Below are 115,343 nucleotides of genomic sequence, written 5' to 3'. Positions count from 1 at the left end.
CAATAGAAATTTTCGTTCTATTTTCTAGAATTAAATTTGTTTTAGACGTTGTAATTAGTAATTGACCTTCATTGTCTTCTTCTGCTATGACATCTATTCCCACAAAAGCAATTTGATGAGGATCTAATGGATCATTCGTAAAATCTATTCTGTTAGATTTCCAGCCACTCTCATTAATAGTTATTAAATCAGATTTAAACCTCCAATTATTAATAGACCCTTTTGATTTATCTGACAAAGTAATTTTATTTTTTGGCAATTTAATATTGCCAAAAACAAATTCTATTCCATCATTATAAGTATTTTTGAGTATATTATTAGAACTATTTTCATTTGAATTAGCATCGAATTTTAAATCATTCAAAACGTTTTGAATATCCAATATCCCGTATACATTTTTAATACTTCCTTCTTGCTTTAATAAATTATATTGAAATTCCTTACCTCTGAAATATTGCCTTCTTTTTCTAAATCTAATATTCCCCTTTGCAGTTACAATACCAGTAGTTTTATTATAACTTAGCGAATCAGATCTTAAGACCCAACCATTTATTATTGCCTTAACGTTTCCCTGAGCTAAATAAATATCCTGATCGTAATCATATTGCTTATCTGAGAAAATCTTGAGAGTTAAGAAAATATTGTCTTTTTGCTCTCCTTTTAACTTTTCTACAGGTGGGTGTTTATCAGTATCAACAGTTAAATTTTCAAGAAGATTCTCTTTCCCAAAAGCAACGTCAAAAAAATAGGCGAATGAAGCAAACCCAAGGAAACCAAGGTTTACAAAAAAGAAATATTTTCTCTTCGCCGCCAAATCATTTAAGCCGACGAAAAGATAATACTGAAAAAAGAAATTACAGGAGCTTGTTTAGTCCAGTAATTAGCGTGTCATTTTTAATCCTGAGGACTTTCCAAATCCTTTCTATTTGGAGTCCTTGTTGGATCACTTGCCAAGAAGCCAAATAAAAAGATCCCGACAAAGAAAAAGACGACCGTATAAACGGAAATCTTGAGGGCAAGCATGAATCCTAACCTAGTAATTAGAGGTTAAACCTATCCTATGAAGTCAATAACTCCAATGAAAAAAGCAAAGGTGTTACAGACTTTTGGAAACTTGAAAGTTTTTTTAATTTCGATAAAGCTTAAAAAGTCAATCAAAGCAAGGAATATAGATAGAGAGATTAATTTTTTTCCTCATTCAAATTTCTCAAATCCTTAACTTTCCTTGTTTTTGTATTTATCTAGTTCTTTTTCTTTTTCAGCTTTTTTCAGCTTTTTTCAGCTTTTTTCAGCTTTTTTCAGCTTTTTTCAGCTTTTTTCAGCTTTTTTCAGCTTTTTTCAGCTTTTTTCTAAGCATAATTCTTAAATATCATATTTTTTTAGGTCATTCCATCACAAGTTTCTACAGTCTCTTCTTCTTTTGGACAAGTTCTCATACAATATCGGGACTCATACAAATCTGAGCTAAGAGAACCGACATGGGACAAAAAACAGCACTTGGATCTTTGCTTAAATCCATTGGCAATTCTGGACAAGGAAAAGTTGTACCAGGATGGGGAGCAGTACCAGTAATGGCTTTTATAGGAATTTTGCTACTAATTTTTCTAGTTATAATGCTCCAAATTTATAACCAATCACTTCTCCTACAAGGTTTTTCTGTCGACTGGAACGGCTGAATTGATTAAATTCTGAGTAGTTGAATTTTGCTCATGAATATTTTTGGGGTTGGTTTACCTGAAATAGCTGTTATTGCTGGATTAGCGCTTGTTATTTTTGGTCCAAAACGTCTTCCTGAACTTGGAAGAACTATTGGTAAAACCCTCAAAGGTCTTCAGAGCGCCTCTACGGAATTTGAACGTGAAATCAAAAACGCTATGACAGAAGAAGAGTCTTCAAATGAAGACATTTTGGAGAAAGAAAATTAATTTCTCCAAAATTAAATAAATATATTTAACTTTTAGAATCAACTGAGATTCTATCTACTTGATATGTTGGGCAATAACATAAAATTATTAGTTGGTTTAGGAAATCCAGGAGTTGAGTACAAGAAAACTCGACACAATGTTGGTTTCATGGTTTTAGAAGAGATTTCAAAGAAAAATAATTGCAGCTTTCGTGAAAGCAAAAAATTATTTGGTAGGACTTGTGCTTATGGCTCAGGTATAGAACAAACAAGACTCTTAATGCCTAATACATATATGAATGAAAGTGGAAAATCAGTTAGATCAGCAAAGGATTGGTTTAATTTTGAAAATCATCAATTAATAGTCCTAGTAGATGATATGGATCTACCTCTAGGAAAAATAAGAGTCCGCTCTAAGGGTAGTTCAGGCGGTCATAATGGATTAAAAAGTATTATCAAACATCTAGGTACTGCTGAGTTTAAGCGATTAAAGATTGGGATAGGACCCCCAAGTGAGATTCAACAAGACAGAAAATCTAAAACTATATCTCATGTCTTAGGTAGATTTTCAAATGAAGAATTTATAGTATTAAATTTGATCATTCAGGAAATTATTAGTTGTATTGATTCAATCACATCAAATAATTGGGAAAATATAACTACTCGACTAAATTCTTACAAGCCTGAGAAATCATAACTGTTTGAGAATGAATAACAAACCATCAACTACTGCATATCTTCAAATTCATAAGCAATGCTTTAATGAACAGAAGGTTGAGGGGATTGTTCGTGCAGGGGATTTCGAATGGAGTTTTATTTGGGCGTTTCACAGAGGACAACTTTTTGTAGAACCACCACTTGGAAGAGCCTTAATCAAAGATGCCTTAGAGAGGTATTTAGTAAAAGCTGATTACAAACTTGAGTCTGGCGGGGATTACATTTTTACAGTTAGGGCCAAATTTTAATATCTAGTTTCTCAGGCCAGATCAATGAAGATTTTAAAAAATCTTCCAATAAAATCAAAGCTACAATGGCATCAAGATTGTCAGGAGGGAAAAGGATTTCTTTCGGAAGCCAACGAATAAAATAATTTGGAGGCCAAATTTCCCAATATCTAAACCTTGCTCGTAAAGTTGATCCTTTTTCATTCACATAATTTAGATCAAAAAATTTTTTTCGTTTTAATTCATTCTTTATATACTTACAATTTGTTCCATCACCAATGATTATCTTACTAATTTCATAATCTTCACTCCAAAACGAAACTAAATCAGGAAATTTATTTAACGAAGTTATCCCTGCTTCAATTACTTTTCTGGACTTAATATCAGCCAACAATAAGCCACATTTTTTATTACCTGGATCTATTGATATGTAAAAACTCATTTAACTCTTGCTTCTAATAATTTCTTCTAAAGACTTTAGCTCTAATGATACAGAGACTTTATCTGCACTTTGATGCGTATCAACAGCTCTAGCTATTATTTGAAATTCTCCCTTTCTTTTACTAACTAGATACTTTCCTAAATTATTAATTTGATTAGCATTAATTTGCAACTCAGAACTTAAAGAACCTCGTCGCCTAACCTCTGCCAAAGTTGAAGCCATTAAAAGATTAATCTTTTTACTAATCGATTCAGAGTCAGAATCAGATAAAGATATATTTTCTAAAGCAATAACCTCTCCTTTGCTTGTAATAATTTTATTTAATGTGACCTCAGGAAATGCATAAACATAATTTTCACCTCTAAGTATATTTCCTGCTGATTTAATTCTAACAACCCAACTTCTGTTATCAGATATTTTACTCTCAAGCTTCTCAATATCATCTTTACGAACTAATAAGATCCTTCTATAATTAGATTGATTTGTTTTTACTAAATTAAAAGCATAAAGATTAGCTTGCTGCAACAAACTTTCGATAATTTTTTTTATATCACTATTTTTATTTAATTTAATGGTCTTAGTTACTAAAGTCTGGCCACTAGTTATTACTACATTTCCACTTCTAAAAGCATATAAATTTTTTTCTAATTTTTTTAATTCTTTTTCACTATCTATAATCTTTTCTCGAATATCCTCTAGTTGAAATAATCCGACCCTTAAATCCCTATCAAATATAATCATTGTTGCAAATGAAATAGCACTAATAATACTTCCAGTAAAAACAGTTATTAAAACAGCAGTACTTTTTGGTCTTAATTTAAAGATACTTAAACGAGCCTTACCAACTCTAGAACCTAAGCGATCACCTAGAGTAGATAGTATTCCACCTAGGATTAATATCAAAAGAATTTTCAGCCAGACTGTCACAGAAAGAAGAAGTGGAATTAAGCAAACCTCTTAAACCTTAGTATGTAATGGGCTTCAATTAAATCTTTTTGCTAAGGCTATTGGATCGAATATAGTTATCTTTTTCCTATCTATTGCCAACAATGATGAACTTTTTAACTCACCAAGCAGTCGTGTAATTGTCACTCTGGTTGAACCAATAGCTTCAGCAATAGCTTGATGTGAAAGTCTTAGGTCAATTGTTACACCTTTTTCCCCAGGTACACCAAAGTCCCTGCACAAAACCAGCAAAAAACTGGCAAGCCGAGAAGACATATCTCTATGAGTTAAAGTTTCAATCATTGTCTCAGTTTGAAGTACTCGACTTGATAGACCTTGTAGAAGAAGCAAACCAACCGAAGCATCTTGCTCAATTGCATTCCTTACCGAAGTCGCGGGGGCCGCTACGAGTTCCACACGAGTAAATGCAACTGCATGATAAAAACGATCTGATCTATTCCCTGTCAATAAAGATAAAACTCCGAAAAGACTATTTTCCCTCAATAAAGCAACTGTAATTTCTTCACCTGTTTCATATACCCTGCTCAAGCGAACAGCACCACGCCTAATCAAGTAAACCCTTTCTGCTGGATCGCCAGGGAAAAAAATTGTTTTTGACCTATCTACGACTTCGGTAGAGACACCATCTAAAGACTTAATTACTTCCAACAAAGTGTTGGTTGGAGGCAAAGAATTTGATGATGAATTAACAGCCATATGGCTATTTTTTTGTTGGTTGAAACGGGTAAAGCCACGAAACGAAGTGACCATATTTAATTGATCGTTCTGAGAACATTAATAAGTTGTGAAAAAACGATATGTAGCCATGGCGACTTTTTTCACCCTTAATCCCCATCTCAATTTCTTTCCTCGTTCTGAATTCTACTATTTAAAATCCGCATGCTTAAAATAGACTTGAAAACATTCAAGAAATAGATCTATAAATTTAAACTCCTTCAAAGCTCCGAAGAATCTTAAAAGTTAAAAAAATTTACCTCATACACCACAGATAGTGTTCTTTGGTTGATTACAGATTTTAAAGGCGCTAGATTAAAATTTAGACGTTAAGATCGAATTTGAGATGAATGCAGGATCAAGCATCAATGCTCAACGAGAGGACTTGTCACTAGCCAAAGGGCCTTCTCTTAGGGCTCTTCCAGATAGAAAACCTTTACAACTAGTTAAAACACAAGGCCAATTACAAATACACACCTCTCCTTTTAGAGGTAGTTTTTCTATTGTTTTAAGCGAAGCGCTACGATCTGCAGGCTTGGGAAGCAAAGTGTTAATATCTCAATTCTTGAAAGGCGGAGTCAATCAAGGTCCCCATGGAGCAGTAAATCTTTGTGGTCGACTGGAGTGGTTAAGACCAGCTATTGATACTTGCTTACCTGGAGAGTTGCCAGAGGAAAATTTATCTTTTAAGAAAAAACATGAAGAGAAAGCAATTAAAGAAATATGGGAATTTTGTAAAAAACGTTTAATTGAAAAAAAGTTAGACAAAATCGTACTTGATGAAATTGGTATGGCAATTAGCCTTGGTTTTATAGAAGAAACTGATTTGATTTCTATGATCAATAACCGCCCATCATCTACAGATATTATTCTTACGGGACAATCAATTCCTCCTAAAGTGATTGAGATGGCTGATCAAATCACCGAATTACGCTGCAATTAAATGTTAAAGAACGATCGTTGGATTTCACAGCAAGCTTCTTTAGGAATGCTTGAACCATTTCAAGAAAAACTAATAAGGCATCTTGAACCTGAATCAAAAAAATCACCTGTTTTAAGCTTTGGTTGCTCATCTTATGGATACGATCTGCGTCTATCCTCAAAAGAATTTTTGATTTTCAAGCATGTTCCAGGAACAGTAATGAATCCAAAAAAATTTAATCCTGCGAATCTAGAACCTACCGATTTAAAAGAAGATCAGGATGGTAAATATTTTATTTTACCTGCTCACTCTTACGGTCTTGGAGTGGCATTAGAGAAAATGAAAGTCCCGCCAAATATTACTGTTATTTGTCTTGGTAAAAGTACTTATGCTCGCTTGGGAATAATTGTCAATACAACGCCTGCAGAAGCAAGCTGGGAAGGTCATCTAACACTTGAATTTAGTAACAGTTCTGGGGCGGACTGCAGGATTTATGCTGATGAAGGAATTTGTCAATTACTTTTCTTTGAAGGTGACCCTTGTGAGACTACTTATAGCGATAGGCAAGGCAAATATCAACATCAAAAAGAAAAAGTTACCTTAGCAAAAGTTTGAATATGAGTCTTGTTCAATTAATAACTTCTACACCAGATGCTGAGAAAAACATGGCATACATAGCCAGAGTTAGTAATCCAAAAAATCAAGATAATGAAGATTTTAGTAAATTATTAGCATATTGCATCAAAAATGAACATTGGAGTGTCTTTGAGCAAGCTTATATGACTTTACAAATAGAAACCACAAGAGGAATTGCAGCACAAATATTGAGACATCGATCATTTACTTTTCAAGAATTCTCGCAACGTTATGCAGATAGTAGAGCACTTGGAGAAATACCCCTACCTGAATTGAGAAGGCAAGATAATAAAAATAGACAAAATTCAATTTCAGATTTATCAGAAAAAATTATAAATCAATTTAATGAAAAGATTAAACGTCAATTCAATCTAAATAAACAACTTTATGAAGAAATGCTAGAAGCAGGAATAGCAAAAGAATGTGCAAGATTTGTACTTCCACTTGCTACACCAACTAGGATTTACATGACAGGTTCATGTCGGTCTTGGATTCATTACATAAATCTACGAACTGGCCATGGGACCCAAAAAGAACATATGGATATTGCAAAAGAGTGCAAAAATATTTTTTCGCAAGAATACCCAGTGGTTTCATCAGCTTTAAATTGGCTCAATTAACTATGGTTTCTTGGAGCTTCAGTTTTAATAATGTTATTAAAACTCTCTTCCTTAGAGAAAAATTCTGATGACAAATTGCTTGAGTTTGATTCTGTAGTAAAAGATGGTAATTTTGAATTATTAATTAAAGAGATAAATATTTCATTAAGTTCATTATATTTTCTAACCCCTAATGAAAACCCCTTCATAACACCTTTATCATCAAAAAAAATCAGCTTAGGAATACCATATACATCATATTTTTCAATCAAATCAATCCATCTAGAATTATCAACATTCAGTAAAACAACGTCGACTTTATTGTCATTTTGTTTTTTTGCATCAATCATATCTGGAGCCATCTCCTTACAAGCTTCACACCAATCTGCATAAAATTCAAAAACTGTAGGTTTTCCATTTAACAAGGCATTTTCAGGTAAAAGGGAGTTTTTAGCTAATCGATCAAGCATTGCATTTTCTTTAAAACCATTGCGAATAAAGAGTAAAGCAATCACTAGAAAAAAACTTAGAAAAGCTAAAAAATATTTTTGAAAATCACTAAGGTCTTTGCCTGCACTAGTATTATCTTTCATAATAGATACGCATTCCTATAGTTAATTATATATAAAATACTTCAATTCAAAAAGCATACGATTATATTAATTATAAATCAACTTAATTTATGAATAGAGTACTATTTCTAATATACATCGCTCTATATATTGGTAAATTCTGCTTAAGAACAAATAATTCCCTGTCTGTTGTTACCTCATAGGGATTTTTTTCAAGCCATTTTAATCCTTTTAAAATTTTTCTATCAAAATAAATACTCTCATCAATAATATTAGTCATATATTCAATTAGTTTGTATATATCGCTTTGTATGAATAGTTCACCATCCTTACTTATAGATCGTGCAATCGAATTAAGAAGACTTTTTGTTAAAACTCTCCTTTTAAGATGTTTTCGTTTAAACCAAGGATCTGGAAATTGAATCGAAACTCTTTTTAATTGATTAAGATCTAAATCTGACAACCATTCATCTAAGCTAATATTCACATTGCAATATAGGAATTTTAAATTTAACAATCCCAATTGTTTTCTTTTTCTTTCAGATGAACTAACAAGAGGTTCTCTTATCTCGAGTCCTAAAAAATTCCAATTGGGAAATTTTGATGCCAATTCTATTAAGAATTCTCCTTTAGCAGAACCAATATCTAGATGAATTGGGTCATGAGAATTTTTGAAAAGAATAGAATTACTTGGCAGTGATAAAGGTAACTGAAAAAAATGGCTTAGAGGATTTACATGCTGTCTCACAAATGAAGCCTGATATTAATAAGTTAAAGTTATATCCTAGCAAGTTAACTTCAAATTCCTGATCAAAGTCTCAAGAAGATAAACTTTATTATTTATTTGCTACTAATTGTCAATAAAAATATAGAATAAATTCTATTTCTGAGTCAGGCTTTTTCTGTGAATATAGAGAAAAGTCTTTAATAATTGGGAATAAAGATGAAAACAATCGATAAAGGCTGATAATACATATGAATGAGATTATTGTCTTGACTGAACCTCAATTCCAAATTCTAGTTTGGCTCTCATATCGTATTGCAGCCACTTTTGCATTTGGTCTGCCTTTGTTTCTCTTTATTTGGGCAAAAATTTCAAATTCAAGCTCTATTGATCGATTGTTATCAATTTATTGGAAAGTTTCTAGTCTTTACGCAATAAATATTCTGTTTCTAAGTAGTGAGAGCCAATTAGGCCTATTCATATCTCTAATCTCACCAATACTAATGATTTCTTCTATTTGGTTTTGGGTTGATCTCAATGAAGAAATTGATGAAATGTATATATACAATCCAATTTCATTAACAACAAGAATTTGGCGTTGGAGCTTATCCTTCTGGGGAATTTTAAATACTGGACTGCATATCATTAGTTGGAGATGTTTAAACTCGATAACAGGAAACTATTGCGATACTTGGAGAGAAATCCCATACAATACATTTATTACAACAAAAATCATTATAAAATTTATTTTAGATGGTAATTGGACTACAACTTTAGCTACATTTTTCGCATATCTAGCTCTGATAATATATTTAATAGGTTTACTCCAATGGCTTGTGATCCAATTCCCCAAAAATGGACGTTTTGCGGGTAAGTTTTAGACAATAATTAATTTATATTTAAATAGCCAACACTACTTCTTCACATCTAGTGCAAATCTTTGGATGGTTTTGATTTTGGCTCATTTCAACTTCGTAGTGCCAACATCTTTCACATTTAAATCCATTGGCTTTAGCAATATCCACTGATGCAATATCATTATCTTCACTGACTAAAACCTCAGCCCAAGGCTCTCCTCCAATTTGCAAAGATGAAACAAGGAACCAATCTCTCAAGACATCTACCTCGTTAGATTCACTATAAGATAACCATTCGATAGCACCTTTAACTTTTTCATCAAAGATATCAACTCTTACTGAAGCTTCTAAAGAGGAACCTAATTCTTGATTATTTCGACAGCTTTCCAACATACGATTAATAACTGTTCTAAGTTTGCGTAATTCAGAAACATGAATATTTAGACTATTATTTCGCCAAGAGTCAGGGACTTTAGGCCATCCTCTTTGAAAAACGGATTTTTCCTCTAAACTGTACGGAATGTTTTGCCAAATATCCTCTGCCATATGACATAAAACAGGTGCAATTAAGCCAGATATTTTCTCAATAACCAAGGATAAAACTGTCTGACAACTTCTTCTTCTAAAGTCAGTTTTAGAGCTCACATACAACCTATCTTTTGCTATATCTAAGTAAAAATTTGATAAATCAACTACACAAAAATTCTGAATTGTTTGGAAAAACTTAGAGAATTCAAAATTGGAGTACGCGTCGGTTATCTCATCAATCACTTCAGCTGTTCTATTCAACATCCATTGATCTAATAATGGTAGGTTTGAAATATCAATGGAATCTTTTCTGTAATCAAAATCATAGAGATTTCCTAATAGATACCGAGACGTATTTCGAACCTTGCGATAAACGTCAGAAATTTGCTTAAGTATATTTGAACCAATAGGAACATCTGCTGAGTAATCAACAGAACTAACCCAAAGCCGCAAAACATCTGCTCCATAAGCAGGATCTAATTTTTTATTTGTACCACCATTAATTATAACTAAAGGATCAATAATATTTCCTAAGGATTTGCTCATTTTCCTGCCATTCTCATCTAAAGCAAAACCATGTGTAAGGACTTTTTTAAAAGGTGCATATTCATTGACTGCTACCGAAGTCAATAAAGATGACTGAAACCAACCCCGATGTTGATCAGATCCCTCCAAATACAAATCTGCTGGATAATTTAGTTTTTCTTTCTTGGAAATAACAGAAGACCAACTAGAGCCTGAGTCGAACCAAACATCCATAGTATCAGTGCCTTTTTGCCATCGATCTGCCTCGTTTAAATAAGACGGAGGTAATAGCTGAGAAACTTCGTATTCCCACCAAACATCTGCTCCATGAGTAGAGAATAAATTAGTTATGTGAGCAATAGTTTCTTGATTAAGTAGAATTTCTTTCCCATTCTTTTCATAAAAAACTGGTATTGGTACTCCCCATGTCCTTTGTCGTGAAATACACCAATCTCCTCTTTCTCTAACCATAGAATGAATTCTATTTTTCCCAGATTCAGGGAGCCAAATAACATCCTCTATTGACGAAAGTGCTTTATCCCTAAACCCTTCAACAGAAGCGAACCATTGCTCTGTAGCCCTAAAAATAGTTGGTTTCTTAGTTCTCCAATCATAAGGATACTTGTGCTCATATGGAATTTCTTTAATCAAAGATCCAGTATTAATGAGATCATTTATTATTGTATTATTAGCATCTTTTAATACATTTAGGCCTTCAAATTTTCCAGCTTCCTTAGTTAGAAAACCTTTCGCATCTACTGGACAAGAAATTGGTAGATTATATTTTTTACCAGTATTAAAATCATCAACACCATGGCCTGGAGCAGTATGTACTAATCCAGTTCCAGAGTCAGTAGTTATATAATCTCCTCCTATTACTACAGGACTTCTTTTATCAAATAAAGGGTGATTATATAGAATCCCATCTAATTTCGATCCATTGATTAATACTCTTTTTTCATAATTAATTCCTACACTTTCAGAAACATCTGCCAAAAGATCATTAGCAATAATTATCAAAGATCTATCAGAGCCTTGTGCAATTACATAATCTAATTTTTGGTTAACAGATATTGCCTCATTTGCAGGAATTGTCCAAGGCGTAGTTGTCCATATAACAAGTTTAACTTCTTTTAATTGTCCTTCAGAATTAAAAAGATCTGGTGCTTGATTATAAATTTCTTGAGTTAATATTTTTGGTATTTGATCAACTTTAAATCCTACATAAATACTTTTACTAACATGACCAGTGGGGTATTCTAATTCCGCCTCGGCAAGAGCAGTTTGAGAACTTGGACTCCAATGAACAGGTTTTAAGCCTCTATATATGTATCCTTTAAAAACCATTTCGCCAAATAACTTAATCTGAGACGCTTCAAACTTTTTATCCAAAGTTAAATATGGTTGATCCCAATCTCCCCAGACTCCCCACCTTTTGAAACCATCCATTTGCTGAGAAACTTGCTTTTTTGCATAAGCAGCTGCTTTTTTCCTCAATTTAATAGGGGTAAGTTCCGCCCGTTGAGTTTTATCCAAACCTTGAAGAACTTTCAATTCAATAGGCAACCCATGGCAATCCCATCCCGGGACATAACAAACTTTTTTACCTCTCATAGTTTGAAATTTATTAATTATGTCCTTCAATACTTTGTTAAGAGCATGGCCCATATGCAGCGTCCCATTTGCATATGGGGGGCCATCATGCAAAGTAAAAGTCTCTCCAGTATTTTTTAAGCCTAATTCGAAATCTATTTTTTCTTTAGCCCAAAAAGCTTGTAACTCAGGTTCTTTTTGGGTTGCATTAGCCCTCATCCCAAAATTTGTATGCAGAAGGTTGAGAGTGTCTTTGTAGGTAGGGCGATCCTTTTGAGAATCTTTATTTACATTATTCACTTTGAGAAATATCCAGTAGTCAACTTGGTTACTTTAGGCCTTTTAACCTTATCAAGAAGTCTCTTCATTTTCAGGTAATTCTTGATTTATGATCTTATTGGAACCATTTGGAACAGATTGTTCAACTACTTTCTTCTTGACTTCTTCTTTCAACTCTGGATGAACCCATTTTTTTTCTTTTAAAGGTTTTTCAGATTTGTTCGTAAAGCTTGTAATAACCTTTAAGAAGCCATTACTTAGTAAAGCAAAACTTTGACCGAGCTGTTTAAAAGATTCAAACCATCTTTGAAAAGATCCAATCCGCTTTATTTCTTCAGGGCTTAATTTATACCACCTATTTTCAATGATTTCTAATATCATTTTTCCATATAAAATCGCCATAGAAATAACGAGTAAATTTATCGAACCTCTTAAAAGATCATTCTCTACTAGGAGAAATAATCCTAAAAATAAAAAAAGTCCTCCCATTAACCAATCTCTCGGCCTACTTAGTTCGACAAGCATTAAAGGTAAAAATAATGTCAAAGATCCAACAAAAAGAAATAAATATCCAAAAATAGAAACAACCATATTTTTTTCAATATGAATTTCGTTTTTGGTGGGAGAAGCTTCTTAAGCAACTAAAATCATGCTTCATAAAAAGAGAATTACCAATCTCTCATATATCAATATAAAAATTACATTAATCTTTTTACGTTCACGAATCAAAAATAGTCTTTAAATAGCCATCAATGAGCTGCTAGAATTATTTGATTATCGGTGAGAACCTAGGCCCACCTGGCGGAATTGGTAGACGCGCTGGTTTTAGGTACCAGTGACTTTAGTCGTGGGAGTTCAAGTCTCCCGGTGGGCATTTTTTAATTAAGCTGTACAAGCTCATTTATCTACATCACATCAAGCAATGACCCAGTGCTTATCGAGGTCTGACAAAGATAAGGCAACAAAAAAACTGAAGTCATTACGAGACTGGCAAAATGAAATCCAGGACTATCTTGATCCACCTAAGCCCATAAACGTAACTTTAGGGCTGTTCTTTGGTGGGTATTGTCTTGCAATAATTAGTATTTGGCAGTGGTATCAAGGGAATTGGCCTTTACCAATATTAGTCGCATTAGCTTTTTTGGCTCTCCACATGGAAGGAACCGTGATTCATGATGCCTGCCACAATGCTGCCCATCCAAATAAATGGATCAATCAATTCATGGGGCATGGTTCGGCCATATTACTTGGTTTTAGCTTCCCAGTTTTCACAAGAGTTCATCTCGAACATCACAAATACGTTAACGACCCCAAAAACGATCCAGATCATATAGTTAGTACTTTTGGCCCTATTTGGTTAATAGCTCCAAGATTTTTTTATCATGAATATTTTTTCTTTGAACGAAAACTGTGGAGAAAATTTGAACTAATGCAATGGGGAATTGAGAGGGGAATATTTATTTGCATTGTAATTGCGGGAATTAAATACAACTTTATGAATGTTATTTATAATCTATGGTTTGGCCCAGCCTTAATGGTAGGAGTAACTTTAGGAATCTTTTTTGATTATCTTCCACACAGACCTTTTCAATCCAGAAATAGATGGCAAAATGCAAGAGTTTATCCAAGTAAATTAATGAATTTGTTAATAATGGGGCAAAATTATCATTTAGTTCATCATTTATGGCCATCAATTCCCTGGTTTGAATATAAACCTGCTTATGAAGCGACAAAACCTCTATTAGATCAAAAAGGTTCACCTCAAAGAATGGGTACTTTTGAAACTAAAAAAGATAGTCTAAATTTTCTATATGATATTTTACTTGGAATTAGAAGTCATAAAGAAAGAAGAAGTAAAATGAGATCCTTAGCAAGAATATTACCTAAAAATAATTGGAGAAAAAAATATATAAAATTAATTCATAAAACTCGTATAAAAACAGAAACCAAAAGGTAGTTTATAAATCTAAAGTATTTTAGGAACTCTAAAAAAATCACCTTCTCTTTGAGGAGCTTGATTAAGAATATCTTCTCTTGAGCTATTAACTTTAACAAAGTCATCCCTCATTGCATTAACCACTTCGACAGCTCTTGAAGTAGGGGGAATATTATCAGTATCTATTTCTTGTAGGTGATCAACATATGAAAGTATTTCTTCGAGTTGCTTTGTATAAGTTTCTATTTGATCTTCTGGCAGTTCTAAACGAGCTAACTGCGCAACCTTACGAACATCAGACGAAGAAATTTTAGTCATATTTTTTAGAAAATTTTGAAGATCTTTATTTAATTACAAGGAAACCTTATTAGCAAAGATCTTAGTGATTTCGGTTAGAAAATTCAGTTCATCTACCATTGTGCCATCTAAATGCATATTGTGGAATCCTAAGTTCTAGTCGATTGATAAGAAATTGGAGAAATCTATTATTAAATGAGTAATATGAATCAAAAGAAATAGTAAGCAAATCTCAATTCTTACAAAAGAATTCTTCTCAAGGCCATCTCATTTGGTCGCTCCGAACTTAATCGGCTGTTTTTTAATTAAGCGCTTATCAAAGAAAAAGTATCTTGCTGGTGTAATTGTTGAAACTGAGGCTTATTCTCAAGAAGAAAGCTCATGCCATGGTTTCTCAGGCAGAACTAAAAGGAACGAAACACTTTTTGGAGAACCTGGTAACTTTTACATATACCTTTCATACGGAATTAACAATTGCGTTAATATCGTTACCGGGGAGAAAAATTGGGCAAATGGAGTACTTCTTCGATCAATAGCAATAAAAGGGGAAAACGAGAGAATTGCCTCTGGACCAGGATTATTAGCAAAAAGGTTTGGATTAAATCGGAATTTTGACAATTTACCCCTATCACCTGCAAATGATTTTTGGTTAATGCAGGGAGAAAATTTTACAAGGACGGAAAATATTGTTCAGACCACAAGAATTGGCATATCTCAAGCTAAAGATATACCTTGGCGTTGGTACCTTAAATGTAGTAGGAGTGTTAGCAAAAGGGTTAAAGGGGATCGAATTCCTTCGAAAAACAAGTGTTGGTCACCACCCACATTTGAGGGATTATGAATAATTGGACACAAAATCACATACTTGATCTGTCTACTTTTTCTTTAGAGGATTACAGCACAGTTTTAGAACTAACAACAAGATTCAAAGATGTCCATAAATCAAGTTCTAGAAAACTTCCTGCACTTCAAGGAAGATTGATTACTAACTTATTTTTTGAGCCAAGTACAAGAACACGATCTAGCTTTGAACTTGCTGCAAAGAGACTATCTGCTGATGTTCAAAATTTTTCTGTATCAACAAGTTCTTTAAGCAAAGGAGAGAGCCCATTAGACACAATCCTCACATACGTCTCCATGGGTGCTGATATTTTAGTAATTAGGCACGAGTCTACAAATGTGCCCGCGGAGTTAGCTAATTATCTAGATACAAATAACATAAATACATCTATTCTTAATGCAGGAGATGGATTTCATAGTCATCCAAGCCAAGGACTTTTGGATCTGTTTACACTAGCTAATTTCTTTAATCCAAGCGAACCATCCACTAAGAGTCTTTTACACAAAAAGATTACAATAGTTGGAGATATTCTTCATTCTAGAGTTGCCCGATCAAACCTTTGGGCCCTTACTGCATGTGGAGCTGAAGTAACGCTTTGTGGTCCTCCAAGTCTACTTCCAGAAGAATTCATTGATTTTGTTCTCAATCCTCCGCCAGGACAAAAATTTGACCCCATCAAGAAGAGAGGTTCTATTTTTATAGAAAGATCACTAAAAGATGCCTTGAAAAATAGTGATGCTGTTATGACACTTCGATTACAGAAAGAGAGAATGAAGCAAAATATGCTGACAGATCTAGATAGTTACTATGCAAAATATGGAATAACACATGAAAGTTTAAAATGGTGTGAAAAGAAAGTTCCTGTCCTACATCCCGGACCAGTGAATAGAGGAATAGAAATAAGCAGTAACCTAGTGGAAGATAATTCAATCAATCTTATAAGCAAGCAGGTAGAGAATGGTATTCCAACAAGAATGGCCTTGTTGTATTTACTAGGGTTAAGTAAAAATAATTAATTGCACTTATAACAATTTTAATCCCTCTGAAAAAAGGCCATAAGCTATTCCGAGTCTAAACATGTCTATGACCCAAACAAGAATTTTTGGCTTTTTTGACTTTAAAAAAATAAATCTAGCTTTAATTAATATCTCCAAAAATACTAATACTATAAATGCGCCAACCGGGTCCATTAAAGCAAGTACTCCATTTATCATACCTAGGGAACTACCAAGAAAAAAACCTATCAAAAAAATAATTACCAACAATGAATATCTTCTCCATGGGTTTGCAGCCCAATTTGCTAGCCTATCAAAAATCTTTGCAGATGATTTATATAAAACTGTTTTCTGCGTTCTTGGAGGCATATGGAAAAAAACAAAAAATTACTTTAGATTTTTCTCATTAGTAAATTCTCTAACATATACATAATAAAACAAAGATCACATAAAGCAAAAAAATTACTTCTATCAAAATATAAATAATCAAATTTCTTTGATAAAATATAAATTATTTAAATTTAAAAAATATCTTTTAAAGGTCTATTTAAGATAAAATCTACATATCATGAATAATTCAACTTTATCTGGGAAAAAAATATTAGTTGCTGTCACAGGAAGTATTGCAGCAGTAAAATCTCCTGCTTTGGTTAGTCGTCTAGTAAAAGCTGGGGTAGAGGTCAAATGCGTCATAACGCAAAGCGCAGCTAAGTTAGTTAGCCCTCTATCTTTATCTACTTTAAGCAGAAATAAATGTTATCAAGATAAAGATCAGTGGGATGATTCTCAGACTAAGCCCTTGCATATTGAATTAGCAGAATGGGCAGAGCTCATTATTGTTGCACCTATGAGTGCCACATCTTTATCCAAATTTACTACTGGAAATGCTGATGGGCTTTTGGCGAGCATTCTTCTAGCCAGTCAATCACAAATACTTTTTGCTGCAGCAATGAACACCTCAATGTGGGGAAATCAATCAGTAAAAAAGAATTGGAATTTCGTAAAGACAATAGACCAAATTATCAGCCTCGAGCCTAGTGAGGGACTTTTAGCTTGCGACAGAGTTGGTGATGGGAAAATGGTAAATTTAGATATTATTGAATTAGCCTCTGAAAGTGCATTGATTTTCAAGGCAAAAAATAAATTTCTCACCAAAGATCTAATAGGCATAAGATTTCTCATATCAGCTGGTCCTACAGTCGAAGATCTTGATGCTGCAAGACAATTAACAAATCGAAGTAGTGGGAAAATGGGGGTTTTGATAGCTCAAGCTGCAAAATTAAGAGGTGCACAAGTCGACTTAGTACATGGCCCAATAAGGGTTCAAGAAGATCTTTTAGAGGGGCTTAATACTTACCCAGTAAGAAGCTCAGCTGAAATGGGAGCAAAAATTGATAATTTGCAACCATCTGCTCAAGTTATTGTTATGGCTGCAGCAGTATCAGATTTCAAAAAAAATAATCCATGTGAACAAAAAATTTCCAAAGAATTTTTTTTAAAGTCCCTTTTTGATGGTTTAGAAATGACTGCGGACATAATTAAAAAACAAACAAGCAAGAAATTAGAAAATCAAATTTTCCTTGGTTTTGCTGCTGAGACTGGAAATGACAGTGAAATTATTGAAAAGGGGGAGAAAAAAAGAGTTTTGAAAGGTTGTGACCTTCTTATGGCCAATCCCATTGACAGATCTGGGCAAGGATTTGACGAAAACTTCAACAGTGGTTTCTTGTTAGGTCCGAAAAAAATCGTCAAAAAATTATCATTATCGACAAAACTTTCAATATCTCATCAACTTTTAGATGAAATTCGAAATCTCAAATCATAAATTTACAGATTTCTTGAGTATTTATTTTTTTTCAATAATCAGCGTCAAAGCTTTGGAAACAACTGCTGCAAATGGCTTTTCGAGGAAATTTGAGTGTTAAATGCAACAAACAAAAAGCTACGGGTTGTATAGAGCTGTCAAATGCTTGTGATAAGAAGTATTTGACACCTGTAATATCCCAACTGAATTAATTGGGCGGTTTCGACCGCAGTCATCTAGCCCTCTCATGCGATTTCGTCCTCTGCTGGCTTTGATGCTGGCTTTTTGTCTCACCTTTACAACTCTCCCATCTAGCGCATCTGCAGCTTTAAAAGGGCGCGAGCAAGGCAACGCTCGTTTTGGCAATGTTGTTAATACTGGCCAAGCTGATGCTTGCACTGTTTTACCAGCTGGTTCATCGGGTTCTATCAATGCTGACGGCCAATTTAAAAGTTTATGCCTTCAGCCAACGGAAGTTTCAGTAAAACTTCCAGGTAACAAGCGAAATAAATCTGATTTTGCAATAGCAAAAATTATCAGTCCTCGCTTCAATACAAGTCTTGATGAAGTTTATGGAGATCTCTCTGGAGGTAAATTCACTGAAAAAGGTGGTATTGACTTCTCTCTAATTACAGTTCTTGCTCCAAATGGAGAGGAATTTCCTTTTGCTTTCTCTGTTAAAGAGATGGTTGCTGAATCCAAGCAAGGAAAGTCAATTGAACCTGGAGCTGAATTTTCAGGTCCAACAACAACTCCCAGCTATAGATCTGCAGACTTTCTTGATCCAAAGAGCCGTGCTAAATCAACTGGTGTTGAATATGCTCAAGCTCTCATTGCTCGTGGGGGTGATGATGAAGATCTTGCAAGAGAAAATGTTAAAGATGATCTTGGCGGTAAAGGTGAAATAACACTTACTGTCAATGATGTTGATGCAGATACTGGAGAATTTGGCGGCGAATTTGTTGCCATCCAACCTTCAGACAATGACCTTGGATCAAAGGATCCAGTTGATATCAAAATTAAAGGTATCTTTTATGGTCGCAAAGCCTAAAAAATTACTATCTTAATCAAAGGAAAAAAAGGGGGTTAAAACCCTCTTTTTTTTTTGGCAAAATTTAATCCAAACAATTTCTCAAATATGGGCCCTTTGTCTGGGAGAATTTGCCGGGTTACTTCACGGGAAAATGACTAGCAAGCAAAGTTCTAATAGAAATCTCGAAGGTTTGATCAAACCTTATGGTGGAGAACTTTTAAACCTTATGGCATCTGATCAAGAGGCAATAGAGTTAAAAAAAAATTCTTTTAAAACTTTAAATTGTACAGATAGAAATGCTTGTGATATTGAGCTTCTTTTGGTCGGTGCTTTTTCACCTTTGAATGGGTTCATGAGTGAAAAAAATTACAACTCAGTTGTCAAACATAATCGAATCGAATCAGGTCTGCTTTTTGGATTGCCAATTGTGATGGATACTGATAGAGAAGATATAAATCCAGGAGATTCTGTTTTACTAAATTACAACAATCAAAAACTGGCGATTTTAGAAGTAGAAGAAAAATGGACACCTGACAAAGTCATTGAGGCCCAGTTTTGCTATGGAACAACTTCTTTGGAGCATCCTGCGATAAGAATGATCTCTATGGAGAGAAAAAAATATTATTTAGGGGGCTCTATAAAAGGTCTCGAATTACCTAGAAGAGTTTTTACTTGCCAAACCCCTTCTCAAGTAAGAGAGAAACTTCCACCTGGAGAAGATGTTGTCGCATTCCAGTGCAGAAATCCTATTCATAGAGCCCATTACGAGCTTTTCACAAGAGCCTTAGAAGCAAACAATGTGAGCCAAAATGGTGTTGTTCTTGTTCACCCAACTTGTGGACCAACTCAAGAAGATGACATCCCTGGATCAGTAAGATTTCAAACTTATGAAAAACTTGCCTCTGAGGTGAATAATCCAAAAATCAGATGGTCATACCTTCCTTATTCGATGCATATGGCTGGGCCAAGAGAAGCTCTTCAGCACATGATTATTAGGAGAAACTATGGATGCACTCATTTCATTATTGGAAGAGATATGGCCGGTTGTAAGTCCTCTCTGAGCGGAAAAGATTTTTATGGTCCGTATGACGCTCAGGATTTTGCAAACAAGTGCTGTGAAGAATTAGAGATGCAAACAGTTCCATCATTAAATCTAGTTTTTACTGAGGAGGAAGGATATGTAACCGCCAATTATGCAGAAGAAAAAGGATTACACGTAAAAAAATTAAGCGGCACTCAATTCAGAAAAATGCTTAGAAGTGGGGAAGAAATTCCTGAATGGTTTGCATTTAAAAGCGTCGTTGATGTACTAAGAGCCGCATAGTTGGACCTGATCCTATTAAACTCTTATCAGATATAGAAGAACATTGAACAAACGCTGGAGAAACATAGGCCTCTATGTCCTAATTGTTGTTGTAGTGATTTTTGTTGGAAGTGCTTTTTTCGATAAGCCAAGTCCGACTAAAGCATCTAGGACACTTAGATATAGTGACTTCATAGAAGCTGTTCAAGACAGGCAGGTAAGCAGAGTACTGATTTCTCCAGACAAAGGTACAGCTCAAATTGTTGAAAGTGATGGAAACAGAGCTTTGGTTAATTTGGCTCCTGATCAAGAATTGCTGCAACTTCTAACCGATAATGATGTCGATATTGCTGTACAACCAACTACTCAAGCAAACCCACTTCAACAAGCAGCTAGCAGCCTTATTTTCCCAATTCTTTTACTTGGAGGTCTATTTTTTCTATTTAGAAGAGCTGGCTCTGGTGGGGGTGGAAATCCAGCTATGAGTTTTGGAAAAAGTAAAGCAAGATTACAAATGGAGTCAGAGACAAAAATTACTTTTGGAGACGTTGCTGGAATTGAAGGTGCAAAGCTTGAACTTACCGAAGTAGTTGATTTTCTCAAAAATCCTGACCGCTTTACAGCTGTCGGGGCAAAAATTCCTAAAGGTGTTTTATTAGTAGGCCCTCCAGGAACGGGAAAAACTTTGCTTGCGAAAGCAGTAGCTGGTGAAGCTTCTGTACCATTCTTTTCTATCTCAGGTTCTGAGTTCGTAGAAATGTTTGTTGGAGTTGGTGCTAGCAGAGTCAGAGATCTTTTTGAACAAGCTAAAAAGAATGCTCCCTGCATAGTTTTTATTGATGAGATAGATGCTGTAGGTCGTCAGCGTGGAGCAGGCCTGGGAGGAGGTAATGATGAAAGAGAGCAGACACTAAACCAGTTACTTACAGAAATGGACGGATTTGAAGGAAATACAGGAATAATTATTGTTGCTGCGACCAATAGACCTGACGTGCTTGACTCTGCACTAATGCGACCTGGGAGGTTTGACAGGCAAGTAACCGTAGACCGACCTGATTATTCAGGGAGATTACAAATACTTAAAGTCCATGCAAGAAGTAAAACTCTTTCAAAGGGAGTTGATCTCGATCAGATAGCTAGAAGAACTCCTGGTTTTACCGGGGCTGATTTAGCAAATCTGTTAAATGAAGCTGCGATATTAGCTGCCAGAAGAGAGTTAACTGAAGTTAGCAACGACGAAATAGGTGCCGCAATAGAGAGAATCATGGTTGGTCCAGAGAAAAAAGATACAGTAATGAGTGAGAAGCGTAAAAGGCTAGTTGCCTACCATGAAGCTGGTCATGCCGTAGTTGGAGCTGTAATGCCAGATTATGACCCAGTACAAAAGATCTCAATAATTCCAAGAGGACAGGCTGGAGGTTTAACTTTTTTCACTCCCAGTGAAGAAAGAATGGAATCTGGTCTTTATTCAAGGTCTTACCTACAAAATCAAATGGCTGTTGCACTTGGAGGAAGAGTTGCAGAGGAAATTATTTATGGAGAAGATGAAGTAACTACTGGTGCATCAAACGATCTAAAGCAAGTAGCTTCAGTAGCTAGGCAAATGATTACGAAATTTGGCATGAGTGACAAGTTAGGGCCAGTAGCTTTAGGTCGATCTCAAGGGGGCATGTTCCTTGGTAGAGACATTTCTGCGGAAAGAGATTTTTCAGAAGATACAGCTGCCACTATTGATTCAGAAGTGTCAATTCTTGTTGAAATAGCATACAAAAGGGCCAAAAAAGCTTTAAATGAAAACCGTCAGGTTCTCGAAGAGTTAACATCAATGCTTATGGAAACTGAGACCGTCGATTCTCTTGAGTTCCAGGATTTATTAATTCGCCATGAAGTTAGAGTTGCAGAGTATGCTTAGTCAAAAAATATAATTTTTGGAAATCAAGCAAAATAATTTAATAAAAAGGCTGAAATCACAGCCTTTAATAGTTGTTATCAGGCTAGAAAATCAATTTTTTAAGATATCAAAAAAAAGAGAGAATTTATTTTTAAAAATCGAAAAACTATATAAATATGGTATTAAAAATATTGAAATAGGATGGGATTCCAATGCAGAATGGGTTTATTTGATATCAGAGATAAAAAAGAATTTCAAATCAATTAATCTTGGTGCAGCATCAATTGAATCAAAAGAATCTTTAGACTCAATTCTCTCATTAGATCTAAATTATTCGATGAGTCCATCATTTAACAAAGAAATTCACCTCAAAGCTATACAAAATAATCAACTAGTTATTCCAGGAATATCGAATATTGAAAATTTCAAAGAAGCAATTAATCTAGGATATAAAATTGTAAAAATCTTTCCTGCATCAACATTAGGAATTAATTTTATAAACGAATTAAAAAAGATAACTCAAAAGGATATGTTTTTTATTGGTGCGGGTGGAATTAAAAGTAGAGACTTAAAAATATTTATAAAACATGGATACGATGCATTAGTTATCGGAAGAGAATTACGAAATCAAACTCTCGACAAAGATCTAGAGATTTGGCTAAAAGATTATTCAAGATCTACTCTAAAAACCAATAATTAATTATTGATTTTTAAATTCAGCACATTGTCCTCGGTGCCTAAGTAAATGATCGGCTAAAACCAACGCAACCATTGCTTCAACCATTGGAACTGCCCTTGGCAACACACAAGGATCATGTCTTCCTTTTGCCTTGAGAGTTACAGCATTACCATCCTCATCAATAGTCTTTTGGCTTTTCCTAATTGTTGCTGTAGGTTTAAATCCAACCCTCAAAACTATATCCTCACCATTAGAAATTCCTCCTTGAATGCCCCCTGAGTTATTCGTAGCAGTTTTCAATTGATCAGAGTCCGATGGTACAAAAGGATCATTATGTTCACTGCCTTTCAAATAAGTACCTCCAAAACCAGAACCTACCTCGAAACCTTTAGTGGCAGGCAAAGACATCAATGCCTTTGCTAAATCAGCCTCCAACTTGTCAAAGACAGGCATACCAATGCCGACTGGAGGATTACGAACAACACATTCTATTACTCCTCCGCACGAGTCTCCTTCTTTCCCAAAAGCTTCTACTCGTTTAATCATTAAAGCTGCTGCTTTTTGATTTGGGCACCGAACAATATTTTTCTCAATCTCATCAAAAGTAACTTCATTGGGTTGAATATCAGCTTCAATATCATGAATTCTCTTCACCCAGGCAAGTATCTCCGTATTAGAAGACTTAGTGAGAAGTTGCTTTGCAACAGCACCAGCCGCGACTCTACCTATCGTCTCTCTTGCGGATGCTCGTCCTCCGCCACTTGAAGATTGAATTCCATATTTTTTCTGATAAGTAGCATCAGCGTGAGATGGCCTAAAGGCTTTTTTAATTTCAGAATAATCCTTAGGCCGATGATCTTTATTTCTAACAACCATCGCAATTGGTGTTCCCAAAGTTTTGTTCTCTAAAAGACCACTAAGAATTTCAACTTCATCACTCTCGTTTCTGGGAGTAGTGATTTTGCTTTGACCTGGTCTCCTTCTGTTTAGATCATTTTGTATTTCATTGATATCAAGCTCCAACCTTGGTGGACATCCATCAATGATTACACCAACACCACCACCGTGAGATTCACCAAAAGTGCTGATATTAAAAAGTTTTCCGAAACTACTTCCCATAAATAAACCTATCTTCAAAATGTTAATCAATACTCACTAAAAAATAAACCAATAAATGCAATGCATAACTTGAAAAAAGCAAAAAAAAAAGCCCTCGAAAAGAGGGCTTTAAAGAATCAAGTTAAAGACTTAACCGATTGCAGGTGCAACAAGAGCTACAGAAGTAGACTCAGCAGCTGCTAGGTCAAGTGGGAAGTTGTGAGCGTTACGCTCGTGCATTACTTCCATACCAAGGTTTGCACGGTTAAGTACATCACCCCAGGTTGGTACAACCTTGCCTGAAGTATCTACAACAGACTGGTTGAAGTTGAAACCGTTCAAGTTGAACGCCATGGTGCAGATGCCCATAGATGTCAACCAAACACAAATTACTGGCCATGAAGCCAAGAAGAAGTGAAGGCTGCGGCTGTTATTGAAGCTTGCATATTGGAAGATCAAACGACCGAAGTAGCCATGAGCTGCAACGATGTTGTATGTCTCTTCTTCTTGTCCAAACTTGTAACCGTAGTTCTGTGAATCAAGTCCTGTGGTCTCACGTATAAGTGATGAAGTAACCAAAGAACCGTGCATTGCAGAGAACAAAGCACCACCGAACATACCTGCTACACCAGCCATATGGAATGGGTGCATCAAGATGTTGTGCTCAGCCTGGAAAACGAACATGAAGTTGAATGTTCCAGAAATTCCTAGAGGCATACCATCAGAGAATGAACCCTGACCGAATGGATAAACAAGGAATACAGCGAAGGCTGCTGATACAGGCGCTGAGTAAGCAACACAGATCCATGGGCGCATACCTAAACGGTATGAAAGCTCCCACTGACGTCCCATGTATGCAGAGATACCGATAAGGAAGTGGAAGATTACAAGCTGGTAAGGGCCACCGTTGTATAGCCACTCATCAAGAGTTGCTGCTTCCCAGATTGGGTAGAAGTGAAGGCCGATAGCGTTACTTGAAGGAACAACAGCACCAGAAATGATGTTGTTTCCATACATGAATGAACCAGCTACTGGCTCACGGATACCGTCGATATCAACTGGAGGAGCAGCGATAAATGCAACGATGAAACAAGTTGTTGCCGCAAGAAGGCAAGGGATCATCAATACACCGAACCAACCGACATATATACGGTTGTTAGTGGAAGTAACCCACTCGCAGAATTGTGGCCAACCTTTGAGCAACGACGAGCGCTGCTGCTGAATGGTGGTCATGAGGACGAATGTGTATGTCCCTAATGGGACGGGTAAATAAGAGCAGCTAATTAGACTGCCAGCCGTGATAATAAAGGAGAATGATGCTTTCTGTGGCCAATTTGTAGGACAATTTATTAAGAGAATCAGCAAGTTGTACCTGAAGAGAGCTTAAAACGTCTTAAGATTCTTTTAAGATTTAGCCTTAGAGGTCAGCAATTGGTTCTTATAAAGTGGCTCATTAACGGTCATAGGGCTGAAGAGAGGGTTCCTTTGTGTGATGCACGTCATAGGAAATATGAATTAGAAGCTCAAGGGGCAGTTGTTTATTGGAGCGAAAGAACTTACTTTTGATTTACTAGCTCTATTAGTGATTGTTTCCATTCTTTTTTTACATCCCATAATTCTTTTTTGGTAAAGCTCATAGCAATATTTTTTTCCGCATAAGCTGCTTCATTAATGAAAACAGGAATATATGGTTCATCCTCTTCATACCTAATTATTTCACCATTAAACTTAAAAAATAATTCATCGTTTTTCTTTAATTCTTGCCAATCCTTTGACTGCCTAAATGAATGTACATAACCATCGATATTACCTTCTTCATCTCTTGGAAAATCGATACTTTTAATATGCCTGTGAATTATCAATTTATCAGGAAAAAAGAAATTCATATTCTTAATTTGATGAATTTGTTCCATCAAACTTTCAAGAATTAATTTTGTCTGTGAAATAATTCTAGAATTCAATAGACCCTGACCTACCGGTCCAATTTCAATAACAAGTCCACAAGGCCAAGATTCAACTAAAAAACCTGTTTGTTTTTGATCAGATTCATGTAGATAAATTGGCAAACCTAATTTATTTTGAATTAAAGAAGCCAAAGCTAAATCAGAATATCTTCTTCCATAAACAACTAAGCAACTTCCCATGGAGGCTGTGGTTGTATGAAAATCTAATGCTATTTGACAGGGAGTTTCACCTGACTTTCCATAAAGATTTACCAATTCATTCGCTCTGTTTCCCTCGAAATTTGAAGAGTTGATAAATAAAAATGATTCTTCTTTAAAACTACGATTCAAATCTTGATGAATGTATCTTTTCCCTACCTTTTTAGCCTCAGGGTTTCCAATCACCTTACAAGTTTTAATCCCGTAAGTATTTATTAAAAACGGTAATTTTTTCCATTCATCAAAAAGCCAAATACCATTTATTTCATTACCATGCGTACCAGCCACTAGGAGTACTTGTAGCTGCATCATTATTCACTAACCATAGATATAAAAATAACCCTAAATAAAGTCATGGCCATACCACCAATATTTGTCAAAGCTGCGAGAAACATATGGAGTTTTGAATGGAGAATTTTAATGAATGGTCTTGCACCATCGGATTCTAATGGAAATTACAAGAGGCCTATAAATCTTCAACAACAAATTCAAATCCCTACAAAGAAGGATTTAAAAAATAGAGCATCAACTCAAATGCCAGGTTTGATTGTCAGCAAAAGTTGTCCTTGGGCACATAGAACATGGATAATTCATGAGATCAAAGGATTAAAGAAATCAATCAATCTTCATATTGCTGAAGTAGACACAGCTGGAGGAAGGTGGATATTAAACCATCCAATACAAGGGTGTAAAACCCTTCAAGAGCTTTATCGGAAATGCGGAAATTATCAATTAAGACGAGCAACAGTACCAATGCTTTTCGATCCAGGCAATGAACCCGAATCAAAATTAAGACTTATAAATAATGAAAGTGCTGAGCTTGTCGAAATATTAAATAATTGGCCTATATATGATCACGAAATAGACCTTAATCCAAGCAAATACAAAAAACAAATTATTTACTGGCAACATCTAATTCAAGAAAATATTAATAATGGAGTTTATAAATGTGGATTTGCTAGAAATCAAAAAGCTTATGAAAAAGCCTCTGAGAATTTGTTCTCAGCTCTAAGAACCATAGAAGAAAGTCTTCAATCAAGAGGTCCTTGGCTTTGTGGAAAGAATCTTTCGATTGCTGATATAAAACTTTTCCCTACCCTAATTAGATGGGAAGCAATTTATTACCCACTATTTAAATGTAGTAATAAACCAATTAAATCTTTCCCACATATAATTAAATGGAGAAAAAAATTTTTTAATATGTACAATATCAAGAAAACATGTGATGTTGATACTTGGAGAAAAGATTATTTTGGAGCTTTATTTCCTTTAAACCCAAGTAGTATTATTCCTAAAGGAGAAGATATTACAACAACTATCAACAATTAATTATCAACTATGAAAGAAGAATATTCTTACTTTAAATCCTCAAATCCTATTAATGGAGTCTATGGTGATTTCATAGTTACTTCAGATGATAAAAAAGAAGTTCTATTTTACCGATTATCAATTCTTTTCTGTGGATTATTCTTTTTAATAGGAATAGCTCAATGGTTTTTCAATGGATCTCATCATATATGGATTTGGCTATTATTTATGTCAATAAGTATAGGCTTAAGTCTGAGGTGGATACATATATATTTAAGACCCTTACATCAATTACTAACAATTTTCTGGTTACTAGGTTGTATTGGATTGTTGATACTTTTATATCATTTCGGAGTAACAAATCTCATCTATGGCCTCAGAGAAAATCCAAAATCGATATTACTTATAGGTCCACTTTTTGCCTCTTTAACTGGGATAGGTTTCAAAGAGTTTTTTTGTTTTAGAAGAATTGAGGCAATAGGTATAACAATTTTTATTCCAATTGCTTTAGTTGGATATTTAACTGAATTAGCTAATGAAAGTTTTACTTTTGCAACGCTAGTTGTTTCGTCCTTGCTATTGATATTAATGGGAATAAGGAAATTCAATCTGCCAGCAGAAGCTGACATAGGAGATAAAAGCGTTTTTGATTATTTAGAAAGCCAAAGAAAAGAAGCTAAAAGTATCTGAATAGTTGAATAAATCAACAAATTATCAATTCAACAAAACCTACAAAAGATCTTTTTTGTAGGTCTTAAGTCAGGGAATGGTGAGGAAATCCAACCAAATTTACAAACCACGTGCAATATTCCCCCGTCATTATTATCGTGTTAGTCATACGATCCTGCTCTTACAAGACGCCATGAAAACTATTGACGAGCATATTCAAAAGGATGAATCCGAGATTCAAGAAGCAAAAGCTCAAGGGAATGAATCCAAGCTCCATCATTTAGAAGATGAACTTAATTCTCTAAAGGAATACAAGGAACATCATCCTGAAGACAAGCATGATCCAAATGCACTGGAACTATTCTGCGACGCCAATCCTGATGAACCAGAGTGCTTGGTATACGACGATTAAAATTTAAAAATAATTAACAGCACAAAAAAAGGGGAAGTCGTTGACTCCCCTTTTTTTATTATGAAAACTTTTAATAATCCATATTAAAATCCGAAGGGCTTCCAGTTAAAGAACAAACAACTGCCTCCTCATTTTTCATTTGACGTACTTCAGCGATAGGTCTCCCCATTTTTTTTAAAACATTAATCTCTTGATCAGTCTGACAGCGAGCAATAATTTCTCCTTGTCCATCAAAACAACTGTAAAAATCCATAATTTTAATAACTCTCTTTAGTTATGACCAAAAATTAACTGCAAGACAAGTAGGTATGATTCACTCATAACAATTAATTAATATCCAAGTTCGTTCCAAATAGAAGTCAACAAATCATCCAGACCAAATTTAGTTACTGCAGAAATTATATGCACCTTTTTCATAGTTAGTTTCTCAATATTATTTAGAAGTTTTTTAATTTCATTCTCATTTAATAGTTCTTTTTTATTCAGAACAAAAATTCTTGGCCTAGAAATCAAACCATGACCGTACGACGTTAATTCCTCATTAATGGTTTTGAAATCATTTATCGGGTCGGTTGATGCTGAGTCAATTAAATGAAGTAAAACCTTTGTTCGTTCAATATGTCGAAGAAAATCATGCCCTAACCCTATACCTTTTGAGGCTCCAGCAATCAAACCAGGAATATCTGCAAAAACTGTTCCATCTCCTGAGGGTCTTCTTACTACTCCGAGATTAGGAATTAAAGTTGTAAATGGATAATCAGCAATCTTTGGTCTTGCAGATGAGAGTACAGAAATCAAAGTACTTTTACCTGCATTAGGCAAACCAATAATTCCAACTTCTGCTAATAGTTTCAATTCCAATTGCAATGACCATTCTTCACCTGCTTTACCTTCTGTAAATTTTTCTGGGGCTCTATTGCTATTTGATAAATAACGAGCGTTCCCAAAACCTCCTTTTCCACCAAACGCGACAATAAGTTGTTGGCCTTTATGAGTTAAATCACCAAGAATAATATTTGTAGAGAGATGTCTTACCTCCGTTCCGCATGGAACTTTAAGTACAGTGTCATTTCCTGATGCTCCAGTGCATTTGTTAGGGCCACCTCTTTGACCATTCTCGGCAGAAATTAATTTCTGAAATTTGAAATCCAAAAGAGTTTGTAAATTATCATCAGCCTCTAAAACAACATTTCCTCCTTGTCCTCCATCTCCTCCCGCAGGACCACCTGCAGGAACATACTTTTCTCTTCTAAAAGCAGAGATACCATCACCACCCGAACCTGCTTTGACATCAATAATAGCCTGATCAATAAATTGCATTTAGAAATATCTATAGTCAATAAACTAAATAATAATTCTTACATTCATCCTTTCTAAATTAAAGAACTAAAAACACTATTTTCAACTTTCACCTCAATTTCAATCAACCATCCACACAACACTACATCCAGGGCCGCCATCATGAGGTTCAGCATCGACTACTTTTTCAATATATGAAAGTGAATCAAACCACTTCCTCAAACCTTTTTTCAGTTTTCCAGAACCAATTCCATGAATAACCCATAAAGCTCCGGAACAATTTCTCAATTTTTCTTCAATTACCCCCTCCGCTTCATGCACGCGTAAACCTCTTACATCTAAGGTATTTGTTTTAGTACGAACTAAAGATAAATTCTTTCTTACTACCCGCGAAGTTTTTACTTGCACACTTCGATTTATTTCGGCTTTTTGACCATCAAGACTTTCTACTTCAGACAAACTAACTTTGCTTCGAAATACACCACACAATACTGTTAATTGCATTCCATCATCTGAGAAAGAAATTATTGCACCTGCTTTACCTATAGAAGACAATCTAACTTTATCCCCAATTTTGGGAACCCATCCCGGCAAAGGAGGGACCCGCCTATCGCTTCGATATCCTTTCTCCATTTGCCGTAATCGTCTACCAGCAAGTCTTGCTGTTTCACCACTAGCATTTTGATCGCGCAAACGTTTAATCAAATGTCTTACTTCTTTTTGACCTTCTCGAATTGATGACTCCAGTTTAAACCTTCCTTGTTCATTAAACTTCTCCGTTTGTTGACGTTGTTTCTGCCAACTGTCAAGTAATTCTTCATGTAATAATTCAGTTTTTGCTAATAAAGCGGCAGCATCTTCAGCTGCTGATTGCTGCCGCTCACGTTGTTTTTCTAAACCTTTAATAACTTGATTAACATTATCAACGCTTGCAGGATTGATAAACTCTTGAGCACGTTTTATCACTTCCGAATCAAGACCAAGTCTTTTTGAAATCTCAATTGCATTACTCCTACCAGGAATTCCCCATTGCAAATGAAAGGTTGGTTTTATTGTTTCACTATCAAAAGAAACTGAAGCATTTTCAAATCTTGAATCACTATATTTTAGTGCTTTTAATTCTCCAAAATGAGTAGTAGCAATAGTTAATCGTGCTCTATCCGCAATTGTCTTTAACAGAGCCATAGCCAAGGCTGTACCCTCAGAGGGATCAGTTCCTGCTCCAACTTCATCTAAAAGAACGAGAGTCGTACCTCGGAAAGAAGTTATGGCATTAAGTATTCGACTTATACGAAGAATATGTCCACTAAATGTAGATAAATTTTGCTGTAATGACTGCTCATCACCAATATCAGCTAAAACATTTTTACACCAGGGTAATCTTGGCGAACCAGTACATGGTAAAAGTATTCCTGCTTTTGCCATTAAAACTGCTAGACCAATACTTTTTAACGCAACTGTTTTGCCTCCAGTATTAGGGCCTGTAATCGCAACAACCTTTAAATCAGAAGGGACATCAAAACTAGTTGGTACGACTGTATTTTTCCTCTCATGGAAATCATTCCATACTAATAAAGGATGGCGAAAGTCTTTAATCTCAAATAGTGTATTTTCCTTTTCATCAAGAATTGCTGGCACCCCGTTAAGCCATTTAGAGTAACGTGCTCGTGACAATGCAAACTCAATCTGTAAAAGAATCTCTCCTAAATGAGCTATTACATCGGCATTTAACCCAACCTCCTTACTCCAATTAGCTAAAAGTCTCCTCTCTTCATTAAAGATTTCAGAATCTATTTTAGCCAAACGATTCCCTATTGATATGACAACTTGTGGCTCGACATAGATCGTATTTCCTGACGCCGAACTATCATGAACCATTCCCTTAATCTGATCGGAAGTCCCAGACTTAAAAGCTAAAACAGGCCTTCCATACCTCTCCGAGATAATATTATCTTGAAGTAATCCAGCATATTTCCGAATAATATCTTGAAGAATATCTTTTCTTTGAAGACGTACCGAATTCCTATGGCGTCGTAATTCAGAAAGTTTTGGACTAGCACGATCAGCAATTCTTCCACCTTCATCCAGGCCAAATTCGAGGAGTTTTTGCAAATCAGGCAACGTTGCAACGTCTTTGATTAACTCAGAGAGTCGTGGACGTATTAATTGATCAAATATTAGTTTTCGTAATTTTCTAGCAGCTCTTAAAGTATCAGCAACTTTTAATAAATCCTCACCTATTGCAACACCACCTTTCGAGCATATCAAAAGAATATTTTCCAAATCATGAACACCTTCAAAAGATATTCCTCCATCAACAGAAATATCTAATGATCCAATTTCTAACGTTTGGGACAATAGCTCCTTGCTAAGAGATATATCTAGTGGCAAATCAAAGCTTCTACATTTATTACGACCTTGTTGGGTAACCGCGAATGTAGACAAATGGCTACAAACAGTTGGCCATTCAAGTAACTCCAAAGATTCTAGAATTATTTGTGTCTTTTCTGAATCATCCTGATTTATTGAAACTTTCATTCGTCTAAAAAAATTCTATTGATTTGTTGGAATTCCTGTTGATGGGTGATAAAGCATTTCCAACCAATTACCTTCTGTATCTTTCAAGTAAAAAGAGGAAGTTCCATCTCGATGATCATGCAAAGCACCAACCTTTACACCTTGATTTTTTAGAGATGTATGAATGCTTTCTATTTCATCCTTATTAGTGAAATGAAATGCAAAATGTGGACCAGCCGCTTTGTAGCTCGGTCCAAGCAAAGCAAGGCCATCTTTATTCTCTCCTGTCTCTAAGTAACACCAATCAGGATCATCCCAAACAAGCTTCATCCCCAAGCTCAAATAAAACCTTTTAGCCCTATCAACATCTTCCACTCTTATAGCTACATGGCCGAGCCGATTAACTTCTTCAATATTTAATTCAGACTGTTTTTCTAGCATTACTTTTAATTGAAGATTGAAATTTTAAATAATGTTCTTAACTCACTCTATTGTTCTTTTAACCATCCTGCGGCATCACACGCATGATATGTAAGGATCAGGTTTGCCCCAGCTCTTTTGAAACTCAATAAAGTTTCTAAGACAATTTCCTTTTCATCAATCCAACCTCTTTGAGCAGCAGCTTTGACCATTGAATACTCTCCACTAACGTTATATGCAGCGATTGGTAATTCTGATTCTTCCCTTAAACGATAAATAATATCTAAATAAGCCAAACCAGGTTTAACCATTAGGATGTCAGATCCCTCTTGTTCGTCAAGTTGAGCTTCTGTTATAGCTTCTCTCGCATTAGCTGGATCCATCTGATAGGTATTTTTATTTTTCGGGATAGGCTTATTTGATAATGATCTGGGAGCAGAATCTAAAGCTTCTCTAAAAGGACCGTAATAGGCAGATGAATATTTTGCAGTGTAACTAATGATTCCTACATGTTCAAAACCTTCATCATCTAAGGCTTCTCTTATAGCTCCTACTCTTCCATCCATCATGTCACTTGGTCCAATTAAATCTGCTCCCGATTGTGCTTGGACCACTGCTTGCTTACATAAATAATCAACGGTTTCATCATTCAAAATTATTCCTTGATTACTAACTATTCCATCATGACCATCACAAGAATAAGGATCCAAAGCGACATCAGTCATGATACTCATTTCAGGTATCTCTATTTTCAACCTTTCTATAGCCCTTGGTATTAAGCCTTTTTCATTAAAACATTCAGCTCCATCTTCTGTTTTCAGCTCATCTGAAACTTTTGGGAATAGAACGACACATCTAATTCCTAAATTCCAAGCCCGTTTAACTTCATCAACCAATCCATCCATTGACCAGCGAAATGAACCTGGCATCGCTGGTATCTCTTGAATATCTAAACCTTCATGAACAAAAAGAGGATAAATAAAGTCAGAAGCAGAAACATTGTTCTCTCTAACCATCTCTCTCAAAGAGTTTGTTCTACGAAGGCGACGGGGCCGATAAGTAAGATGCATATTGACCAATAGAGATAACTACATTTTACTTCCTTTAAGTCCTCGCCTGATCAAACCAGCTTAATCGGGGTTCATCTATTCGAACAGATCTAAGCTTTTCAATAAGTCTCAACTCATCATCTGTCCAGTTTTCTGGTAATTTTAATTTTAGAGTAAATAACAAATCCCCTTGGGTGTCTAAATTATGAAATCCTTGCCCTTTTAATCTGAATTCTTGCTCAGGCAAACTTCCAGAGGGAATTGATAAATATGTATCTCCTCGAGGAGAGGCAACCAAAACATTTGCTCCCAAAGCTAATTCATCTAGAGAAATAGGTAAGTCCGCATAAATATCTAAACCTTTGACTTTCCAAATTGGATGGGATTTGATAGATATTTCAATCAATAAATCTCCTCTTTTCCCTTTCCCAGACTGTATGTTGCCCTTGTTCTTAATACGTAAGATTGATCCTGTTTTAATCCCTTTTGGGATGTTCACCTCGATTCGTTCATCATTTACCAAAAGATTCTTTTGAGCGCCATTCAAAGCTTCTAAAAAACTAATCTGCAAATTAAATTCAGCATCAAGATTTAATGATTGAGCCTTCTTCTCTGAAGATATATTCGAGTAAATTTCTTGACCGACCTCACTAAATTTTCCAATTAAATCACTCAAAAAATCATCAAAGTTTTTATATTCATCAAAGCGCTTGTCATTTTTGTCTCTAGCAAAATCCCTAGACTTTCCATAACTATTTTTATACCAATAACTTAGATATTCCTCATAAGACTTTTTTTTATCCACATCAGAAAGAATTTCATAAGCTTCATTGATCTCTTTAAATTCTGATTCAGCCTCATCATCATGTGGATGCAAATCAGGATGAAATTGTCTAGCAAGTTTTCTGAAGGCACTTTTGATTTCTTTATCGGTAGCATTTCTACTAATACCAAGGATTTTGAAATAATCCTTAAAACCTTTTAATTCCATGAAAATAAAGCTTTTTCAGGTGCTAAGAGTCAATCTTTGAATGATTTTTACTAAATCTAGTATTTAAAAATTGAGAATGCCGAACGTAATTGAACCTTGAAGAGATAGGCTTATTTAGTGAATTCAAGTAAGGAGAGTCGATTGGCGTTAATTAATGGCTTTCACCTGAAAAATATAAGAGGTGATGTATTAGGTGGCTTGACCGCTGCGGTTGTAGCCCTACCGTTAGCTTTAGCGTTTGGTAATGCGGCACTAGGCCCTGGAGGCGCTATCTACGGCCTTTACGGAGCAGTCGTAGTTGGATTTCTCGCCGCATTGTTTGGAGGAACTCCTGCTCAAGTAAGTGGTCCGACTGGGCCGATGAGCGTAACAGTTGCTGGAGTGGTTGCTAGCTTGGCGGCTGTAGGAGTCCCGAGAGATTTATCTGCTGGAGAAATTCTTCCTTTGGTAATGGCTGCTGTAGTCATTGGGGGATTATTTCAGATTTTATTTGGCCTACTAAGGCTTGGTAAATACATCACACTTGTCCCTTATTCAGTCGTTTCAGGCTTTATGTCTGGAATTGGAGTAATCATAATTACTCTCCAAATAGGACCTTTACTTGGGATATCAACTCGAGGAGGAGTAGTAGAGTCTCTTTCAACTTTAGTTAATAATTTCGAACCTAATGGGGCTGCAATAGCAGTTGCAATAATGACACTTGCGATAGTATTTCTGACCCCACGCAAAATCAGTCAATGGGTCCCCTCTCCTCTCTTAGCATTATTAATAGTTACTCCTTTATCAATAATTCTTTTTGGCGATAGTTCAATAGACCGAATAGGAGCAATACCAGAGGGTGGTCTTTCTTTAAGTCTCCCAGATCCAAGTCTTGGCAATTTCTTCCCAATAATTCTTAAAGCTGGACTAGTCCTTGCTGTTCTTGGTGCTATTGACTCCCTTCTTACATCTCTCGTAGCAGATAATATCTCTCAAACCAGGCACAATTCTGATAGAGAACTCATTGGACAAGGTATTGGAAATGCAGTAGCTGGTCTTTTCACAGGTTTGCCAGGAGCCGGGGCAACCATGAGAACAGTAATAAATGTCAAATCTGGAGGTTCCACGCCAATTTCAGGAATGGTTCATTCAGTTGTATTGCTATTTGTCCTTGTTGGTGCAGGTCCTCTAGCAGCGCAGATTCCTACAGCTCTTCTTGCAGGAATCCTAATTAAAGTTGGTTTAGACATTATTGATTGGGGCTTTTTATTAAGAGCTCATCGCCTTTCTCTTAAAACAGCAAGTGTGATGTATGGCGTCCTTTTAATGACAGTTTTTTGGGACTTGATATGGGCTGTACTTGTTGGTGTATTCATCGCAAATATGCTGACAATCGATTCTATTACGGAGACTCAGTTGGAGGGTATGGAAGCAGATAACCCATTTGATTCAACATCAAACAACAATGCAGCAAATTCACAACTTCCCTCAGATGAGAAAGCACTTTTAGATCGCTGTGCTGGAGAAGTAATGCTATTCAGATTAAAAGGGCCACTTAGTTTTGGAGCAGCAAAAGGAATTACTGAAAGAATGATGCTTGTAAGAAACTATAAAGTTCTAATTCTTGATATTACTGATGTACCTAGGCTTGGAGTTACTGCAACTCTCGCAATAGAAGATATGGTTCAAGAAGCACTAAACAACTCAAGAAAAGCATATGTTGCTGGTGCAACAGGAAGAGTAAAAGACAGACTTGCTAAATTTGGGGTTGATGTAATTGGCACAAGAAAAGAAGCTCTAACAGCTGCAATTGACAGCCTCAACGGTTGATAGTCGATAATATATTTAATCTGATTGATTGCTTTAAAAACTAACGAGAAATGGGACAAAACCTTTTCATCCAAAATGCTTTAAGTCCTCCGATACTTTTTTTCTTTTTGGGTGCAATTGCCTACGCATTAAAGTCTGATTTTGAGATACCAGCTCCCCTTCCAAAATTATTTTCTTTATATCTTTTACTTGCAATAGGCTTCAGAGGAGGAATTGAGCTACAAAAAAGTGGCTTTGGTTATCCAGTTCTTCCAACTGTGATAGCAGCAATATTAATGTCACTATTTATCCCTCTTATTTGTTTTGTAGTACTTAGATTTAAGTTTGATGTTTTTAATGCAGCAGCAATATCAGCTGCATATGGATCAATAAGTGCCGTTACATTCATAACTGCTGAAAGCTTTCTCGAAAGTCAAAATATACCTTTTGATGGTTTTATGGTTGCAGCATTGGCACTAATGGAGTCACCAGCAATAATAATTGGTCTTCTCTTAGTCAAATTTGGAGCGCCCAAAGATAGGCCCATAAAAAGAAAAATGATGTGGGGATCAATTCTTCATGAGTCAATGTTAAATGGTTCTGTCTATTTATTACTCGGAAGCCTTCTAATAGGTTTTTTAACATCAGCGATTGATCCCTCTGACATAAAGAAAATGGAACCATTCACCGCTGATTTGTTCTATGGAGCGGAGTGTTTTTTCCTTCTTGATATGGGAATTGTTGCTGCCCAACGCCTCGCTCGCATCAATAAAACTGGTGCATTTCTAGTGATGTTTTCAATTTTCATGCCAATCGTTAATGCTGTACTTGGATCAGTAATAGCCAGATTTCTAAATTTAGATCCAGGCAATGCTCTTTTGTTTGTAGTTCTTTGTGCTAGTGCGTCATACTTAGCTGTACCAACGGCAATGAGAATGACTGTTCCTGAAGCTAGACCTAGTTATTACATTTCGACCACTCTTGGATTAACTTTTCCTTTTAACATCATCATTGGCATACCAGTATATATGGGCTTAGTAAACACAATGATTCCATCAATTGGGTAACTGAACATCATGAAAAGACTTGACTTGATTTTTAGTGAAAGAGAATTAAATGATGTTCTATCAGCATTAGAAAAAGCTGAAGTTCCTGGCTATACCGTTATGAAACATGCAACTGGTAGGGGGCCAGAAAGAATCGTCACTGAAGATATGGAATTCACAGGATTTGGGTCAAATGTACACGTAATTATTTTTTGCGAGCAAGAGATAATAGATAAAATACGAGAAAATATAAAATCTGTGCTTAGTTACTATGGAGGTGTGGCCTATGTTTCAGAGGCAACACCTCTTTAAAAAATACTTCTGTTTGATTATGCTAAGCGTGAACCCAATCAACACGTATTGATTTACGACTATTTAAATATCTATCTATTGCCATAGCAGCAATACATCCATCCGAGGCTGCAACAACAGCTTGCTTAAAAGGAGTATTTCTAATATCCCCAATAGCCCAAACCCCTTCGACTGTTGTCGACATAAAGTCATCCACCAAAACACCCCCGTCCTCTTTAAACGCGACCTGTTCACCTAGAAAGTCAGTAATAGGCTTTGAACCGCTCATATACACAAAAACTCCTTCAAGAGCTATATCTTGATTAGGATCATTTGAACGATTTTTAACCTTAATACCTGTCACCCCAGAATCATTACCTTCAATTAGCATTAACCTCGTCTTACTCCAATGTTTCACATTAGGTTTTGATAACAGATCTTGTGCATGATGATCGTCTGATTTTGGATCATTGGATGTTATCCAATGAACCTTAGAGGCAAATTTTGTCAGAACATTTGCTTCTTCAATTGCCTCTTTATTAGTACCAACAACGGCGACTTCACGATCTCTATAAAAAGCTCCGTCACAAGTCGCGCAATAACTCACTCCTTTACCAAGGAATTCCGCTTCTCCTTTAAATGATGCTGGTCTTCCCATTGCACCACTCGCAACGACAAGTGCCTTGGCTTTAAAAGTTCCCTCTGGGGTGTAAATCGTTTTCCAGTCACCAGTAGCATCTATTCCAAAAACTTGAGCTCTGCGATAATCAGCCCCGTACTGAGTAGCTTGATCTCTCATCAATTTCAATAGGGCCTCTCCGCTCATTTCACTAGAAACACCTGGATAATTGGCAATTTGATGTGTTATTGCTAGCGCACCTACATCAGGATTTTTATCGAGAATTACTGTTTTCAAGTCTGCACGGGAAGTGTAAAGCGCACAACTGCAACCAGCAGGCCCACCACCAACTATGACAACATCAGTTTCAATGGTTTCCAATGGAAAATCTCTTAGTTAGGTTTTGATCTCTCGAGAGGAGAAAAGAATGTTTTGAAATCACTTGGGTTAACAGATTAGATTTTACCCCAAATCAAATCAAATGTTTGTACTCTTCAACTCTAATGAAAATATTCTAGGTTGAGTGATAACAAACAATCTTCTAAATAGATTTAATTGATTAAGTGCAAATCTGCATATAGCCAGTCTCAATCTGAAGACACAAAAAACCCTGGATCTTCTAAAGTGAAAGCTGATTAATTAGATTATTGAGCGATTCAGAAATACTGCTTAAAGCAGCCATAAACCGAATAGCAGCTCGGATAACTAAGAAAGTGATCCATTCTGCCCAAGAATTCACCGAAATTGCTGAGGAATTGCCACAAATACTCCAAAATGAATGGGATAGCTTTAAAGAAGAGGTTATAGAAGAATCTGAACGTTTAGGGAAAAAAACTAATTCATCAAAAGAGAAAAGTTCTAGGGAAGAGTTAAGTAAAGAAGATTTAATTCAAATTAAAATAGATAATCTAAGATCAAAGGTTATTGACATCAACAAAGATATTGAGGGAAAAAATTGATATTTCTAGTTAGTCAACTTCAAAGATTTAGAAGAGCCATTAGAATTTGGGTAATATTATTAGGATTACTTTTCTATTTATGGTTTGATTCTAAAAAATGGACTTATTTAAATGGTTACACCGCCACAAGAAGAAACAGAAGAAATACTTCAAGAGCAAAATGGCTTACGAAAGAATTAGTTAATCTGGGATCAGCATTTATAAAATTAGGTCAACTTTTATCTGCAAGAGCTGATGTTATTCCATCGGCATGGGTAAAAGAACTTACATCTTTGCAAGATAGAGTTCCACCTTTTGAATTTGAAAAGGTGGAAAGTATTTTAAAAGATCAACTTGGGAATTCATACAAAAAAATCATAAGTATTGATGAAACTCCAATTGGCTCAGCATCGCTTGCTCAAGTTCACAAAGCTAGGTTAATTGATGATAAAAATGTTATTTTCAAAGTCCAAAGACCAGATATAGAAAAGTTTTTCAGGCTTGATTTAGATGTAATGAATCAAGTTGCTAAATTAGTACAAAGAATAAAGTCCCTAAGTCGAGGTAATGACTGGATAGGGATTGCAAAGGAGTCTAAGAGAGTATTGCTAAGAGAACTTGATTTTCGCATTGAAGCCCAATATGCAGCAAGATTTAAACAACAATTTATAGATGACTCAGATATTTTAATTCCAAGTGTATTTTGGGATTTAAGCACCAGTAAGGTTTTGTGCTTGGAGTATTTATCAGGAATTAAGATTAATGACATTCAATCTCTAAAGAGTAATGACATTGATACAGCTTCAATTGCAAAGATTGGAGCTACAAGTTATTTAAAACAATTAGTTAATTATGGTTTTTTTCATGCAGATCCTCATCCAGGCAATTTAGCTGTTTCTTTGGGAGGTTCACTTATTTACTATGATTTTGGGATGATGGGTTTTGTCTCTGAGCGTATTAGAGGCAGATTAAATTCAATGATCAAAGCCGCAGCGCTTAGAGATGTTAGTGGACTTGTCAAAGAGCTTCAAATTGCTGGTTTAATAGAAAAAGATATCGAAATAGGTCCAGTTAGAAGGTTAATAAGAATAATGTTAAATGAAGCTCTTACACCTCCATTTGACTCTCAAATTATAGAAAAGCTCTCTGGGGATTTATCTGAACTAGCTTATGGGAAACCCTTTAGAATACCTATTGAGTTGATTTTTGTTTTTCGAGCGTTATCAACTTTTGAAGGAGTTGGAAGATATTTAGACCCCGAATTTAACTTAATAGCCATAGCAAAACCATTTCTTCTCCCTCTAATGACTTCAAAAAATTCAGATCCTAATGACTTATTTAATGAATTAGGAAGACAAGTCACTGAAATAGGAAGTAAAGCTGTTGGATTACCAAAACGCTTAGATGAAAATCTAGAGAGACTAGAGCAAGGGGACTTGCAACTTCAAGTGCGCATGGGTGAATCTGATAGGCAACTCAGAAGAATGATTAATGCTCAACATTCATTGGGGAATTCTGTTCTCCTTGGCTCACTTGCAATATCATCTGCTTTACTAGCTTCAACTAATAGACCTTTTCTATTTCTCATACCAGCAACGATTGGATTTCCGATAGCTATAAGTTGGATTAAATTGAAATTTAAGATGAGAAGCGAAAGTCGTTTAGATAGTTTCCAAGGAAGAAAAGGCTTTGAATAGTGATAATCAAATCTTAGATCTTCCTCTTGGTCCCAAGCCTACAAGTCCAGCATATGTCGCTTGACTACCTAACTCATCCTCAATACGAAGTAATTGATTATATTTCGCGACTCTTTCACTCCTACTTAATGAACCTGTTTTAATTTGACCTGATTTAGTTGCTACTGACAAATCAGCAATAGTTGTATCCTCAGTTTCTCCGCTCCTATGACTTATTACAGTTGTGTAATTCGATCTTGAGGCAAGCTCGATAGCTTCAAGTGTTTCAGTCAGAGAACCTATTTGATTAACCTTAATTAAAATTGAATTTGCAATATTCTCATCAATACCTTTTTGTAAACGAAGTGTGTTGGTGACAAATAAATCATCTCCAACTAATTGCACACTTTTGCCAAGCTTTTCCGTAAGCAAGCTCCAGCCATCCCAATCATCTTCAGCCAATCCATCTTCAATAGAAATGATTGGAAATGCATTTACTAACCCAGCCAATTCCTCAACCATTTGCTCGCTGGAATAAGAATTTCCTCCATAAATATATTTTCCCTCCTTATAAAACTCTGTACTTGCAACATCCAATGCTAAAGAGATTTGCTCCCCTGGTCTAAATCCAGCATGTTCAATTGCTTGCATTAAAAGGTCACCTGCTGCTTTATTACTCTCAAGATTCGGAGCAAATCCTCCTTCATCTCCTACAGCAGTTGACAAACCTTTTTGGTTCAATAAATCTTTAAGCGTGTGAAAAACCTCAGCTCCCATCCTTAAGGCTTCTCTGAAGCTTTCAGCACCATGAGGAACCAACATAAATTCCTGAAAATCTAAATTATTTGCAGCATGTTCTCCTCCATTGATGACGTTCATCAATGGCACTGGCAATAAAGATGACATTGGTCCACCTAAATACCTGTATAGAGGTAACCCCAAACCTTTAGCTGCTGCTCTTGCTGTAGCCATGCTGACAGCAAGAATTGAATTTGCACCAAGATTTGATTTGTTCTCTGTATTGTCAAGTTGTTTCATTACAGAATCAACTGTGGCTTGATCTAGAGCAGAAAGGCCACATAAAGCAGGAGCAATAGTTTCTTCTATGTGACCAACGGCCTTGATAACTCCTTTACCCAGATAACGTTTTCCACCATCTCTTAATTCATGAGCCTCATGGGCTCCAGTACTGGCGCCACTTGGAACAATCGAACGTCCAATAGCTCCTCCTTCTAAAAGCACTTCAGCTTCTACCGTTGGATTACCACGAGAATCCAAAACTTCTCGGGCCATAATGGTATCAATAACTAGTTCTAGAGATTCAGCCACAAATTTAAGATGATTTTAGATCTTATGAACTACATTATTCCCATATGTTCCTCAATTGCTAATCTAGCTTGCTTTCCAAGACCTAATCAATCAAATTTGTCTTAACAAGAAATAAACGTATCGATAAAAAGGTCTTAATCAAAATTTAGAAGGCAAATGACCAATTTCAATCAAATTAATCGAAAATGAATGGAAGTCTCACAACAGAACCAGATTCTTTTAGCGATGAAGCTTGGAGTCTTTTACTAATAGCTGAGCAATTGGCCAAAAGATGGCGTCATCAGAACTTAGATGTTGAACATCTTATTCAAGTTCTTTTTAGAAACAAAAAATTCCAAAAATATACAAATTCCCTTCCTGTTAATCATAGAGAAATAAATCAAATTTTAGATAACTTTATTGCTGAACTTCCACTAAACAATCAATCAGACTTATTTGTTGGAGAAGATTTAGAAATTCTTCTTGAAACAGCTGATGATTTTCGCTCTAGATGGGGATCTAATCAAATAGAGATATCTCATATCCTCATCGCACTTGGTAGAGACAATCGCTTAGGAGAAGATCTTTTTTATCAAGCAGGTCTGCCTAGTGAACTTCTTGAAGCAGAGTTGAGACGACTACCAGCACCAAAATCATTTAAACAATCAAAAAGAAATACAACTCACCAAAAAGAAGATAGACCACACAAAAATTCCAGGCCGTCTGTAACTCCCCAAAAAAATTCAAAAAATACTGCCCCAGAGTCACTTGCTCCTATCACCAATAAGGAGATCACCTCAAAAGAACAACCTTTAAAACTTAATGAAACGCCAAGTGCATTGGATTTATACTGCAAAGACCTTACAGCCGAAGCTGAAGACGGGAAATTAGACCCTGTGATCGGCAGAGAGTCGGAAATCAAAGCAATTACAAAAGTTTTATCTAGAAGAGGCAAAAACAATCCAGTACTCATTGGTGCTCCAGGTGTGGGGAAAACAGCAATAGCAGAATTATTAGCACAAAAAATAATAGCCAACGAACTTCCTGATTCTCTTCAAGGTTTAAGACTGATTTCACTTGATATCGGTTCATTAATAGCTGGAGCTAAATTCCGAGGGCAATTTGAAGAACGATTTAGATCATTATTAAGTGAAATCAGCAACAGCGAAAAAGGAGTGATTCTATTTATTGATGAATTACACTCAATTGTAAGCAAAGACAGATCAAATACAGATGCTGGCAGCTTATTAAAACCACTATTAGCCAGCGGAGACTTACGTTGTATTGGTGCAACTACTCCGGACAATTATAGACGTACGATTGAAAAAGACCTAGCCCTAGATAGACGATTTCAGCAAGTATCAATCAAAGAACCAAGTCTAGATTTAAGCTTGGAAATCCTAAAAGGACTTAGAGAAAATTATGAGTCTCATCACGGAGTGACTATTACTGAAGAAGCTCTAATTACAGCAAATCGTTTGTCGGATAGATATATAAGTGACAGATGCCTACCTGATAAAGCTATTGACTTGATTGACGAGGCTTCAGCTCAAGTGAAAATCGAATCTACATCAAAACCAAAAATCATAGAAGAGAAAGAATCTCAAGTTATTGATATAGAGTCTGCGATCAAAAGTGCCAACAAAGAGACAACATTAGAAACTATACATAATCTTGAAGAACAGAAAGAATTTCTACTCTGTGAAATAGCTCAGATCAAACAAAAATGGCAAGATCAAATCGAGAAATCAGCTGAATTACAAGAACTAAAAGTAAGAGCTGAAGAATTAAAAAATTTAATAAGAGAAGCGGAAATCTCCGGTGATACTGAAGAAGCAGAAAGACTTAGCTATGAACAACTTTTTGAAATCAAAGAACGCATAAAAGAAATAGAAGCTTGCATTCAAGAAGATAATGAATATGGAAATTCTTTGCTAAAAGATCAAGTTGACCCAGAGGATGTAGCTGATGTTGTCTCAAGATGGACAGGGATTCCTGTTAGCAAAGTTTTATCAGGTGAGAGACAAAAGCTTTTACAGTTAGAGCAAGAATTAGAAAAAAAAGTTATCGGTCAATTAAATGCTGTTCAAGCAGTTTCAGCAGCAATTCGTAGAGCAAGAGCTGGGATGCAGGACATAAGAAGGCCTATAGGATCCTTTCTTTTTCTGGGCCCTACAGGTGTTGGAAAAACTGAACTAGCTAAATCACTGGCAAATTCATTATTTGATGAAGAGGACGCTTTATTGAGACTTGATATGAGCGAATATATGGAGAGAAATGCTGTTTCAAGGCTCTTAGGTGCACCACCTGGATACGTAGGTTATGAAGAAGGTGGGCAATTAACAGAAGCAATTAGAAAAAGACCTTATGCAGTTTTACTACTTGATGAGATAGAAAAAGCTCATCCAGAAGTTTTTAATATCCTTTTACAGGTTTTAGATGATGGAAGACTTACCGATTCTCAAGGTCGAACAGTAGATTTTAGAAACACAGTTATTGTTATGACGAGCAATCTTGCTAGCCAGGCAATCTTAAATAATTCACTTCAAGTACGAAGTGAAAGTTCAAATAAAAATATTCTTGCAGAAGAATTAGATCAAAAAATCAATGAGGCACTAACAAAACATTTTCGACCAGAATTCTTGAACCGCATCGATGAGGTAATAAGATTTAGTCCACTTAAGCCTGAGAGTTTAGAACGCATTGTGTGTCTTCAACTTGAAGAACTCAAGAAGCTTCTCAAGCACCAAGGTTTAGATCTTTATGTTGACGAAAACACCATTAAGACTCTTGCTGATGAAGGCTATGAACCTGAATACGGAGCTAGACCACTAAGAAGAGTAATCCGAAAGAGATTAGAAAACCCACTGGCAACACAAATTTTAGAGGAAGCTTTTGAAGATGCGAAAACAATAAGGGTTAAGATTAAAGATGATGAGTCAAAAAAACTTCTTTTTTTAATAGATAACTAATCCATCAAACATAAGTTAATCTAGGTTCACAGCAATTTTTTTTAAAAGTACCTTCCTTTTAATCTTCCCAAAGTGACAAGCCCAACCTCTAAAGAGGATCAAGAAAAGGTAATTCCTAAACAACAGGAAAAGACTGCCTTAAAAAAAAGTTTTTTATCCTCTACAATTGATGAAATGAAATTAGTTGTATGGCCCTCACGCCAACAACTGTTCAGTGAATCTGTTGCTGTGATTTTAATGGTCACTCTATCAGCAGTATCAATCGCAGCTGTAAGCCGTTTTTATGGATGGGCCTCTACTCAGATATTTCGCTGAGTTCACTAATCTAAATTTCTAAACCTCTCACAATTTTTTCCAGTGTCAGATATTGAAACCACTCCTACTAAAGATTCAAAAATAATCGATAGATCAGAGCACATTGAGGATGATCAATCACATTTTCCAAACCAAACAATAAAGACAAATATTGCACGTTGGTACGCAATTCAAGTTGCCTCAAGTTGCGAAAAGAAAGTAAAAGCGACACTTGAACAAAGAGCAATCACTCTTGGTGTTAGTGACAGAATTATAGAGATAGAAATCCCTCAAACACCTGCAGTTAAGCTAAAAAAAGATGGTAGTAGGCAGACCACAGAAGAGAAGGTATTCCCTGGATATGTGCTTGTTCGTATGGTGTTAGATGAAGACACAATGATGGCGGTAAGGAGTACTCCCAATGTAATTAATTTTGTTGGTGCAGAAGACCGAAGAGCTACTGGGAAAGCCAGAGGACATATCAAACCACGCCCTCTTAGCAGGCAAGAGGTTAATAGAATTTTCAAACGAGCAGCTGAGAAGAAAACTGTTGTAAAATTGGATGTAGAAGAAGGTGATCAGATTGTTGTCACTTCAGGACCTTTTAAAGATTTCCAAGGAGAAGTAATTGAAGTTTCTGGAGAAAGAAACAAACTAAAGGCACTATTATCAATCTTCGGAAGAGAAACTCCTGTTGAACTTGAATTTTCTCAAATAACCAAACAAAATTGATTTTTAATTACCTTTTGCTGTCTGGTCAGTCTAGGAGTTAAGTTTATTAGATAATTTATCTGATTCGTTTCAGGTTTCCGCATTAGTTCAATCCTCAGCCGATGGCAAAGAAAGTAGTAGCCCTGATCAAGTTGGCCTTACAGGCTGGCAAAGCTAACCCAGCTCCTCCAGTTGGGCCTGCGCTTGGTCAACATGGGGTAAATATCATGGCGTTTTGTAAGGAATACAATTCGCGCACCCAAGACAAAGCTGGCTTTGTTATTCCTGTAGAAATATCAGTTTTCGAAGATAGAAGTTTTACTTTCATAACAAAAACCCCTCCTGCTTCTGTTCTAATAACTAAAGCCGCAGGCATTGCGAAAGGTTCAGGCGAGTCAGCGAAAGGAACTGCCGGTTCGATTAGTAAAAGTCAACTTGAAGAAATTGCTAAAACAAAACTTCCAGATCTCAATTGCACCAGCATCGAATCAGCGATGAAAGTTATTGAGGGGACAGCCAAAAATATGGGGGTTTCCATAAAGGACTAATAAAATCGTAAAATCATTCAACGTTCTCTTGAGGGGGAGACGGAAAGTCGATTGAACCCCAATTTATTATGAAAAATTTTTCAAAAAGAATGACAACGTTACTTTCCAAAGTGGAAGAACGTACATACTCTCCCATCGAAGCAATAAAGCTAGTCAAGGAGAATGCAAATGCAAAATTCGATGAGACTATAGAAGCTCACATAAGACTAGGCATAGATCCAAAATATACTGATCAGCAACTTAGAACTACAGTTGCTTTGCCAAGTGGTACCGGTCAGAACATAAGGATAGCGGTAGTGACACGCGGTGAAAAAGTTTCTGAGGCGACGAAAGCGGGCGCTGATCTTGCTGGGGAGGAAGATTTAGTTGATTCAATCAACAAAGGAGAAATGGACTTCGACCTGTTAATTTCTACTCCGGACATGATGCCCAAGGTTGCAAAACTTGGAAGAGTGCTTGGACCAAGAGGACTTATGCCTAATCCAAAAGCAGGAACAGTTACAACTGATTTAGTTGGAGCTATTAAAGAATTTAAAGCAGGAAAGCTTGAATTTAGAGCAGACAAAGCAGGAATTGTTCATGTCCGATTTGGTAAAGCGAGTTTTTCTGAAGATGCTCTTCTTGAAAATTTGAAGACATTGCAATTAACAATAGATAAAAATAAACCTAGCGGAGCAAAAGGAAAATTCTGGAGAAGCTTTTTTATTACATCCACAATGGGGCCATCGGTAGAAGTAGATATCAACGAATTACAAGACTTGCAGAAAGAAAAGTGACCCTTTTTGTTGTAAATTAACGGAGTGGTTTAACCACGAGGGCATGCGCCCAGCCAAAGACAGCAGGTCTGATTTTATTAAACCTTTGTTTTAATAGAATTTATAATCCCAGCCGAGGCATTCGCAAGGTTTTATCTTTTGGATTGAATCGTAAGCGGCCTCGATTCCCCAAGGGGAATATGGCCGTATGTCCAGTCCTTCCCCGATTCGATCCAATTATTATGGGCCGCACGCTGGAAAGCAAAAAACAGATCGTTGAAACGATAGAGGATCTACTGGATAACTCTGAAATGGCTCTAGTTCTTGATTACAAGGGCTTATCCACAAAAGAGATGTCTGACTTGCGCTCAAGATTGCAAGAAAGCGATGGCATCTGCAAGGTGACTAAAAACACCTTGATGCGTCAAGCCATAAAAGGAAAAGATTCCTGGACTGGTTTGGAGTCATTGCTTACTGGTACTAACGCCTTTGTTTTAATCAAAGGAGATGTTGGTAGTGCTGTTAAAGCTGTACAAGCATTTCAAAAGGAAACTCAAAAATCTGAGACTAAAGGAGGTCTTTTCGAAGGCAAACTTTTATCTCAAGATGAGATCAAAGCGATTGCAAAACTTCCTAGCAAGGAAGCACTTATGGCGCAAATTGCTGGTGCAATGAATTCCATAACAAGCAAAATCGCTATTGGTATAAATGAGGTCCCATCTGGACTTGCAAGGTCTCTTAAACAACATTCTGAGAGCGGCGAGAGCTGATACTCATTGCTAAACAATTTGTTTTCTACTTACTTAGTTGCTGATTTAAAACATGTCTGCAAAAACCGATGAAATCTTAGATTCATTAAAAAGTCTCTCTTTGCTTGAAGCTTCAGAGCTTGTTAAGCAAATAGAAGAGGCTTTTGGTGTATCTGCTGCCGCATCTGCTGGCGTTGTCATGGCAGCTCCAGGAGCTGCTGCTGGTGGCGATGGTGGTGAGGCTGCCGAAGAAAAAACTGAATTTGAGGTAGTTTTAGAAAGCTTTGAAGCTTCATCTAAAATCAAAGTCCTCAAAGAAGTTCGCAATGCCACAGGTTTAGGCCTTGGCGAAGCAAAAGCCCTAGTTGAAGCTGCTCCAAAAGCAATCAAAGAAGGAGCGTCAAAAGAAGATGCTGAGGCGCTAAAGAAAGCGATTGAGGCTGTTGGTGGAAAAGTAACTTTAAAGTAAATATTGTTACTGGATAAACACCAGTTTTCTGCTTATATGAAACCGGTCTAATCAGACCGGTTTTTTTTATGAAAACTGAAGAAAAATTTGCGATTTCTGCAGCAACTGATGGAGCGTGTAGTGGAAATCCAGGTCCCGGTGGCTGGGGGGTGTTAATTAGATTCCAAGATGGAAGCGAAGTTGAATTCGGTGGATATAGCCCTGATACAACTAATAATCGAATGGAATTGCAAGCTGCATTATTTGTTCTGGAAAAATTAAAAGAAATAAAATTTCACCCTTCGATAACCATTAAAACTGATAGCAAATATTTAATTGATGGGATGGGAAAATGGATGTCCAACTGGAAAAAGAGAGGCTGGAAAACAGCCTCGGGCAAACCAGTTCTCAATCAAGACTTATGGAAAGCTCTTGACGATCCTTCTCTACCAAAAATCAAACTTCAATATGTCAAAGGTCATAGTGGAGAAAAAGATAATGATAGAGTCGACGCTATTGCGGTAGCTTTTTCCAAAGGTCGAAAAATACAACTAAAAGATTTTGTCAAAAAATAAAAAAAGCGACTTATACAATATCCTGCTTGGCCAGCTTCTATCTCAGGATGAGGGTGTTGATGCGGAAATACTTACTAATTCAGCTCTTAGTGCAATTAAATTAGCATCATTAAATAGAAATTTTCCAATAATTTCTAACATCCTTAAAAAAGCATCGAGTGGTCTTCAAAGAAACAATTCCAGCTTAAATCAATTTATTTTTGGCTCTCAATTTAAAAACCCTTTAGGACTTGCTGCAGGATTTGATAAGAATGGTGTAGGAGCAGGTCTTTGGAACTATTTTGGATTTGGTTTCGCCGAATTAGGGACAATTACTTGGCATCCCCAAAAAGGCAATCCAAAACCGAGACTTTTCAGAATTGCCAAAGAAAAAGCTGCATTGAATCGAATGGGATTCAATAATGAAGGAGCAGAGAATTTTTTAAAAACTTTAGAAAAGCAAAAACTCCCTGAGCCCGGAAATAGACCCTGTGTACTGGGAATAAATTTAGGAAAGTCAAAAATCACAACGCTTGATAACGCTCCAAAAGACTATTCTCAATCCCTAACCCTGTTGGCTCCATTAGCAGACTATGCAGTAATCAACGTTAGTTCGCCAAATACCCCAGGTCTTCGTTCACTACAAGGAACAAAACAAATAAAAAAATTAATAAGAACTCTTAGAAAGGTATCGAATTGTCCGCCTTTGCTTGTAAAAATTTCACCAGATCTTTCCAATGAAGCAATTGATGAAATTGCCAAAGTTTCTATGGAAAATGGAATTGATGGAATCATTGCAATCAATACAAGCTTAAATCGATTTAATTTAAAAACACTAAAAATCAAAACTGGAAATACTTTAGAGCGAGAAAGTGGAGGATTAAGTGGACTTCCCTTACAAAAAAGAGGACTCGAGGTTATGAAGAGACTTAGAAGAAGTACTAATAATGATTTACCGCTGATTGGCGTCGGTGGAATTGACTCAGCAAAAGCGGCATGGGAGAGAATTACAGCTGGAGCATCACTAATTCAAATTTATACTGGTTGGATATATGAGGGGCCAAATTTAGTCCCTGATATTTTAGATGGATTAACATTGCAAATGGAAAAGAACGGATTCAAAAATATTAAAGATGCAATCGGTTCAGAAGAACCCTGGAAATAATGAGACAAATGAATTCAGCAAATGATTATGAGTGAAACTGGACATGATATTGTCTCAAATATCATGAAAATTGACTTTGATAATCATGGAGGTAATATTGAAAAAGAAGCACGAAAGTTAGGACTTTCAACAAAAAATATCATCGATGCAAGTGCATCAATAGTACCATTTAAATTACCTAAAAAATTAAATAATTATCTAATTAATAGTATAAAGAATGGATCTATCAAATCATATCCTGATAGAAGTTATTTCGAAGTTAAAAATGCTATTTCAAAATGGCATAATATTGATCCTTCTATGATTTTACCTGGAAATGGAGCCTCTGAATTATTTACTTGGGCAGCAAGAGATGCAAGTTTATATGGCCTAAGTTCTTTACCCTCTCCTGGGTTTGGAGACTATAAAAGAGCTTTAAAATGCTGGAATGCCCCCTATATTCATAACCCTTTACCCTTATCTTGGAATAATAGAAATCCTCAATCATTTCCAATTAAACCAAAAACCCAAGTATTGTGGATCACAAATCCGCACAATCCAACTGGGCAATTATGGAGTCGTTCATCTCTAGAAAGTATATTAACTAATTATAAACTGGTTATTTGCGATGAAGCATTTATTTCTCTTGTACCTGGAGGTGAAAATCAATCAATAATTGACTTAACTAATAGGCACAAAAACCTTATAGTAATAAGGAGTCTAACTAAATTTATAGGTATAGCTGGATTAAGGGTTGGATATGCCGTAACTAATGCAGATAGATTATTACAATGGAAGGAGATAAGAGATCCTTGGCCCGTTAATACCCTAGCTATAAATGCAACTAAAATGATAATGAAAGATTCAAAGATGCATACAAAAAGATTAAATAAGATCCATAAGTGGGTAGACAAAGAGGGGAAGTGGTTGCATGAAAATTTATCAAAATTTTCTACTATTAAGCCTTTGCCTTCAACTACTAATTTTCAATTAATTAAAAGTGATAATTCTATATTAAATCTTCTTGAAAATTTAAAAAAAAGAGGAATTTTATTACGAGATTGTAGGTCATTTACAAATTTAGGTGAAAATTGGATAAGAATAAGTTTTCAAAAAAGAACAGAGAATATCCAAATTATAAATACATTAAAAGATTACATTAACTAATCAAATTTATAATATCAAACAACTTATTTTTCGAATTAATACAATTGTAATTATTCATATTTAATTTCATTTTACTGAGAGAATCAGAGTCTAGCAAATTAGATAAAGTATTTTTTAAAATAGACTTTTCTGGATCATGTTGATTAACTATTACAGCACCTCCATATCTAGCCATATAAGCAGCATTTAACTCTTGATGTTGATCGGTAGAAGCTGGAAAAGGTATTAAAATTGATGGGGTCTTAGTTGCCATTAATTCACAAATTGCACCAGATCCCGCTCTACTTATTGCAAGATCAGCATGGCGCAGTAAGGCCGAAATTTCATTACTGAATTGTCTTACAACCAAATTAGCGTGCGTATTGACCTTATCTAAATTTTGGTAAAAACAATCATTATGACCGGTCAGATGAACAACTCTACAACCTTTCTCAAGCAACCAAGGCATGATATTCCTAACCATCTCATTCATTTTTATTGCTCCTTGACTACCTCCCATAACCACAATTAATAAACCATCTCCGATCGGCACCCAATGAGGAAGAGATTGATCTAAAAAAAATTCTGACCTTACAGGCGTTCCAGTAAAACTTGTTTTACATCCTTGCAAATAATCCGATGCCGATGGGATGCCTAGCGCTACATGGTCACAAAATCTACCCAATAACCTAGTTACTTTTCCAGGGATAGCATTAGATTCATGCAAAACGATAGGAATGCCAGTTATTTTCGCTCCGAGAATACTTGGAGCAGATATATAACCACCAGTAGTAAAAATAACGTTAATCTTTTTTTGACGTAATAGAATAGAAACTTGGATAGAAGAAAGGAGTAATTTACAAATTTCAAACATCTTTCTAAAAATATTTCCTTGTAATCCTCCAACTTTTAGCTTGATTAGATTGTATTTTTTGGGAACTAGGTCAATCTCTAGCCTATTTGGCACACCTAGCCACTCAATTTCCCAAGAATTTGAGAGTGAATCAGCGAAAGACAATGCAGGATAAATATGCCCACCTGTTCCGCTTGCAGCAATTAAAAGGCGAGGCATAAATTAAATAACCTTATTCATAAAGGCTAGGTTATATTGAGTAAAAAAGGTAGGCGTGCGACATTCACTCATAGTTAAATCAATAATATTTTTATTACTACATCCCCTAATGATCAATTCTACTTTAAGTAAAAACATAGATAAGCAGTTGCTAAGTAATAAATTGGAGGAAATTCTCAACCTGAATAATGATGATTTACTAAGAGATTTATTTCTAAAAAAATCATTCAATCAATTTAATAAGCGCTACAAAGCTTTTCAGGAAAAATATAAAAATGCTAAATGGTCAATTCAACAAGTTAGAAATGAAACAAATAAATCATTACTAAATGTCAAAATAATATCTACAAGAGAAATTAATGATCGAATTTATAATCTCAATACTAAACAGACTGTTCAATTAGAGACCTACAACAATAAAATCAAAGGATATAAAGTTATTAAAGAAGAATCAATTTTAAGTAGTCAAAAATCACCTTTAATTATAAAAATTCTATCTCCAGACAAAGTTTTTACTGGTCAGAAATACGAAATAAATTTAGTCATTGAAAATCCATTAGACAATGCATTGAATGCTAGTGGAATGATTTTACTTAAAAACGAAGATAATATGAATTTATCAAATGATATCTTTGGGATTAAGCCTAATCAATCAGGTGGTTTATTTAAATATGTTCAAGCGCCCTTAAATCCTGGCTCTCAAACTTTTTCAGCAATCATTACTCATCCTGAAGGTATTTATTCAGTAACAAAAAAAATAGAAGTAGGTCCATAAAAACCTACTTCTAAAAATCATAAAGCCAGATTCAAATTCTTAAGCATCATCTAGAGCAGAAACTCCAGGAAGAACTTTACCTTCCAAAAGTTCAAGACTGGCACCACCTCCAGTAGATATATGAGACATATTTTTAGCTAAACCAGCTTTCTCAACTGCTGCTACTGAATCTCCACCTCCAATAATTGTGCAGCAACCTTGGGAACTTAAATCAGCCAACGTATTAGCTATTGAATTGGTTCCATTTGCAAATTTCTCAAATTCAAAGACACCCATCGGTCCATTCCAAATCACAGTTTTGGAATCTTTCAAGGCGTTCTGAAAAAGTTCAATTGATTCTGAACCAATATCCAATCCCATCCAGCCTTCAGCAATAGAATCTATTCTGGAAACTTTACTGTTTGCATTAGGAGAAAAATCATCAGCCAATACAACATCACTTGGTAACAGGAACTCAACTCCTTTGTCTCTCGCTTTCTTCTCCAAAGCACTTGCCAATTCTAACTTGTCTTCCTCGACAAGACTGTTACCAACAGATAATCCTCTGGCTTTATAAAAAGTAAATATCATCCCTCCACCAACGATTATCTTGTCACATTTATCAATCAAAGATTCCAAAACACCTATTTTGCTGCTTACTTTAGAACCGCCAACTATTGCAGCCAATGGTCTTTTAGGTTGATCTATCGCTCCTTGAAGGTACTTCAATTCTTTTTCCATTAAATAGCCAGCGACACAAGGACTAAGGAACTTTGTAACACCCTCAGTTGAAGCATGAGCACGGTGAGCGGCACCAAAAGCATCGTTTACATATACTTCTGCCAAAGAAGCTAATTCTCTAGCAAATTCTCCATCGTTTTTTTCTTCACCAGCAATAAATCGAACATTTTCCAAAAGGACAACATCGCCATTAGACATCGCATCTACTTTTGACTTAGCTTCAGCTCCTATACAACTTTCTGTTTTTACAACTGTTTTACCAAGCAATTCACTCAGTCTTTGAGCAACAGCTGTCAAACGCATTTTTTCATTAACCTCTCCCTTTGGCCTACCAAAATGAGCAGAAAGAATAACTCTTGCACTCTTCTCAAGAAGGTCATTAATAGTTGGTAAAGCAGCACGAATTCTTGTGTCATCAGTTATCTGCCCCTCATCTCCTAATGGGACATTAAAATCAACTCTCACTAAAACACGTTTGCCGCATAAGTCTTCAGCGCCGAGACTTGACAGGGAACGCTTAGACATAATTTATAGAATTCAGAAAGGAAACTGAGTGACCATAGCTCTTGGAAGGCACCAATTGGGTAATTACTAAGACACAGAAAAAATCTACCTAAACCCTTGAGGAACCAAAAACGATATTTTAAATATTAAAAGCCTTTATTGAAAATAATTAATTACCCCTCAAACAACTGCAGTTACTAGAGAAATAATCTTACAGCAATAAGTTTGGAAATAATTTTTTTTAAAACACGAAATATGAGAGATGTTTTTTCTATGGCTTGTTATTAAATATTGTAATTCTACCAATCTAGATTGATCAATAAAATTGATTTCCCGTCAGGATGTTTAGAATAAATCAATGATTATCATTAACTTACTTAATCATTTCAGATGACACGTTGAACTTAGAAATTTCAAAAATAACCACCCAAAATAGATCAAAATTAACTTTTTTAATTTCGAGATAAATCAATTTCAACCAAATTCTTCTAAATTCCGTGAACAAGCAGCTTATACAATGGTACCCAGGTCATATTGCAAAAGCAGAAAAACAATTAAAGGAACATCTGAATAAAGTTGATCTAGTTTTCGAAGTGCGAGACGCAAGGATTCCTCTCTCAACTTCTCATCCATATCTTCAAAAATGGTTAAAAGGTAAGAAGCAAATATTAGTTATTAATAGAAGAGACATGATCAATATAGATGCCTATAAAGCTTGGGATAAAAAATTAAGATTAGAAGGGAGAGTCCCATGGTGGTGTGATGCAAAAGCTGGAACAGGCGTTCTTCAAATAAAACAAGCTGCCATTCGTGCTGGGCAAGAGTTAAATCAAAGACGTCTCGATCGTGGAATGAAAAATCGTGCGATTAGAGTACTAACTCTTGGTTTCCCAAATGTTGGAAAATCTGCTCTCATCAACAGATTAGTTAAAAAAAAAGTTGTCTCTAGTTCAAGAAAGCCAGGTGTAACTAGAAGTTTGAGATGGGTAAGGTTGGGACAAGATCTGGATCTATTGGATGCTCCTGGAGTTCTTCCACCAAGATTTGAAGATCAAAGTGCCGCGTTAAAGCTGGCCATATGTGATGATATCGGTCAAGCCGCATACGATACGGAACAAGTAGCCATTAACTTTATGAAACTTCTTGAGACATTAGCAAATAAGCAAGAAGCCGGAATCAAGCCAATGTGTCTTCAAAATAGATATGGCATATTTATCAATGAAGTCAATAAAGATAAATCTTTATGGCTATTGTCAGCAGCAAAACGTCACACTTCCGGAGATACTAGAAGAATGTCTCAAAGACTACTTGATGATTTTCGTAAAAATTTATTGGGAAATATTTCTCTTGAACTCCCCTAATGGATAAAGAAATCAGGCTTGAATTTGGGCAAGGCCCAGGCGAATTATTTGAGGGTAAATACCAAAAGCCTTTACCTATGAGGCTAGACAGATGGCTGGTCAGTCAAAGATCTGAACAAAGTAGAGCTCATATTCAGAAATTTATCGAAGCTGGTTTTGCAAAAGTGAACGGTAAAACTGGGAAAGCAAAAACGCCCGTTAGGCCAGGCGACGTAATTCAACTTTGGGTTCCACCACCGGAACCTCTTCCTTACTTAAGACCAGAAGACATTGATTTAGACATACTTTACGAAGATAATCATTTAATAGTCATCAATAAAGCAGCAGGAATAGCAGTACATCCTGCACCAGGTAATAAATCTGGAACTTTAGTCAATGGATTAATCAATCATTGTCCAGACTTACCTGGAATCGGAGGCAAATTAAGGCCTGGAATAGTTCATCGCTTAGATAAAGACACAACTGGGTGCATTGTCATAGCAAAGTCTCAAGAGGCTTTAGTAAAACTTCAAATTCAAATACAAAAAAGAGTGGCCGCAAGACATTATATTGCTGTTGTACATGGAGCCATTAAAGAGAATGAAGGAATGGTTGTCGGATGTATTGGTCGACATCCAAAAGATAGAAAAAAATATGCTGTAGTTAATGAAGATTCAGGTAGATATGCTTGCACACATTGGAAGTTAATTGAAAACCTAGGAAATTTTTCTCTTCTTAAATTCAAACTTGATACAGGTAGAACTCATCAAATTCGTGTTCACAGTGCACACATAGGTCACCCTATTATTGGAGACCAAACTTATAGTAGATGTAAAAAATTACCCATTAATCTTAGCGGCCAAGCCTTACATGCAATTGAATTAGGTTTGATACACCCAATAACGCTAAAGAGAATGAAATTCACAGCTCCATTACCGCAAGATTTTGAGAGACTTTTAAAAGTATTAAAGTCAAACAATAATATTATTTCGGCAATCGAGGGCAAGCCTTAACCATCTTTTGTGTCAGGTGTTGTTGAGGATTATCCAACAAATTTTTACCATAATTCTCTTCAATAATTTTTCCTTTATCAAATACTAATACTCTATGGCAAAAGCCTGCTGCAACTAATAAGTCATGAGTTATAAATAACATGGACAATTTTAATTTTTCTTGTAAAGAGCGAAGTAACTCCAAAACTTCTGCTTGGATTTCTGCATCTAACATACTGACGCTTTCATCACAGATAAGTATTTTAGGGTTAAGTGCCAGCGCTCTTGCAATAACCACTCTTTGCTGTTGTCCCCCTGAAAGTTGAGAAGGTAAACGTTGTTCATACATTTCTGTGGGAGTTAAACCTACAAGGCCTAAAAGATTACGAGCTTTCTCTCTAGCTTGAGATCTAGTTAACAACTTGTGGATAAGAATAGGATCTATAATTGCATCGAGTACTGACATCTTAGGGTTCAAAGCAGTAGAAGGATCTTGAAAAATAATTTGAATAAATTTACGTAATTGTCTCAAAGATTTCTTATTGTAATTTGAAATATTAGATCCAAGAAAAAAAATACTTCCACCTCTTATAGGCAATAAACCAGTCAAAGCTCTACATAGAGTGCTCTTACCACATCCTGATGGACCAACGACGCCAAGAGTTTCACCTTCATGAAGCGAAAAGGTAACTTCATTAACAGCTTTAAGCCAAAAAGTATTGAAGGGCCAAAAGCCTATATTATGCCAACATCTTAATCTATTCACTCTCAATAATACAGTCCTTGTATTCAATATTTCTCTCTCAGAGCCTTCTAATATTCTGCCTGAATCAACTAACCTTTGAGCGATATGAGTTTTTGGATTAGAAATTATCTCCTTAATATTTCCAGATTCTACTATTTTCCCATAATCAAGTATTGCAATTTTATTACACCATTTATATGCCATAGATAAATCATGACTAATTAATAGTAAAGCAGTCCCAATTTCATCGCAAAGAAAACTCAATTCACCCATGATCTGGTCAGCAACTATTGTATCCAAGCTAGTTGTAGGCTCATCAGCAATTATCAAAGGAGGTCTTAAACAAATTGCCAAAGCAATTGCAACCCGTTGTCGCATCCCTCCACTAAATTCATGAGGAAAAGAATTAAATCTCAAAGGATCTATTCCAACTTTATCTAGTAAGCTCTTAGTCTTATTTACTAAAGTACTATTTGTTGCTGACTTATCATGAGCTCTAAAAGTATCAACCAAATGATCGCCAACAGTCATTAAAGGATTTAAACGTGAGATTGGATCCTGAAATATCAATCCAACCTCTGTTCCTCGAATAGTTTGCAAAGAAACCTTATCTTGCTCCAATACATTTTTCCCATTTAAAAAAATCTCACCCTTACAAATACATCCAGCAGGAAGAAGCTGCATTACAGCTTTTGCAACAGTACTTTTCCCACATCCTGATCTACCAACTAATGCAAGCCTATCTCCACGATTCATATTCAGATCTAGTCCGTTTAATATGGACTTAGAACTATTGGGATAGATAGCATTTAGTTTATGTATCCTTAAAACTTCTTTTGATGAATTATTCATAAAAAGGTAGCAAGAAATGTTGAGCTTGAATAAGATAAATTAAGCGCCGGTGCTGATGTCTAAAGTTACCTCTGCACGCAATTCAACCCAGACCAATGTTGTCTGTGATGAATTTTTTGATGGCAAGCCGCAACTCCGAACTCATCAGATTAAAAATATTGATGATTACGAAATTATTTTGCCAGAATGGTTAAAAAATTGCATTAGAAACATTCCCCCTGGGATAGGAGCAAGTTGCCCAAGAGATTCTGAAGCTTTATTAGTTGCTGCTTTTGATCTTGCATTTCAATTACATAAAGGTCAATTCAGAAAAAGTGGGGAGCCTTACATAACCCATCCAGTTGCAGTCGCAGACTTACTTAGAGAGATAGGTGCAAGCGCTAGCGTAATTGCAGCAGGTTTTTTACATGACGTCGTCGAAGATACAGATATAACCCCAGAACAACTCGAAGGATATTTTGGGAGTGAAGTTAGATATCTAGTAGAAGGAGTTACTAAATTAGGAGGAATCCATTTTAATAATCGCACAGAAGCTCAAGCAGAAAACCTACGTAAAATGTTTCTAGCTATGGCTAGCGATATTCGAGTAGTACTAGTGAAGCTTGCAGATAGGCTACACAATATGCGTACTATTAGTTACCTAGGGAAAGAAAAACAAACTCGAATAGCGAAAGAAACAAGAGAAATTTATGCTCCACTCGCTAATCGTTTAGGAATAGGACGTTTTAAATGGGAACTTGAGGACTTAGCATTTAAACTTTTAGAGCCAGATCCCTTCCGAGAAATTCAACAACAAATAGCTAGTAAACGTAGTGAAAGAGAAGAGAGATTAAATACAACTGTTCAATTACTCAAAGATCGTTTGAATTCAGCAGGACTTAATCAATGTGAAGTTAGTGGAAGGCCAAAGCATTTATATGGAATTTGGAGCAAAATGCAAAGGCAACAAAAAGAATTTCATGAAATTTTTGATGTTGCTGCTCTAAGAATACTTGTCTCTGATGTCGAGACATGTTATCGAGCTCTTGCTGTTGTCCATGACACATTCAGACCAATACCCGGACGTTTTAAAGACTATATAGGCCTCCCAAAACCAAATGGGTACCAGTCGCTACATACAGCAGTAATTGGCAGACACAGACCTATTGAAGTGCAAATCAGGACTCCGGAAATGCATAGGGTTTCAGAATTTGGAATTGCCGCTCACTGGAAGTACAAAGAAGGAGGATCTCCTGCCAATCCTGATTCAGAGAAATTTAATTGGTTACGTCAATTGGTTGAATGGCAACAAGAAGATGGCGTAAATGATCATAATGACTATCTTGCATCAATTAAAGAAGATTTATTTGATGAAGAAGTGTTTGTTTTTACTCCAAAAGGAGATGTTTTGGGATTAAGAAATGGTTCAACCGCAATCGATTTCGCCTATCGGATTCATTCTGAAGTAGGGAATCATTGTAATGGTGCGAGAATCAATGATCGCTTATGCGTGCTATCTACACCTCTAGAAAATGGAGATTTTGTCGAGATCCTTACTCACAAGAGTTCCCATCCAAGCTTGGATTGGTTAAACTATGTAGCCACACCCACAGCTAGAAATCGTATCAGGCAATGGTATAAAAAAAGTCATCGTCAAGAAACAATTTTAAGAGGTAAAGAACTACTAGAACAAGAATTTGGTCGTAAAGGGATTGATAATCTACTCAAAGGTGAAGCGATCACAAAAGTTGCTGAAAGATGTAATCTAAAGTCTACGGAGGATTTATTAGCTGCACTTGGATTTGGGGCCTTAACCTTACATCAAGTAATTAATAGGTTTAGAGAAGAGATAAAAATTCAAAACCAACTACCTGAGAACAAATTAAGCGATATCGAGATAGCAAACCAAATTGGATCACAAACAAATCAAGTTTCCAATAAAACAAAAATATCTCAAACAAAATATTCGCCCATACTTGGCCTGGAAGGACTTGACTATAGACTAGGTGGATGTTGCAGCCCTTTACCAGGAGAATCCATACTTGGGACAGTTGCACTTGGAAATCATGGGATCACTATACATCGAACTAATTGTGTCAACATACAATCAGTTCCCGATAATAGAAGACTTTCAGTAAAGTGGAATAGCAATACATGCATCAGAGAAAAGAAATTTCCTATTCAATTAAGAATTGAAGTTATTGACAGAGTCGGAGTGCTTAAAGATATATTAATGAGACTCTCTGATAGAGGCATTAATGTAATAGATGCCAGAGTTAAGACATCTCAAGGTAAACCAGCATGTATAGATTTGAGAGTTGAACTAGAAAGCGTTAATCAATTAGAAATCACTATCAATCAAATACGTTCGATGGTAGATGTCTTAGACATCGCCAGAACAGGAATTAATTAACATTTTAAAGAATCCGATGAAGTGCTACAAAATAGTATTTGAAAGATATAAATTTATTTTTTATCAGAAAGTTTTTTGAGTAAAAAATATGAGCCGAGCCCACCAATAACTCCAGTCAGAAGCCCCATACATATCGAGCCAATTATCAATCGAGAACTTAGGTACCAACCCTGAGACCACAACTCATTTGTAGTTATATGGCTAAAATCTACTATATTTTTATCTTTATTAATGATTAGAGAGCCTATTCTATAATTAAAATAATATAGAGGCACATAAGTCAATGGGTTGCTAATCCAAGTCCCAACAGCTGCAAAAACACTATTCCCCTTGAAAATTTTTGCTAAAAATACTCCCATCAAAGTTTGCAAACCAAAGAATGGAAAGCAACCACTAAATATCCCCACACCCAACCCTAGTGCTCTCTGTGAGGGAGAACCTTCCTGCTTCCAGAGCCAAGAAATAAATTTACGAATTCTTTGTATTAGATTGAGAAAGATTTTTCTCATATTTTAAAAAATCTTGGTCATAAAAAAGAAAACTAAATTTGATCTTAGTGAAGATTGCATGATTATTGCTTCATGAATTCGTTTTCCCCTACTGAAGATACAATTGCTGCAATTGCAACTGCCGTTTCTCCCGGCCAGGGAAGTATCGCTGTCATTAGGATCTCTGGCTCCACAGCAATTGAGATAACTAAGACTATTGTTCATATTCCGGGAAAGCATGATTGGGAAACTCACCAGGTGCTTTACGGACATGTAACCGAATTAAATCAAAAAACATATATCGATGAAGTACTCGTGTTAATAATGAAAGGGCCACGAAGCTTTACAGGTGAAGATGTAGTGGAAATTCATTGCCATGGTGGAATCATTTCAGTCCAGAGGATCTTGGGAAGAATACTTGACAATGAAAACGTTCGAAGAGCAGAGCCAGGCGAGTTTAGCCAAAGAGCAGTTTTAAATGGTCGTATAAGCCTGACTCAAGCAGAATCAATTAGCGAATTAGTGTCAGCAAGAAGCCAAAAAGCTGCAGAACTCGCGATTAATGGAATTGAAGGGAATATTCAAACTACGATCCAATCAATCAGGAAAAGACTGATAGAGCAACTAACTGAAATTGAAGCAAGAATAGATTTTGAAGAGGATCTTCCAAATTTAGATGAAAAAAATGTAAAAAATGAAATTCTCGCAATCAAACAAGATCTTAGAGAACTAATTGATAATGCTCAAAGAGGATGCTGGTTTCGTACTGGCTTAAAAGTTGCATTAACCGGGAAACCTAATGTAGGGAAAAGCTCCTTAATGAATAGGCTTTGCAAGAAAGAAAAAGCAATTGTTACTGACCTACCTGGAACGACAAGAGATCTTTTGGAAAGTGAAATAATACTAGAGGGAATACCAGTAACTTTGATTGATACAGCAGGTCTAAGAGAAACTGAAAATATCATCGAAAGAATTGGTATTTCAAGAACTAAAAAAACTTTAGTTCAAGCTGATCTCATCATATTGATCTTTGATTATTCAAACGGATGGACTAACGATGATGAAATAATACTAAAACAGTTACCCTCAAATATTCCACTCTTAATTGTTGGAAATAAATCTGATTTAAAGAAGAATTATCCTTTTAAAAAAGTTCGAAAAGAGTTATTAGGAAAGGAGAATCTAGTGATCATAAGTGCAAAAACCGGCAATGGAGAAGACGATTTAATTAATTACCTATTAAAAATATGTGGTTCTTCTCAAGCGCATGGTTTAGATATTGCTCTTAATGAAAGACAACTTGATCTAGCAAAGTTAACGATGAAATCACTAGAAAATATTGATCAGGTTTTTGATGAAAACCTCCCATGGGATTTCTGGACGATCGATTTAAGACAAGCTATTAATTATTTAGGTGAATTAACAGGTGATGATTTAACAGAGAGTTTACTTGATAATATATTTTCCAAATTCTGTATTGGTAAGTAATCAAGCAATTTATATGTACTAGTTATTATCGATTGTAAAAATGTAATATAAGTAATAGCAAACTCCTCCAATCAATATAGCAACCATAATGTTAACACTATGAACTACATCCACTTGATCCAAGCAGTAGAAAGTAAATTTATTAAAGCATATTGTTCGCTTACCACAAAGAAAAAATTTTAAAAAATTTCTATTTTCTTTAGGATATTTTAAGCAAAGATAAGTCGATGAATTAAAAATAGAAACAGATATTTTTTTAAATGGTTTTAGCGTTGGTATAGTGATAAATGTATTTGATGTATTGTGGATCTTCGCTCACCAAAGCTGCATAAAATATTAGACACCTGGATTGAGGAAGATCTCGGTGATGGAGATCTCACAAGATTTGTCCTAAACGACAAAAGTGCATCCGCTCATTGGGTCGCAAAAGAGGGTGGGATTTTTTGTGGAGGTGATTTAGTCAAACTAATATTTAGAAAAATTGATCCCCAAGTGGATATTCAACTTTTAATAGAGGATGGTCAGAAATTTGAAAAGAATCAGAAACTCATAGAATTAAAAGGGGCATCCTCTTCCTTAGTAACAGGAGAGCGAGTAACTCTAAATGTAGCAATGCATCTTTCTGGGATTGCTACATCAACAGCTTGCTTGGTAACTACACTATCAGGATCTAATGTGAAGTTAGCAGACACTCGTAAAACGACTCCGGGGCTGAGAATATTCGAAAAATATGCTTTTCATTGCGGTGGTGGAATTAATCATAGACTTGGATTAGATGATGCTGCGATGTTGAAAGAGAATCATATTGAATGGTCTCAGGGAATTAGCGAGAGTATCAAAATCTTAAAAAACACTCTTCCATGGACAAAAAAAATAATTGTCGAAGCAGAAACCCCCTCCCAAGCGAAAGAAGCTGTAGAGGCAGGCGCTGATGGAGTTTTACTTGATGAAATGTCTATTCAAACCATAGAAAAATTAGTCCCAGAATTACGTCAACTATCAAGAACCAGCAATTCCAAATACGTCTCACAAAATATTGTTATTGAAGTTTCTGGAATCGACCCAAGTAATGTATCAGATTATATTTACACAGGTATTGATCTAATCTCAACTAGTGCTCCAATCACTAAAAGTAAATGGATAGATTTCAGTATGCGCTTTGATTAAAAAATGAATAAAAAGTTCTCTGACAACATCCTAAAAACAAAAAAATCTAAAAAGTATCTACCTAAGCATAAACATCATGCTTGAAATATCCGCCAGATTAGAAGAAGCCCTCAATAGAGCTTTCACCAAAGTATTCCCAAAAGAGGATAGAAGTTCAAAAACTTCTTCAATACTTACAGGTTCTAATTTAGTCCCCGCATCCAAGCCGGAATTTGGAGATTTTCAAATAAATTGTGCTTTAGCACTGGCAAAAGAAATAAAACAACCTCCTCGTGATATTGCACAACAAATAGCTGATCAACTACAAAAAGATAATGATTTTATTAAATTATGTAATCCGCCACTCATTGCAGGTCCAGGTTTTATAAACCTATCTATAAATTCAAAAACACTCATATCGGAAATTTATTTTCGTCTAAATGATAAAAGATTGGGAGTCCCTCTAAAACAATTCAGTAGTGAAAAAATAGAAGATGGAAAAAGCAATAATCGCGTAATTATTGATTTTTCCAGTCCAAATATTGCTAAAGAAATGCATGTTGGGCACTTACGATCAACAATTATCGGAGACACGTTAGCTAGGGTTCTTGAATTCTGCGGTTATGAAGTCCTACGACTCAATCATGTGGGAGATTGGGGTACACAATTTGGCATGCTCATCACTCATCTGAAAGAGGTGGTACCAGAGGCTTTACATACAAAAGATGTCGTAGAAATAAGTGATCTCGTAAATTTCTATCGTCAAGCAAAAAAAAGATTTGATGAAGATCAAATCTTTCAAAATAAATCTAGAAAAGAGGTTGTTAATTTACAAGCAGGTGATCAAGAAAGTCTATTAGCGTGGCATTTGCTCTGCAATCAATCTAGAAAAGAGTTTCAAAAGATCTACGATCGACTTGATATTAAGCTGACTGAAAGAGGTGAATCCTTTTATAACAAATTTTTAATAGATGTTATTAATGATTTAAAAAATAAAAATTTATTAGTAAACGATCAAGGAGCTCAATGTATTTTCCTGGATGGAGTAGTAGGAAAAGACGGAAAAGCTCAACCAATAATTATTCAAAAAAGTGACGGAGGTTTTAATTATGCAACTACTGATTTAGCTGCGATTAAATATAGATTAACTACTCCCCCGCTTGGAGATGGAGCATTCCGATTGATTTATGTCACAGATGCTGGGCAAGCATCACATTTCTCTGGAGTTTTTCAAATTGCAAAGCTTGCAAATTGGATTCCTACAGGCTGTCAAATCGAGCATGTCCCCTTCGGTCTTGTTCAAGGAGAAAATGGTAAGAAGTTAAAAACTCGTTCTGGAGAAACAATTAAATTAGTAGATCTTCTAGATGAAGCAATTCAACGAGCAAGAGAAGATCTAAAAAATCGTCTTAACACTGAAAGTAGATCAGAGAATGAAAGTTTTATAGATAAAGTTTCTACGACTGTTGGGATTGCAGCCATTAAGTATGCGGATCTAAGTCAAAATAGAGTTTCTAATTACCAATTTAGTTTTGATAAGATGCTCTCTTTACAGGGGAATACAGCACCATATTTACTTTATGCATTGGTACGAATAGCGGGAATATCTCGCAAAGGTGGCGATTTAAATGTACTAGATCAGAATATTCAGTTCAATGAAGCACAAGAATGGGCATTGATTCGCAAACTATTGGAACTTGATTGTATTATCGCTGAAGTCGAAAAAGAACTGCTTCCCAATCGTCTCTGCGGTTATTTATTTGAATTAAGTCAGATCTTTAACAGATTCTATGATCAAGTTCCTATTCTAAAAGCAAGTGAACCTTCCAGAACTAGTAGACTTGCATTATGCTCTCTCACTGCAGAGACACTTAAACTAGGGATGCATTTGCTTGGCATCCCTACTCTGGAAAGAATGTAATGGAAAAAATAGAAAATTCATTTATTGATCTACCAAATCCCAGAAAAGATATCGAGGATTTACAGCCATATTCAGCACCGCTAGAAGGAAGACGAAATTTACTAAGACTGGACTTTAATGAAAACACTATTGGACCAAGCCCACTAGTACTTAAATCTCTCAGGAACATAAGCAGAGATGAAATCTCTATTTATCCTGAATACTCAGGTTTAAAAGAAAAAGTAGTAGAAACTCTCAAGAAAAAAGATTCAAGAGTGAATATAAAATCATCTGAAATTGGTATTTTTAATGGTGTGGATGCAGCAATAAATGCTATTTTTCATGCCTATGGCGACTTTGATGATGTAATGCTAACAACGTCGCCTACTTTTGGATATTACACTCCTTGCGCACAAATGCGAGGAATGAAAATCAACTCAATACCTTATGAAGGGAAAGACTTTCAATATCCATTTGATAGTATTTGCGAATTCATCAATGAAAGTCATCCAAAAATTTTACTTATCTGCAACCCCAATAATCCTACTGGAACAAGGTTAAGTCCAGAAAGAATTTTAGAAATCACTAAACTTTCATCTAAAACACTAGTTGTTGTCGATGAACTTTATGAGGCGTTTACAGGTGATAGTGTTCTACCAATTGCAAATTTCCAAGAGACACCTAATCTTGTTGTATTAAGATCGCTCTCTAAAACTGCGGGTTTGGCAAGTTTAAGAATTGGGTTTGCCATTGGTCATTCTACAGTAGTTAATATAGTGAATAAAGTTACTGGTCCTTATGACGTCAATAGTTTCGCTGTGGTTGCTGCTTTTGCAGCACTTAAAGATCAACCCTACATTGATTCGTATGTGAGCGAGGTACTTGAGGCTCGTATTTGGATCAAAGATCAATTAGATAAGTACCACGTTAAGCATCATATTGATGGAGGAAACTATTTTCTACTTTGGCCAAAATCAAACCCAAAACAAATTGAGCAAAAGTTAAAGTCATATGGCATTCTTATTAGAAATATGGATAAGAAAAAAGATTTAAAAGGATCTATGAGAGTGAGTATTGGGACAATTGAGCAGATGAAAAAATTCTGGTCAGCTTTCAAGATTGTCGATGAAGTGTAGTTTAGAATAATTTATTACGTCTGTAAAACTCAAGATAATCTAGGTAGCTTGCGCTATCTCCAAGAAATTAGAGAGTAACTTATGACCAGCTTCAGTCAATACACTCTCTGGATGGAACTGTACCCCGTATATGTGCGGATAATCTTTATGAGTTATCCCCATAATCGTTTCATCCTCTAACCAGGCTATAACCTCTAAACATTCTGGAAACCCCTCTCTCTCCGCAATTAAGCTATGGTATCTTGTTGCTACTAATGGATTAGGCAAATCTTTAAATATTCCAGTACCACTATGCAAAACATTAGATGTTTTACCATGCATTAATTCTTTAGCTCTGATTATTTTTCCACCGAACGCTTGAGTAATAGCTTGATGACCAAGGCAGACACCAAGAGTTGGTATTTCGATGGATAACTCAGATAAAATATCCAAACAAACTCCAGATTGATTAGGATCTCCTGGTCCAGGAGATAACAAAATCGCATCAGGATTTAGATCTCTAATCTCACTGATCGTCAAAGCGTCATTACGTTCGACTCTTACTTCTGATGCAATTGGATGTTGAGAAGCTAATTCGCCCAAATATTGAACGAGGTTATAAGTGAAACTGTCATAATTGTCGATCACCAAAAACATAATTTTTAAGCCATTAAATTCCTAACTGCTTAAGTAATGGTGGTAATAATAATAAAACAGCAATCAGCACCGAACTAATTGAAGCTAATAAAACCGCCCCAGCTGAACAATCTTTAGCGATTTGCGCGAGAGGATGAAATCGTTTCCCAATAGCCAAATCAACAACAGATTCAATCGCTGTATTAAGCAATTCAACTATTAACACACTAGTTGCTGTAAGGGCCATTATTGCTAAATCACTTTTATTCAGGCCTAGAAAAAAGCTTAAGCCAAGCGCTCCCAATGCAAAACCAACATGAATCCGAAAATTCCTCTGAGTCGAAAAAGCATATCTAATTCCTTTAGCTGCATATAAAAAGCTTGTTGGAAGATCTTTAGCAATCTTCCATGATGACCTATTATTTGGTCTTGTTAGAGTTTTAGACCTGCCCCAAACTTCACTCTCAGATTCACTAGGAGTTTTAGGAACCATTCTTATCACTATTTATTCCTGATTAAAAGAATAACAGCTAGTTATTCTAGCTACATTAGATTTGTGCTTTATTGACAATTGATATCTATAAGTTGCTCTTGAATCAAAAGCATTTTTTCAAGACTCTCTTCATCACTATGGTCCCAACCCAAAAGGTGTAAAAGGCCATGAGTTGCCAGCCATTTAAGTTCTCGAAATAAATCAATTTTATTCTCTTTGGCTTGTCTGATTGCTGTCGGGACTGAAATAACTATGTCACCCAATTCAATACATTCATTGCTTACATCAAAAAATGTTTCATCAATTATGGGAAATGAAAGTACATCTGTACTTTTTGATTGCCCGAGCCAGGTATGATTCAAATCAAGAATTTTCTTATCATTAGTTAACTCCAACCCCAAGCTAAATTGAGACGCATTTAGGACAATTTCCGGACACTTAAATGTTGAATTTACTTGTATGAATCTAATCCAGCTTCTTATTTCCTCAATCCATTGACTTGGATTTTTCATCAACTCTAAAGACTTACTGTTCACATAAACATCTAAATCTTGAACCGGGAAGGGTGTAAAAGAAAGGTCAACATCTAATTTAGAAGAGCTAGTCGAAAAATTCTCCATAGATTATTGTGGAATATGAGGTTTTCCAAGAACAGCAACTAATAAAATAAATCCAAGAAAACCCAAAGCTGTTAAACCAAAGTGAGAGAGGCTTTGACTACCTTTCCGAACCATATTTTTCATAGCAAGTTTGACAAAACTTGGAGGTGGAGTTGCTTTCTTGGTGACGTCATTAGGAATAATTTTATTATTCATATCTAATTGATTTATTTTTCTTCAATATTTTGCCTTAAAAGAGACTGAATAAAAATATCTATTTCCCCATTCATTACTGAATCTACATCAGTTGTCTCTTGTTCAGTGCGTAAGTCTTTTACCATTTGGTATGGATGAAAAACATAATTCCTAATTTGATTACCCCATGCCGCCTCAACAATATCCCCTCTAATATCTGCAATCTCTGCAGCCCTTTGCTCTACTGCTATCACCATCAATTTTGATTTTAGTAGAGCCATTGCTTTATCTTTATTTTGAAGCTGAGATCTTTCTTGTGTACATCGAACGGCAATACCTGTAGGCACATGAAGAATCCGAACTGCAGTCTCAACTTTATTTACATTTTGTCCTCCTGCACCACCTGAGCGACTTGTCGTGATTTCTAAATCTTTTTCAGGGATTTCAAGTTCAACCTCTTCATCAAGTTTAGGCATAACTTCAACTCCAGCAAAACTGGTTTGTCGCTTTCCATTTGCATTGAAAGGGGAAATTCTGACTAAACGATGGGTCCCTTTTTCATTTTGTAAAAAACCATATGCGTATACACCCTCTATTTCAATCGTGACACTTTTGATTCCCGCTTCCTCTCCCTCAGAAAGTTCATTAATAACAACTTTCATACCATTGTTCTCGGCCCAACGGGTATACATCCGCAGAAGCATTTGGGCCCAATCTTGGGCATCAGTTCCGCCAGCACCAGCATTAATTGAGAGAACTGCACCCTCCTTATCATAGGTGCCACTCAAGAGACGCTCCATCTCCCAACGTTCAAGTTCTTGCTTTAATTTCACAAGTCCATTGTTAGCCTCCTCAAGCATTTCTTCATCAGGATCTAAGTCATACAGCTCTAACGAAAGATTTGCGTCCTCAATAGCACCTCTCCATGCAATGAGTTTTTCTAACTCTGCTTTAACCTCATCAAGTTGACGCATCTGTTTTTGTGCGTTTTTGGGGTCGTTCCAAAAATCCGGTTGCGATGCAACTTGCTCTAAGTCCTTTTTTCTAGCTAGCAATGCAGGTTCGTCAAAGACAATCCTGGGCTGTACCCAGGCGAGCAGTCAATAAAGAAAGGTCTCTTTTAAAATCTGTCAGGTCTTGCAAACGAGGTAATAGAATCAATACATTAAAAGCTATCAGCATATCAACCCAAAAACTATAAATGAACAGATCAATTCACGATTCAGGCACTCCTTCAGTGGAAATTTACACCTGGAGATTTTGCCCATTTTGCCTACGTGCAAAAGCACTGCTAAATGAAAAAGGAGTCCAGTTCAAAGAATATTCTATTGATGGAGACAATGATGCAAGAACAAAAATGTCTGAAAGGGCAGGAGGTCGCAGAACTGTTCCACAAATTTTTATTAATGGAGAAAGTATTGGAGGTTGCGACGAGCTCTACGAACTTGAGAGCAAAAACGAATTAAATGAACTAATTGGAATTGGAAATTGATTCATGCAGCAACTATTTGTTCTAGATCCAATTGAAAATATTAATCCCAATAAGGATTCATCAGCAGCACTTATGCAAGCCGCATCTAGAGCCAACATAGATGTTTGGATTTGCACTCCCTCGGACCTGCAAGCCAGAGGGGACGATGCATGGGTAGTGTCTAATAAAGTCAATTGCGAACCATGGATCACAGTCCATTCATCTCAAAGCCTTCCTTTAAGAGATTTCTCATGCATTTGGATGCGCAAAGATCCACCTGTTGATGAGGCTTTTTTATATGCAACTCATTTATTAGAAGTTGCAGAAAGAGATGGTGTAAATGTAATTAATAAACCTGCATCATTGAGAGCTTGGAATGAAAAATTAGGTGCTTTAAGGTTCAGTGATTTAATGGCTCCCACTCTTGTGGCGAGTCGGGTGGAACAATTAATTACATTTGCAAAAGAGTATGGAGAAGTTGTTTTAAAGCCACTTGGAGGAAAAGGTGGGCAAGGAGTTATACGAATTGCAAAAGACGCTCCAGGCTTAGAGGCATTACTCGAACTGGTTACTTCACAGGAACATTTGCCAGTGATGATGCAACAATTTTTACCAGAAGTAATAAATGGCGATAAAAGAATACTTTTGGTTAATGGCGAGCCATTAGGTGCCATTAACAGACGTCCAAAAAAAGGAGACTTTAGAAGCAACCTCGCTTTAGGTGGAAAAGCTGAGATAACTAAATTAACTCCTAAAGAAATTGAGATATGTGATCATATAAAGCCTGCTTTACAAGATGAAGGACTCTTTTTTGTTGGTATAGATGTTATTGGAGGGATGCTAAGTGAGATTAATGTTACGAGTCCAACTGGCATTAGAGAAGTAGAAAATCTAATGAATATTCCCTTAGCAGATCAAGTGATTAATTATCTTATAAATCATTTGAATAATTAACCCTATCTAAGTTTAACTGATTTCTTAAAACTTCAAATTTCAAAGCCACTTCTTGAAGTTCCCCCTCCACAGTTGAGCCTTTTACTAAGCCAGCACCAGCAAACAATTTCAGTTCATTGCCTTTTACATGTCCATATCGAATGGCCACCCTAAATTCTGAATTTTGATTTTTATCTATCCATCCAATTGGAGAAGCATATGTTTGACGATCAAATGGTTCCAAAGCTCGTAACCAACTCAAAGATACACTCAAAGGCAATCCAGCGACTGCAGGAGTTGGGTGAAGAGCTTGAACCAAGTCAAGAGGAGATTTTTCTTTGACACACGCCTGAATCAGAGTATGTAAATGAATTAAATGACCTTGAGTAATTAATTTTGGTTGAGGAGAATAACTTGCTTTAACACCTTTTCTTAAAAGTTGTTCGACAATAGAGTTAACTACAAAATGGTGTTCTCTTAAATCTTTAGATGATGCAAGTAATTCTTTTCCATCATCACCCTTTTTTGCAGTACCAGCCAAAGCATCGATTACTAATTGATTATTATTGAGACTTATCAATCTCTCGGGTGATGCACCAAAGAACGACTCATCATGATTTTTTTGCCATAGGAACCGACAACTATTAGTTTGCTGAACTCTTAGACGATTAAGTAAGTTGAGTGGATCTAATGGTTCACTTAGTGAAAGGCGTTGTCTTGTAGCCAACACAAGCTTATCCAAATCACCTGAATTGATTAATTCGATCCCTTTAGCCAAGGCATCTCGATATTGAGATTTCCAATCATTAGAACAATTATCCACTAATAAATTTTGATTTACATCATAGAAAGTTCGGACTGGCGATCTATTTATCTTTTCTCGAATTGACCATAATCTTTCTACTGATTCACGAACATCTGAAGGATTTAGGGCAACTGAATTCAAACGCAACCATGTCAATCCATCTTTTGCACTTAATTGCCACTTAGGCAAAACAGCCTGCAGGGAAAATTTATCATCAATGGATTTTTCATGACTCTTGATTTGATCAAAAAAAGAAAATGAAAATAGAATCTTTGCTGCTGTAAATGCTGGACTTGGAGAAATATCTATCAATCGAGTAAAAATCTCATCACTAAACCTTTGTGCATTGTCAAACCTCTTTGGTCCAGATAAATCCAAAGATTGACAATGTCCTCCAGCAGAAATGCACAATTCGGGAGATAGATCCCAAAGAAATCTAAACTGATGGTTTTCAGCAATTAAAGGTAATGTCCTTAAAGGGTCTACTTGACTTACAGGAACAGAAATACTCAAGATACATTCATCAACTTTTCTTGCACTCCATTTCCGAAGAGAACTAACCAAAAGCTCACTAAAGACAGGTTCTAAATTCATAACCAATTAGAGCCTTTAGACACAAATAAACCAATGCTTGAACTGCTGCCTAGTCTTAAGGAAGGAACCAAGAAAAAAACAGGACAGGTTATTTTATCAGTGAAGTCTTCTAGAACTGAAAAGAAACAGCTTTGGCAAGCCGCAATAAAGTGGCCTTTATATTCAGTCGCAATAATGCCTGTAATTTTATCTGCAGCATGGGTACAAGGGAATGGCGGCAATATTCGTCTGGGACAATTCATCGGTTTTCTAATTGCCTCTATCTTGATTTTGCTTTGGGAGAATCTTACCAATGATCTTTTTGACGATGAAACTGGAGTTGACAAATACAAGTTCCACTCCGTAGTAGCTTTAACAAGTAATAAAACCACTGTAAGTCGAGTTGCATATTTTTCTCTTTTATTAGGTTTATTTATCATATTTATCCTTGCTCTTAAAAGTAAAATAACAGTGCTTTTTTTGGTCTTAATTTGTTGTTTCCTTGGATATTTATATCAAGGGCCACCATTTAGGCTGGGGTATAAGGGGTTGGGAGAACCCCTCTGCTGGATTGCCTTTGGCCCGCTTGCTACAGCTGCAGCACTAATTGTTATTTCTCCAAAATCCAATTTTCATACCATCCCCTGGGGAACAGCACTGATGGTTGGGGCAGGTCCAGCGATGGCGACCACTCTGGTTCTATTCTGTTCGCATTTTCATCAAATCAATCAAGATGCTGCTGTCGGTAAAAAATCACCCCTGGTCATCTTGGGCACTCATCGAGCGGCAGAATTTTTACCGTGGTTCGTTGGCCTAATATTTTTATTAGAATTATCACCTTTACTACTTGGGATATGGCCAACAACTACTCTTATATGTTTAATTAGCCTTCCTTCAGGTATAGATCTCATTAAATTAATTAAAAGACATCACAACCAACCTGAGCGTATCAAAAACAGTAAGTTTTTAGCTTTGCGATTTCAGACAATTAATGGTTTATGCTTGAGTATAGGTTTTGCTATATCCTCATTCTTTTATAATTAATTTATGATTTTGTTTAATCATGAAATTAATAATTAATTTTAAGCCATTTTCATTTCAACTAACTAGAAAGTTAATAACCTCGCAAGGAATTATTCATAGCAAAGAAGGTTTATTGTTACAAATAAAAGACTCAGATGGGAATTACGGATGGGGGGAAGTTTCACCTATTGAGAAAAAGGACTTACAAAAAAGCATCGAAGATCTAGATTTTATTGGGAGACAAACTACAAAAGATTCAATAGAAAATTATTTATGTGAGTTGCCAGGAGCACTTGCTTTTGGACTAGGAACCTGCTTAGCAGATTTAGAAAATCTCACTAAAAGCAAATTAAATTTTGAAGGTTTTGACGTCGCGAAATCAGCTTATCTTTTACCTACAGATATTGATCCATTAGAGTCAATAATTCAATATGTAGATGAATCAAGTAACATGAAAAATTCTTGTACAATAAAATGGAAAGTATCTGAGCTAGACAATAACTTTAAGGAAGAGAAAACATTACAAAAAATCTTAGATATCTTACCAAATAATTTTAAACTTAGAATTGATCCAAATGGAGGTTGGAGTCGCCAAAAAGCACAAGAATGGATTAACGAACTCAAAAATGAACCTCGCTTGGAATGGATTGAACAGCCACTCCCATCAAAAGATATTGAAGGTTTATTTTCACTAGCTAATCAAATTCCAATCGCATTAGATGAATCCTTGGTTGAATTTCCATATTTACGAAAAACATGGAAAAGTTGGCAAATACGTCGCCCTGCATTAGATGGTGATCCTAGATTACTGTTAAAAGAAATAGAACAAGAAGATAGTCAAACAGTCATAAGCACGGCTTTTGAAACTGGTATTGGGAGAAGGTGGGTTAATCACCTCGCTGCCAGACAAGGCAAAGGGGGAAATCCTTGTGCACCTGGACTTGCACCTGGATGGTGCCCAAAAGGCCCACTCTTTAACAACAATCCAAAATTAGTCTGGGAAGCCGTATGACCAAAATTGCAGTTGTAAAATGTGTTCCTGAAAAAAGCCTGGACTGTTCAAAAGAAATTTTGAATAATTTTGAAAAGCATAACTGGGTATACCTAGCTCCTCCAAAAGATCAAACGAAAATCCCCACATCGTCAACCTTACCTGAAGGAGAAGGAATAATCATTTCAAGCGGGGGGAGCATTGGAGGACCAAATCTTTGTTTACAATCAATTAAAAATCTAACTAATTCGGCTTTATCAACCGGAATATGGTTGCAGAATCATGGCCTTAAGCCAAATGAGTGCATCATTCTCAATTCACTACCTTTACATCATATAAGTGGTTTCATGCCTTGGTGGAGACATCACACATGGCGATCTGAGTATCACTGGATTTCACCTTCTTTAATGCATCGACCACTTCAACTTAAGAAGTTTAGTGAAGGATTAACTAATAAATATAGACGTCCATTAATTACATCCCTAGTCCCAACTCAATTATTATCTTTGATAGATAATGCCGATGGTTTAATATGGCTTCAATCCCTTGCTGTAATATGGGTTGGAGGAGCTTCCATCCCTGCAGACCTTGCTGAAAAAGCACGCAGAAAATGTATTAATCTAGCTCCTTGTTATGGAGCCACCGAAACAGCAGCGATGGTGACTTGTCTGAGTCCTAAAGACTTTTTAAATGGAAGTAATAGTGTTGGTTTTCCTCTAGAGGATGTTGAGATAGAAATCAACAAAAGAAATTCACTTAAGATTAAAACCAATAGAATTGCAACTTCAAAATGGAAGAATGATAAATCCGAATCAATTACAGACTCAAATGGATGGTGGGAAGCAGGCGATCTAGCGCAATACATCACTCTCGACAATAGAAAAGCAATACAAATCCTAGGTAGAAGAGATTCAGCTATAAATTCGGGCGGTGAAACAATTTTCCCAGAAGATATCGAGATGGAATTAATGAAAATAATCTCGAAAAATCAAATCCCAATTAAAGACATATTTGTACTAGGAGTTAGTGACAAGAAATGGGGAGAACGTTTAGTTGTTTTAACAAAATTCAAACATAAAGAAATCAACAGATCTCCAATCATCTCACTTCTCAATGATCTCATTGAAGACTGGCAACCATCCAAAAAACCACTTAACTGGTACGATTGTCCCAAACTTTTAAGAAATATCAATCAAAAATGGGAAATAAAAAAATGGCAAGATTGGATAGCCCTTAATAGACCTATTGACTAAAAATTCAAATTAGATTCATTAATCCACAAATTTATTTGCTTAGATAATGCACATTTTTTTCTTGTAATTGGATTTATCGATACATGTTTTATATTTGTCGTACCGATTTGCTCTCCATTCTTTTTAAAATTTAATCGAAGTACAAATGAAGACTCATTTATCTTCTCTGTATTCAGTTCGATATTTATAGTATCTCCAACATAAAGTGGTTGAAAATAATTTGCTTCACAATGAATAACTGGTAAAGCTACATCTAGTTGGCTTGTATTGATTTCGTTTGTAGGAAAAATATCTTTCAAAGCTATTCCATATTTTTCTAAACTTTCTTCCCAAGCTTCATGGCACCATTTGAATAATTGAAGAAAATGAACTACACCCGCTGCATCTGTCTCACCAAAACGAACGGTTCGTTGCAAAAACAACCATTCTCTAGGATCACGCTTCTTCAAAAGACTTACCTATCAACAGAACCCATAATCACATCAATTGAACCTAAGATAGCCATTATGTCAGCGACTTTGGCTCCCTTAAGTATATGAGGAAGTATTTGCAAATTATTTGAGTCAGCTGCTCTGATTTTAAAACGCCAAGGAGTCACATCATTATTGCCTTGAATAAACACTCCTATCTCTCCTTTCCCAGACTCAAGGCGTGTATATAACTCGCCATTGGGAATTTTAAAAGTAGGTGCAACTTTCTTAGCTACATATTGATAGTCGAACCCGGACAAATTACCTTTTTTTCCCTCAACTGTTCTTTGTGCCTCAAGATTTTCTGTTGGCCCACCAGGAATCATCTCACAAGCTTGTCGTAATATCTTTAATGACTGTCTCATTTCTTCAATACGTACTCTATATCTTGCATAACAATCACCCTCTTTCTCCCATGCGATATCCCATTCAAAGTCGTCATAGCATTCATAGTGATCTACCTTTCTCAAATCCCACGGGACACCTGCTGCCCGAAGCATTGGACCAGAAAGACTCCAGTTAATCGCTTGCTCTTTTCCTATGATTCCTAAGCCTTCTATACGTCTACGAAAAATAGGATTATTAGTAATCAATTTTTCGTACTCATCAATTTTCGGACCAAACCATTCACAAAAATCTTTGCATTTTTCTAACCAACCCCAAGGCAAATCACATGCAACACCACCAATGCGAAAATAATTATTGTTAATCAATCTCTGACCAGTTGCAGCCTCCCATAAATCGTAAATCATCTCTCTCTCTCTAAAAATATAAAAGAAAGGAGTTTGAGCTCCGACATCAGCCAAAAATGGGCCTAACCATAGCAAATGGTTAGCTATCCTATTCAACTCAAGCATTATCGCCCTGATATAACTTGCTCTCTTGGGTACCTTTATATTTGCTAAACGCTCAGGGGCATTAACAACAATGGCTTCATAAAACATACCAGCCGCATAATCCATGCGACTCACATAAGGAACAAACATAACGTTTGTTCTATTCTCCGCAATTTTCTCCATCCCTCGATGCAAGTAACCAATAACTGGTTCACAATCAACAACATCCTCTCCATCAAGGGTTACTACTAATCGCAATACACCATGCATTGATGGATGATGTGGCCCAAAGTTGACCACCATCGGCTCCGTACGCGTTTCAAGCTGCGTCATTGGGCCTAACCAAAGCAATGTCTAAATACTAGTAAAAACTTATGAAAGAAGGGCCAATTAGTTCAAGTTCTAACTTTAATCATGTCCCCGTAATGGGGAAAGAAATAATTCAATCACTAAAGGAATTACCAAGTGAATTAACAAAACAAGGATTAATTATTGATGCCACCATTGGAGGCGGGGGTCATTCAGCTCAAATACTCGAAAATTTCCCGGGAATCAAAATTATTGGACTTGATCGAGACCCAATGGCTATAAAAGCAGCATCAAAAAAATTAATTAAATTCGGAACAAGAATAGAAATAATTTCTACAAACTTCGCAGATTTTTCACATCATGAACAAGCTATTTGCGTCCTAGCGGATCTTGGAGTCAGTAGTCATCAACTTGATGAGCCTTCACGGGGTTTTAGCTTTCGTCTAAATGGTCCAATAGATATGCGTATGAACCCAGAAGAGGGTTCAAGTGCAGCCGAACTTATTGAAACTCTCTCTGAGCAAGATCTAGCTAATTTAATATATGAATTAGGAGAAGAAAAACGCTCTAGACGTATTGCAAGAAAAATAAAAAATGATCTAGCAGAAAATGGGCCATACTCTGGAACTCAAGACCTTTCTTATGCAATTGCAGGATGCTTTCCACCCAAGCAAAGATATGGTCGAATTCATCCCTCAACCAGAACTTTCCAGGCTTTAAGAATAGCTGTAAACAATGAATTAATCTCTCTCGATAGTTTACTTTTAAAAGCTCCAAACTGGTTGTTAGAGGATGGATTATTTATGGTGATGAGTTTTCATTCACTAGAAGATAGAAGAGTGAAATCGAGTTTTAAGACTGATAATAGATTAAAAATACTATCTAAAAAGCCTATGAGAGCAAGCCCTGAAGAGATAGAATTAAATCCAAGAAGTAAAAGTGCAAAGTTAAGAATTTCTGCAAAGAAATTCTTAAAATAGACTTAACTTATTGCCGAAGATTGATCACTATATTTGTAATAATTTCAATCGCTTTATTGATCTCTTTTTCGGTAGTATTTCTGCCAATACTCATCCTTATTGATGCTTCAGCATCATTTTTACAAAGCCCTATCTCCTTTAGGACATGAGAAGCCTCACCATTATTGCAAGCTGAACCACTGGTACAAAAAATAAACCTTCTTAATTGACCATGTAATTGACTTCCCTTCACACCAGGGAAAGTGATATTGAGATTATGAGGCAATCTTTGATCGATAGATCCATTAACTATTAATCCAGAAATATTCTTTTTTAATCCACTTAACAATAAGTTTCTAAAAAACAACAGTCTCTTATTCCTCCCATCCTGATCATTTTTTGTTATTTCGACTGCCTTTGCAAAGCCAACAATCAAAGGTACAGGAAGAGTGCCAGATCTTAATCCAAGCTCCTGTCCTCCTCCATATTGAAATGGTTCAAGAGGGAATCCTTCCCTAATCACCAAAGCCCCAATACCTTTAGGTCCATAAATTTTGTGAGCACTCAAACTCATCAAATCAATTTGAAATTTATCGGGATCTAAATCTAAATAGCCCAGGGCTTGAGCGGCATCAGTATGAAAAGCGATTCCCTTTCTCTTACAAAAAGATCCAATTTCAGCAATAGGTTGCAAAACCCCTATCTCATTATTTGCAGCCATGACACTAACCAGAAAAGTATCTTTTTCAACAGCTTCAGAAAGTTTTTCAATATTGATTAAACCCTCTTTATTAGGTTGTAATTCTGACAAACGAAACCCTTCTTTTTGAAGCTGTCTAAGCGGGTCAAGGACTGCATGATGTTCAGTTGAAACAGTTATTATGTGTCCAGGTTTTCCAGTCAGTTTTGCTTTAGCTCTTGCATGTCCAACTAAACCTAAATTATTTGCTTCTGTTGCCCCACTCGTAAAAATTAATCTTTTAGGGTTGATGTTTAAATAGGAAGCTATTGTTTCACGAGATACTTCTACTGCAGCTGAGGCAAAAACACCTGATCGATTATTAGTATTAGAGGGATTACCCCACAACTCATTCCAATAAGGAGCCATCTCCTCAACAACCTTCGTACAACATGGTGTTGAAGACTGAAAATCAAAAATCAGGTGATTATTATCCATTGATTCATTCGTTAAGCTAAATAACAAGAGAGGAATAAAGGTTAATATCCTATCTAGAGCTCTAGAAGTCTAATTTTTATGAGTGATCCCAATCCATCAACACAAGAAGTTTCTCAGACTCCAAGGATATTACTTGTCGACGACGAGCCTGGGTTAAGAACTGCTGTTCAGGCTTATCTTGAAGATGAAGGATTTCAAGTTACAACCGCTGTTGATGGAGAAGAGGGATGGGAAAAAGCTCAAAAAATGATCCCTGATGTGATTATCAGTGACGTCATGATGCCTAGATGCGATGGTTATGGGCTTTTAAAAAAAATTAGAGAAGATGAAAGACTTGGAGGTACACCTGTCATTTTCCTTACTGCTAAAGGTATGACAGCTGATAGAACTCAGGGGTATCAAGCAGGTGTAGACGACTACATGCCAAAACCATTTGATCCAGATGAACTAGTTGCAAGAGTTAAGAACGTAGTTCAGCGGCAAGAGAGATTATTAACTGAGGCAGCCAGATTTGCGAATGCTGATGTTGGCCAAATGGCAAAACAGATTACAGAAATAAAATCCATGCTTAGCCATGGGGATAAAAACAACCTTCGCAAAGATGATTCGATTCCTAATTTCACCCCAAGAGAAGCAAGCGTTTTGCAACTAGTTGCGGAAGGTTTAATGAACAAAGAAATTGCAAGACAACTTGAGACTTCTATCCGCAATGTAGAGAAATATGTGAGTCGATTATTTATTAAAACCGGCACTTCTAGTAGAACTGAACTAGTTAGATATGCACTTGAAAATCATTTAGTTACCTAAATGTGTTTTGAAAAATAAAGATTTTAGTTAACTAGGATTTCTCAAATTCTATCAATTTCGAGAAATAAAAAGGAGCTTGATTCAACTTGCTTTTGACCACTTTAAAGCCAGATTGCTTTGCAGCCTCGATAATTCCTGACTCCCTTAATGTGTAGGCCCTAGTGGTCTTACTTGGTCCAGGGAATAGCTGACCGATACCTTTCAAAAGTGCTAGTAAAGGGGTATATGGAGCAAAGCTAACAATTAATCTCTCATCAGATAATTGACAAAGATGTTTTACCATCTTCTCAGCCTCCTGTTGAGGGTAATGAATGAAAACATCTAAGCAAATAACTGTATTAAAGGAACCTTTTAAATTCTCTAAATCAGATGTTCGAAAATTCAGCTTATTGAAGTCCAAGCATGCCTCCTTTGCCCTGCTTTTCGTCTCAGTTATCATCGCTTCAGAAATATCACTTAAATGAATTGATTTAGCACCTAATTTTGCCAATGGGATACTTAAGCTACCAACACCGCAGCCAGCATCACAGAAACTTTTATCCCTGATATTGTTGTACTCTTTCAACCAATTAATGACATCATCAACTGTTTTTTGGTGACCTATCCTTATATTTTTTTGCACTTTATTTACATCATCACTTTCGCTGTATATCCGATTCCATCTATCAAATCCTGTCCCATTAAAATATTCAGTGACTTCGGCTTTTTCACTGTTCTCAATTTGCGTTGTCATTTAATCAGATAATTATCTCTTCCCAATCTTACGCAGCCAACTGCCAAGACAACTTTTGATTACAAGAATTCATTATCCATCAAAGAAAGACTGAATATTTTCCAGTAAAATTATTACAGTCATTGTGTTTTGACTCAATACCATACTTGGACCAAGTATTGCAATTAAATGGCAGAAGAAGAATCATTAATCCTATTAACTATTTTCTTCCATCTATCTAGCAAATGCAGGATTTCTAAATAATTGGCATTATTAAGAGTGAGATTTATAAAAATCACAATTGTCTTTAACCGAAGCTCATACATTGAAGAAAGTAGCAATAGTGATGGGTAGTGATTCAGATCTTAAAACTCTTGAGCCTGCCATTAAAATTCTAGATAAATTTGGGATAACTAATGAAGTAAGGATCTTATCCGCTCATAGAACTCCTAAAGAAATGATGGATTTTGCTCAGATGGCAGAATCGAATGGTTTTAGAGTCATAATTGCGGGGGCTGGAGGGGCTGCTCATCTACCTGGAATGATCGCATCTCTTACGACCCTTCCAGTAATAGGCGTTCCAGTCAAAAGCAAGGCGCTTTCGGGAGTAGATTCTATGTATTCAATCTTGCAAATGCCCTCAGGCATCCCAGTGGCAACAGTTGCCATTGAAGGGGGCCTAAATGCTGGCCTTTTAGCTACTCAAATTTTGGCAATTAACAATACTGAATTAAAAAACAAATTAAAAACCTACAGATCTGAGCTTCATGACCTTGTAGTAAAAAAAGATCAAAGACTTAAAGAAATTGGAGCTGGAATGTATCTAGAAAAAATGTAATGAACGTGAAATGAATTACTAATTCACTAAGTGATTTTTGAAATAATCTTTTTATAAACAAGAAAATTAGTAACTATATCAACACATTTATCAATCTCTAGATTTCCAGTATCAATTTTCAATTCTGGAGACTGAGGCTCTTCATAAGGACTTGATATTCCAGTAAAGTCCTTGATTTCTCCATTTCTTGCCTTGGCATAAAGTCCTTTTGTATCTCTTGTTTCACAAACCCCTAAATCAGCTGAACAATATATTTCTATAAAATCATCTTTTCCAACTAATGATCTTGCATTATTTCGATCAATTCTAAATGGTGATACAAAAGCTGTTAATACAATTAACCCAGCATCAAGAAAAAGTTTAGAGACTTCGCCAATTCTTCTAATATTTTCTTCTCTATCAAAATCAGAAAATCCTAGATCTTTGCATAAACCATGTCTAATGTTGTCTCCATCTAAAACATAAGTTGAATAACAATTTTTATGTAGAGCTACATTTACTGCATTGGCTAGTGTGCTTTTCCCAGAACCAGATAGACCCGTAAACCAAAGTATTGCACTGCGATGCCCTCTTTGCTGAGATCTAGCATCTCTATCAACTGAAGATTGATGCCAAACTATATTGGTGGCTTTTGATAGAGGTCTTTGAGAGTTTTGTTCCATGAATTCAGACTAATTGTTTACTATTCTCCATGTTGATCGACACAGTTTATTGTCAGCCTCCACTCTGTTTTGGTCTAAAACCCTCCTTAAAAAGAAAATCTTGAGCTTTTGAAATTTGATCTCCTTGTAACTCTAAAAAATCACCTTTCAAGGCTCCCCCTGTTCCGCAAGCTATTTTTAAATTCTTAAGAATTTCTTTTGCCTCTACTGGATTTAATTCCAGTCCTTTAATGACAGTCACAAGTTTTCCCTTCTTTCCAGATCGAGTTCTTTCTAGACGAACTTGTCGCTTTCCTTTAGGAGTAACACTATTTTGAGTGTGATTCCCTATTGTCTTAAGAGGGTCATTAAATTCACTCCAGCCACCTTTGGACATTTCTTACTTTTTGGCTGGTAACTATTTCTTAATTTAAGGTGACAGGTACACTCCCAACTCAATTTAAAGATTCGGATTTATCTCCATTAACAAGGCCAAATGCTTTTGGTCGATTTGGCAGGTATGGCGGACAATATGTTCCTGAAACTTTAATACCTGCCCTTATTGAATTAGAGCAAGCTGCTAAAGAAGCATGGAAGGATTCTTCATTCAATTCAGAATTGAATCATTTACTCAAAACTTACGTAGGAAGATCCACTCCTCTATATGAAGCCACAAGATTAACTGAACATTACAGAAAAAATACATTAAAAGGCCCACGAATTTGGCTTAAAAGAGAAGATTTAAATCACACAGGTGCGCACAAAATAAATAATGCACTTGGGCAAGCTCTTCTAGCGATACGGATGGGAAAAAAAAGAATTATTGCTGAAACTGGAGCTGGTCAGCATGGAGTTGCAACTGCGACAGTCTGCGCTCGTTTTGGATTGGAATGCATTATCTATATGGGCAAAGAAGATATGCGAAGACAAGCCTTAAACGTTTTCCGAATGCAATTACTTGGAGCTTCAGTGAAGCCAGTAACAACTGGAACTGCAACACTAAAAGATGCAACCAGCGAAGCTATTCGAGATTGGGTGACTAATGTTGAAAATACTCACTATATTCTCGGTTCCGTTGCGGGACCACATCCATATCCAATGTTGGTCAGAGATTTTCACGCAGTTATTGGGGAAGAAACAAAGCAACAATGCTCACAAGCTTTTGGGAGGTCTCCCGATGTTCTTTTAGCTTGTGTTGGTGGCGGATCGAATGCGATGGGTCTTTTCCATTCTTTTGTTGAAGACAAAAGTGTGCGAATGATTGGAGTTGAAGCTGCTGGAGATGGAGTCGATACTGGTCGACATGCAGCGACAATTACCGAAGGAAGAATAGGAGTGCTTCATGGAGCAATGAGTCTCTTACTCCAAGACAAAGATGGGCAAGTTGAGGAAGCGCATTCCATAAGCGCAGGTCTTGATTATCCAGGAGTTGGACCGGAGCATAGTTATTTAAAAGAAATTGGACGTGCGGAATATGCAGCTGTTTCTGACACTGAAGCCATAGAAGCTCTGCAATTAGTTAGTAAATTGGAAGGTATTATTCCTGCATTAGAGACCGCTCATGCATTTGCCTATCTTGAAAAACTTTGCCCAACTCTCAATCATAATTCTGAAGTTGTAATTAACTGCTCTGGGAGAGGAGATAAAGACGTTAATACAGTTGCTGAAAAACTAGGATCAAAAATATAAAGTAGACACCCTATTAATACCTTGGAATAGATTGATCAACATCAGTACTCCAAGCATCTATTCCCCCAACAAGATTCCAAACACAATTCGATATCTCATTTTCTAAAAGCCAAATACCAAAATTTAGACTTCTCACGCCAGCATGGCAGACAACTAGAACAGGCTTATCCTTGGGTAACATTGAATCTATTTTAGCTGACCAGTTTGAAGCCTTACTCAAAGGAAGATGTAATACTGAAAATGAAAATGAAGCAATAGCTATTTCATTATCCTCCCTCACATCTACAATAAATGGTTTTTCAGAAGAATCATCTTCTAAGATTTTATTTAACTCTTTTGGAGATATATTTAGAGGAATCTTATGTTTCATATATAGATTCTAATTAAAGATTAAACTTTCTGTTATCAAAGTTCAAAAAGTATACAAACTCTCAAATAATTAAAAAATGAAATTACGTCTATCTCATCTCTTAATATCAGGAATAATAGTTTTATCAATTTTCATAGGTACATTTTTTTGGCGAAATAGTCAGCGCAATCAGAAACCACAGTTAAATGAACAACAATTTAATGCTCCAGTTTCATCGAAATATATACCAACTAATGCTGATCTGGTTTTTCATTGGAAAATCAACCCAGCTATACTTCCAAAGTATGTAGAGAATTATCAAGATAAAGTTAACAAGAGTATTGTTAATAAAAAAACAAGTTTTATTAGAGATTCTTTTTTCAAGTTAATTAGCCTTGATTTTGAAAAAGACCTCTCAAAATTGGTAGGAGATTATGGGAGTTTTGCTGTATTTGGTTTAGATAAACAAGCTGAAAATGATTGGCTTCTCGTCTTAGAAATAAAAGAAGGTATAAATATCAAAGAAGAATTAGAAACTATATTAGGCTCGAAAAAGATTGATGAGAGTATTGGACAAAACAATAAATTAAGCACTTCAAAAACAGAAGTAATTTCAAAAAGACTTTCTTCAAATAAAACAATTTACTTTATAAATAATAAAGATAATCTTTTCATAGCGTCCAATCCTAAAATCATAGATTCGTCAATAGAAAAATTAGATAAAAATATATTAAACACAAAAAATAAGTATAAGAATATTAAATTAAGGGATAATCTTAAAGACGGGATATTATTACTAGAAATCTCTCCAAAGGAGATTTTAAATCTAATAGGCGAAGAAGATAATTTATTCCAGACAAATGAGATCAATAGTTTAATATCTTCTATAAATTTAGATAAGAGTAAAATCAATTTAGAAGGAATAATATCTTATGATGTTAAAACTACAATGCCATTCAAAGATATTAAATTCAATTTTATTGATATAAAAAAAGAATTTAAATCTTCAAAAGATTTTATCATAGTTGATAATCCTAACCATTATTTCAGAAAAGATTCTAGTCATCCATATCAAAAGCTAATAGCGTCAATTATTAAAGAATCAACAACTTCAGATTATTCTAATCTTTTAAAAAATATTCTTGAAAACTCTAAAGGAAATTTGATTTGGATAAATGATAAAGACTGGTTCGTTTTGACTAAAAAATCTGATACTAGCAAAACAAAGGTAACTGATATTCTAAGAAAAGAGAAGTTTTTAAGGTCAAAAATTGATTTTAAAAACAGGGCACTAGAGATTTGGTCAAAAATTAGTCCAGATGAGAGTGAAGAATATGAGCTAAAAGAAAATATCGAGGCAATTATTGAAGAAGATGAAGAGAGTTACATTTGGAGTCAAAACTTATCATCAATTTCAAGTTTTGATAATACAAATTACTTACATAATTACTCAGATAATGATCAGAAAATAGATAAAATCAGTGCTTTCAATGATATCCTTAGGATACATTTAGGGGAACAAAAAACTAAGGAAGTTTTAACTAATTTCTATCCATATATCTTATTTAAAACAATGCTAGGAAACAAACTAGCTCCTCCTCAGAATATTGATATATCTGTTGCGGTCCCTGCAATTAATTATCCAGACTTCATTAAAGTTAAAATCGACCTAAAAATTAGTTGATAAAAGTTTAAAGTGCTATATTCAACTTATAGCTTAATTCTATACAATAAAGTTCAAGCTGAAGTTTATTTTTTCCAATTGACCAGAAAAATTATTTTGAGGAGCTAAAGCCATAGATAACGAACAAAAGACAACTAATTTGGTTCTAAAGCCAGGATTGGAAGGAGTTCCAGTAACCAACTCGGGGATATGCGAAATCAACGGGACAGAAGGAAAGCTGAATTACAGAGGATATCCAATATCTGAGCTAGCCCAAAAAAGTAGTTTTCTAGAAACTGCATTTCTCTTGATATGGGGAGAACTTCCGACTGAAGATGAGCTTCAGAAATTTGAAGAGGATGTTCAAATGCATAGACGGGTGAGCTTTCGAATTAGAGATATGCTCAAGTGTTTTCCAGAATCAGGGCATCCTATGGATGCTCTGCAAGCAAGTGCTGCATCTCTCGGTCTCTTTTATTCTCGAAGAGCAATTGATGACCCAAAATATATCTACGACGCAGTCGTGAGGTTGATGGCAAAAATTCCTACTATGGTTGCCGCTTTCGAGCAAATAAGAAAGGGAGATGATCCAATTCAGCCTCAGGATGATTTACCTTATTCATCAAATTTTCTTTACATGCTCACCGAAAGAGAACCAAATCCTCTTGCAGCAAGCGTTTTCGATAGATGTTTAATTCTTCATGCCGAGCACAGTCTTAATGCGAGTACGTTCAGCGCAAGAGTAACTGCCAGCACACTAACTGATCCTTACGCTGTGGTAGCTTCTGCCGTTGGGACATTGGCCGGTCCTCTGCATGGAGGGGCCAATGAAGATGTGATAGCAATGTTAGAAGAAATAGGAATACCTGATAAAGCATCATCATTCCTCAATAATGCAATTGAAAAAAAAAGGAAAATCATGGGCTTTGGTCACAGAGAATATCGTGTAAAAGACCCTCGAGCAACAATTTTACAAGCCTTCGCAGAGGAACTTTTCTCGGAATTTGGTAAAGATGAAATGTATGAAGTCGCCAAAGCACTTGAAAAGGAAGCTATTTCAAAACTGGGACCAAAAGGTATATTCCCAAATGTTGACTTTTATTCTGGACTAGTTTATCGAAAGCTTGGTATCCCTCGAGATTTATTTACACCAGTTTTTGCAATTTCCAGGGTTGCTGGTTGGTTGGCTCACTGGAGAGAGCAACTTGGAGCAAATAGAATTTTTAGACCTTCACAAATTTATGAAGGAGCAAAAATCAGAAATTGGCAGCCTCTTGACAAGAGATAATTTGAAAAAATTTTTTTTCGAATTTAAAATTAATTTAAATTACACTAACCTTATTAATAGATTAAATATCAGAAGTGAATTCAGGTATAGACCTTGAAATGAGTTTTACACAAGGTATTCAAAACCTTGGTTTATCTCATGAATTAGCTCATCTTTTATGGATCCCTCTGCCAATGCTTCTAGTATTGGTGTCAGCCGTTATTGGTGTACTAGTAACAGTTTGGCTGGAGAGAAAAATTTCAGCAGCAGCTCAACAGAGAATCGGGCCTGAGTATGCAGGCGCGCTTGGTATTCTTCAGCCAATGGCAGACGGTTTGAAACTTTTAGTAAAAGAAGACATTATTCCAGCAAGGGCAGACAGCGTTCTTTTCACAGTTGGGCCAATATTAGTTTTGGTTCCAGTAATTTTATCTTGGTTAATTGTTCCTTTTGGTCAAAATCTTTTAATTAGCAACGTAGGCATAGGAATCTTTTTGTGGATTGCCCTGAGTAGTATTCAACCTATTGGTTTATTGATGAGTGGTTACTCTTCAAATAACAAATATTCATTGCTGGGTGGACTAAGGGCTGCTGCTCAATCAATTAGTTATGAAATCCCGCTAGCGCTAGCGGTTTTGGCAATAGTCATGATGAGCAACTCATTGAGTACAGTTGATATAGTTGAGCAACAAAATACTGCCGGTTTTCTTAGCTGGAATATATGGCGACAACCAGTAGGTTTTATTATTTTTTGGATCTGTGCATTAGCTGAATGCGAGAGACTACCTTTTGATTTACCTGAAGCAGAAGAAGAACTTGTAGCTGGTTATCAAACTGAGTATGCAGGTATGAAATTTGCTCTGTTTTACTTGGCTGGATATATAAATCTCGTTTTATCTGCTTTACTTGTTTCCGTTCTGTACTTAGGGGGATGGGGTTTCCCAATATCAATCGATTGGTTCTCGTCTTTGATAGGTCTTTCCATTGACAATCCATTAGTTCAAATTATTGCTGCATCTATTGGCATTGTCATGACAATACTCAAAGCTTATTTGCTGGTTTTTTTAGCAATCTTATTGAGATGGACTACCCCAAGAGTTCGAATTGATCAACTACTTGATTTAGGATGGAAATTTCTTTTACCTATTTCATTGGTAAATTTACTTTTCACTGCTTCACTGAAGTTGGCATTTCCTTTGACATTTGGGGGATAAAAGAAAAGTAACACAATCGCTCTATTTTTTAAGTAAAAGTACCTACATTTATTTTAAAAAAACTGTATAATGATAAATGTAAATAAGGGCCGCCGGCAGTAAAATTAATATGCTTGGTTTCCTTGAAAAAGTTGCCAACTACACTAAAGAAGCAGTTAGTGCAGCAAAATATTTAGTCGACGGACTAGGTGTAACTTTCGACCACATGCGTCGAAGGCCAGTAACGGTTCAATATCCTTACGAAAAGCTAATTCCTTCAGAGCGTTACAGAGGAAGGATTCATTATGAATTTGACAAGTGCATTGCTTGCGAGGTTTGTGTCAGGGTATGTCCAATTAATCTTCCAGTTGTTGACTGGGTAATGAACAAGGAAACCAAGAAAAAAGAATTGAGAAATTATTCCATTGATTTTGGTGCATGTATTTTTTGTGGAAATTGCGTTGAATATTGCCCTACAAATTGTTTGTCAATGACAGAAGAATATGAGCTAGCTGCGTTTGATAGGCATAGCCTTAATTTCGATAATGTTGCTCTTGGAAGACTACCAACAAGCGTAACTTCAGATCCTTCAGTTATTCCTCTAAGGGAACTGGCTTATTTGCCCGAGGGAATAATGGATCCCCATGAACTATCTGCAAACCAAAAAAGAGCAGGAAAGCTCCCAAATCAAATTATAAAAGAACTACAAACAGAGAAATCACAAAAAGAAGATACAAATAATTCGTCCAATATGGTTCAAAAAAAATTAAATTCTCCTAATTAATGAATATCGCTTATTCAACAGAATTAATTTGCTTTTTAATTCTCAGTGCTGTCATAGTTTCTGGAAGTTTGGCAGTTGTTTTATTAGAAAATATTGTTTACTCAGCATTTTTATTAGGCGGAGTATTTATGGCTGTAGCGGGATTATATCTTTTACTTAATGCTAGTTTTGTCGCTGCGGCTCAAATTCTTGTTTATGTTGGAGCTGTAAATGTTTTAATATTATTTGCAATAATGCTAGTTAATAAGAAAGAAAAGTTAAAACCAATTTCAGGACTTAAAACCAGAAAATTGATATCTGGGGGAGTTTGTGGTGGATTATTAATTTTGTTATTGCGAGTTAGCATCACGACGAGATGGAACTTGCCTGGACCAACCTCTATTGGTGAAGAAGCAACCGAAAGAATTGGTGAACATCTATTCACAGATTATTTATTACCTTTCGAATTAGCATCAATTCTATTGTTAATGGCTATGATTGGAGCAATTGTTCTAGCAAGAAGAGATAGCTCAATATCAAAAGATAATGTAAATGATTTCAATAAAGAAAAGTCCTTAATTGATAAGGAAATTCCTCTTCTTTCCGAAAATAGTCTAAAATGAATTAACCATAAATATAATTTTTTCCAATAAAGATGTTAGCAACCTCAATCGTACCAGTACCTCTCCAAGCCTACCTTATAGTTGCTGCATTCCTCTTCTGTACTGGTGTCTGGGGATTAATAAATAGTAGGAATGCTGTCAGAGTTTTAATGAGTATTGAATTAATGTTAAATGCAGTGAACATAAACCTAATGAGTTTCTCATCCTACATAGACGGATCAATAATTAGAGGACAAGTATTTTCGATTTTTGTTATCACAGTCGCAGCGGCCGAGGCTGCTGTTGGACTAGCAATACTACTTTCTTTGTATAGAAATAGAGTTACTATTGATATGGAAAGTTTCAATCTACTCAAATGGTAGATAATATTAATGACAACAAATCTGATCTGGATCTTATATAGATCAGATAGCGATACTGCCTACAAAGAAACCTTAAATTGCAAAAAAATAATTGAAGGTTATGGAAAAAAGGTTTTATTTTCAGAAATTAGTAATGAAACGAATAATGTTAATCAATTATTTTCAAAATCTGAAGATTTACCTGACATTGCTCTTGTTTTAGGAGGTGATGGAACAGTTTTAAAAGCCGCAAGATATTTATCCCCGAGAAACATACCTATTTTAAGTTTCAATGTTGGAGGCAATCTAGGCTTCTTGACCCACGATCGTCATATATTAAAGCAAGAAAATTTCTGGGAACGCATCACAAATAATAGGTTTAACGTACAAAAAAGAATGATGCTTGAAGCAAATGTATTTAAAGAAAAAAACAATAATGAAAGGACACTTAAAAGATCATTTTTTGCTCTGAACGATTTTTATTTCCGATCTTGCACCGATGAAATTGCACCTACCTGCTGTCTTGCGCTTGAAATAGATGGTGAAGGTGTTGACAAATACAAAGGAGATGGTCTTATTTTCTCGACCCCAACCGGCTCCACTGCTTATTCTATGGCAGCAGGGGGGCCAATAATCCACCCTTCTTTGGATGCAATAATCGTAAGCGCCATTTGCCCAATGAGCTTGGCAAGTAGACCGATTGTGGTCCCTCCTGAATCTCAATTAGTAATAAAACCCATAAGAGAAAAAAAGCAAAAAATAAAGTTATGGCTAGATGGATCTGGTGGATGTCTAATTGAAGCTAATGATATATGTTTAATAAAGAAATCTAATCATTCAACATCAATAATAATTTTAGATGAGAATCTTTCTTATTATAAAACAATCACTCAAAAACTTCATTGGGCAAGCAGCCTTAATGAAAGCAATAAATAATAAGTTATGGGAATAGAAATCGAAAGAAGATTCTTAGTTAAGAGTGAAGAATGGAAGTCTAAGGTAATACTAACTCAAGATATTAGTCAAGCCTACTTAAATTCAAGTGTAGATGAGTGGGCAACTCGAATAAGGATAATAAATAATAATGCAGCATACATAACTTTAAAGTCCTCTTTAAATGGATTAGTAAATAACGAGTTTGAATATTCAATTCCTATCAAAGATGCTATTGAATTAATAAAATTATCAAAATATAAAATTACAAAAACTCGATATCAGCTAAAAATAAATAATAAAACTTGGGTAGTTGATCTATTTGATGGGTCAAATTTCTCTCTAAAAATAGCTGAAATTGAATTAATGTCAGAATCCGAAGAAATCCAAGTGCCCTCGTGGTGTGGCAGGGAGATAACAGGCCTCAAATTACTAAGCAATGCATCTCTTGCAAAAATACCTATTTCAGAATTGTCACTAAAAGATCGGCTAAAAAATAAATATGAATAGCCAAAGAGCAAACGTTACTTTAGATTATCTTTATAATTAACGCTAGCAACAACTAGCAGCCTATGCACCTACTGCAGGAGGCCTAACTTGTTCGGTCTTTATGACAATGAGGGTATACTTCGCTTTACTTGCACTGACAAGGAAGCTTGCATTGCATATGCAAAGTTATTTAATTTATCATCAATTGAATTTTCTTTAATGCCACTATTAGAAAGTAATGAGGACGAAAATAATTAAATCTTCTAAGAATCTGTTTCATCTGGCAATGAACAACAATTAAAACCATCCCGGCATATCTTTCCATGATCCATTGCCCAGTTTAATAAAGCCACTCTGTTTTTAGAACCTGTTTTGGTAAACATATTACTTACGTGGTTGTCTACAGTTCTTTTGCTAATTGTCAGTTTTTCAGCAATCTCTTGATTAGTGAGGCCATCTGCAACCAATCCAATAATCTCCATTTCCCTAGCAGAGAGTCCCATATGGGACGAATTAGAGATCTCTCCTGTAAACATTCCCCTCACTCACAACTCTTTAATTAATACTACTTAGATTAGGGCCTTTAATCACCGATAGTAATTATCTAGTAAAAAATACATGTGAAATCTAAACTTCAAATTCGACTTGAATCTGGCTTATCAGCTATTACTGCTGAAATCATGCCTCCTAGGGGAGGAGATACAGATTCGGCCATATCAAAAGCCGTCAAATTAAATGACTTTGTTCATGGGTTTAATGTTACAGATGGCAGTAGGGCAATCATGCGAATGAGCAGCCTAGCCTTGTGCAAACTGCTTTTAGAGGCAAAACTTGAACCAGTCTTGCAATTATCTTGTAGGGATAGGAATCGAATCGCATTACAAGCTGAACTACTTGGAGCGCACGCTTTAGGGATAAGAAATATCCTCTGTTTAACTGGCGATCCTGTACGAGTAGGAGACCAATCTGAAGCCAAATCAGTACAAGACTTAAACTCAATTGAACTTATCAATCAAGTCACATCACTTAACAAAGGAATAGATCCCGTATCTGGTTCATTACCCGATGGCCAAACTAATTTGTTCGCTGGAGCCGCTGCGGATCCAAATTGCAGAGGATTTGATGGTTTACGAAGAAGAATAGAACTCAAAAAGAAAGCCGGTGCTAATTTCCTTCAAACTCAAATGGTTATGGACACCAAAGTACTTGAGAGATTTTGTAAGGAGATAACAGAGCCTATGAAAATACCTGTTTTAGCTGGGGTCTTTCTTCTCAAATCTGCTAAGAATGCTCAATTCATAAATCGTGTAGTCCCAGGAGCATGCATACCCGAATCAATAATTTCCAGACTTGAGAGTGCAGCAAACCCTCTTGATGAAGGCATCTCAATTGCTGCTGAGCAAGTAAAAAGTTTCCTAGGAATTGCTCAAGGGGTTCACCTTATGGCAGTTAAAGCAGAGCAACAAATACCGATAATTTTAGAAAGAGCAAATATTAGTTAGAAGAACCAATTAGGTCAGTTCCTAATAATTCAGCCATTGCTTTTTGTTGCGGTGAAGGTTCTCCTAGGTCCTGTCTTCGAGCATCAGTTATTAACCAATCTAACGCGGCTTCCTGTAAATCAAAATGATCGCCTTCTTTACCTACACAATATCTACCAAAAACTAACTTCTCTACAAGTTGCACTCCAGGTCCAATAAGTGAATAATCAAATATTATTGAATTGTCAATTGTTGCTCCTTCACAAATACAACAACTCGGACCAATCATAGAAGGACCAATAATAGTTACACCATCTTCAATCCTTGTCATTCCACCAACATATATAGGTCCTTTAACATTAATCTTATCCCAATTAGCTGCAACATTTAAACCAGTGTAAATCCCTGGTCTCACCTGCTTACCTGGTATTTCCACCTGTCTAACATCACCTTTAAGAACATTCCTTATTGCTCTCCAATAATCTGGTACTTTACCAATATCAACCCACTCAAAATCCATAGGCAAAGCATAAAAAGGTGCTCCCTCTTCTACTAACTTTGGGAACAAATCTGAGCCAATATCAAAGGGTTTTCCAGATGGTATATAATTAAAAACTTCTGGTTCAAATAAATATATTCCTGTATTAATAGTATCTCCTAGTGCATTATCAATAGAGGGTTTTTCTTGAAAGGCTTTAACACGATCTTCCTCATCTGTTACTACTACGCCATAACTACTTACTTGATCTTTTGAAACACGTTTAGTAATCAAACTGGCTAAGGCACCTTTCTCTTTATGTCTTTTTACAGCTTCAGACAAATCCAAATCAATTAGTGCATCTCCGCACAAGACAACAAAAGTATCATCAAAAAATTTTTGAAAGTCTTGAATTTTTTTGAGACCACCCGCTGATCCTAGTGCGTCACCAATTAATTCTCCATCTTCAATACGGCCTTCAAAGCTATAAGCAATTTCAACTCCAAATCTTTGCCCATCTCGAAAATAATTTTCTATTTCTTCTGCTAAATGAGAAACGTTAACCATGACCTCAGTAAAACCATGCTCTTTAAGGAGTTCCAACAGAAACTCCATTACAGGTTTCTGAAGGATAGGAATCATTGGCTTTGGAATCACATGCGTGATCGGCTGAACTCTGGTACCTTTCCCAGCCGCCAGGATCATCGCCTTCATAAGTGTTCTAACTGAAGCGACACAAGGCCAACATAGAATGCTACCTCCAAAAAGAGCTAGGCAGCAGCCGGCGAGCCATCTGTCACGTCCAAAGATGCCAAAGGGAGTTGAGCAACCATTCCTGGTTCTAACAGCCTCTTTAGACTTAATGGAGAAAACAAAGAATCTTTTTGATCAATCTCCACCTTGCCTTGAGAACATAAAAACAATAAAGCCCAAAAGACTCCAACTCTATCAGTATCCAAATCCTCTGAAGCAGAATCTTCACTCCACCTCTTAACTAATAATTCAAAATCAACCCAGTGCAAAGCTTGTTCCCAATCGTTAAGAAAAATTGCCAAAGCCGCAGTGGTTTCAGGTAATTTTTCTCGATGAGCAAGAGATGAAACTTGTGAAATAACTTCCCTATCAGTTAATTTTCTCTGTCGTAAATTTCTACGATTATGCAACTCATCATTTTTCAAAGATTCTGCAATGGTCTCAAGTTGGTTTATTAATTCTCCAAGCGTAACTGGCCTTCTAAAAGGTGGAGGGGCAACAGGCCGTCTAAATAGATGTCTTTCTGGACGAGAAGGTAATTGAAAAGTTTCATCTAGCCAACCTTGCTCCCCAAAATCAAATTCTGAATCATCTTGATCATCTACTTCAACAGAGAATATTTCAGCTTCAAGAACCTCAGCCTTTAAGCCAACTAAGACAGAAGCAGCTAAAAAGGCTTCACTACTCTGAGCAAGATCAACTTCATAACTTCCACCATTTTGACTGAAATGTTCTGAAATCTTTTTTGGAATTTCAATTCGCAGTTTCAGTTGGTCAAGAAACCCATCAATAACAGGAATGACATCTACATCCCATGGATCAATATCACCTCTTTCAGCTGCATCTTGCAAAAGACGAATTGCAAGTCTCGCTCCAGAATCTGCAGTTTGACTTAAAAGATTAACTGGCAATTAAGACTAAGACTCTATAAGAAAGTTATCTCTTTGATGAAAGTTATGCCAGGTCAAAGGAATGAATGATATTCAATCTAAAAAAGGAGCTTGAATAGTCCCAATTGATAAATTAGGTCTACTAATAATCGTTGCTTGGTCATTCCTAATTCTCTCAACGGCTAACAAATCTCGTTTAACCAATCCATCAATCGATGAAATATAAGTATCAGTCATGATTTTTGGATACAAACCAATTCCAATAATAGGAACTAATAAACAAGCAATAATATAAATTTCTCTAGGTTCAGCATCTACCAACTTTGCTTTTGATATCAACTTCGCATTCTGTTTCCCGAAGAAAATTTCTCTGAGCATCGATAATAAATATATGGGTGTCAAAATGACTCCTATTGCGGCTAATGAAGCAATAACAATTCTAAATGGGAGTGTATAAACTTCGTCAGTTACAAAACCAACAAAGACCATTAATTCTGAGATAAACCCACTCATTCCAGGTAAAGCGAGGGAAGCGAAAGCGCATGCAGTCCATAAAGCAAACATAATCCTCATGTTTTGACCAATACCCCCCATCTCATCTAATTGAAGCGTGTGTGTTCTGTCATAAGTTGCTCCAACAAGGAAAAACAAACTTGCTCCTATTAGACCGTGGCTAACCATTTGCAACATTGCTCCACTCGTTCCTAAAGAACTAAAGCTTCCAATACCTATCAAAACAAAACCCATATGACTTATGGAGCTATAAGCAATTTTTCTTTTTAGATTTCTTTGAGCAAAAGAAGTTAAAGCTGCGTAAATAATATTTACTACTCCAAGAACGATTAACAATGGTGCAAATTGAGCATGAGCATCAGGCAGCAATTGCGCATTAAATCTTAGAAGAGCATATCCACCCATTTTCAACAATATTCCCGCTAAAAGCATATGCACTGGAGCAGTGGCCTCTCCATGTGCATCTGGTAACCAGGTATGAAGAGGAACAATAGGAAGTTTGACACCAAAAGCAATGAGTAATCCTGAATAACAAAGCAGTTGAAACCCCTTACCAAAATTTTGCTGAGCCAAATGGGTATAGCCGAAATCTGGGATTCCTCCTCCTTGAAAGAAACCCATTGCAAGACCAGCAAGGAGAATAAATAACGAGCTTCCTGCTGTGTAGATAATAAATTTCGTAGCTGCATATTGCCTTTTCTTTCCGCCCCATATTGCAAGAAATAAATACACCGGGAACAACTCCAATTCCCAAGCCAAAAAGAAAAGCAACATATCTTGGACAGCAAATACTGCTATCTGGCCGCCATCCATAGCGAGGATTAAAAAGAAAAATAATTTAGGTTTATAGCTAACTGGCCAAGCTGCTAAAACCGCAAGAGAGGTTATAAAACTTGTAAGCAATATCAATGGCATTGACAAACCATCTGCGCCAACAGACCAAGTCAATCCAAGATTTGGAAGCCAATTAACTTTTTCATATAACTGTAAGCCTTCTTGACTCGGATCAAAACCTTTAAAGTAAGCAGCAACGGTAATTAGAAAAGTAATTAAAGCAATTATTAGGGCATACCAACGAACTTCTTTACCTTCTCCTTTATCTGGAATAAAAGGAACGATTAAAGCTCCAACAATTGGGAAAAATATGGATAAACTTAACCATGGTAAATCGGCTTGAATTGGCTCAGGAAAAAGCATTGTCCCTATGTTCAAACTTGCATTGAAAGCGAATTCCAAGACTCGAAATTAATCACCACTTTTTGAGTTTAGAAATTATGAGATTATTGGCACCCCATAGATAGGGGATGAAACACACACCTAAAAAAAATATGTAAATTATGCCCCAATAACCCCAAAAAGTGCGACCAAAGCAATCACGCCTCCAAAAACAATCAATGCATAAAACTGAGCTCTTCCTGTTTCAAAATATTTTAGTCCTTCTCCACTACCGAGAGTCAGTAATCCAGTCAGATTAACTACTCCATCAACTACTTTTGCATCTACCTCAAGTACTTCTCTAGCGAGCTTTCTACTACCTTTTACAAAAATTTTGTCATTAACATCATCTAGATACCATTTGTTTTGAAGAAATGAATTTATTTGAGGATATTTCTTAGAGAGAGAGACGCCAAGATCAAATCGCTTAAGGTAATAAGTTAAAACTGCCAACAGTATTCCTGCAGATGAGATAGCCACAGAAGCAGTAGCAAGTGGGATAAATTCTCCCCAGCTAAACTTTTCTGCAGCTTCAATAGCTTCAAGAGGGTCTAACAAGTTTGCAAAAATACTGTTCCAAGGAACTCCTATAAATCCAATCAAAACAGAAGGAATTGCCAAAACTGCCAAAGGGAATGTCATAGGCCATGCAGATTCATGTATCTTGCCAACTTCATGATCTTCATGCTCATCATCTTGGTCTTTGCCTGCCAGAGAAAGCAAAGCAAGCTGCATCTCTTTATTTTCACCACGAAAGTCTCCTTCAAAAGTTAGAAAATATAGACGAAACATATAAAAAGCAGTCATTCCAGCCGTTAAAAAACCAATAAACCAGAGTATTGGGAAACTATTAAAAGCTTGACCAAGAATTTCGTCCTTACTCCAAAACCCTGCAAGAGGGGGGATACCACTAATAGCAATACAGCCAATGAAAAAGGTTATTGCCGTAATGGGCATTTTCTTACGTAAACCGCCCATTAATCTCATATCTTGAGCAAGAATTGGTTCATGACCAACCACCTCCTCCATTGCATGAATCACTGAACCTGAACCAAGGAATAACATTGCCTTAAAACATGCATGGGTAACTAGATGGAACATTCCGGCAACTGGTGCTCCACATCCCATCGCTAACATCATGTATCCAAGTTGAGAAACAGTGCTATAAGCCAATCCTTTTTTCAAATCCATTTGTGTCAAAGCAATTGATGCCCCTAAAAAACAAGTAATTGTCCCAATAATTGCTATGAACAATCCAATAAAAGGAAACTGGCTAAACAAAGGATCAAGCCTCGCTACTAAAAAAACTCCCGCTGCAACCATTGTTGCAGCATGAATTAAAGCAGATATGGGCGTTGGGCCTTCCATTGCGTCGGGCAACCAAACATGCAGAGGGAATTGTGCGGACTTTGCCATTGGTCCCATAAAAACAAGAATACAAAGGATCAAAGCAGCCCATATTGGCACTGTCCCAGCACTGACTGACTCTGATAAACCCTCAGCAATTCCATTAAAATCAAAACTTCCAGTTGCCCAAAAAAGACCCAAGATGCCGAGCAATAACCCAAAATCTCCTACTCTATTAACGATAAAAGCCTTTTGAGCTGCATGCGCAGCACCATCCCTGTCGTACCAAAAACCAACAAGTAAATATGAACACATTCCAACCAATTCCCAAAATACATATATTTCAAGCAAGTTAGGACTAACTATTAACCCAAGCATAGAACTGCTAAATAAGGCTAGATAGGTAAAAAAACGAACATACCCAGGGTCATGTGCCATATAACCATGGGAATAAATCATTACCAACAAAGCAATAGTCGTAACAAGAGCAAGCATTACTGCTGCTAAAGGATCAATCACATATCCCATTGGCAACTCAAAAGAACCTGCACTTGCCCATACGAACAAGTGTTCGACTTGAGGCTTGCCTGAAAGTTGCTCAGCCAAAACTGCATAGCTAATAAAGGCAGAAGCACCTACAGAGGTTAAAAGTGTTATTGCAACGGGTTTTCGTGAACGATTAAAGAGATCGTTAAAACTAATTAATCCCAAACCAATCAAAACTGCCCCACAAAGAGGGAGTAGAGGAATTAACCAAGCAAAATCTGCAGCCGAATGCATCCAGCTAAATCATATTGATATGATTTTAGGCAATTCTTGCTAGTAATTCAGTGAAATCAAGAGAGAGAAATTTCTCAGCTCCAACAGAAATAAATTTATGGGACCACCAGAAAAAGAACACTGCAATGAGTATGCCCATTTGAGAAGGCCTGATAAATTCTTTGATTTCTAATTTTTGTCGTCCATCCAACACAGCCAAAAATGGAACTACAGATGTTTTTTTCTTCACATCCTCAAATTCTTGCCCGAATTTGAGACTAAGTCTTCTATCACCATGCCAAATAGCAAATAAATGATGAGCGATTAATCCTAAGCAAGTTACAAGAGTAAAACTTGTGCCTATCCAAAGTAAATGCGCAAAACACCAAATAATTTGACCAATAGCCTGAGGATGGCGAGTGACTCTGATAATCCCAGTAGCATAGATTCTAACTTTGGGCCTCAAAACAGCTGGTATTTCTAAAAGGTTATACGTAGCTGGATATAGGAAAAGAAAACTTATTGCACTTAAAATCCAAATCATTGGAATTAATTCGCTAACTCCCTGAAAATTCCAAAATCTAACTCCGTCGTAACGATGAGCAATAAAATAACCAACCAAAATAACTGCTGAGGGAATACTTGCAAAAGCAAAAATCAATCTCCATGCTCTTGCACCAATTAAACCTTCTGCCCTCACCCTTAAAGCAGCGCCCCCACTATGAATAACGGCAAAACAAAACAAAAGTAACATCATCACACAACTCGAACCATGCGTATCTGAAAATGCCATTCGTCCTTTTAAAAGCCTCTCAAAAAATTATTAGATCCATACCGGATCAACAGTTGGTGTTGTTTTTCCCTACATTTTATTTTAATAACTGCCATGCAGGCCTGCCACCATGGCCGAAATTCCATTCACTCTTGACCAACTAAGAATCCTCAAAGCAATTGTTGATGAGGGAAGTTTTAAAAAAGCTGCCGACAGCCTGTTTGTTACTCAGCCAGCTGTTAGTTTGCAAGTGCAAAATTTAGAAAAACAATTAGAAATTGCCATATTTGATAGGGGTGGAAGAAAAGCTCAATTAACTGAAGCTGGAAAACTTCTTCTTAACTATTGCGAAAAAATTTTAGGAGAGTGCCAAGAGACTTGCAAAGCCATTGAAGACTTGAACAATCTCAAAGGTGGCTCTCTAATTATTGGAGCCAGCCAAACTACTGGTACTTACTTGATGCCAAGAATGATTGGGCATTTTAGACAAAAATATCCAGAGGTTTCTGTTCAACTTCAAATTCATAGCACTAGAAGGACAGGGTGGAGCGTTGCTAATGGCCAGATTGATATTGCTATTATTGGAGGCCAACTTCCATTAGAACTAAACGAATCATTACAAGTAATTCCTTTTGCAACTGACGAATTAGCTCTTGTTTTACCTCCTAATCATCCATTCGCAAAGTCAAAAGTACTTACAAAAGAAGATTTATATAGTCTGAGATTTATAACTTTAGACAATCAATCAACGACACGAAAAGTAGTTGATCAACTTCTATCTTCCTCGGGACTAGATGTGCAAAGATTACATATTGAAATGGAATTAAATTCTCTGGAAGCGATAAAAAATGCTGTTCAATCAGATCTTGGAGCCGCTTTTCTTCCAGTAGTTTCAATTGAAAGAGAACTTTCCGGAGGAAGCATCCACAGAGCCATTGTTGCGGATCTAGAAGTAAAAAGAGAACTAAAAGTAATCACTAATCCTGGGAGATATTCATCAAGGGCTGCAGAAGCCTTCACTAATGATATTCTGCCTTTATTTGCTAGTTCATTTTCACCATTATCTAATGATGAAATTTAAAATTGTATGGCCTCTTTATTAATACCAACAGCATCTTCTTCCGCTCCTTTAATTATAAATTTATTCTCGTTAACATCTGCTTGATAAACGCAACGAACAACTGGCTGATCCCGAATAGAACCAATATAAGCAAATGTATTCATTCTCTGTTTACACTCTCTAACATCATCGTTATTTATAGCTCCTTGCTTTTGCAAAACAGTCCAGTTTTCCCTTCTAATTACACAACCAGGTTGAAGAGCTGGTTGCGTAACAAAGCTTGTAGAAGGATTTAGAGTCGTATACATTTCAACATCAATTACAAAAGCACTAGCCCCGTATTGCCTACAAAAGTCTGGATCTGGAACTGCCATATCGAGCTGTTGCTGACTAGCGATATTTCCCTGACCACCTGAAGTTGTACTTGTTATGAGACTACCAATACCAACACCAACAACCAAAACTCCAGCCAAAATAGCAACTGAGTTAGAGTTTATTTTTATTCCACCACCACCGCCAGAAGGGCCAGAGGCATCAAATCTACTTCCTCTCTGTTCGTATTGATTTCTAAAATTCGAATCATTTCTGGGATTAAATTTATTACCTTCTTGTCTTCTCGCAAGATTTGATCTTCTACGAGATGGGGGACGGCGATTGTAGGGACCTTGATTCATAGTAATTCTTGAGTTCGAGGTAATCCCATGGAGTAATTCATAACCCTACTATCAGGGTTATAACTGAGTTCTCCATCTTTAAGCAACTTGCGAATAAAATCTTCAAGCAAGGATCCTATCTTTCGCAAGCTGTAATCACTCAATTCTTTATCGTCTTGAGAAGCAACCAGTTCCCGAAAATAATCTTGTACCTTTCTAATAGATTGATCTTCCCAAAGAAATTCATTATCAGGATCAATATCCAAAGTCAAATGACCATTATCCAAAATTAAATCTTCATTTTCTACTACTGCAGTAAAAATTCTTACGTGGCGTGTTGTGCACTTAAGGATAGTGTCGCTCATGAATTTAAAACAACAAACCGAAATTTATACTGCAAATTTAACGACCTTACCCCTTGTTGGGTGGTCTTACTTACTAAAGTTGTTAAATACTCTTTTATTTAAGTATGCGGGTAGCAATTGCTGGAGCCGGATTAGCAGGACTTTCATGTGCAAAATACTTAGCGGATGCAGGTCATACTCCATTCGTTTATGAAGCAAGAAACGTACTTGGTGGAAAAGTTGCTGCTTGGAAAGACGAAGATGGGGATTGGTACGAAACTGGTTTGCATATATTTTTTGGGGCATATCCAAACATGCTTCAGCTTTTTAAAGAGCTAGATATTGAAGATCGTCTTCAATGGAAAAGTCATTCTATGATTTTTAACCAACCTGAAGAACCGGGCACATATAGCCGTTTTGATTTCCCTGATTTGCCTGCTCCAATAAATGGAGTCGCAGCAATTTTAAGCAACAATGACATGCTTAGCTGGCCAGAAAAAATTTCATTTGGACTGGGGCTAATACCTGCTATGTTGCGTGGCCAAAATTACGTAGAAGATTGTGATAAGTACTCTTGGACCGAATGGCTAAAAAAACAAAATATTCCCGAAAGAGTAAACGACGAAGTTTTTATCGCAATGAGTAAAGCCCTCAATTTTATTGGCCCTGATGAAATTTCCTCAACAGTATTGTTAACTGCCTTAAACCGCTTTTTACAAGAAAAAAACGGATCTAAAATGGCATTCCTTGATGGAGCCCCACCAGAAAGACTTTGCCAACCAATGGTTGATCACATAAAAGCTTTAGGAGGCGATGTATTTCTAAATAGCCCACTTAAAAAAATCAATTTAAAAAGAGATGGCAGTGTTGAAAATTTCTTGATAGGTAGTGCTAAAGAATCTCACGGAAAAGAAATTGAAGCTGACGCATATGTCAGCGCAATGCCCGTAGATATTTTTAAAACAATTTTGCCAAGTGAGTGGGCTTCTAAAGATATCTTCAGAAAACTTGAAGGTCTGAAAGGAGTTCCAGTTATTAATATTCATCTTTGGTTCGATCGCAAACTGACCAATATTGACCACCTTTTATTTAGCAGATCTCCGCTCTTAAGCGTTTATGCAGACATGAGCATAACTTGTAAAGAATATGAAGATCCAAATCGATCCATGCTTGAATTAGTCTTTGCGCCTGCAAAAGACTGGATCAGTCGTAAAGATGAAGAAATCATCGATGCGACAATGAAAGAATTGGCTAAGCTTTTTCCTAGTCATTTCTTAGGGGAAGATAAAGCTAAGTTAAGAAAATATAAAGTGATAAAAACACCACAATCGGTCTACAAAGCAGTTCCTGGATGTCAAGATTTACGGCCTGATCAAAAGACTCCCATAAGCAACTTTTTCTTAACAGGTGATTATACAATGCAAAAATATCTTGCTTCCATGGAAGGGGCGGTGTTAAGTGGAAAACTATGTGCGGAAAAGATCGAATCTCAACTGACATAGGTTCTTATTAGTCTTAATGTATCAATAGCAATTTATTTAAACTTGCTACTCGAGAGATTAATGCAAACTAAAAAACTTACAAACTTTTAATTTTGGTGCAGCCTTCTGTGAATTTAGAGGATGCCTACGAGGCTTGCAGAAAAGAAACTGCACAATGGGCCAAGACCTTCTACCTTGGAACTATGTTGCTTCCCCCTGCCAAGCGCAGAGCAATATGGGCCATTTATGTATGGTGCCGTAGAACTGATGAGTTGATGGATAGCACTGAGGCTCAAAAAAAATCAAAAAATGAGTTATCAGATCGACTAAATAAATGGGAAGACAAAACAAAAAAGGTTTTTGCTGGTAAAACTGAAGATGATCTTGATGCAGTTTTAGCGGATACTCTTCAAAAATTCCCTCAATCTATTCAGCCCTATATCGATATGATTGAAGGCCAGAGAATGGATCTAGATACAACTAGATATAAAACCTTTGAAGAACTTAAACTCTATTGTTATCGAGTCGCTGGAACGGTTGGGTTAATGACACAAGGAGTAATAGGAATTGATGCTGCCTATACGTCCAATCCAAATAAACCATCACCAGATACTTCAAAAGCCGCTATTGCTTTAGGAATTGCGAATCAATTAACAAATATTCTTAGAGACGTGGGCGAAGATAGAGGAAGAGGTCGCATATATCTCCCTTTGGAGGATCTAGAAAAATTCAATTACTCAGAAGAAGATTTAATGCAAGGAAAAATCAATGAGAACTGGAAAGCTTTAATGTCTTTTCAATTAGCCAGAGCGAGAGATTGGTTCCAAAAGTCTGAAGAAGGAATAAAATGGCTGTCAATAGATGCAAGATGGCCCATATGGACATCTTTAAGGTTATATAGCGGAATACTAAAATCAATTGAAAAATTAGATTATGACGTATTCAATAATCGTGCTTATGTAAAGGGATGGGTGAAAGCAATAAACCTACCCATCTCTTATCTGATAACTATCAACGATGAAAAATATAAACTTAAAACACTAATTAATTGAATATCTACACAGGGGTTTTTTGATTAGCTAAAAGATCCTTCAATTTTGATAGTTCTCCAGCCCATCTTGGATCAGGAGCTTCTTTAATTGGTGCATCGCTATGTACAACTTTCTTAACATCTTTACGATTAGAACCTCTATTCCCGTTATTAGAACCTCCTCCTCTTCTTGAGTTGTTTGAATTGGAATCTTTACGTTCAGAACGCTCAACCCTCAATTGATTCCCATTAAATTCGTATCCATTTAATTTCTCAATAAGCTCATTTGCAATCTTCTCATCCTTAATATTTGCGAAACCAAATCCTCTACAAGCCTTGGTATCTCTGTCGAAAACAGCTTTAAATTTGATGCCATCACCTATAGTTGCTAGGAGGGCTTCAAGTTCTTTAACGTTGACATTCTGCGGCAAATTACCGATGTAAAGGCGGACGCTCATTTAGAAAAAGGGGATAAAATTGCTACGGCATACGGCCGAGATGAATTTGATTTGTGTGTAGTTAATCACATAGAGGGGGAATTCTCTAAGGTCCATTTACGAGCGACCTCCAAAGCCTCTTGATTTGTAAAGAATCGACCATAAGCTCTTTCCTTAGAAAGATGTCTCATAAGCTTTCCCAATAAAGGGCCATGGGGAATATCAAAGACTTTTTGAAGTAAATGCCCATCCAAAGGATAAGAAGGGTGAAAGAGAGGGTCAGAGAGGTCTTTCCAGCGTTTCAACCAAACGTTTCTATGTTTCTGATGCAAAAAAAGAATAAATGATGGCAAATCCTCTTCCAAATCAAGGTGAAGCTGAAACCTTTCATCCTCTGAAAGATTCTCCAAACCTAAGCAATTGGTTTTATTAACCCAAAATCTCAGGTTTTTGCATTTTTTAATTTGATTTTTACTAAATCTCAATCTTGACAAACCCTCATTGCTAAGTAGAGATATCAATTTTGCTAAAGGTTTTCCAAGTAAAAGCTCTTTAGATAAATTTTCTTGTTTTGTTATCACAAAAGAAGGGAGCTTAGCTTCATTCCAATCTCTCAATATTTGAAGTTCTAAATAAGTTTCCCAAACTTTAGGATTCCATTCTGAATTCACTATTTTTAAAATCTCCATTTTCATCCTTTCAGGCGCAACATTACTTAATTTATCTTTATTAGTTTTTAAAAACCTTTTGGTTTTTCCCTCTATCTCAAAATCCAACTCACACATCAATCGAAAACCTCTAAGAATTCTCAAAGGATCATCAATTAAGTTCTTTTCACTTATCGCAACAATTCTCTTATTTTTTAGATCATCTATTCCTCCTGTTGGATCAAATATCTCTGGCGTTTCTCTAATCATTAAAGCAATTGCATTAATTCTAAAATCACGTCTTAATAAATCATCTTCAAGAGTTGCTCCAACCTGTCCAGCAAAATCAAGAGTCCATCCATTAATAACTAACCGAGCAATATCCCTCTTTTGATCAAGCTTTATAAAAGTAGCATTAATTTTCTTTGATAAGTTTTCACTAAATTTAATAGCTTCTATTGGTATCACAAAATCCAACTCAGGTTTTTGACTCAATTTCTTCAACAATCCATCTCTAACAGATCCCCCCACCAAAGCACTTCCAGCAGGCAAATCGGCTATGGATATGGGCCAATCTTTTGGATTTAAATCTCCAAAAAGATCATTTGATAGTAATGTGTTCTTACTTATCAAAATGACACCTAGGTTTTATTTTTATAGCTATGTGCATCTGTGTTGATTGTGTTTGGGTAGATAGATGCAAGACCTACTTCACGGTTGAAGAGAATCACGGCGTCAAACACATTTCCAAAAATCCAGATTTTCAAGGCACTAATCCAAAAATTCATATCAATATTTTGGATATGCCTGAAAGCGAGATAGGAATTGAATGGGATGTCAGAGGTTGTGATAGTTTTCTATTAGACAAAGGGAAATGGAGCAGACTTCGTCCAGGAGAAGAAATACCAAAGTAACAACTATAATAAATCCATTGCAAGATATCCATAGTTCAAAATCAAAATATTTATTAGCTTTACATAGCTGCTCAGAATCCTTTGGAATTGCCATTAAAGATATTAAGAATCCAGAAAATATAATAAAAAGTGAAGTATTTCATATCGGACGCTCCTTATCAAACAAATTATTTAATTGTATAGAAAACATTCTACCTAGAAGTTTTTGGAAGCAAATAATTCGTATTTCAGTAGCAAAAGGACCTGGAAGTTTTACAAGCACAAGATTAACTATCTCAATGGCCAGAACACTTGCTCAGCAAATTAATTGTTCATTAGATTCACTTAGTACATTTCATTTAATGGCTCAAAGACTTTATAGAGATCTTGATCAAAATCAAATAAAAAATCCATTTTGGATAAAAGATTTTTTGCCACGAAGAGGCTTTGTAGCTGGACAATATAAACTAATTAAAATTCATCAAGAATCAAATTATCATGAATTCACTGAAATCATTCCCCCTAAATTGATAATCAATGAAAAAGAAATAAATCCTTCAATTAAAGCTTCTCACAATATTGAAAAAGATATTATTTCACTTATAGATTTTTCTCAGTATTGTCAAAATTCAAAAATTAACTCTCATTGGGGAGATACATTGCCAATTTATCCAACATCACCAATAGATAATAAATAAAAAATTTATAAGTTACAATATTTTCTTATTATAAATGAGAGATAGCCTGAGCTCAATTATTTATAATTAGGCCTTTATCAAGCATTGAATTTATAGCTATTTGAATTTCTTTAGTTGTTGATTTTAGATCTTCTCTTTTCCGTGTTTTAGGGGGTTGAATTAATTCACCAACTCTTAAATGAATAGATACAAGTCTAGGGAGAAAGGATCCTTTTGGAAAAGCTCTATGACTATTGACTATCGCCACAGGAAGGATAGGGCAACCTGTCCTTCCTGCAAGAAGAGCAGCTCCTGATTTAGGATCATTAACCCTTCCATTCTCTTGTCTAGTTCCATCCAAAAACACACCAGTGGCCCACCCTCTTTTTATTCGATTAGAGGCAGTTCTTAATGCTTCTCTATCCCCAGCACCCCTCTTAACTGGATAAGCCCCACAGGCTGAAATTATAGATGCCAAAATTGGTATTCTGAAAAGTTCAGACTTTGCCATAAAAGCTACTGGTCTGCCGAGGGCATGCCCCAATATTGGTGGATCCAAATGAGAACCATGATTAGAGACAACTACAACTCCGCCGGTCTTGGGTAAATTCGCAATCCCTATTGTTTGACCTCTAAACAAAAAACGAAAAATTGGAAAAACAAAGAGATAACTAACGCAACCATAAACAAAGCTCTGTCGAGGTATTGCTTGATTGATAGTTTCAAATCCCTCAACTATTTTTGATTGTTCCACAATCAATAGCCTAAATCACTTGCATTGGAGATTTGACTAGTCAGGACTCCTTTCATTGATCTTTTAGCAAGACCACTAAGTACATTTCCAGGTCCAATTTCAACCATTGTTGTTATTCCTTCTTTTTGCATAACATTCATAGTCTCTCTCCACCTAACCCCAGTAGTCATTTGTTTTTTCAGGCGTTCCTTTAAACTTCCACCATCTACAGTTGGAGTAGGATCAACATTACTAAGAACTGGTACCTGAGCATCTTGAAAAGTTAATTGATCAAGTTCCTCAGCAAAGCTTTGAGATGCTTCAGTCATAAATATGGAGTGAAAGGCCCCCGAAACTTGTAAAGGAATTGCTCTTTTACATTTTAAATTATCAGCCACTTTCTTCACCGCATCAGGTGAACCAGATAAAACAACTTGGGATTCACTATTGTCATTAGCTATTGCTGCCCCCTCAGTTTCTCTAATCAACTCATCTAATTCATCGCGATCAAAGCCCAAAACTGCAATCATTGCACCGCCTCCTGCAGCTGCCATTAATTCAGATCTTTTCTTTAATAGCCTCAACGCTTTCTCCGCATCTAAAACATCTGCTGAATAAAGACCAACTATCTCGCCGAGACTATGACCTGCAATTATTTGGGTCTCCCTTTCTTGTCTTTTTAAATCATCAACCAATAGTGACTCAACCACAAAAAGTGCAGGTTGCGTGTTTCTAGTATCGTTTAAATCATAAATTTCTTCGTTAGGAATATTCTCACCACAACAGATTTTCCAAAGATCTCGTCCAAGAATTTGAGAAGCTAATTCAAATCTTTCTCTCGAACCAGGCAAATCTACTAACGAATTTGCCATTCCTAATTTTTGAGAGCCTTGACCAGGAAAGACCCAGGCAATAGTCATAATTTCTTTGATTAATTGTTTAGCAGCCTAATGGGGACCATGCCAAAAAAACAACGCGGCTCCCCAACTCAAGCCAGCACCAAATCCACTACAAGCTATTAAATCTCCTGATTTGATCCTTCGATCTCTAACTGCCTCATCAAGCATCAATGGAATTGTTGCTGCGGAGGTATTGCCATAGTGTTTTAAATTTGAGAGTACTTTTTCAGACGGTATTGAAAATCTTGAAGCTACAGCATCGAGAATTCTTTGATTAGCCTGGTGTAACAAGAGCCAATCTATACTTTCAGGCTTTATTTGATATTTATCTAAAAGTTCTCCAAGAATAATTGGAACTTCTTTCACTGCAAACTTATAAACCTCTTTCCCCTCCATTTTGATCGGTAAATATTCCCCTTTTTGATGTTTAGCTCCTTGAACTAAATCTAAAAAAATATTTGATTGAAAGAGATTTAAACAACCTCCTTTACTGCCGTCAGACTTTAAATCATATCCAATTAAACCATCATGATTATCAGTGGTTTCAATAGCTACTGCTCCTGCTCCATCTCCAAACAAAACGCAAGTTTTTCTGTCATCCCAATCTACCCATTTTGACAATTGGTCTGCTCCAATAACAACAGCTCTTTTCATAGACCCAGAAGCTAAATATTGTGATGCAGTTACCAAAGCAAATAAAAAACCGCTACAAGCAGCAGTTAAATCAAAAGCGACTGCATTGGAGGCTTTCAAATTTGATTGAATTTTAGGGGCAGAGCCAAATAAATCTTCTGGAGTAGATGTTGCAAGAATTATCAAATCAATAGTTTTCACATCCCAATTAGCCATCTTTACAGCATTCAGAGCTGCATCTGTGGCTAAATCAATCAGAGATTCATTCTCTCCAATAACTCTTCTTTCTCCAATTCCAGTTCTACTTTGAATCCATTCATCATTAGTATCTACTCTCTGGCCAAGTTGATTATTGTTGATTATCTTTTTAGGCGTGGAGCTTCCGCACCCCACAAAAGATATTCCTGAGTCACATTTAGAGTTCCTATTCAAATCTAAAAAAAACCTTCATTTCATAAGTCAATCACATGGTAGGACAGGACAGTTCTTATCAGACCTTTAAGACATCTGTTTTATTGAGATTAGCTAAATCATCCATTACCCCATGACTTGCAGCAGAATGAACAACTCTTAAAGCACTTAAAACAGATAAAGCTTTGCTTCCACCATGGCCAATTACACAAATTCCATTTATTCCAAGAAGTAACGCTCCACCATGTTCAGCATGATCTAAACGTTTCTTAATACGTTTCAAATTATTTCTTAAAAAAGCAGAACCAACTTTACCCCGTCTACCTCTAGGCAACTCAGCCCTCAAAACTCCCAAAAGAACACTACCAACTGACTCTAAAAATTTCAGCAAAACGTTTCCTGTAAATCCATCACAAACCACAACATCAAAATCACCTGATAAGACATCTCTTCCTTCGCAATTTCCAGAAAAGCAAAAACGTTCTTCGGCACTTAAAAGTTTATAAGTTTCTAGAGAAAGATCATTCCCTTTACAAGATTCTTCTCCAATATTTAATAATCCTATTCTTGGCTTTGCGACCTGCAAAACATCTCGACAATAAATGTTTCCCAAAAGAGCAAATTGATGCAAATACGTTGGTTTACAGTCCATATTTGCCCCAACATCTAAAACCAATACTGGTTGACCAGGATCTTTTGTTGGGAATAATGCTCCAATTGCTGGACGATCAATTCCTTTTAAACGTCCCAACTTGAATATCGCTGAGGCCATCATTGCTCCGGAGTTCCCAGCTGAATAGACACCCATAGCTTTTCCTTCTTTAACTAATTTCATTGCAATATTTATGCTCGAATCCTTTTTTTTGCGCACTGCAGTGGCTTCTTCATCCATGCCAACTGACAGACCACTGGGAATTAATTCAAAATTGCCATTATCTAATGCTCTCTCTAAAGATTCTTCTAAGCCAAATTCAATCGCTGCTTTTTGTACTTTCTCAATTTCACCTACAAATTTAATTTTTAATGGAAGCAATGACAAAGCTTTCAAACACCCTTCAAGTATCGCTCCAGGTGCAAGATCTCCTCCCATTCCATCGACAGCGACCCAAACCCTTTCGGAATCTTGAATTTCATTTTTATCTTCTGTACTTTCTCCAACTTGAAGTCTTCTAAGAGGATCAAATACGAATGGCTCTAGTGTACTTCTAGCTATAGATCCAGCGCTTGTAACAACAGAACCAGCATTAGAAACAACTGTTCCAGCTACATTAGTTGCTGCCGTAGCTGAGCTTGTTGCGGTGTCAACAAGACTAGTAACAGCCGAATTTCGACGGTACCAAATCACCAATCGCCTAATTGCCTTAGAGCGATTTAATTTATTATTGTGGTGATTTTTTTCCACTGATTTATGAGCCTTCAGGAATCATTGAATCAACAATTCTTTGAAAAAGATAACCTGTTCCTCTTGCAGTAAGAATTAGTTCCGGATTAGCTGGATCATCCTCAAGTTTTGATCTTAGTCTAGAAATATGTACATCAACCACTCTCGTATCAACATGTCTTTCAGGTGTATATCCCCAAACTTCTTTCAAAATCTCCCCTCTGCTAAAAGGTTCACCTGAGCGACTAACCAAAAGTTCTAAAAGACTAAATTCCATTCCTGTTAATCTAATTCGTTCATCATTTCTGTAAACCTGACGTTTATTTGTATCAATCTTTAAATTCATAACAGCAATAACTCCGGAATTAGGCAGTCCTGCTATTTGTTCTTTTTCAACTCTTCTTAAAACACATCTGATCCTTGCTTCCAATTCTTTTGGGCTAAATGGTTTAACAACGTAATCATCAGCACCAAGCTCTAAACCAGTAATTCTGTCTGCAACATCTCCCAATGCTGTCAACATTACTATTGGAACATCTGATTCCTTTCTTAATTCCTGACAAACTCCATATCCATCTAATTTAGGCATCATGACATCAAGGACAACCAAATCAGGCTCACAATTTCTAAAGAGATCCAGTGCCTCGTTTCCATCACAAGCCGTAACGACTTGATAGCCAATCATTGATAGACGAGTTTCTAGGATTCTCCTAATACTCGCCTCATCATCAGCTACGAGGATGGTTTCCTTTGAGGGGCTTGTGGCCGTCATTTCTTCCTTAGTTTTGGCGGCTGTCACAAGATCTTAAGTGAAGGTTCACCAACAATAAAGATCACTATCTTTATTCAACTACAGCCAACTTCCTTTTTACAACTAAGTGTCTCGATCTGTCTCTATTTATATCTGTCAAAGTTGCGGTGCTCAAAGCAGGCAATTCTTTGGCCGCTGCAACAATTGTGGGGAATGGAACTCAATAATAGAAGAAAAAATTAATCAAAAATCTGCAAAATCTATTTACACAAAGATTAATTCTCCCAAAGAGAAAGCTCCCTTTCGTTCAGAGCTGATAAGTCAAACAAAAGACCAAATCATTGATCGGATTCCAAGTGGATATGATGAGTTAGACAGAGTACTAGGAGGCGGTTTAGTACCTGGATCACTTGTATTGATTGGGGGAGACCCAGGTATTGGAAAAAGCACTCTCATTTTGCAAAGTGCTACTAAAATCGCACACCATAGATCTGTTCTTTATGTGGCTGCTGAAGAATCTGCTCAACAAGTCAAACTTAGATGGAATCGTATAGAAAACTCTGAGTCCAATCTTCATTTACTTGCAGAAACGGATCTAGAGTCAGTAATAAAAGAGCTTAATTGTTTAAAACCTGAAGTCGCAGTTATTGATAGCATTCAAGCCTTACATGATCAGAGTTTATCAAGCTCACCTGGCTCAGTTGCTCAAGTTAGAGAATGTTCAGCAGCTTTACAGCAAATTGCGAAACGAGAAAACATATCTCTTTTAATTATTGGGCACGTTACTAAGGATGGCATGCTTGCCGGACCAAAAGTGCTTGAGCATCTTGTTGATGCAGTACTTACTTTTGAGGGCGATAGATTTGCTTCTCACAGACTACTTAGAGGGGTAAAAAATCGGTTTGGTGCAACTTGTGAGCTTGGTGTTTTTGAAATGCAAGCAGATGGATTATCGGAAGTCTCTAATCCAAGCGAACTATTCTTGAGCAAAATCTCTGCCCCTGGCATTTCTACAATTGTCACTTGCGAGGGGACAAGGCCACTAGCCATAGATATACAAGCACTTTTAAATCCCACTAGTTATGCAAGTCCCAGAAGAACTACCACGGGTATTGAGATAAACAGGCTTCATCAAATCTTGGCAGTTCTAGAAAAAAATATGAATCTCTCACTCTCAAAATATGACTGTTATTTAGCTGTTGCTGGAGGATTAGACGTAGAAGAGCCAGGCGCTGATCTTGGAATAGCAGCAGCAATAGTTTCGAGTTTTAAGGATCTTGAGCTTGCAGAAGGTGTGGTTTTTATAGGTGAAATAGGTCTAGCTGGTCAATTAAGATTGGTCAGACAAATGCAACAACGAATTAATGAGGTCATCAGACTTGGATATAAAACATTAATCATCCCAAATGGAATAGATACAAGTCATATTGAATCAAATAAAAAATTGAAAATATTAAAAGCCTCTAATATAAATCAAGCTTTAATCTATGCTTTAAATAATGTTTAATTTGGGGTTTTGTTGTTTTATAAATAAACATCAACATTTCCTCTCCCTGTAGTCTTAAGCCAATTCTCTATATCTAAATATCCACCTGGATAGAGTCGCACAGCTTTACTCCAAACTTCAGCTGCCTGATCAAACCAAATATCACCTTCATCTTGATTTCCATTCCTTTGAGCCATTCTGCCTCTTTTTTCATAAATTAATCCCATATTTTTCAAACAAGAAGGCTGTTTTGGATTTTGCCCTAAAGCTTTTTTATATGTATCTAGTGCCCTCTCTTCATCTCCATTACTCATGTAAATAATTGCCATGTTTTTCAATGTCTCTCCTCTATCAACTTGATTATCCTCAAGTTTTAAGCTTTCTTCGTAATACTCAAGAGCCTCTGAATAATCACCATCATTTTGTGCTGCTAAGCCTTTTCTGTAATACAGATAGGCCTCTTTTTCTTTAGAGGCAATTGGCATCACTTTCACTATTCCCTCAGCCATCTTCGTAAAGGCCTTATCAAGAAAATTGTCTTTGTTTTGACTTCGTGGCACGGATTGAACCAATTTCAATAAACATATTCTATCGTGCTTGGAAATAGAAAAAATGGATTTATAAAATGTAACTAATTATATGTATTAATAAATTATTAAATAAATGCAACATGCTATTTATTTATTAAATTTAGAATAAGTATCATGTATTTATATTCCCTTGAGCAACAAAAAAATTGCACAAAGCAAAAATTCAATTTTGCTTGATGTAGATGGGATGAAATGCGGAAGTTGTGTACAGGCAGTCGAAAAAATCCTTAAAAGCGACCCAAACATAAGTAATGCAAGCGTTAATTTAGTTACAAAAACAGCTTTTGTAGAACTTAAAGAACTAAATAATTCCTTAAATGATGTAATAAGAACTCTTTCATCTAAGGGTTTTCCTGCTAAGGAAAGAGATTACCAAACGATTTCAAACAATATTGAATTAGAAAAAAACGACAATCAAACTTTATGGAATAAGTGGCAACAACTAATCATAGCTACTGCACTTCTCATTCTATCTGGATTGGGACATTTAGTAGAGGGGCAACAAATATCCATGCCCCTGATTGGTTCATTACCTTTTCATGCAGCACTCGCGACATTTGCTTTACTGGGCCCA

The 115,343-nt window shown here is 36.1% G+C and carries 123 protein-coding genes and 1 tRNA gene (2 of these 124 only partly in view); 69 read left to right on the top strand and 55 right to left on the bottom strand.

Annotated features, from left to right (window positions below; genetic code table 11):
- Positions 1-814: the 5' end (the start) of a DUF3769 domain-containing protein gene (locus AC6EI2_RS09690; RefSeq protein ID WP_498462135.1), read on the bottom strand. It extends 1,160 nt beyond the left edge of the window; only the first 814 of its 1,974 coding nucleotides appear in the window; the start codon lies at positions 812-814; its stop codon lies beyond the left edge, outside the window.
- An 80-nt stretch (positions 815-894) separates the two neighbouring features.
- A complete protein-coding gene (locus tag AC6EI2_RS09685; protein WP_011294252.1) occupies positions 895-1,023 on the bottom strand; it encodes a photosystem II reaction center protein I in 129 nt (42 codons plus the stop codon).
- A gap of 455 nt (positions 1,024-1,478) precedes the next feature.
- Here AC6EI2_RS09685 and psbH point away from each other — a divergent pair, with 455 nt between their 5' ends.
- From psbH to AC6EI2_RS09665, 4 genes are all read left to right on the top strand, one after another.
- The gene (gene psbH / locus AC6EI2_RS09680; protein ID WP_498462134.1) at positions 1,479-1,676 is read left to right on the top strand and encodes a photosystem II reaction center phosphoprotein PsbH; all 198 of its coding nucleotides are present in this window, start codon (positions 1,479-1,481) and stop codon (positions 1,674-1,676) included.
- Between the two features lie 33 nt (positions 1,677-1,709).
- Entirely contained in the window at positions 1,710-1,925 is a 216-nt protein-coding gene (locus AC6EI2_RS09675) for a TatA/E family twin arginine-targeting protein translocase (protein WP_413389751.1), read from the top strand.
- 63 nt (positions 1,926-1,988) lie between these two features.
- On the top strand, positions 1,989-2,600 hold the full coding sequence (gene pth / locus AC6EI2_RS09670) for an aminoacyl-tRNA hydrolase (RefSeq protein WP_498462133.1): 612 nt from the start codon (positions 1,989-1,991) through the stop codon (positions 2,598-2,600).
- 10 nt (positions 2,601-2,610) lie between these two features.
- Entirely contained in the window at positions 2,611-2,868 is a 258-nt protein-coding gene (locus tag AC6EI2_RS09665) for a DUF3146 family protein (protein ID WP_498462132.1), read from the top strand.
- On the opposite strand, the gene AC6EI2_RS09660 is transcribed toward AC6EI2_RS09665, so the two are convergent.
- The 3 genes from AC6EI2_RS09660 to ntcA are packed head-to-tail and all read right to left on the bottom strand — an operon-like array spanning position 2,852 to position 5,005.
- On the bottom strand, positions 2,852-3,289 hold the full coding sequence (locus AC6EI2_RS09660) for a RuvC family protein (protein ID WP_498462131.1): 438 nt from the start codon (positions 3,287-3,289) through the stop codon (positions 2,852-2,854). The two genes, AC6EI2_RS09665 and AC6EI2_RS09660, sit on opposite strands and share 17 nt — an antisense overlap.
- Complete coding sequence (locus AC6EI2_RS09655) at positions 3,290-4,216, bottom strand: DUF3084 domain-containing protein (RefSeq protein WP_498462130.1); 927 nt, start codon at positions 4,214-4,216, stop codon at positions 3,290-3,292.
- Positions 4,217-4,270: 54 nt separating this feature from the next.
- Complete coding sequence (gene ntcA / locus AC6EI2_RS09650; RefSeq protein ID WP_498462129.1) at positions 4,271-5,005, bottom strand: global nitrogen regulator NtcA; 735 nt, start codon at positions 5,003-5,005, stop codon at positions 4,271-4,273.
- A 310-nt stretch (positions 5,006-5,315) separates the two neighbouring features.
- On the opposite strand from ntcA, the gene AC6EI2_RS09645 reads away from it, so the two are divergent.
- From AC6EI2_RS09645 to thyX, 3 genes are read left to right on the top strand one after another with little or no spacing between them, the layout of a single operon-like run.
- On the top strand, positions 5,316-5,912 hold the full coding sequence (locus AC6EI2_RS09645) for a cob(I)yrinic acid a,c-diamide adenosyltransferase (RefSeq protein ID WP_498462128.1): 597 nt from the start codon (positions 5,316-5,318) through the stop codon (positions 5,910-5,912).
- Positions 5,913-6,506: a dCTP deaminase gene (gene dcd, locus AC6EI2_RS09640; RefSeq protein ID WP_498462127.1), complete on the top strand. Its 594-nt coding sequence runs from the start codon at positions 5,913-5,915 to the stop codon at positions 6,504-6,506.
- A 2-nt stretch (positions 6,507-6,508) separates the two neighbouring features.
- On the top strand, positions 6,509-7,147 hold the full coding sequence (gene thyX, locus AC6EI2_RS09635; protein ID WP_498462126.1) for an FAD-dependent thymidylate synthase: 639 nt from the start codon (positions 6,509-6,511) through the stop codon (positions 7,145-7,147).
- On the opposite strand, the gene AC6EI2_RS09630 is transcribed toward thyX, so the two are convergent.
- Together AC6EI2_RS09630 and trmB are read right to left on the bottom strand one after the other, a co-directional pair.
- A complete protein-coding gene (locus AC6EI2_RS09630; protein ID WP_498462125.1) occupies positions 7,144-7,719 on the bottom strand; it encodes a thioredoxin domain-containing protein in 576 nt (191 codons plus the stop codon). The two genes, thyX and AC6EI2_RS09630, sit on opposite strands and share 4 nt — an antisense overlap.
- A gap of 82 nt (positions 7,720-7,801) precedes the next feature.
- On the bottom strand, positions 7,802-8,446 hold the full coding sequence (gene trmB, locus AC6EI2_RS09625; protein WP_498462124.1) for a tRNA (guanosine(46)-N7)-methyltransferase TrmB: 645 nt from the start codon (positions 8,444-8,446) through the stop codon (positions 7,802-7,804).
- Between the two features lie 227 nt (positions 8,447-8,673).
- On the opposite strand from trmB, the gene AC6EI2_RS09620 reads away from it, so the two are divergent.
- Positions 8,674-9,303: a DUF3177 family protein gene (locus tag AC6EI2_RS09620; RefSeq protein WP_498462123.1), complete on the top strand. Its 630-nt coding sequence runs from the start codon at positions 8,674-8,676 to the stop codon at positions 9,301-9,303.
- Between the two features lie 18 nt (positions 9,304-9,321).
- Here AC6EI2_RS09620 and ileS read toward each other — a convergent pair whose 3' ends face one another.
- Together ileS and AC6EI2_RS09610 are read right to left on the bottom strand one after the other, a co-directional pair.
- Positions 9,322-12,225, bottom strand: a complete 2,904-nt coding sequence (gene ileS / locus AC6EI2_RS09615; RefSeq protein WP_498462122.1) for an isoleucine--tRNA ligase — start codon at positions 12,223-12,225, stop codon at positions 9,322-9,324.
- 51 nt (positions 12,226-12,276) lie between these two features.
- Positions 12,277-12,795: a hypothetical protein gene (locus AC6EI2_RS09610; RefSeq protein WP_498462121.1), complete on the bottom strand. Its 519-nt coding sequence runs from the start codon at positions 12,793-12,795 to the stop codon at positions 12,277-12,279.
- 201 nt (positions 12,796-12,996) lie between these two features.
- Here AC6EI2_RS09610 and AC6EI2_RS09605 point away from each other — a divergent pair.
- A tRNA-Leu gene (locus AC6EI2_RS09605) sits at positions 12,997-13,078 on the top strand.
- A 48-nt stretch (positions 13,079-13,126) separates the two neighbouring features.
- A complete protein-coding gene (gene crtR / locus AC6EI2_RS09600) occupies positions 13,127-14,161 on the top strand; it encodes a beta-carotene hydroxylase (RefSeq protein WP_498462120.1) in 1,035 nt (344 codons plus the stop codon).
- Between the two features lie 9 nt (positions 14,162-14,170).
- On the opposite strand, the gene gatC is transcribed toward crtR, so the two are convergent.
- Positions 14,171-14,458, bottom strand: coding sequence for an Asp-tRNA(Asn)/Glu-tRNA(Gln) amidotransferase subunit GatC (gene gatC, locus AC6EI2_RS09595; RefSeq protein ID WP_498462119.1), 288 nt, complete (start codon positions 14,456-14,458; stop codon positions 14,171-14,173).
- 250 nt (positions 14,459-14,708) lie between these two features.
- On the opposite strand from gatC, the gene AC6EI2_RS09590 reads away from it, so the two are divergent.
- Positions 14,709-15,278: a DNA-3-methyladenine glycosylase gene (locus tag AC6EI2_RS09590; protein ID WP_498462118.1), complete on the top strand. Its 570-nt coding sequence runs from the start codon at positions 14,709-14,711 to the stop codon at positions 15,276-15,278.
- Positions 15,275-16,294: an aspartate carbamoyltransferase catalytic subunit gene (locus tag AC6EI2_RS09585; protein ID WP_498462117.1), complete on the top strand. Its 1,020-nt coding sequence runs from the start codon at positions 15,275-15,277 to the stop codon at positions 16,292-16,294. Before AC6EI2_RS09590 ends, AC6EI2_RS09585 begins: the two co-directional genes overlap by 4 nt.
- A gap of 6 nt (positions 16,295-16,300) precedes the next feature.
- Here the strand turns inward: AC6EI2_RS09585 and AC6EI2_RS09580 are convergent, their stop codons facing one another.
- A complete protein-coding gene (locus AC6EI2_RS09580; RefSeq protein WP_498462116.1) occupies positions 16,301-16,642 on the bottom strand; it encodes a DUF565 domain-containing protein in 342 nt (113 codons plus the stop codon).
- A gap of 199 nt (positions 16,643-16,841) precedes the next feature.
- Between AC6EI2_RS09580 and coaBC the strand changes: the two genes are divergently transcribed.
- The 5 genes from coaBC (at position 16,842) to AC6EI2_RS09555 (ending at position 23,004) form a co-directional block, all read left to right on the top strand.
- Positions 16,842-18,098, top strand: coding sequence for a bifunctional phosphopantothenoylcysteine decarboxylase/phosphopantothenate--cysteine ligase CoaBC (coaBC, locus tag AC6EI2_RS09575; protein WP_498462115.1), 1,257 nt, complete (start codon positions 16,842-16,844; stop codon positions 18,096-18,098).
- 226 nt (positions 18,099-18,324) lie between these two features.
- Positions 18,325-19,128 carry a photosystem II manganese-stabilizing polypeptide gene (locus AC6EI2_RS09570; protein ID WP_498462114.1) on the top strand — a complete coding sequence of 268 codons (804 nt, stop codon included), beginning with the start codon at positions 18,325-18,327 and terminating at the stop codon, positions 19,126-19,128.
- A 133-nt stretch (positions 19,129-19,261) separates the two neighbouring features.
- A complete protein-coding gene (gene sat, locus AC6EI2_RS09565) occupies positions 19,262-20,434 on the top strand; it encodes a sulfate adenylyltransferase (RefSeq protein WP_498462113.1) in 1,173 nt (390 codons plus the stop codon).
- 43 nt (positions 20,435-20,477) lie between these two features.
- Entirely contained in the window at positions 20,478-22,325 is a 1,848-nt protein-coding gene (gene ftsH, locus AC6EI2_RS09560) for an ATP-dependent zinc metalloprotease FtsH (protein WP_498462112.1), read from the top strand.
- 16 nt (positions 22,326-22,341) lie between these two features.
- Positions 22,342-23,004 carry a bifunctional 4-hydroxy-2-oxoglutarate aldolase/2-dehydro-3-deoxy-phosphogluconate aldolase gene (locus AC6EI2_RS09555; protein ID WP_498462111.1) on the top strand — a complete coding sequence of 221 codons (663 nt, stop codon included), beginning with the start codon at positions 22,342-22,344 and terminating at the stop codon, positions 23,002-23,004.
- Here the strand turns inward: AC6EI2_RS09555 and aroC are convergent, their stop codons facing one another.
- Positions 23,005-24,102, bottom strand: coding sequence for a chorismate synthase (gene aroC / locus AC6EI2_RS09550; protein WP_498462110.1), 1,098 nt, complete (start codon positions 24,100-24,102; stop codon positions 23,005-23,007).
- A 129-nt stretch (positions 24,103-24,231) separates the two neighbouring features.
- The gene (gene psbA / locus AC6EI2_RS09545) at positions 24,232-25,314 is read right to left on the bottom strand and encodes a photosystem II q(b) protein (RefSeq protein WP_011294225.1); all 1,083 of its coding nucleotides are present in this window, start codon (positions 25,312-25,314) and stop codon (positions 24,232-24,234) included.
- A gap of 198 nt (positions 25,315-25,512) precedes the next feature.
- Here psbA and AC6EI2_RS09540 point away from each other — a divergent pair, with 198 nt between their 5' ends.
- Positions 25,513-25,647 carry a YWSERL motif small protein gene (locus AC6EI2_RS09540; RefSeq protein WP_498462109.1) on the top strand — a complete coding sequence of 45 codons (135 nt, stop codon included), beginning with the start codon at positions 25,513-25,515 and terminating at the stop codon, positions 25,645-25,647.
- Here AC6EI2_RS09540 and AC6EI2_RS09535 read toward each other — a convergent pair.
- Positions 25,638-26,555: an aspartoacylase gene (locus AC6EI2_RS09535; RefSeq protein ID WP_498462108.1), complete on the bottom strand. Its 918-nt coding sequence runs from the start codon at positions 26,553-26,555 to the stop codon at positions 25,638-25,640. The two genes, AC6EI2_RS09540 and AC6EI2_RS09535, sit on opposite strands and share 10 nt — an antisense overlap.
- Positions 26,556-26,597: 42 nt before the next feature.
- On the opposite strand from AC6EI2_RS09535, the gene AC6EI2_RS09530 reads away from it, so the two are divergent.
- The 3 genes from AC6EI2_RS09530 (at position 26,598) to AC6EI2_RS09520 (ending at position 28,632) form a co-directional block, all read left to right on the top strand.
- The gene (locus AC6EI2_RS09530) at positions 26,598-27,572 is read left to right on the top strand and encodes a glutathione S-transferase family protein (RefSeq protein WP_498462107.1); all 975 of its coding nucleotides are present in this window, start codon (positions 26,598-26,600) and stop codon (positions 27,570-27,572) included.
- 9 nt (positions 27,573-27,581) lie between these two features.
- Complete coding sequence (locus AC6EI2_RS09525; RefSeq protein WP_498462106.1) at positions 27,582-28,241, top strand: DUF2301 domain-containing membrane protein; 660 nt, start codon at positions 27,582-27,584, stop codon at positions 28,239-28,241.
- Positions 28,242-28,413: 172 nt separating this feature from the next.
- Positions 28,414-28,632 carry a CP12 domain-containing protein gene (locus AC6EI2_RS09520; protein WP_498462105.1) on the top strand — a complete coding sequence of 73 codons (219 nt, stop codon included), beginning with the start codon at positions 28,414-28,416 and terminating at the stop codon, positions 28,630-28,632.
- Positions 28,633-28,702: 70 nt separating this feature from the next.
- On the opposite strand, the gene AC6EI2_RS09515 is transcribed toward AC6EI2_RS09520, so the two are convergent.
- The 6 genes from AC6EI2_RS09515 to AC6EI2_RS09490 all read right to left on the bottom strand — a co-directional run bounded on the left by AC6EI2_RS09515 (position 28,703) and on the right by AC6EI2_RS09490 (position 34,908).
- Complete coding sequence (locus AC6EI2_RS09515; protein WP_498462104.1) at positions 28,703-28,885, bottom strand: hypothetical protein; 183 nt, start codon at positions 28,883-28,885, stop codon at positions 28,703-28,705.
- Between the two features lie 77 nt (positions 28,886-28,962).
- Positions 28,963-29,952 (bottom strand): Obg family GTPase CgtA, encoded by a 990-nt coding sequence (gene cgtA / locus AC6EI2_RS09510; protein WP_498462103.1) that lies wholly within the window; start codon positions 29,950-29,952, stop codon positions 28,963-28,965.
- Positions 29,953-30,051: 99 nt separating this feature from the next.
- Positions 30,052-32,469 carry an endonuclease MutS2 gene (locus AC6EI2_RS09505; protein WP_498462102.1) on the bottom strand — a complete coding sequence of 806 codons (2,418 nt, stop codon included), beginning with the start codon at positions 32,467-32,469 and terminating at the stop codon, positions 30,052-30,054.
- 15 nt (positions 32,470-32,484) lie between these two features.
- On the bottom strand, positions 32,485-32,889 hold the full coding sequence (locus AC6EI2_RS09500; RefSeq protein WP_498462101.1) for a VOC family protein: 405 nt from the start codon (positions 32,887-32,889) through the stop codon (positions 32,485-32,487).
- 47 nt (positions 32,890-32,936) lie between these two features.
- Positions 32,937-33,938 (bottom strand): porphobilinogen synthase, encoded by a 1,002-nt coding sequence (gene hemB, locus AC6EI2_RS09495; protein ID WP_498462100.1) that lies wholly within the window; start codon positions 33,936-33,938, stop codon positions 32,937-32,939.
- Positions 33,939-33,972: 34 nt separating this feature from the next.
- Positions 33,973-34,908: a DnaJ C-terminal domain-containing protein gene (locus AC6EI2_RS09490; protein ID WP_498462099.1), complete on the bottom strand. Its 936-nt coding sequence runs from the start codon at positions 34,906-34,908 to the stop codon at positions 33,973-33,975.
- Between the two features lie 141 nt (positions 34,909-35,049).
- On the opposite strand from AC6EI2_RS09490, the gene AC6EI2_RS09485 reads away from it, so the two are divergent.
- The 3 genes from AC6EI2_RS09485 to AC6EI2_RS09475 are packed head-to-tail and all read left to right on the top strand — an operon-like array spanning position 35,050 to position 38,054.
- On the top strand, positions 35,050-36,717 hold the full coding sequence (locus AC6EI2_RS09485) for a SulP family inorganic anion transporter (protein ID WP_498463482.1): 1,668 nt from the start codon (positions 35,050-35,052) through the stop codon (positions 36,715-36,717).
- Between the two features lie 50 nt (positions 36,718-36,767).
- On the top strand, positions 36,768-37,763 hold the full coding sequence (locus tag AC6EI2_RS09480) for a sodium-dependent bicarbonate transport family permease (protein ID WP_498462098.1): 996 nt from the start codon (positions 36,768-36,770) through the stop codon (positions 37,761-37,763).
- 9 nt (positions 37,764-37,772) lie between these two features.
- A complete protein-coding gene (locus AC6EI2_RS09475) occupies positions 37,773-38,054 on the top strand; it encodes a P-II family nitrogen regulator (protein WP_498462097.1) in 282 nt (93 codons plus the stop codon).
- 22 nt (positions 38,055-38,076) lie between these two features.
- Here the strand turns inward: AC6EI2_RS09475 and AC6EI2_RS09470 are convergent, their stop codons facing one another.
- Positions 38,077-39,033: an NAD(P)/FAD-dependent oxidoreductase gene (locus tag AC6EI2_RS09470; RefSeq protein WP_498462096.1), complete on the bottom strand. Its 957-nt coding sequence runs from the start codon at positions 39,031-39,033 to the stop codon at positions 38,077-38,079.
- Positions 39,034-39,299: 266 nt separating this feature from the next.
- Between AC6EI2_RS09470 and AC6EI2_RS09465 the strand changes: the two genes are divergently transcribed.
- Positions 39,300-39,611 (top strand): hypothetical protein, encoded by a 312-nt coding sequence (locus AC6EI2_RS09465; RefSeq protein ID WP_498462095.1) that lies wholly within the window; start codon positions 39,300-39,302, stop codon positions 39,609-39,611.
- A complete protein-coding gene (locus AC6EI2_RS09460; RefSeq protein ID WP_498462094.1) occupies positions 39,608-41,287 on the top strand; it encodes an ABC1 kinase family protein in 1,680 nt (559 codons plus the stop codon). Before AC6EI2_RS09465 ends, AC6EI2_RS09460 begins: the two co-directional genes overlap by 4 nt.
- A gap of 6 nt (positions 41,288-41,293) precedes the next feature.
- On the opposite strand, the gene eno is transcribed toward AC6EI2_RS09460, so the two are convergent.
- Positions 41,294-42,595 carry a phosphopyruvate hydratase gene (gene eno, locus AC6EI2_RS09455; RefSeq protein WP_498462093.1) on the bottom strand — a complete coding sequence of 434 codons (1,302 nt, stop codon included), beginning with the start codon at positions 42,593-42,595 and terminating at the stop codon, positions 41,294-41,296.
- Positions 42,596-42,780: 185 nt separating this feature from the next.
- Here eno and AC6EI2_RS09450 point away from each other — a divergent pair, with 185 nt between their 5' ends.
- From AC6EI2_RS09450 to AC6EI2_RS09405, 10 genes are all read left to right on the top strand, one after another.
- Positions 42,781-45,546: an ATP-dependent Clp protease ATP-binding subunit gene (locus tag AC6EI2_RS09450; protein WP_498462092.1), complete on the top strand. Its 2,766-nt coding sequence runs from the start codon at positions 42,781-42,783 to the stop codon at positions 45,544-45,546.
- Positions 45,547-45,618: 72 nt separating this feature from the next.
- Positions 45,619-45,861: a preprotein translocase subunit SecE gene (gene secE / locus AC6EI2_RS09445; protein ID WP_498462091.1), complete on the top strand. Its 243-nt coding sequence runs from the start codon at positions 45,619-45,621 to the stop codon at positions 45,859-45,861.
- 102 nt (positions 45,862-45,963) lie between these two features.
- The gene (nusG, locus tag AC6EI2_RS09440) at positions 45,964-46,572 is read left to right on the top strand and encodes a transcription termination/antitermination protein NusG (RefSeq protein ID WP_498463481.1); all 609 of its coding nucleotides are present in this window, start codon (positions 45,964-45,966) and stop codon (positions 46,570-46,572) included.
- Between the two features lie 101 nt (positions 46,573-46,673).
- Positions 46,674-47,099, top strand: a complete 426-nt coding sequence (rplK, locus tag AC6EI2_RS09435) for a 50S ribosomal protein L11 (protein ID WP_498462090.1) — start codon at positions 46,674-46,676, stop codon at positions 47,097-47,099.
- A 68-nt stretch (positions 47,100-47,167) separates the two neighbouring features.
- Positions 47,168-47,875, top strand: a complete 708-nt coding sequence (rplA, locus tag AC6EI2_RS09430) for a 50S ribosomal protein L1 (protein WP_498462089.1) — start codon at positions 47,168-47,170, stop codon at positions 47,873-47,875.
- A gap of 221 nt (positions 47,876-48,096) precedes the next feature.
- On the top strand, positions 48,097-48,624 hold the full coding sequence (gene rplJ / locus AC6EI2_RS09425) for a 50S ribosomal protein L10 (RefSeq protein ID WP_498463480.1): 528 nt from the start codon (positions 48,097-48,099) through the stop codon (positions 48,622-48,624).
- Positions 48,625-48,676: 52 nt separating this feature from the next.
- Positions 48,677-49,072 (top strand): 50S ribosomal protein L7/L12, encoded by a 396-nt coding sequence (gene rplL / locus AC6EI2_RS09420; RefSeq protein WP_498462088.1) that lies wholly within the window; start codon positions 48,677-48,679, stop codon positions 49,070-49,072.
- A gap of 68 nt (positions 49,073-49,140) precedes the next feature.
- Complete coding sequence (gene rnhA, locus AC6EI2_RS09415) at positions 49,141-49,626, top strand: ribonuclease HI (RefSeq protein ID WP_498462087.1); 486 nt, start codon at positions 49,141-49,143, stop codon at positions 49,624-49,626.
- Positions 49,613-50,770: a quinone-dependent dihydroorotate dehydrogenase gene (locus AC6EI2_RS09410; protein WP_498462086.1), complete on the top strand. Its 1,158-nt coding sequence runs from the start codon at positions 49,613-49,615 to the stop codon at positions 50,768-50,770. The genes rnhA and AC6EI2_RS09410 overlap by 14 nt, the downstream gene beginning before the upstream one ends.
- A 63-nt stretch (positions 50,771-50,833) precedes the next feature.
- Positions 50,834-51,916: a pyridoxal phosphate-dependent aminotransferase gene (locus AC6EI2_RS09405; RefSeq protein WP_498463479.1), complete on the top strand. Its 1,083-nt coding sequence runs from the start codon at positions 50,834-50,836 to the stop codon at positions 51,914-51,916.
- Here AC6EI2_RS09405 and AC6EI2_RS09400 read toward each other — a convergent pair.
- A complete protein-coding gene (locus AC6EI2_RS09400) occupies positions 51,909-52,967 on the bottom strand; it encodes a UDP-N-acetylglucosamine--N-acetylmuramyl-(pentapeptide) pyrophosphoryl-undecaprenol N-acetylglucosamine transferase (protein ID WP_498462085.1) in 1,059 nt (352 codons plus the stop codon). The genes AC6EI2_RS09405 and AC6EI2_RS09400 overlap by 8 nt on opposite strands.
- Before the next feature lie 109 nt (positions 52,968-53,076).
- Between AC6EI2_RS09400 and AC6EI2_RS09395 the strand changes: the two genes are divergently transcribed.
- Positions 53,077-53,742 (top strand): DUF8623 domain-containing protein, encoded by a 666-nt coding sequence (locus AC6EI2_RS09395; RefSeq protein WP_498462084.1) that lies wholly within the window; start codon positions 53,077-53,079, stop codon positions 53,740-53,742.
- 39 nt (positions 53,743-53,781) lie between these two features.
- Here the strand turns inward: AC6EI2_RS09395 and AC6EI2_RS09390 are convergent, their stop codons facing one another.
- Positions 53,782-54,987 (bottom strand): phosphoglycerate kinase, encoded by a 1,206-nt coding sequence (locus AC6EI2_RS09390; RefSeq protein WP_498462083.1) that lies wholly within the window; start codon positions 54,985-54,987, stop codon positions 53,782-53,784.
- A gap of 476 nt (positions 54,988-55,463) precedes the next feature.
- Here AC6EI2_RS09390 and ylqF point away from each other — a divergent pair, with 476 nt between their 5' ends.
- Entirely contained in the window at positions 55,464-56,327 is an 864-nt protein-coding gene (ylqF, locus tag AC6EI2_RS09385; RefSeq protein WP_498462082.1) for a ribosome biogenesis GTPase YlqF, read from the top strand.
- The gene (locus AC6EI2_RS09380; protein ID WP_498462081.1) at positions 56,327-57,319 is read left to right on the top strand and encodes an RluA family pseudouridine synthase; all 993 of its coding nucleotides are present in this window, start codon (positions 56,327-56,329) and stop codon (positions 57,317-57,319) included. Before ylqF ends, AC6EI2_RS09380 begins: the two co-directional genes overlap by 1 nt.
- Here AC6EI2_RS09380 and AC6EI2_RS09375 read toward each other — a convergent pair.
- Complete coding sequence (locus AC6EI2_RS09375) at positions 57,291-58,895, bottom strand: ABC transporter ATP-binding protein (RefSeq protein WP_498462080.1); 1,605 nt, start codon at positions 58,893-58,895, stop codon at positions 57,291-57,293. The genes AC6EI2_RS09380 and AC6EI2_RS09375 overlap by 29 nt on opposite strands.
- Before the next feature lie 55 nt (positions 58,896-58,950).
- Here AC6EI2_RS09375 and AC6EI2_RS09370 point away from each other — a divergent pair, with 55 nt between their 5' ends.
- Positions 58,951-61,287 carry a RelA/SpoT family protein gene (locus AC6EI2_RS09370; protein WP_498462079.1) on the top strand — a complete coding sequence of 779 codons (2,337 nt, stop codon included), beginning with the start codon at positions 58,951-58,953 and terminating at the stop codon, positions 61,285-61,287.
- Positions 61,288-61,340: 53 nt separating this feature from the next.
- Here AC6EI2_RS09370 and AC6EI2_RS09365 read toward each other — a convergent pair whose 3' ends face one another.
- Positions 61,341-61,796, bottom strand: a complete 456-nt coding sequence (locus tag AC6EI2_RS09365) for a DUF2062 domain-containing protein (RefSeq protein WP_498462078.1) — start codon at positions 61,794-61,796, stop codon at positions 61,341-61,343.
- Positions 61,797-61,868: 72 nt separating this feature from the next.
- On the opposite strand from AC6EI2_RS09365, the gene mnmE reads away from it, so the two are divergent.
- The 4 genes from mnmE (at position 61,869) to AC6EI2_RS09345 (ending at position 67,445) form a co-directional block, all read left to right on the top strand.
- On the top strand, positions 61,869-63,263 hold the full coding sequence (gene mnmE / locus AC6EI2_RS09360) for a tRNA uridine-5-carboxymethylaminomethyl(34) synthesis GTPase MnmE (RefSeq protein ID WP_498462077.1): 1,395 nt from the start codon (positions 61,869-61,871) through the stop codon (positions 63,261-63,263).
- 303 nt (positions 63,264-63,566) lie between these two features.
- Positions 63,567-64,430, top strand: coding sequence for a carboxylating nicotinate-nucleotide diphosphorylase (gene nadC / locus AC6EI2_RS09355; RefSeq protein ID WP_498462076.1), 864 nt, complete (start codon positions 63,567-63,569; stop codon positions 64,428-64,430).
- Between the two features lie 76 nt (positions 64,431-64,506).
- Complete coding sequence (gene argS, locus AC6EI2_RS09350; protein ID WP_498462075.1) at positions 64,507-66,330, top strand: arginine--tRNA ligase; 1,824 nt, start codon at positions 64,507-64,509, stop codon at positions 66,328-66,330.
- The gene (locus AC6EI2_RS09345; protein WP_498462074.1) at positions 66,330-67,445 is read left to right on the top strand and encodes a pyridoxal phosphate-dependent aminotransferase; all 1,116 of its coding nucleotides are present in this window, start codon (positions 66,330-66,332) and stop codon (positions 67,443-67,445) included. The genes argS and AC6EI2_RS09345 overlap by 1 nt, the downstream gene beginning before the upstream one ends.
- Before the next feature lie 39 nt (positions 67,446-67,484).
- On the opposite strand, the gene AC6EI2_RS09340 is transcribed toward AC6EI2_RS09345, so the two are convergent.
- The 5 genes from AC6EI2_RS09340 to prfB all read right to left on the bottom strand — a co-directional run bounded on the left by AC6EI2_RS09340 (position 67,485) and on the right by prfB (position 70,490).
- A complete protein-coding gene (locus AC6EI2_RS09340; RefSeq protein ID WP_498462073.1) occupies positions 67,485-68,081 on the bottom strand; it encodes an anthranilate synthase component II in 597 nt (198 codons plus the stop codon).
- 13 nt (positions 68,082-68,094) lie between these two features.
- Complete coding sequence (locus tag AC6EI2_RS09335; protein WP_498462072.1) at positions 68,095-68,553, bottom strand: diacylglycerol kinase family protein; 459 nt, start codon at positions 68,551-68,553, stop codon at positions 68,095-68,097.
- 68 nt (positions 68,554-68,621) lie between these two features.
- Complete coding sequence (gene ybeY / locus AC6EI2_RS09330; protein ID WP_498462071.1) at positions 68,622-69,173, bottom strand: rRNA maturation RNase YbeY; 552 nt, start codon at positions 69,171-69,173, stop codon at positions 68,622-68,624.
- 3 nt (positions 69,174-69,176) lie between these two features.
- Positions 69,177-69,368: a DUF3285 domain-containing protein gene (locus tag AC6EI2_RS09325; protein ID WP_498462070.1), complete on the bottom strand. Its 192-nt coding sequence runs from the start codon at positions 69,366-69,368 to the stop codon at positions 69,177-69,179.
- 11 nt (positions 69,369-69,379) lie between these two features.
- A protein-coding gene (prfB, locus tag AC6EI2_RS09320; protein WP_498463478.1) for a peptide chain release factor 2 occupies positions 69,380-70,490 on the bottom strand; the annotation gives its coding sequence in 2 pieces (ribosomal slippage) (positions 69,380-70,414 and positions 70,416-70,490; 1,110 coding nt in all).
- A 58-nt stretch (positions 70,491-70,548) separates the two neighbouring features.
- Here prfB and grxC point away from each other — a divergent pair.
- Both grxC and gshB read left to right on the top strand, forming a co-directional pair.
- Positions 70,549-70,839: a glutaredoxin 3 gene (gene grxC, locus AC6EI2_RS09315; protein WP_498462069.1), complete on the top strand. Its 291-nt coding sequence runs from the start codon at positions 70,549-70,551 to the stop codon at positions 70,837-70,839.
- A gap of 3 nt (positions 70,840-70,842) precedes the next feature.
- On the top strand, positions 70,843-71,772 hold the full coding sequence (gene gshB / locus AC6EI2_RS09310; RefSeq protein WP_498462068.1) for a glutathione synthase: 930 nt from the start codon (positions 70,843-70,845) through the stop codon (positions 71,770-71,772).
- Here gshB and AC6EI2_RS09305 read toward each other — a convergent pair.
- On the bottom strand, positions 71,750-73,150 hold the full coding sequence (locus AC6EI2_RS09305; RefSeq protein WP_498462067.1) for an isochorismate synthase: 1,401 nt from the start codon (positions 73,148-73,150) through the stop codon (positions 71,750-71,752). The genes gshB and AC6EI2_RS09305 overlap by 23 nt on opposite strands.
- Before the next feature lie 33 nt (positions 73,151-73,183).
- On the opposite strand from AC6EI2_RS09305, the gene menA reads away from it, so the two are divergent.
- Genes menA through AC6EI2_RS09290 form a run of 3 tightly spaced genes read left to right on the top strand, consistent with a single transcriptional unit; the run spans position 73,184 to position 76,396 of the window.
- Positions 73,184-74,173: a 2-carboxy-1,4-naphthoquinone phytyltransferase gene (menA, locus tag AC6EI2_RS09300; protein ID WP_498462066.1), complete on the top strand. Its 990-nt coding sequence runs from the start codon at positions 73,184-73,186 to the stop codon at positions 74,171-74,173.
- Positions 74,174-74,192: 19 nt separating this feature from the next.
- Complete coding sequence (locus AC6EI2_RS09295; protein WP_498462065.1) at positions 74,193-75,164, top strand: o-succinylbenzoate synthase; 972 nt, start codon at positions 74,193-74,195, stop codon at positions 75,162-75,164.
- On the top strand, positions 75,161-76,396 hold the full coding sequence (locus AC6EI2_RS09290) for an AMP-binding protein (protein ID WP_498462064.1): 1,236 nt from the start codon (positions 75,161-75,163) through the stop codon (positions 76,394-76,396). The genes AC6EI2_RS09295 and AC6EI2_RS09290 overlap by 4 nt, the downstream gene beginning before the upstream one ends.
- Here the strand turns inward: AC6EI2_RS09290 and AC6EI2_RS09285 are convergent.
- Positions 76,393-76,845 carry an acyl-CoA thioesterase gene (locus AC6EI2_RS09285; protein ID WP_498462063.1) on the bottom strand — a complete coding sequence of 151 codons (453 nt, stop codon included), beginning with the start codon at positions 76,843-76,845 and terminating at the stop codon, positions 76,393-76,395. The two genes, AC6EI2_RS09290 and AC6EI2_RS09285, sit on opposite strands and share 4 nt — an antisense overlap.
- A 5-nt stretch (positions 76,846-76,850) precedes the next feature.
- The gene (locus AC6EI2_RS09280; RefSeq protein ID WP_498462062.1) at positions 76,851-78,035 is read right to left on the bottom strand and encodes an NAD(P)H-quinone oxidoreductase subunit H; all 1,185 of its coding nucleotides are present in this window, start codon (positions 78,033-78,035) and stop codon (positions 76,851-76,853) included.
- Positions 78,036-78,076: 41 nt separating this feature from the next.
- On the opposite strand from AC6EI2_RS09280, the gene rsmH reads away from it, so the two are divergent.
- Positions 78,077-78,991, top strand: coding sequence for a 16S rRNA (cytosine(1402)-N(4))-methyltransferase RsmH (rsmH, locus tag AC6EI2_RS09275; RefSeq protein WP_498462061.1), 915 nt, complete (start codon positions 78,077-78,079; stop codon positions 78,989-78,991).
- A gap of 7 nt (positions 78,992-78,998) precedes the next feature.
- Here the strand turns inward: rsmH and AC6EI2_RS09270 are convergent, their stop codons facing one another.
- Complete coding sequence (locus AC6EI2_RS09270; protein WP_498462060.1) at positions 78,999-80,147, bottom strand: cysteine desulfurase family protein; 1,149 nt, start codon at positions 80,145-80,147, stop codon at positions 78,999-79,001.
- 78 nt (positions 80,148-80,225) lie between these two features.
- Here AC6EI2_RS09270 and AC6EI2_RS09265 point away from each other — a divergent pair, with 78 nt between their 5' ends.
- A complete protein-coding gene (locus tag AC6EI2_RS09265) occupies positions 80,226-80,954 on the top strand; it encodes a response regulator transcription factor (RefSeq protein WP_498462059.1) in 729 nt (242 codons plus the stop codon).
- A 31-nt stretch (positions 80,955-80,985) separates the two neighbouring features.
- On the opposite strand, the gene bchM is transcribed toward AC6EI2_RS09265, so the two are convergent.
- A complete protein-coding gene (gene bchM / locus AC6EI2_RS09260) occupies positions 80,986-81,687 on the bottom strand; it encodes a magnesium protoporphyrin IX methyltransferase (RefSeq protein ID WP_498462058.1) in 702 nt (233 codons plus the stop codon).
- Between the two features lie 280 nt (positions 81,688-81,967).
- Between bchM and purE the strand changes: the two genes are divergently transcribed.
- Positions 81,968-82,504 (top strand): 5-(carboxyamino)imidazole ribonucleotide mutase, encoded by a 537-nt coding sequence (gene purE, locus AC6EI2_RS09255; protein ID WP_498462057.1) that lies wholly within the window; start codon positions 81,968-81,970, stop codon positions 82,502-82,504.
- A gap of 26 nt (positions 82,505-82,530) precedes the next feature.
- Here purE and cysC read toward each other — a convergent pair whose 3' ends face one another.
- Positions 82,531-83,166 (bottom strand): adenylyl-sulfate kinase, encoded by a 636-nt coding sequence (gene cysC, locus AC6EI2_RS09250; protein ID WP_498462056.1) that lies wholly within the window; start codon positions 83,164-83,166, stop codon positions 82,531-82,533.
- A 52-nt stretch (positions 83,167-83,218) separates the two neighbouring features.
- Complete coding sequence (locus AC6EI2_RS09245; protein ID WP_498462055.1) at positions 83,219-83,542, bottom strand: translation initiation factor; 324 nt, start codon at positions 83,540-83,542, stop codon at positions 83,219-83,221.
- Positions 83,543-83,580: 38 nt separating this feature from the next.
- Between AC6EI2_RS09245 and trpB the strand changes: the two genes are divergently transcribed.
- Positions 83,581-84,834, top strand: coding sequence for a tryptophan synthase subunit beta (trpB, locus tag AC6EI2_RS09240; protein WP_498462054.1), 1,254 nt, complete (start codon positions 83,581-83,583; stop codon positions 84,832-84,834).
- A gap of 13 nt (positions 84,835-84,847) precedes the next feature.
- Here the strand turns inward: trpB and AC6EI2_RS09235 are convergent, their stop codons facing one another.
- Positions 84,848-85,204, bottom strand: a complete 357-nt coding sequence (locus tag AC6EI2_RS09235; RefSeq protein ID WP_498462053.1) for a rhodanese-like domain-containing protein — start codon at positions 85,202-85,204, stop codon at positions 84,848-84,850.
- A gap of 76 nt (positions 85,205-85,280) precedes the next feature.
- Between AC6EI2_RS09235 and AC6EI2_RS09230 the strand changes: the two genes are divergently transcribed.
- From AC6EI2_RS09230 to AC6EI2_RS09195, 8 genes are all read left to right on the top strand, one after another.
- The gene (locus AC6EI2_RS09230) at positions 85,281-86,867 is read left to right on the top strand and encodes a DUF3352 domain-containing protein (RefSeq protein WP_498462052.1); all 1,587 of its coding nucleotides are present in this window, start codon (positions 85,281-85,283) and stop codon (positions 86,865-86,867) included.
- A 139-nt stretch (positions 86,868-87,006) separates the two neighbouring features.
- Complete coding sequence (locus AC6EI2_RS09225) at positions 87,007-88,134, top strand: citrate synthase (RefSeq protein WP_498462051.1); 1,128 nt, start codon at positions 87,007-87,009, stop codon at positions 88,132-88,134.
- Between the two features lie 74 nt (positions 88,135-88,208).
- The gene (gene nuoH, locus AC6EI2_RS09220; protein ID WP_498462050.1) at positions 88,209-89,327 is read left to right on the top strand and encodes an NADH-quinone oxidoreductase subunit NuoH; all 1,119 of its coding nucleotides are present in this window, start codon (positions 88,209-88,211) and stop codon (positions 89,325-89,327) included.
- 109 nt (positions 89,328-89,436) lie between these two features.
- Positions 89,437-90,090 carry an NAD(P)H-quinone oxidoreductase subunit I gene (ndhI, locus tag AC6EI2_RS09215; RefSeq protein ID WP_498462049.1) on the top strand — a complete coding sequence of 218 codons (654 nt, stop codon included), beginning with the start codon at positions 89,437-89,439 and terminating at the stop codon, positions 90,088-90,090.
- Positions 90,090-90,692, top strand: coding sequence for an NADH-quinone oxidoreductase subunit J (locus AC6EI2_RS09210; protein WP_498462048.1), 603 nt, complete (start codon positions 90,090-90,092; stop codon positions 90,690-90,692). Before ndhI ends, AC6EI2_RS09210 begins: the two co-directional genes overlap by 1 nt.
- Before the next feature lie 32 nt (positions 90,693-90,724).
- Complete coding sequence (nuoK, locus tag AC6EI2_RS09205; protein ID WP_498462047.1) at positions 90,725-91,054, top strand: NADH-quinone oxidoreductase subunit NuoK; 330 nt, start codon at positions 90,725-90,727, stop codon at positions 91,052-91,054.
- Between the two features lie 9 nt (positions 91,055-91,063).
- Positions 91,064-91,969 (top strand): NAD(+) kinase, encoded by a 906-nt coding sequence (locus AC6EI2_RS09200; RefSeq protein ID WP_498462046.1) that lies wholly within the window; start codon positions 91,064-91,066, stop codon positions 91,967-91,969.
- A gap of 6 nt (positions 91,970-91,975) precedes the next feature.
- Positions 91,976-92,476 (top strand): CYTH domain-containing protein, encoded by a 501-nt coding sequence (locus AC6EI2_RS09195; protein ID WP_498462045.1) that lies wholly within the window; start codon positions 91,976-91,978, stop codon positions 92,474-92,476.
- A gap of 242 nt (positions 92,477-92,718) precedes the next feature.
- Here AC6EI2_RS09195 and pedR read toward each other — a convergent pair whose 3' ends face one another.
- A complete protein-coding gene (pedR, locus tag AC6EI2_RS09190) occupies positions 92,719-92,991 on the bottom strand; it encodes a photosynthetic electron transport-dependent transcriptional regulator PedR (protein WP_498462044.1) in 273 nt (90 codons plus the stop codon).
- Positions 92,992-93,075: 84 nt separating this feature from the next.
- On the opposite strand from pedR, the gene AC6EI2_RS09185 reads away from it, so the two are divergent.
- Positions 93,076-93,957, top strand: a complete 882-nt coding sequence (locus AC6EI2_RS09185; RefSeq protein ID WP_498462043.1) for a methylenetetrahydrofolate reductase — start codon at positions 93,076-93,078, stop codon at positions 93,955-93,957.
- Here the strand turns inward: AC6EI2_RS09185 and AC6EI2_RS09180 are convergent.
- The 5 genes from AC6EI2_RS09180 to AC6EI2_RS09160 all read right to left on the bottom strand — a co-directional run bounded on the left by AC6EI2_RS09180 (position 93,950) and on the right by AC6EI2_RS09160 (position 100,684).
- Positions 93,950-95,128, bottom strand: coding sequence for a sugar phosphate nucleotidyltransferase (locus AC6EI2_RS09180; protein ID WP_498462042.1), 1,179 nt, complete (start codon positions 95,126-95,128; stop codon positions 93,950-93,952). The two genes, AC6EI2_RS09185 and AC6EI2_RS09180, sit on opposite strands and share 8 nt — an antisense overlap.
- 56 nt (positions 95,129-95,184) lie before the next feature.
- Positions 95,185-96,078 (bottom strand): segregation/condensation protein A, encoded by an 894-nt coding sequence (locus AC6EI2_RS09175; protein ID WP_498462041.1) that lies wholly within the window; start codon positions 96,076-96,078, stop codon positions 95,185-95,187.
- A 72-nt stretch (positions 96,079-96,150) separates the two neighbouring features.
- Positions 96,151-97,767 carry an NAD(P)H-quinone oxidoreductase subunit 4 gene (locus AC6EI2_RS09170; RefSeq protein ID WP_498463477.1) on the bottom strand — a complete coding sequence of 539 codons (1,617 nt, stop codon included), beginning with the start codon at positions 97,765-97,767 and terminating at the stop codon, positions 96,151-96,153.
- A gap of 138 nt (positions 97,768-97,905) precedes the next feature.
- Positions 97,906-99,912: an NAD(P)H-quinone oxidoreductase subunit 5 gene (locus AC6EI2_RS09165; RefSeq protein WP_498462040.1), complete on the bottom strand. Its 2,007-nt coding sequence runs from the start codon at positions 99,910-99,912 to the stop codon at positions 97,906-97,908.
- Positions 99,913-99,937: 25 nt separating this feature from the next.
- Positions 99,938-100,684 (bottom strand): NnrU family protein, encoded by a 747-nt coding sequence (locus AC6EI2_RS09160; protein WP_498462039.1) that lies wholly within the window; start codon positions 100,682-100,684, stop codon positions 99,938-99,940.
- A gap of 109 nt (positions 100,685-100,793) precedes the next feature.
- On the opposite strand from AC6EI2_RS09160, the gene AC6EI2_RS09155 reads away from it, so the two are divergent.
- A complete protein-coding gene (locus tag AC6EI2_RS09155; RefSeq protein ID WP_498462038.1) occupies positions 100,794-101,744 on the top strand; it encodes a LysR family transcriptional regulator in 951 nt (316 codons plus the stop codon).
- Here the strand turns inward: AC6EI2_RS09155 and AC6EI2_RS09150 are convergent.
- Positions 101,741-102,397, bottom strand: coding sequence for a DUF3172 domain-containing protein (locus AC6EI2_RS09150; protein WP_498462037.1), 657 nt, complete (start codon positions 102,395-102,397; stop codon positions 101,741-101,743). The genes AC6EI2_RS09155 and AC6EI2_RS09150 overlap by 4 nt on opposite strands.
- Entirely contained in the window at positions 102,394-102,741 is a 348-nt protein-coding gene (gene ndhM, locus AC6EI2_RS09145) for an NAD(P)H-quinone oxidoreductase subunit M (protein WP_498462036.1), read from the bottom strand. Before ndhM ends, AC6EI2_RS09150 begins: the two co-directional genes overlap by 4 nt.
- Before the next feature lie 104 nt (positions 102,742-102,845).
- On the opposite strand from ndhM, the gene pds reads away from it, so the two are divergent.
- Both pds and AC6EI2_RS09135 read left to right on the top strand, forming a co-directional pair.
- Positions 102,846-104,222: a 15-cis-phytoene desaturase gene (gene pds / locus AC6EI2_RS09140; RefSeq protein ID WP_498462035.1), complete on the top strand. Its 1,377-nt coding sequence runs from the start codon at positions 102,846-102,848 to the stop codon at positions 104,220-104,222.
- Positions 104,223-104,314: 92 nt separating this feature from the next.
- On the top strand, positions 104,315-105,253 hold the full coding sequence (locus tag AC6EI2_RS09135; RefSeq protein ID WP_498462034.1) for a phytoene synthase: 939 nt from the start codon (positions 104,315-104,317) through the stop codon (positions 105,251-105,253).
- 4 nt (positions 105,254-105,257) lie between these two features.
- On the opposite strand, the gene AC6EI2_RS09130 is transcribed toward AC6EI2_RS09135, so the two are convergent.
- Together AC6EI2_RS09130 and AC6EI2_RS09125 are read right to left on the bottom strand one after the other, a co-directional pair.
- On the bottom strand, positions 105,258-105,689 hold the full coding sequence (locus AC6EI2_RS09130) for an RNA recognition motif domain-containing protein (RefSeq protein WP_498462033.1): 432 nt from the start codon (positions 105,687-105,689) through the stop codon (positions 105,258-105,260).
- Between the two features lie 65 nt (positions 105,690-105,754).
- Complete coding sequence (locus AC6EI2_RS09125) at positions 105,755-106,948, bottom strand: tRNA nucleotidyltransferase/poly(A) polymerase-related protein (RefSeq protein ID WP_498462032.1); 1,194 nt, start codon at positions 106,946-106,948, stop codon at positions 105,755-105,757.
- A 29-nt stretch (positions 106,949-106,977) separates the two neighbouring features.
- Here AC6EI2_RS09125 and AC6EI2_RS09120 point away from each other — a divergent pair, with 29 nt between their 5' ends.
- Together AC6EI2_RS09120 and tsaB are read left to right on the top strand one after the other, a co-directional pair.
- Complete coding sequence (locus AC6EI2_RS09120) at positions 106,978-107,229, top strand: Ycf34 family protein (RefSeq protein WP_498462031.1); 252 nt, start codon at positions 106,978-106,980, stop codon at positions 107,227-107,229.
- Positions 107,190-107,906: a tRNA (adenosine(37)-N6)-threonylcarbamoyltransferase complex dimerization subunit type 1 TsaB gene (gene tsaB, locus AC6EI2_RS09115; protein WP_498462030.1), complete on the top strand. Its 717-nt coding sequence runs from the start codon at positions 107,190-107,192 to the stop codon at positions 107,904-107,906. Before AC6EI2_RS09120 ends, tsaB begins: the two co-directional genes overlap by 40 nt.
- Before the next feature lie 52 nt (positions 107,907-107,958).
- On the opposite strand, the gene AC6EI2_RS09110 is transcribed toward tsaB, so the two are convergent.
- From AC6EI2_RS09110 to rpaB, 5 genes are read right to left on the bottom strand one after another with little or no spacing between them, the layout of a single operon-like run.
- Positions 107,959-108,639, bottom strand: coding sequence for a lysophospholipid acyltransferase family protein (locus tag AC6EI2_RS09110; protein ID WP_498462029.1), 681 nt, complete (start codon positions 108,637-108,639; stop codon positions 107,959-107,961).
- Between the two features lie 2 nt (positions 108,640-108,641).
- On the bottom strand, positions 108,642-109,538 hold the full coding sequence (fabD, locus tag AC6EI2_RS09105) for an ACP S-malonyltransferase (protein ID WP_498462028.1): 897 nt from the start codon (positions 109,536-109,538) through the stop codon (positions 108,642-108,644).
- 27 nt (positions 109,539-109,565) lie between these two features.
- Complete coding sequence (locus tag AC6EI2_RS09100; protein ID WP_498462027.1) at positions 109,566-110,582, bottom strand: beta-ketoacyl-ACP synthase III; 1,017 nt, start codon at positions 110,580-110,582, stop codon at positions 109,566-109,568.
- A 58-nt stretch (positions 110,583-110,640) separates the two neighbouring features.
- The gene (plsX, locus tag AC6EI2_RS09095) at positions 110,641-111,963 is read right to left on the bottom strand and encodes a phosphate acyltransferase PlsX (RefSeq protein WP_498462026.1); all 1,323 of its coding nucleotides are present in this window, start codon (positions 111,961-111,963) and stop codon (positions 110,641-110,643) included.
- A gap of 4 nt (positions 111,964-111,967) precedes the next feature.
- Positions 111,968-112,714 carry a response regulator transcription factor RpaB gene (gene rpaB / locus AC6EI2_RS09090; RefSeq protein ID WP_011294133.1) on the bottom strand — a complete coding sequence of 249 codons (747 nt, stop codon included), beginning with the start codon at positions 112,712-112,714 and terminating at the stop codon, positions 111,968-111,970.
- 106 nt (positions 112,715-112,820) lie between these two features.
- Between rpaB and radA the strand changes: the two genes are divergently transcribed.
- Positions 112,821-114,200 carry a DNA repair protein RadA gene (gene radA / locus AC6EI2_RS09085; RefSeq protein ID WP_498462025.1) on the top strand — a complete coding sequence of 460 codons (1,380 nt, stop codon included), beginning with the start codon at positions 112,821-112,823 and terminating at the stop codon, positions 114,198-114,200.
- Between the two features lie 17 nt (positions 114,201-114,217).
- Here the strand turns inward: radA and AC6EI2_RS09080 are convergent, their stop codons facing one another.
- Positions 114,218-114,739: a photosystem I assembly protein Ycf3 gene (locus AC6EI2_RS09080; RefSeq protein ID WP_498462024.1), complete on the bottom strand. Its 522-nt coding sequence runs from the start codon at positions 114,737-114,739 to the stop codon at positions 114,218-114,220.
- A 160-nt stretch (positions 114,740-114,899) separates the two neighbouring features.
- Between AC6EI2_RS09080 and AC6EI2_RS09075 the strand changes: the two genes are divergently transcribed.
- Positions 114,900-115,343 carry the 5' end (the start) of a heavy metal translocating P-type ATPase gene (locus AC6EI2_RS09075; protein ID WP_498462023.1) on the top strand. 1,887 nt of this gene lie beyond the right edge of the window, so the window shows 444 of its 2,331 coding nt (coding positions 1-444); it begins with the start codon at positions 114,900-114,902; the stop codon falls past the right edge of the window.

The organism is Prochlorococcus sp. MIT2302 (assembly GCF_059772385.1).
This window is presented reverse-complemented; position numbering and strand designations above follow the sequence as displayed.

Excerpts from the sequence above, each read along its gene's own strand:
- AC6EI2_RS09610 (WP_498462121.1), bottom strand. The coding sequence starts at position 12,795 with ATGGTTGTTTCTATTTTTGGATATTTATTTCTTTTTGTTGGATCTTTG.
- gatC (WP_498462119.1), bottom strand. The coding sequence starts at position 14,458 with ATGACTAAAATTTCTTCGTCTGATGTTCGTAAGGTTGCGCAGTTAGCT.
- psbH (WP_498462134.1), top strand. The coding sequence starts at position 1,479 with ATGGGACAAAAAACAGCACTTGGATCTTTGCTTAAATCCATTGGCAAT.
- rnhA (WP_498462087.1), top strand. The coding sequence starts at position 49,141 with ATGAAAACTGAAGAAAAATTTGCGATTTCTGCAGCAACTGATGGAGCG.
- AC6EI2_RS09150 (WP_498462037.1), bottom strand. The coding sequence starts at position 102,397 with ATGAATCAAGGTCCCTACAATCGCCGTCCCCCATCTCGTAGAAGATCA.
- tsaB (WP_498462030.1), top strand. The coding sequence starts at position 107,190 with ATGGAGCAGACTTCGTCCAGGAGAAGAAATACCAAAGTAACAACTATA.
- AC6EI2_RS09580 (WP_498462116.1), bottom strand. The coding sequence starts at position 16,642 with ATGCCTCCAAGAACGCAGAAAACAGTTTTATATAAATCATCTGCAAAG.
- pth (WP_498462133.1), top strand. The coding sequence starts at position 1,989 with ATGTTGGGCAATAACATAAAATTATTAGTTGGTTTAGGAAATCCAGGA.
- AC6EI2_RS09535 (WP_498462108.1), bottom strand. The coding sequence starts at position 26,555 with ATGATGCAGCTACAAGTACTCCTAGTGGCTGGTACGCATGGTAATGAA.
- AC6EI2_RS09155 (WP_498462038.1), top strand. The coding sequence starts at position 100,794 with ATGGCCGAAATTCCATTCACTCTTGACCAACTAAGAATCCTCAAAGCA.
- AC6EI2_RS09675 (WP_413389751.1), top strand. The coding sequence starts at position 1,710 with ATGAATATTTTTGGGGTTGGTTTACCTGAAATAGCTGTTATTGCTGGA.
- AC6EI2_RS09480 (WP_498462098.1), top strand. The coding sequence starts at position 36,768 with ATGGGACAAAACCTTTTCATCCAAAATGCTTTAAGTCCTCCGATACTT.
- bchM (WP_498462058.1), bottom strand. The coding sequence starts at position 81,687 with ATGACAACGCAAATTGAGAACAGTGAAAAAGCCGAAGTCACTGAATAT.
- hemB (WP_498462100.1), bottom strand. The coding sequence starts at position 33,938 with ATGCATCTTACTTATCGGCCCCGTCGCCTTCGTAGAACAAACTCTTTG.
- rsmH (WP_498462061.1), top strand. The coding sequence starts at position 78,077 with ATGAAAGAAGGGCCAATTAGTTCAAGTTCTAACTTTAATCATGTCCCC.
- pedR (WP_498462044.1), bottom strand. The coding sequence starts at position 92,991 with ATGTTTACAGGAGAGATCTCTAATTCGTCCCATATGGGACTCTCTGCT.
- AC6EI2_RS09395 (WP_498462084.1), top strand. The coding sequence starts at position 53,077 with ATGATCAATTCTACTTTAAGTAAAAACATAGATAAGCAGTTGCTAAGT.
- AC6EI2_RS09170 (WP_498463477.1), bottom strand. The coding sequence starts at position 97,767 with ATGCTTTTTCCTGAGCCAATTCAAGCCGATTTACCATGGTTAAGTTTA.
- AC6EI2_RS09375 (WP_498462080.1), bottom strand. The coding sequence starts at position 58,895 with ATGAATAATTCATCAAAAGAAGTTTTAAGGATACATAAACTAAATGCT.
- grxC (WP_498462069.1), top strand. The coding sequence starts at position 70,549 with ATGAACAGATCAATTCACGATTCAGGCACTCCTTCAGTGGAAATTTAC.
- AC6EI2_RS09295 (WP_498462065.1), top strand. The coding sequence starts at position 74,193 with ATGAAATTAATAATTAATTTTAAGCCATTTTCATTTCAACTAACTAGA.
- AC6EI2_RS09265 (WP_498462059.1), top strand. The coding sequence starts at position 80,226 with ATGAGTGATCCCAATCCATCAACACAAGAAGTTTCTCAGACTCCAAGG.
- AC6EI2_RS09380 (WP_498462081.1), top strand. The coding sequence starts at position 56,327 with ATGGATAAAGAAATCAGGCTTGAATTTGGGCAAGGCCCAGGCGAATTA.
- AC6EI2_RS09335 (WP_498462072.1), bottom strand. The coding sequence starts at position 68,553 with ATGGTTCCTAAAACTCCTAGTGAATCTGAGAGTGAAGTTTGGGGCAGG.
- AC6EI2_RS09390 (WP_498462083.1), bottom strand. The coding sequence starts at position 54,987 with ATGTCTAAGCGTTCCCTGTCAAGTCTCGGCGCTGAAGACTTATGCGGC.
- psbA (WP_011294225.1), bottom strand. The coding sequence starts at position 25,314 with ATGACCACCATTCAGCAGCAGCGCTCGTCGTTGCTCAAAGGTTGGCCA.
- AC6EI2_RS09505 (WP_498462102.1), bottom strand. The coding sequence starts at position 32,469 with ATGAAAGTTTCAATAAATCAGGATGATTCAGAAAAGACACAAATAATT.
- AC6EI2_RS09325 (WP_498462070.1), bottom strand. The coding sequence starts at position 69,368 with ATGAATAATAAAATTATTCCTAATGACGTCACCAAGAAAGCAACTCCA.
- AC6EI2_RS09665 (WP_498462132.1), top strand. The coding sequence starts at position 2,611 with ATGAATAACAAACCATCAACTACTGCATATCTTCAAATTCATAAGCAA.
- ndhI (WP_498462049.1), top strand. The coding sequence starts at position 89,437 with ATGCTTGGTTTCCTTGAAAAAGTTGCCAACTACACTAAAGAAGCAGTT.
- AC6EI2_RS09400 (WP_498462085.1), bottom strand. The coding sequence starts at position 52,967 with ATGCCTCGCCTTTTAATTGCTGCAAGCGGAACAGGTGGGCATATTTAT.
- AC6EI2_RS09195 (WP_498462045.1), top strand. The coding sequence starts at position 91,976 with ATGGGAATAGAAATCGAAAGAAGATTCTTAGTTAAGAGTGAAGAATGG.
- AC6EI2_RS09120 (WP_498462031.1), top strand. The coding sequence starts at position 106,978 with ATGTGCATCTGTGTTGATTGTGTTTGGGTAGATAGATGCAAGACCTAC.
- ybeY (WP_498462071.1), bottom strand. The coding sequence starts at position 69,173 with ATGGAGAATTTTTCGACTAGCTCTTCTAAATTAGATGTTGACCTTTCT.
- menA (WP_498462066.1), top strand. The coding sequence starts at position 73,184 with ATGCTTGAACTGCTGCCTAGTCTTAAGGAAGGAACCAAGAAAAAAACA.
- fabD (WP_498462028.1), bottom strand. The coding sequence starts at position 109,538 with ATGACTATTGCCTGGGTCTTTCCTGGTCAAGGCTCTCAAAAATTAGGA.
- AC6EI2_RS09370 (WP_498462079.1), top strand. The coding sequence starts at position 58,951 with ATGTCTAAAGTTACCTCTGCACGCAATTCAACCCAGACCAATGTTGTC.
- rpaB (WP_011294133.1), bottom strand. The coding sequence starts at position 112,714 with ATGACGGCCACAAGCCCCTCAAAGGAAACCATCCTCGTAGCTGATGAT.
- AC6EI2_RS09180 (WP_498462042.1), bottom strand. The coding sequence starts at position 95,128 with ATGAAGGCGATGATCCTGGCGGCTGGGAAAGGTACCAGAGTTCAGCCG.
- AC6EI2_RS09270 (WP_498462060.1), bottom strand. The coding sequence starts at position 80,147 with ATGGATAATAATCACCTGATTTTTGATTTTCAGTCTTCAACACCATGT.
- AC6EI2_RS09450 (WP_498462092.1), top strand. The coding sequence starts at position 42,781 with ATGAATGGAAGTCTCACAACAGAACCAGATTCTTTTAGCGATGAAGCT.
- AC6EI2_RS09230 (WP_498462052.1), top strand. The coding sequence starts at position 85,281 with ATGAAATTACGTCTATCTCATCTCTTAATATCAGGAATAATAGTTTTA.
- AC6EI2_RS09620 (WP_498462123.1), top strand. The coding sequence starts at position 8,674 with ATGAATGAGATTATTGTCTTGACTGAACCTCAATTCCAAATTCTAGTT.
- AC6EI2_RS09490 (WP_498462099.1), bottom strand. The coding sequence starts at position 34,908 with ATGGAATTAAAAGGTTTTAAGGATTATTTCAAAATCCTTGGTATTAGT.
- AC6EI2_RS09245 (WP_498462055.1), bottom strand. The coding sequence starts at position 83,542 with ATGTCCAAAGGTGGCTGGAGTGAATTTAATGACCCTCTTAAGACAATA.
- AC6EI2_RS09280 (WP_498462062.1), bottom strand. The coding sequence starts at position 78,035 with ATGACGCAGCTTGAAACGCGTACGGAGCCGATGGTGGTCAACTTTGGG.
- rplK (WP_498462090.1), top strand. The coding sequence starts at position 46,674 with ATGGCAAAGAAAGTAGTAGCCCTGATCAAGTTGGCCTTACAGGCTGGC.
- AC6EI2_RS09165 (WP_498462040.1), bottom strand. The coding sequence starts at position 99,912 with ATGCATTCGGCTGCAGATTTTGCTTGGTTAATTCCTCTACTCCCTCTT.
- ndhM (WP_498462036.1), bottom strand. The coding sequence starts at position 102,741 with ATGAGCGACACTATCCTTAAGTGCACAACACGCCACGTAAGAATTTTT.
- gshB (WP_498462068.1), top strand. The coding sequence starts at position 70,843 with ATGCAGCAACTATTTGTTCTAGATCCAATTGAAAATATTAATCCCAAT.
- AC6EI2_RS09210 (WP_498462048.1), top strand. The coding sequence starts at position 90,090 with ATGAATATCGCTTATTCAACAGAATTAATTTGCTTTTTAATTCTCAGT.
- AC6EI2_RS09345 (WP_498462074.1), top strand. The coding sequence starts at position 66,330 with ATGGAAAAAATAGAAAATTCATTTATTGATCTACCAAATCCCAGAAAA.
- argS (WP_498462075.1), top strand. The coding sequence starts at position 64,507 with ATGCTTGAAATATCCGCCAGATTAGAAGAAGCCCTCAATAGAGCTTTC.
- AC6EI2_RS09475 (WP_498462097.1), top strand. The coding sequence starts at position 37,773 with ATGAAAAGACTTGACTTGATTTTTAGTGAAAGAGAATTAAATGATGTT.
- AC6EI2_RS09515 (WP_498462104.1), bottom strand. The coding sequence starts at position 28,885 with ATGGATTTTTACAGTTGTTTTGATGGACAAGGAGAAATTATTGCTCGC.
- thyX (WP_498462126.1), top strand. The coding sequence starts at position 6,509 with ATGAGTCTTGTTCAATTAATAACTTCTACACCAGATGCTGAGAAAAAC.
- AC6EI2_RS09530 (WP_498462107.1), top strand. The coding sequence starts at position 26,598 with ATGGCCATACCACCAATATTTGTCAAAGCTGCGAGAAACATATGGAGT.
- AC6EI2_RS09645 (WP_498462128.1), top strand. The coding sequence starts at position 5,316 with ATGAATGCAGGATCAAGCATCAATGCTCAACGAGAGGACTTGTCACTA.
- AC6EI2_RS09585 (WP_498462117.1), top strand. The coding sequence starts at position 15,275 with ATGAATAATTGGACACAAAATCACATACTTGATCTGTCTACTTTTTCT.
- AC6EI2_RS09160 (WP_498462039.1), bottom strand. The coding sequence starts at position 100,684 with ATGGCATTTTCAGATACGCATGGTTCGAGTTGTGTGATGATGTTACTT.
- dcd (WP_498462127.1), top strand. The coding sequence starts at position 5,913 with ATGTTAAAGAACGATCGTTGGATTTCACAGCAAGCTTCTTTAGGAATG.
- AC6EI2_RS09305 (WP_498462067.1), bottom strand. The coding sequence starts at position 73,150 with ATGAATTTAGAACCTGTCTTTAGTGAGCTTTTGGTTAGTTCTCTTCGG.
- ntcA (WP_498462129.1), bottom strand. The coding sequence starts at position 5,005 with ATGGTCACTTCGTTTCGTGGCTTTACCCGTTTCAACCAACAAAAAAAT.
- AC6EI2_RS09525 (WP_498462106.1), top strand. The coding sequence starts at position 27,582 with ATGAAAGAAGAATATTCTTACTTTAAATCCTCAAATCCTATTAATGGA.
- AC6EI2_RS09570 (WP_498462114.1), top strand. The coding sequence starts at position 18,325 with ATGCGATTTCGTCCTCTGCTGGCTTTGATGCTGGCTTTTTGTCTCACC.
- coaBC (WP_498462115.1), top strand. The coding sequence starts at position 16,842 with ATGAATAATTCAACTTTATCTGGGAAAAAAATATTAGTTGCTGTCACA.
- AC6EI2_RS09630 (WP_498462125.1), bottom strand. The coding sequence starts at position 7,719 with ATGAAAGATAATACTAGTGCAGGCAAAGACCTTAGTGATTTTCAAAAA.
- AC6EI2_RS09290 (WP_498462064.1), top strand. The coding sequence starts at position 75,161 with ATGACCAAAATTGCAGTTGTAAAATGTGTTCCTGAAAAAAGCCTGGAC.
- mnmE (WP_498462077.1), top strand. The coding sequence starts at position 61,869 with ATGAATTCGTTTTCCCCTACTGAAGATACAATTGCTGCAATTGCAACT.
- AC6EI2_RS09235 (WP_498462053.1), bottom strand. The coding sequence starts at position 85,204 with ATGAAACATAAGATTCCTCTAAATATATCTCCAAAAGAGTTAAATAAA.
- nuoK (WP_498462047.1), top strand. The coding sequence starts at position 90,725 with ATGTTAGCAACCTCAATCGTACCAGTACCTCTCCAAGCCTACCTTATA.
- AC6EI2_RS09200 (WP_498462046.1), top strand. The coding sequence starts at position 91,064 with ATGACAACAAATCTGATCTGGATCTTATATAGATCAGATAGCGATACT.
- rplL (WP_498462088.1), top strand. The coding sequence starts at position 48,677 with ATGTCTGCAAAAACCGATGAAATCTTAGATTCATTAAAAAGTCTCTCT.
- AC6EI2_RS09340 (WP_498462073.1), bottom strand. The coding sequence starts at position 68,081 with ATGTTTTTGGTGATCGACAATTATGACAGTTTCACTTATAACCTCGTT.
- rplJ (WP_498463480.1), top strand. The coding sequence starts at position 48,097 with ATGGGCCGCACGCTGGAAAGCAAAAAACAGATCGTTGAAACGATAGAG.
- rplA (WP_498462089.1), top strand. The coding sequence starts at position 47,168 with ATGAAAAATTTTTCAAAAAGAATGACAACGTTACTTTCCAAAGTGGAA.
- AC6EI2_RS09365 (WP_498462078.1), bottom strand. The coding sequence starts at position 61,796 with ATGAGAAAAATCTTTCTCAATCTAATACAAAGAATTCGTAAATTTATT.
- AC6EI2_RS09660 (WP_498462131.1), bottom strand. The coding sequence starts at position 3,289 with ATGAGTTTTTACATATCAATAGATCCAGGTAATAAAAAATGTGGCTTA.
- crtR (WP_498462120.1), top strand. The coding sequence starts at position 13,127 with ATGACCCAGTGCTTATCGAGGTCTGACAAAGATAAGGCAACAAAAAAA.
- AC6EI2_RS09405 (WP_498463479.1), top strand. The coding sequence starts at position 50,834 with ATGAAAATTGACTTTGATAATCATGGAGGTAATATTGAAAAAGAAGCA.
- cysC (WP_498462056.1), bottom strand. The coding sequence starts at position 83,166 with ATGGAACAAAACTCTCAAAGACCTCTATCAAAAGCCACCAATATAGTT.
- sat (WP_498462113.1), top strand. The coding sequence starts at position 19,262 with ATGACTAGCAAGCAAAGTTCTAATAGAAATCTCGAAGGTTTGATCAAA.
- AC6EI2_RS09130 (WP_498462033.1), bottom strand. The coding sequence starts at position 105,689 with ATGAGCGTCCGCCTTTACATCGGTAATTTGCCGCAGAATGTCAACGTT.
- aroC (WP_498462110.1), bottom strand. The coding sequence starts at position 24,102 with ATGGGAAGTAGTTTCGGAAAACTTTTTAATATCAGCACTTTTGGTGAA.
- AC6EI2_RS09520 (WP_498462105.1), top strand. The coding sequence starts at position 28,414 with ATGAAAACTATTGACGAGCATATTCAAAAGGATGAATCCGAGATTCAA.
- AC6EI2_RS09500 (WP_498462101.1), bottom strand. The coding sequence starts at position 32,889 with ATGCTAGAAAAACAGTCTGAATTAAATATTGAAGAAGTTAATCGGCTC.
- pds (WP_498462035.1), top strand. The coding sequence starts at position 102,846 with ATGCGGGTAGCAATTGCTGGAGCCGGATTAGCAGGACTTTCATGTGCA.
- AC6EI2_RS09685 (WP_011294252.1), bottom strand. The coding sequence starts at position 1,023 with ATGCTTGCCCTCAAGATTTCCGTTTATACGGTCGTCTTTTTCTTTGTC.
- cgtA (WP_498462103.1), bottom strand. The coding sequence starts at position 29,952 with ATGCAATTTATTGATCAGGCTATTATTGATGTCAAAGCAGGTTCGGGT.